We start from the raw sequence: 115343 nt of genomic DNA on the forward strand, positions 1-115343 counted from the left end.
GAAGGTTGGTGTCATCGTGGCGCGAGATCGCGCCCGTGTCTGTCGCGTCATCAAGGCACAGGACGGTCGCGGGCGTCACCGGCAAGTCCGGCTTCAGCGCCCGGGTGGTCAGCACAAGCGGCGCATCGATATCGTTGAGCAGGTAGTCCAGCCTTTCGCGTGCGGAATCCGGATCCAGCGGCACATAGATGCCGCCAGCCTTCAGCACCGCGAGCATGGCCACGAAGATCATGTCCGACTGCGGCAGGAAGAGCGCGACCGGGGTCTCTGCTTCCAGCCCGCGGCGGATCAGGTCTCGCGCAAGACGGTTCGCACGGCGATTGAGGTTGCGATAGCTGATCTGCCTTGCCCCGTCGACAATCGCGATGGCGTCCGGGGCGCATGTCACCTGCCGTTCAAAGACCTGATGCACGCATGCCTGCGCGGGGAAGGCTGTTGTCGTGTCGTTCCATGTTTCCAGCAGATCCTGCCGTTCGGCCTGGTCGGAAAGCTGCGCCTGCGACAGCCGGATGTCCGGCGTGTCTGCAATACTGCAAAGCAATGTCTGGTATTGGCGGGCCAGACGCGCAATCGTCTCTGGATCGAAGCAGCCGCGATTGTATTCCACTTCCAGCTTGTGGTGCGCCCCGTCGGGAAAGATATTCCACGTCAGGTCGAACTTGGACGTGCGACGCCGGATGCGCCCGGGGCGAAGTGACACGCCCGGAAATGACAGCATGTCGGCGGGCAGGGAATGGACCATGAACATGGTTCCGAAGAAGGGCTGCTGACCAAGGGGGTGGCGCGGTTTGCATCGGTCGACCACCAGCTCGAACGGCACGTCCTGATGTGAAAAGCCGTCGACACACACATCTCGCACGCTTTGCAAAAGCGCCCGGAAGGTCATGTCCGGCGTCAGTCTTGTTCTGAGCGCGAGCGGATTGATGAAAAAACCGACGAGCCGTTCGATATCGGCGTGGTTGCGGTTGGCGCTGGGTGTGCCCACCACGATGTCCGATTGGCCCGTTTGGCGATGAAGAAGCAATTTGAACGCCGCCAAAAGGGTCATGAACAACGTTGCGCCTTCGTGCTCGCCCAGCGCTTGCAGCTTGTCCATCAACGGTGCCTGCAGATCAATGCTGTGCGTGGCCCCTTCGTGTTCCAGCGCGCCCGCCCGTCGATCCGCCTGCAAAGACAGCCGCGGCGCGTCGCGCAGGTGGTTTTGCCAGAATGCCAGCGCGTCCTCGAACTGGCCCTCTTCCGCACAACGCCTTTGCCAGACAGCGTAATCGCCATATTGGAGTGCCGGGTCGGCCAGATCCGGCTTTCGCGCTTCACGCAGGGCCTCGTAACCCAGTGACAGGTCTTCCAGCAGGATCGGCAAGGACGTCCCGTCGCACGCGATGTGATGAAGCATCAACAGCAGGACATGGCGGTCTGGCGCCCGCTGTATCACCGTGACGGCGATCGGTGGCTCTTGGCGCAGGTTGAACGGCTGGCGCGCGATGGTCTCCACGATGTCCGCGATCCTGTCGTCGATATCGTCGGTTTCGGGTGGCATCCGGATAAGGTTGAAGGGCGGTGCCAGCTTAGGATGCACCACCTGACGCACTTCGCCATCGATGCGCTGGAACGTGGTTCTCAGAATCTCGTGACGTTCGGCCAGCCATTCGAAGCCAAGCTTCAGTGCGGTACAATCGAGTGGGCCGTCCAGATAAGCCAGGAACGGCACATGATACAGCACGCTTTCCGGTTGCAGCTCGTACATGAACCACAAGGCGCGCTGCGAAAACGACAGCGGAAAGGCAAACACGTCGGTGGGATCGGTGTCTGTCATCGGGCAATCACGACCTCCAACGGACGGCACCAAAGCCGTCGCCTGCCAGAATGCTGTTGCCGACATCCTTTTCGAGGATCCGGTTGTTCCTTGGGGCCAGGGAACCGACAAGCAACTCTGTCGTCATCTTCAGAAGGGCGGAATGCTCCGCGTTGAACAGCCGGGTGCCCATGAGCTGGCGGCAGCGATGCGACACCTGTTCGGCGAGGTCCGAAACCTGGCAATTCGCGATCTGCGCTTGCACAAGTCCGTCCCGCAGAACGGCCGCATCGGAACCGGCTGCGGCCATGCTTTCGACGGTTGAGGAATAGGCGTTCAGCACCGCATCCGCCGTGCCAAAGCGCACACCGATCTTGCCCATGGAAACGGCCACATCGTCCAATCGTGCCATCGGGCGGCCATCAAAGACCTTGAAGCCCTGCACAAATCGAAGGGTTTCATCGGCGATGCGGCTGGCTCCGCCGAGAAACGCCGAGGCCGCCAGCGAAAGATGCCAGCCCAATTGCATCACGGACATCGCGCCGCCCGGCAGCATGTGGCCCCGCGGCACGTCTAGAACATGGTCCTCGGCAACGGCCAGCTGATCGAAGCTGATCGACCGCGTATCGGATTCCTGCAGAACATCCGGAAAATAGAGAGTGTCGCCGAACGCGATTTTGGGCTGCCCCTTGATGGGTAACAGCAGCGCGGTGGGATCGGGGCTGTCCACCAACGTCAGGTAAAGCATGTCCGCCAGACCGGTGAGCGACACGAAGTGTGACCGCCCCGAGACAACAAACCCGTCGCCATCGGGTTTTGCCACGACGCCTTCGCGAAACGCGCTGTCGCTGTGCACGTATCCATGGGTATTCGCCAGGAAACTTCGATCCGCCAGGATCCCGTCGAGACATGCCCTGATCGACGTATTCGGATGCCGCGACTGATAGGTCTCGAGGGCGCCGAGAACGTAGAGATGGTTTTCAAACGCGTAGGCGGCCCCAAGCCGGGTGCGACCGATCTCTCGCAGGACATTGCCGCACAGCGTATGCGCCGCCGCCAGATCGGTGCGAAACAGGATGGGCAGAAAGGGCAGGTCGGTTTGGCGCAGTGCCTTCCACCATGCGTGCAGGTCCTCACCGGCATCGGCCAGGTCACGGCAGATCGCTTCGGTCTGTGCGCGAATGGCGGCGTGGGTGGGTTGCGTGACGGTCAGCATGACACCCCCGTTCCGGTCGGCTCGACCCAAAACGGCCCGATCGCGAGGCAGTCCAGACCGGCCTGACGAAACGTGTCCAGCGCCTCTTGCGGGGAACAGACGATCGGCTGCTTGTTCACGTTGAAGGATGTGTTCAAAACGACCGGCATGCCGCTCAGTTCTGCGAAGGATTGAATGAGCTTGTGAAACCCCGCGTTGCGCGACGCGGACACGACCTGAACCCGGGCGCTTCCGTCGACATGGGTCGTTGCGGGCAGCTTGTCGCGGTAGTCCGGTCTGACCGGTGCGACAAACAGCATGTTTTCATACATGTCTTCCGTGCCGGGCGTCAGATTGAAGATCTTGCTGGCATGTTCGTGCAGGACCGCCGGGGCGAAGGGGCGGAAGTTTTCGCGCTTCTTGATCAGCATGTTGACGCGGTCTTTTGTCGTGTCGAGACAGGGATTGGCAAGGATGCTGCGTGCGCCCAGCGCGCGCGGGCCATATTCCATCCGGCCCTGAAACCAGCCGACGATCTTTCCGTCCTGAAGCGCCTTCGCGCTCAGTTCGCACAGCTGTGCATGGCTGTCGCAATGCGTGAAGGCAACATCCCCCGCGCCGTCGAGCACCTTGCCGATTTCGTCGTCCGAATAGGACGGACCCAGAAACGGCATCCCCATCGGGGCGGTTTTTGCCGTCGGTGACTTGCTGTGCTTGACGTAAAGTGCCGCACCAAGCGCCGTGCCGTCATCGCCTGCCGCGGGTTGCACATAGATCGAGCGAAAGAGCCTGCTTCGGCCAATGACACCGTTCATGGCGCAATTCAGCGTAACGCCACCGGACAGGCACAGGTCGTTCAGACCTGTCTCTTGCCTGAAATGGCGCAGCAGGTGCAAAACCGCCGTTTGAAGCGCAGTCTGCATGCCTGCGGCGATATCCATGTGATCGCGGGTCAGCTCGCCGCCGGGGTCGCGGGGCGGTCCGAAAACCGCGCTCAGATGCGCTCTGGAGGATGCCAGGGTTTCCTGTTCAAGATCGCTGCCGCTTTCCAGCAGGCACGGGATCGAATATGTGCCGTCGCGGCGCAACTGGATCAGTTCCATGAATTTCGGCAGCGTGCGGCGTGCATCGCCATAGGCGGCAAGGCCCATGACCTTGTATTCGTCAGACGACATGGCAAAGCCAAGATGCAGTGTAACGACTGAATACAACATGCCAAGAGAGTGCAGGGAGGCGATGGTTTTGACGATCTCGATCCCATCGGGGCTGCCGATTGCGACCGTGCAGCTTTCAACCTCGCCCATCCCGTCAGTGACAACGATCAACGCGTTTTTCATGCCACTTGGGTAAAAGGCGCTTGCGGCGTGGGCCAAATGGTGGGGCACTTCGACAAGCTTTTCGGCCATCGATGCGGGCAGATGCGCCGTGATGGCGCGTATCTGCGCCTGTTCGGAATACACGTCCTCGAAACGCGTTTTTTCGAACTCCGACATGCTGCCGAAAAAGTCGCGCAAGGGCTCATACGCGAAGCCGTGGGCCAGATAGTCGATATCGTCCCAGTCCAGCGCCGCGTGGCGCAGGCAAAACTCAAGCGCCTGATGCGGAAAGCGGCCCGTTGCCTTTTCGCGCGAAAACCGTTCTTCCGCCGCTGCGGCCACAATTCCGTCGTCGGACACCAGCGCCGCGGCGGAATCGTGCCCCGTTGCAATCAGAAGATCGCGCGCCGACAGGTTTGGAAAACGCGTCTTCTTGAAAACGTCGCTGTTGTGCAGCCCGCTATAGCCAAGGATGTTCATTCTTGCGCCCCGAATGTCATAAAACGCAGCTTTGCTGAAGCGGTGTCATCAATGTCTCGGGAATGGACTTGATGCTTGGGTTTTTGACCTGGTATTTCACCACATCGTTGTAGCATCGGACAAAGTGTTTCACCTGATCCCGGGTCAGACCGTTGCGCTGCAGGTAATAGGTGCTCCACGGTGCCATTCCCCATTGCGGCAACCACACCGAGTTCTGGACCCTGAAAAACATCTCTTCCACGAGGTCCGATGCCTCTTGATAATCCATGGTTCCATGCGACCAGGCAAACCCGGTGCCTTTTATGCCCAATTCTTCCGTTTGCCGCCCCACTGGCGTGATCGGGTCGCAAAACCAAAGCTGACCCAGAAAATAGTCGGGCTTGGCCTCTTCGATCAGCGCGATGGTTTCTTCATATGTCTCTCTGGTTTCTCCGGGATATCCGACGATGAAATTGGCATGTGTCGAGATGCCCGCCGCCTTGAGTTGGGGTATCGCCTCGCGATAGTTTTTGTTGCTGCATTTCTTGTTCATGTTGCGCAGCATGTCATCGCTGCCGGATTCAATGCCAAGGAACACGCCTTCGCATTTGGCCTCTCCCATCAGCTCGATGACCTCTGGATCGCCGCGATCGCAGCGATAATAGCTGTTCCATTGGAAATCGTATTTGTTGCGGATCATCATTTTCAGGATTTCGCGGAAACGTCGCTTGGGAACGTTGAATGTGTCGTCGAGAATGGTCAGGGTGGACACGGTGCCAAGGTCGTTGACCCGGTTGAGCTCTTCCTCGACCTCTGCGGTCGAGAGATAGACATACTTCCCGCTACGTTCGGGAAATCCGCAAAAGGCGCAGGCGAACGGACAGGATTTTGCCGTTCGGATGGACAGGAATTCGCCAATCTCGGATCTGTCAAAGAGGGCGTAATCGACGGGATGGTCGCCCAGCGCATTTTGTTCCGGAACGCTCGGGGTGCGGATAAGTTCTTTTCCGTCCACAAAGGCAAGATTTGCGATTGCGCCAGGGTCTGCCCCCGACTTGATTGCGCGAATGAGATCGACCAGCGCTGCCTCGCCTTCGCGGTCGATCACATAAAAGTCCGCCCCGATATACCGCAACAGCGATGCGACGTCCTCTGGGCTACCGCCGCTTGATAAACTGGACACATAGGGCCCACCAACGACGATCTTGACGGTTGAATTATGTGCTCTGATGAATTCGATGATTTCAAGGATCGGGCGGGGATTGACGTAGAGTGTCGTTGTGATGGCGACCGCAATGGGGTTGTGCGTCGCCAACAGCGTCTTCAGCTTTTCCTTTTCAAGTTGAAACAGGTTTACATGATCAAAGCTCAGCCCGTGCTTGTCCAGGTATGATCCCAGATAAAGAATTGTCGGCCACATGAAATCCATATCATGGTATTTTTTCCGTTCCGAATGGTTTTCGTTCGCGTTGAACCGGGAAAAAATATCCAATGGCCTCAGATAGCGATCCTCGATTTCCACGCAAGACAGCCGATAATCGCGAAATGCACCGGAGTGGGTTCCGGTTGCTTCGATAAGCCGGACATTTTCATCAAAATCAGCGTCGTTGTAACCAATGATAATGCAATCGGTTTGGGCCATGGTACCCCCTGCAGGCATCGCTTGCACGAAAGCTTAGCGAACTCGGCACCAAGTACAAAAAGAATTCTGCCGGGTCCCGGCCGGGTCATTCTGCTGCGCAGATCCGCAGGACCAACGCGCTTGACGGACTGTGTGGAAGTTCGTTACGCTCAATCAAGCTTTAACCGATCATTCATCGGGTCGGAATTTCGAAAGTCTTTGATATAAAAGGCGTTTCCCGAGCGCATCGCAATTATGTTTATGCCTGAGCATTCTGCTTCCATTGTCGATGTTCTGCGATGGCGGGCAGGTATGACGCCCGGGCGGATTGCGTTCACATTTCTCGGGGGCAGGGCCGCTACGCCGATATCGCTCAGCTATGCTGAATTGGATGGCCTGGCGCGTTCCGTGGGCGCATTTCTGCAAAACCTGGGTGCCAAAGGCGAACGCGCAGCGCTTTTGATGCCGAACGGTCTGGAATTCATCGGTGCATTTTTCGGTTGTCTCTGTGGCGGTGTTGTGGCGGTTCCATGCGCGCCGCTTCACGCGACCGGCGATGCCAGCGGTTTCGAAGCCATTTTGCAGGATACGGGTGCGAAATTCGTTTTGGGAACGCGGGCGACCATTGCGCGCACACGACGCATGCTGCCGCAATCGTCCGATGCGATCACATGGATCGATATCGCGAGTGTCAATGAGGGGGCGCCCGCAAATTGGGTGCCGCCGAAGCTTGAAAGTCAGTCTCTCGCCTTTCTTCAATACACTTCCGGGTCGACGGGACAGCCCAAGGGGGTGATGGTCAGCCACGGCAATATTCTGGCCAATCAGAACATGATCCGCTCTGCCTTCGCGCATGATGCTGAATCGACGATTGTCGGCTGGTTGCCGATGTTTCACGACATGGGCCTTATCGGCAATGTGATGCAGCCTGTGTTTTGCGGGTCTCGCGGTGTGCTGCTTTCGCCCGCGTCATTCATTCAGCGCCCAATCCGGTGGCTGGAGACGATATCGCAATTCAAAGGTCGAACATCCGGCGGGCCCAATTTCGCCTTTGACCTCTGCGTTGAACGGTTCGATCCCGATCAATGCATCGATCTCGACCTGAGCAGTTGGACCATCGCGTTCAATGGTGCCGAACCGATCGATGCGCAAACGATGGAACGGTTTGCCAGGACGTTCGAACCTTATGGCTTTGACAGTCGCGCCTTTCTTCCGTGCTACGGCCTTGCCGAGGCCACCTTGTTCGTCACGGGTGCGGACCCGGCAGCGCCGCTGGTGGTGCAATCCGTCGATCGTGAGGCGCTCACGTCCAACCGGATCGTCGCCAGAGACGGCAAGGGCGGCGTGACCACCGAACTGGTCGGCTGCGGTCACACGCGTCACGGCGGACGGGTCGAGATCGTCAATCCAGAAACGCATCGCCGGTGCCCGGATGACGAAATCGGCGAGGTCTGGGTGTCCGGGGAACAGGTTGCGAAGGGGTATTGGAACAATCCGCATGCGACGGCACAGACCTTCGGTGTCGGCGTGTCAGGGGCCGAAACCGGCACGGAGAACGCATATCTTCGGACCGGGGATCTTGGTTTTGTATCCGGGGGTCAGCTTTACATCGCCGGGCGCAAGAAAGATCTGATCATCCTACGCGGTCGCAATCTCTGGCCCCAGGATATCGAGAAGACGGCCACCGGTTGTCACGAGGCGTTGCGGGACAATCGTGGTGCCGCGTTCGCGGATCGGAGCGCCGGGCAAGATGCCGTGTCGCTTGTGCTTGAACTGAAACGCAACGCCCAGCGTTCTGGTGATCTGGCGCTAATATGCCGGGAGGTGCGCGCGGCTGTCACACGGGCGCATAACGTACCGGTGTCGACGGTTGCGCTGGTCCGAAGCGGGACTCTGCCCATGACCACCAGCGGCAAGGTGCGACGACGTCTTTGCCGCAAGATGCTGCGGGACGGCGAGCTGGCAATCGAACGCCAGGATTCGAGGCCAGCGGCAGGCACGGATGCCTTGCCGCTGCCATTGACCCGCCCGGCATTGTTGGCGATGCGCAGGACCGAACGGTGCCACAGCCTGACGGCGCATCTGGAAACCTATGTGGCGGCGCTGACCGGCGCCCCGCGCTCGGAGATCCTGCCCGACGCATCGCTGTCCGCGCTGGGAGTGGACTCTCTCGCGGCGGCGCGCTTGGCCCATCACATCGAAACGGCCTTTGGCACACCGGTCTCGATGGCGCAGCTGATCGGGGCGCGGTCGCTCGCGGAATGCGCCCGGCAGATCGCGGATCGCATCGGCGGCATCCCCCCGTCATCGCGCGCGGTCCCGGTCAGTGGTGACGGTTCGGGTCCGTCGATGACGGCGGGGCAACGTGCGCTGTGGTTTTTGCAGTCTCTTGCCCCCGACAGCACCGCCTATAACGTCACCGTTGCCGCGCGCGTTCCGGGACGACTCGATATCCCCGCGCTGCGGCAGGCTTTTCAGCACCTCGTCGATCGCCACGACGTTCTGCGCGCCCGTTTCGATGCGAAAGACGGATCGCCCTACTGCGAAATTCGTCCGTCGCAAGAGGCATGGCTGATCCATCGCGACTTGTCCCAAGAGGCAAACCGGTTGACCGATGCAGAAATGCTGGCCGAAGCGCGCCATGTCTTCGGATTGAAGAACGCGCCACTGCTGCGCATCCTGCTGTTCACGGGGCCGGGGCGGGACCCGGTGTTGGTGGCCAGCGCGCACCACCTGATCGTTGACTTCTGGTCCTTGTCGCTGCTGTTGCGGGACCTCGGCGTGATGTACGACGCGATGCTTTCAGGTCGGACCGCGCAGATTCCCCCGCAGCCCGCCAGCTATCTGGACTTCGTGGCGGAGGAAGACGCCCGGTCGCGCGATCCCGAGTTTCAGTCCGCCATTGCCCAGTGGGGCGCGCGGATCGAAACCTGCCCGTTTGCGACGGACCTGCCGTTCGATCGCCCCTTCGAAAACGCGCAACCGGTCGTTTCACAGGTGGCGGTTGCGCTTTCGCCGAAGGTAAGACGCGGCCTTGCCGATCTGGCGAAGCGTCACGACACAAGCCTCTTTACGGTGCTTCTGGCGGCTTGGCAGGCTGCCCTGAAGCGCCTTACCGGGCAGGCGCGGTTCACTGTCGGCACGCTGACCTCCTTGCGTGCAAGTGCGCGGTTTGCGGACACGGTTGGCTATTTCGTGAATCCGATCGTCATTCCGTGCGATCTGTCCGGAAACCCGAATGCCGATTGCCTTGTCCAGGCGGTCGCCCGTGCAGCGCGAGAGGCGTTCGGGCGCGGTGACATTCCGTATTCCCAGCTTGTCGAGCACCTGCGTCCAACGCGCCAACTTGGACGGACCCCCTTGTTTTCCACGATGTTCAACTGGCAACAGTCGCCGCTGCCGGATCAACCCGACCTGACGCGCATGGCGCTGGGGATTGACGGCGGGTGCATTCCCTTGGGCGGGCTGGGCCTGAGACCCATCCCGGTGCCGCGTGACGCGCTGGATGGCGTCATGGAACTGGCGCTTGGGCGCGTGGGCGCAGGGATCGGGGGCCACCTGGCCTTTGACGCCAACCTGTTCGATCCCGAAACGGCGCAACGGGCGGCCGAGACGTTCTGCGAGACCGCGCAGGCGTTGTCTGAAGCGGCATCCGGGTCCGTCCCGAAGCGGCGTGCTGGCGTCGCCCCGGTGATGGCAGCGACAGACCGCCACGTGGAAGATCCCTTCGGGACGGACCCGGTCAGTCTTGACGCCGTGTTCCAGCGCACCGTTGCCGCGACACCGGACAGAATAGCCATCGCGGATGACCAAAGGCAGATGACCTACCGCGCATTGGGTCGACGCTGCGCAAAGGTCGCGCAACGCCTGTTCGCGCTGGGAAATCAGTCCTCGCGCGATGCGTCCTTTCCATTGGTCGCCGTGCTGACCGGGCAAAACGCGCATTTTGCAATCGGTGCGTTTGCGGTGCTGCAGACCGGTCAGGGCTTTGTGCCCCTGGCAGCCGGTGACCCGACAGAAAGAAACGCGTTCAAGCTGATGGATTGCGGGGCGGGGATACTGATCACCGAGACCGTGCTTGTGGAGGACGCGCTTGCGGTTGCACGGCGCGCCGGGTGTATCGACCACATCATTGTCATCGATGGCGCGCCATCCGTGCCGCAATCCGCGGGTGCGCCGGAACTGCATGACGGCGCAGGCTTCACCCATGGCGGGTCTGCGCCCATCGCCCCTGCACAGCCGCATCAAGCCGCCTACGCCATCTACACCTCCGGAACGTCCTCTGGTCAGCCGAAGGGTGTGGTGGTCACGCAAGACAACCTTTTGGCCCTGCTGGCGTGGCAACAGGCGCATGTGACGCCCAAAGCGGGGGCGCGGTCGGCACTCGCCTTGTCCGTGACCTTCGATGTCGGGCTGTGGGAGGTTCTCTCGACACTCCTGAGCGGTGGAACCCTGCTGGTTCCCAGCGAGGCGCATCGCAAAGAGCCGCGCCGCTATCTGGACTTCGTCAACCGACACGCGGCGACCATGATCTACGCGACACCGACCGTGATGCGCGAAGCCCTGACCGGTGGGTCACCGGCGTCGGTATCGACCATCCTGCTTATTGGCGAGACGCTGCAACCCGATCTGTTGCAGCATCTGTTGGACCGATCCCCGGCGGGCTGTCGCATCATCAACGCCTATGGGCCGACCGAGGCGACGGTCTATGCGTCGCTCTTTTCAACCGACCGCGGGGCCTGGCAAAAGCGGGCCGAGAAGCGCGACGTGCCCGTCGGAACCAGTGTTGCGCAGACCGACATTCAGGTTCTCGACCATGGGAAAACGGTTCCGAACGGGCGCAGCGGTGAAGTTTTCATCGGCGGTCGGGGCGTCGCTTCGTGTTACTTGAACCGGTCCGATCAGACCGCGGCAGCCTTCCTGCCGGATCCCATGTCCGCGCATCCCGGAGCGCGCCGCTACCGTACCGGCGATCTGGGGGCTTTTTCCGATGACGGCGCGTTGCACTTTCACGGGCGGATCGATCACCAGGTGAAGGTTCGCGGGTTCCGCGTCGAGCCGCAAGAAATCGAGACGGTTTTGAACCGGCACCCGGCAATCGTCGAAGCGGCCGTGATCCCTGCAACCGGGGCGGACCTGTCCATTGAGCTGGTTGCCTGTGTTGTCGTGCGCGACGGATGGAACGCCGACGGACATGATCTCAGGACGTTTGCGTCTGCCACCCTGCCGGAATACATGGTGCCCGCGCGTTTTCTTGGCTTCCCCGGGTTTCCGCGCACGCAAAGCGGAAAGCTGGATCGCAAGGCAATCGGGATCGAAACGGGCCAACCGCTGAATGCGGGACGGCCATTTGCCGCGCCCCGGACAAAGTTCGAGGCGCTCGTTGCCGGGGCGTGGTCGGAGGCGCTGGAAATTGACCGGATCGGTATTCACGACAACTTTTTCGATCTGGGCGGGCATTCCCTGAAAGCCTCGAAGATACATGCCCGGCTGCAAGACCGTACCGGCCTCGAATTCCCCGTGGCTGCCCTGTTCGAACATGCCGATATTCAGTCCCTTGCCGCGTATCTCGAAGACTGCAGCGATGCCGCCGTGGCGGCTGATCTCGCGCGCCCATCGACCGGCGCGAACCATCCGGGCGCGCGCTCATGGTAATACAGGCGCCAGGCACGCTGTCCTACAGCCAGGAACGCTTTTGGTTTCTGCACCAATTGGACCCCGATTGCGCCTACTACCACGAATGCGTGCAGGTCTGCATCCGTGGGCCGTTGAACGTAACGCTGCTGGAAACGGCGCTAGCAGAGGTTATCCGGCGCCATCATGTGCTGAGGAGCAATTTCCGGCGCCGCGAAGGTCGCCCGACGTCCCATTTGCGCACAGCACCCGGATTTTCGCTGCCGCTTGTCGATCTTGCCGGTCTGCCCGACCCTGACAAAACAGACCTTGTGCAACAGCTTGCACAGAAAGAGGCGCATGGCCGCCTCGATCTGGAGGCAGACCTTCCCATTCGGGCAAAATTGCTCCGATGCAGGATGCAGGAGCACGTACTGATCCTGACTTTGCATCACATCGTTGCCGACACCTGGTCCATGGGCATCATACTCACAGAACTGCAAACCCTGTTTGCAGCATGGGGTCGCGGCGCACCATCGCCAATGCCTGAATTGCCCCTCCAATACGAGGATATCGCGCGGTCCGAGCGGTCAGCCGGGACGGCCGCAAAACGTGCGGAGCACCTGCGGTACTGGACGTCGCAACTGGCCGGCATCCAGCCATGTCTTGCCCTGCCGACCGACCGGCAACGCGGGGCAGGGCAGGGCACGCATGGGGCCCGTGTCGCTTTTGGTTTGGATGCGTTCGCGAGTTCGAACATCCGCGCGCTGGCCCGGCGTCAAGGGGTCACGCTGTTCATGGTTCTGCTCGCGGCATTCAAGGTCGTATTGCATCGATACACCGCCGAGACCGATATCGTCGTTGCGTCACCGGTCTCAAACCGCGTGTCGCGCGCTTCGGAAACCCTGATCGGTCCGTTCCTGAACGTTCTGTTGCTGCGCACCGATCTGTCGGGCGACCCAAGCTTTGCCAGGCTTGTGGAGCGGGTGAAAACGACCTGCGCCCGGGGGTTTTCGCATGCCGAGGCACCGCTGCAATCGGTCATACGCCAGACACCTGAACTTCGGGCTCAGCCTGCCCATCCGTTCAACGTGATGTTCGCGCTGCAAAACGCGCCACTGCCCAGGATGCAGCTTGGCGACATGGCGCTTTCGACTCTCGATCTCGACAGGCAGAGCGCTGTTTTCGATCTGGATCTGCAGATATGGGACGGCGCACCGACCCTTCATGGATGGCTTCACTACCGGACCGAGCTTTTCGATGCCGCGACGGTGAACCGGATGGTCGGCCATCTTGAAACCGCCTTGGGTGCTGTTGTGGCCGCGCCCGAGTGCCGCATTTCCGAATTGCCGCTGTTGTCCGCGCAAGAAGTGCGCACGCAACGGCTAACTTGGAACGCGACCGCGACCGATCCGCCGCCGGTCGCGTGCGTGCACGCGGCCATCGAAGCGCAGGCGACAAGGACCCCGGACGCCACCGCCGTGGTCTTCGAGAATGCCCGCCTGAGCTTCGCCGGATTGCAGCGGCGCGCGAACCGGCTGGCGCATCATCTGCGCGCGTCAGGCGTCGGGCCGGACGACGTGGTTGGCCTGTGCATGGCGCGATCCGATGACCTTGTGGTGGCATTGCTTGCCGTGCTGAAGGCCGGGGGCGCGTTCCTGCCGCTCGATCCCGATCTCCCGCCGGATCGTCTGGCGCTGATGGTGCAAACCTCCCGACCGGTATGCGTGCTGGCCGATATTCCGCGGCGCGCGTTGCCGTTCGCGACCGACGTCCTGTCGGAACTGGCGTTGGAAACGCAGCCGGACACGCCGCCCGGCATTTGCGTCTTGCCGGACAACCTTGCCTACGTGCTTTTTACATCCGGGTCGACGGGAGCACCCAAGGGGGTGGGGATCAGCCACCGGGCGCTGCTCAACCGGCTGTGTTGGATGCAAGCGGCCTACGCGCTCGATGCAAATGACAGGGTGCTTCAGAAGACACCGTTTTCGTTCGACGTGTCTGTCTGGGAGTTCTTCTGGCCGTTGATCACCGGTGCGACGCTGGTGATGGCCCGCCCGAAAGGCCATCTGGACGCGGCCTACCTGATCGATACGATTGAACGCGAACACATCAGCACCCTGCATTTTGTCCCCTCGATGCTGAGACGCTTTCTGGATGCCAAAGGGGCGGAGACCTGCCGAAGGCTGCGACGGGTGATATGCAGCGGGGAAGAATTGCCGCCTGATCTGGCCCGGCAATGCCTTGAGAAACTGCCCGCGAGCGTGCACAACCTTTATGGCCCGACAGAGGCCGCCATCGATGTCGCGGCCTGGCACTGCACCTCAATCGGCGCTTTCATTCCAATCGGTCGGCCCGTCGCGAACACACAGCTTTACGTGACGGACAAGCGACATCAGCTTGCGCCAATTGGCGTGGCTGGTGAATTGGTCATCGGCGGCGCGCAGGTGGCGCGGGGGTATATCCGGCGCCCGGATCTCACGGCAGAGCGGTTTGTCCCCGATCCTTTCCATCCAACTGGCACGGGTCAGCGTCTTTACCGGACCGGCGACAAGGTGAGTGCGTCACCAGATGGCGTGCTGCGTTTTCACGGGCGGCTCGATCGCCAGGTGAAATGGAACGGCGCGCGCATCGAATTGGCCGAGGTCGAACTGACGCTCGAAAAGCACCCGGAGGTTCGGCAAGCCATGGTCGAACTGGTCGTATCGCGGGCGGGGCAGCCGGATTTATGTGCGTTTGTCGTGTCCGAACCCGGATGCCGTCTAAAACAGGCCGAGCTGAGGCGCTTTCTCGGGGCCAGTCTGCCGGATCATTCGGTGCCGTCGCGGATTGTTCAGTTGGATGAGTTCCCGCTGTCGTCAAACGGCAAGCTGGATCGGAAGGCGATTTTGAAATCGCTCGACACGTTCGAGATCGGCGACCCGGACGCGCGCCAGAAAAAGCAGGGTGCAGAGCCTCTGACAGCGTTGCAGCAGCAGATCCTGGATGTGTGGCGCCAGCTATTCGACCGACGCACCATCAGCATCGAGGATGATTTCTTCGATCTGGGCGGGCATTCCATGTTGGCGGTTCAATTCGTCAATCAGCTTTACAAGGCCCATGGTATAGAGATCTCGGTCGGGCTGCTTTTCGACAGGCCCACGGTCATCGGCCTGTCCGAAGCGATTGAAACCGAGCGCTGGTTGGCCGCCGCGCCGGACGCGGATGAGGCCGCCGAGACCGTTGGATTTGAGATCTGAAGAGGTGACTTCTATGGAGAACCATACCGAAACTCGCCCAAGACTTCGACAGCAGGAACGCTACTGGCGCGAGCAACTGTCAGAGGCCACGCCGACGCTTGATCCCTGCCTTGATACCGCACGTCCAGCGGCGCCGGCTTACATGCGGGATGATCTGGAGTTCCGCTTTTCCGATAAGATGACCGCGCGCATCGGGACATTCTGCCAAGACCGCGACCTCAATGTGCTGGTCCTCTTTCTTGTCGCGGTCAAGGTCGGCTGGGTACAGCGCGGAGCCGATGAACGCTTGCCGATCGGCGTGGCCTCCGTGGAGCGCGAGGAGCCAGCCCCGGACCCGGCCCGCTGCTTTGTTAATTCCCTGCCGATCATGGCCGATATCGGGGAAAACCTGACCGGTGCCGAGGCGATCGACATCACGCGAGCGGCTGTTCGCGACGCGGCAAGGCACAGCGATCTGCCCTTCGCCGACATGGTCGGGCTGAGCGCCCATGACCCGATGTCGTCGCGCGCGCCGATCTTTCAGACCATGATGCTGGCCTTTGATCTGAGCGACCGCTGGACGGAGCCCGGAAAGGCACTCGGCCAGGACAACATTGCCGATGTGTCCACCGCATGCGACGCCGTGTTCCAATTGTCCAAGGCCGATCAATCGCTGCGCCTCCATTGCCAGTATGACACAGAGGTTTTTTCAAGCGATACCTTGCAGCGCAGCCTGTCGCAGATCGCGCGGATCGTCGAGGCGATCACTGCCGATCCAATGGCGCGCTTTGCAGACATGCAATTGATGGGCAGGAACGAAAAGCATCTGGTGGTCGACGGGTGGAACCAGACCGACGCGCCCACGCCGCACGACAAATCGTTTGTCGCCCTGTTTCAAGAGCGCGTCGGCTTGCACCCTGACGCCATCGCCGCGCAATACGGCGTGCAACAGCTTACCTACGCGGAACTCGACCGGCGCGCGGACCGGGCCGCGCAGAATCTCCGCGCCGCCGGTATCGGACCCGAAGACCTTGTCGCCTTGCTGAGCCTGCGGACCCTGGACCTTCTCGTCGCGATCCTGGGCGTCTGGAAGGCGGGCGCGGCCTATGTGCCGCTGGACCCCATGCATCCCCCCAGGCGCATTGCCGCGGTGCTGCAGCAGAGCGCGGCGGCACTTGTCGTGACAGGGCCCGGGCAGGCGCGGTTGCTCGAAGACGCGCTGGCGGGGCTTGGCGCCGACGCACGACCGATACGGATGTCGAGCGCCGACCTTCTGCAGGCATCGACGGTCACGGTGAACGAACCGGTCTGGACCGACCCGAATTGCCTGGCCTACACGATCTTCACATCCGGCTCGACCGGGACGCCCAAAGGCGCGATGGTCGAGCAACGGGGCATGATCAACCATCTGTTTGCCAAGATCCACGATCTTCAGATTGGTCCGGAGGATACCCTGGCGGCCACGGCGTCGCCGTGTTTCGATATCTCGGTTTGGCAGTTGGTGGCGGCGCTGCTGGTCGGCGGGCGCGTGCTGGTGGTCACGGAAGAGGTCGCCGAAGACCCGGTTCGTCTTCTCGAACTTGTCGCGCGAGAGCGCATCACGATCCTGCAGACCGTGCCGTCCTTTCTGAAGGCGGTCTTGCAGCATTCGACCGCCGCATCGCCGTCGCTCGGACAGCTGAGATGGCTGATATCGACCGGAGAGGCGCTTGCCCCGAAGCTGTGCCGACGATGGTTCGACCGTTATCCCGACATACCGGTCCTCAATGCCTATGGCCCGACCGAATGCTCGGACGACGTCACCCATCAGACACTGACGGCAGCGAACGTCCATGGCGATACCGTGTCGATCGGCAGCCCGCTGGCCAACACCCGGATATACGTGACCGACGCCCGGCTTGCCCCCAGACCCATAGGAGGGCGGGGCGAATTGATGGTGGGCGGTATCGGCGTCGGGCGCGGGTATCGCGGCAATCCGCGGCAAACCGCGGAAACCTTCATCCCCGATCCGTTTTCCGCGCACCCCGGCGCGCGGCTTTACCGCACCGGGGATTGCGCGAAATGGTCGAATGACGGGTCGCTGGAGTATATCGGTCGTCTGGATCATCAATTGAAGCTGCGCGGATTTCGGGTCGAGCCGCACGACATCGAAACGGTGCTCCGACAGCATCCGGATGTCTCGGACGTCGTGATCAAGACCATCGAGGCGCATGACGGGGATCTGGCGCTGGTGGCGTATCTTTGCAGTGCGCAGAGCCTGCCTGCGGTCGAGGCGCACGACTTCGCCAAGGCCCGGTTGCCGGTGTATATGCTTCCTGCAGCCTATGTCGTCATGCCGGAGTTTCCGCTGAATTCGAACGGGAAAATCGATCGCGCCGCTCTGCCTGCGCCGATGCCGGAAGATCGACCGACGGGCGACACATACGATGCGCCGCGTGGCCCGACGGAAATCGCGTTGGCGGAACGATGGGCCGTGCTGTTCAGGATCGAACGCGTCGGGCGGCACGACAATTTTCTGGATCTCGGCGGTCACTCGCTTTTGGCCACTCAACTGGTATCCTGGGTCTACGATGTGATGCAGGTAAAACTGTCGATCCGCGACGTCTTCAACGCGCCATATGTCGATGCATTGGCGGCGCATATCGACGCCATTCGCATCGCCCATGAGGTTCAGCGCCCGGGCGGCGCCGCGGAAGAGGAGGTTGTCTTGTGATCCGGTGTCGCGGGGCAGTCCGCGTCCAGTTCCCGACGGAGGTGCGCTAGATGCGACACGTTCTCGACCTTCTGACCGAGTTGAGGCGGCGCGGCGTTCGCATTCAGGCGGATGGCGATCAGCTTCGGTTGAATGCGCGCCCCGACGCCATCACCGACGACCTGAAAGCCAGGATTACCGCCAACAAGCCAGAGCTTCTGGAAATGCTGCGCCGCGCCCAGAAATCCCCGATGTCCGAAGCGGACCGGATCGAGCGCAGACAGGGTAACACCCCTTGGCCCTTGTCATTCGCCCAGAAACGCCTGTGGGCGATGGATCGGCTGGGATCGAAGAGCATGGCCTACGTCACCCAGGTTCCGGTGCGCCTTGAGGGGCGTCTCAACCTCGAAGCGTGGCGTCAGAGCCTGGCCGAGTTCGTGCGTCGGCACGAGATCCTGCGCTCTACCGTCACGTGTGTCGATGATGAGCCACGGATGAGCGTTCGGCTGGCCTGCATCGACGACATGCCGCTGGTCGATCTGCGGTCCCTTCCGAAGGATGACAAGGCGGACCTGGTGCGCCAGCTGATCGCCGACGATGCCGGTTTTCCGTTTGACCTCGCGCAGGGGCCCTTGGTCCGGTTCAGGCTGCTGTGGGTCGACCGGGACGACTATGTCCTGCTGATGGTCTTTCATCACATCGTCGCCGATGGATGGACCTTGGGTGTCATGGCAAAAGAGCTTCTGGCTCTTTACGAGGCCTACCTGGGCGGCGTGCCATCGCCACTTCCCGAATTGCCCCTGCAATTCAGCGACTACGCGTTGTGGCAACGCGACCGGCTGAATGGCGCGCGCATGGAAGAGCTGACGACGTATTGGACGCACCGCCTGTCGGGCCTGCCGCCACTTCTCGACCTACCCACGGATCGCCCGCGCCCGGATGTGGCGTCCTATCGCGGCGCGTCGCTTCCGTTCACGCTGCCCAAAGACCTCGACGATGCCCTGACCAACCTGGCAAATACCGAACGTGTCAGCCGGTTCATGGTCTTGCTGGCCGCCTTCAATGCCCTGCTGCACCGCTATACCAATACCGATGATATCGCGGTCGGATCGGTGGTCGCAAACCGCAGCCGCAGCGAGCTTGAAGATCTCGTGGGGTGTTTCATCAACACCATCGTTCTGCGCAACGACCTGTCCGGCGATCCGACCTTTCAGGAGCTGTTGCAACGCTGCCGCCAAACCGCGCTCGACGCCTTCGACCATCAGGAACTGCCCTTCGACAAGCTTGTCGAACTCATGCAACCAAGGCGAAGCCTGAGCCACAGCCCGCTGTTTCAGGTCATGATGCTGTTGCAGAACGCGCCGCTTCCGCAATTCGGGCATATTGGCCTCGATGTGAGCGCATTGAACGTCGAAAACAACGTCGCGCCCTTCGATTTGTCCTTTTCGATCTTCGACGAAAAGTCCGGCTGGGCGTTTCCAAGCGAACATCGTCTTGCCGGCGAGAATTGGTTGGGCACCGTCATCTACAGCACCGACCTTTTCGACCGCTCCACGATCGAAAGGATCCTCCGGCAATTCCGGCAATTGCTTCTGTCGATTACCGAAGCGCCTGACGCGCGGATCAGCAGACTTCGGATATTCGATGATGAAAGGCCGTCCGGGCCCACGGCACAGGACGGGCACGCGCTGGCATTGAGCGATACCGCGACAATCCATCGCCGGTTCGAGGAACAGGTACGAAAGTCGCCCGATGCCATCGCAGTGAGCGACGGTGGCGCGCAATGGAGCTATCGCGCGCTGAACCGACGGGCCAACCAATTGGCGCGGCATCTGTGCAAGATGGGCGTCGGGGCGGAAACATGTGTCGGGCTGTATCTCGATCGCGGTCCGAACCTGATCATCGCGATGCTCGCGGTTCTGAAGGCGTCGGGGGCATATGTTCCGCTGGATCCCGCGCTGAAGAGCGACCGGACCAACGCGATCATTGCCGACGCGGGTCTGTCGCTTGTTCTGACCGCCGACGCGCATCGGGAGGCGCTGGTCGGGCGGGGCGACGGGCCATCGATCCTGTCGCTCGACGACGCCTTGCCATCGATGACACAAGAGATGCCCGAGGACTTGCCGGGCACCGCTTTGGCCGACAATCTGGCATATGTCATCTACACATCGGGTTCGACGGGCCGACCGAAGGGGGTGGGTGTGTCGCACGCAAACGTCGCCCATCTGATGCGCGCGGCGCGTGATCTTTACGATTGCGACAGCAAAGACACCTGGTCGCTGTTTCACTCGGCTGCGTTTGACTTTTCAGTCTGGGAAATCTGGGGCGCGCTCTTGCAGGGTGGCCGGTTGGCAATCGTGTCGCATCTCACGGCGCGTGACCCCGAAGCGGTCGTTGACCTGATCGCGCGCGAGCGGGTCACAATGCTCAATCAGACACCGTCCGCGTTCACGCAACTGGCAAACGTGCTCGGGCCGGAGCCGCAAAAGCACGCCTTGCGACACGTCGTATTCGGCGGCGAACGCCTTGACCCGTCGCAGCTTGATCCGTGGTTCGCGCGCCATGGCGATGGCCAACCGCGCCTGACCAACATGTACGGCATCACCGAAACGACGGTGCACGTGACGCATCGGCGCATGGCGATGGGCGCGACCGACACCGGGCGCAGTCTGATCGGCGCGCCGATACCGGGCACCCACATCCACCTGATCGATCCCAACGGTGGGGCGGCCCCGGTGGGGACGGTGGCCGAGATCCATGTGTCGGGCGACGGCCTTGCGCGGGGTTACCTCAATCGACCGGCCATGACGGCAGACGCCTTTGTTCCCAATGCCGAAGGGCGTGCCGGTTCGCGGATGTACCGGTCGGGAGATCTGGGGCGACGGCTTTCGGACGGCGATCTCGAATATCTGGGGCGCCGCGACGATCAGGTGAAAATCCGCGGCTACCGCATCGAGCCGGGCGAGGTGGAAGCGTGCCTTCGGGACTGTCCCGGTGTGCGGGAGGCCGTTGTGATCGCGCGCGCATCTCGCGACAACGACGTGGAACTGGTCGCCTATACGGTAGCTTCCTCAGGCCAGATGCCAAGTGCGCACGCGCTTTTCGAATTTATGTCCGAGAGGGTCCCGGGTTACATGGTGCCAAGCGCCTTCATTCACCTCGACGCCCTGCCGCTTACACCGAATGGGAAATTGAACCGCGCCGCGCTTTTGCCTGTCGACGCGGTCCATGCCGTGCCCGACAGGGGGTTCGAGGCACCCGCCAACGAACTTGAAACCTATCTCGCTGAGGTGAGCGCCGACATTCTGGGATTGGATGCGGTCAGCGTGGCCGACAACTTTTTCGAAATCGGAGGGCATTCGCTTCTTGCGGCCAAGCTCATCACGCGGGTCCGAAGCGAACGCCAACTGCAACTTTCGCTGCGGGTGATCTTCAAGCATCCGACCATTCGCGAAATGGCCAAGGCCATTGCAGCCCAATCCTCTGCGCAGCAGGCCCCGGTCGCGGCGATCCCAAGAGCATTTCGTGCGGCATATTCGGTGTCATTGAAACCGGACGAGCGGCGCGGCTGAGGGCCGGTTTCAGGTAGCCCCGATCTCGTGCGCGCGCGCATCGCATTCCAGCGGGGCGTCGAAATTGCCAAAGGTCACCAGCTGATCGACATAGGTCGTGACAAATGACGCGATGGAACCGGCTTGTTCATATTGATGCACATGCCGGCATTCGTGGGAAATCAGCCGGTCGCTCACGGCGCCCGAAACCAGATAGATGCCGTGGCCGAACGTGATGCCGATCATCGTCGGTCCCAGAAGTCCGAGGTTCAGCACTGCCATCCGAAGATCCGGATCGACGGGCGGGGGGACCCGGTCGACGACGGCAATCCGCACGTCTTCCGGTCTGGCAACGCCGACAGCACGGGCAAGGTCGGTTTGGTGAGGATCGAGCGGCACGCCGGTTCGGCGGATCACCGACGATTGATCTTCCGCCCAGGCGATGGCGCGGTGGATCAGGCGCGACAGGTCATGCGGTGCCATCGACGGTGTCGTCAATGTGCCGCAACGCGTTCCAGTCGACCGCTCCCCGCGAGTGTCGCAAGATCGATATCCGCGATGCAGCGCACATTGGACTCGTCCAGCATCAGATCGCCCTCGATATGAACCGTTCCCTCGGCCTTGTCGAAGTTGGCATGTCCGATTTCCGACGCCGCGGTGTCCAGTTCGATGCCAAGAACGGTTCCGCCTCTTGTATCGGTGAACTGAACATGGACAAAACCGCGCTTCAGCGCGTCCTCCAACAGATAGACCGTTTTTTTCGGTTGAAGCCAGGCCGTCACCGGATGCGTCCCGTCACACAGGAACGCGACCAGATCATCGCGGGGGTCAGCCGGTTCTTGCGCTTCCTGTTCAAGCCGTTGGGCGGCCTCGCGTTCCAGTTCGGGGCGGCGCTCTTGCAGCTCTGCCATCTTTTTGCGCAGGCTGAGCGGGCGCATATCCGTCCAGACCTCGTTGATATGCGACAGGCACTCCGATTTCGGACCCTGCTTTCCGGCCCGGTCCCAGCCACCCGGCAGGTCGCGTCCGACCGGCCATATGGAGTATTGCTCCTCGTGGTTCACGACGACGTCGTAAACCGTGGTGTCATCTTCGTCTGTCAATTGGGGTCACTCACGCTTTGATGTGCCGGTAATCGCGTCTGCGGCACCATTTCGAAATCGCTCGGCGCGCTGAAAGCCAACCTCTGCGCGCAGAAATCCCGCCATTCACGCGTCACCTCTATGGGGATCACATCTTCGCCGTGAAACATGCTTTTGGTGACGGTGTGGTCTTGGTGCAGGAAGACGACCGTCTCGGCGTTCAACGTTGCGGCGTCGCCGATCAGCTGATCGAAGGCCTGAAGGTCACGCATCCTGTAGGCGCGGCAATACCCCCGTTGACGAGGTTCATGCCCCGAAGCCTGTGCGCGCAGGGCAAGATAGCGCGCGACCGCCAGGTGTTCGGCGGCGAGGGCAATGTCGTAGGGTGTTCTGTTGTCGCGACCTTTCGACACGATGTCGGCACCCGCCTCGACCAGCAAGGTCGTCATGTCCATCCGACCGGTGCCCGCGGCGTAATTCAACGCGGACCAGCCATGGTCCGGATCGCGGGCATCCACGTCGTGTCCCGCGGCGATCAGGTCTTTTGCCGACACGATATCACCGCGCCGCACGGCGTCGATCAATGCAATTTCATCCATCGCGCAATCCCGCGTCAGTCGTTCGCGTCGGCGCAAGGATCAGAGCATCAACGCCATTCGGAACCGCCATTTGCTTTGCGTACATGCCGTCGGCATCCACGCACCGGGGCCTCGCGTTTCCGATCGCTCGCGACCGGTGCGAAGTCTCAGCCTTTGCCGAAAGTCCGTCGCGAAAATTCCTTTTTGATCCAGCCCTGTCGGGGGCCTTCTTCTCTTTGTTCGCGCGCTTCGTGGTCGCTGTTGATGGCGTGCATTTGCAGTCGGGTCAGATATGCAATTGCCTCGTTGATTGCGTGTGCGTGACCAAACTCATTGGCGGCAAATTCGATCTTGTCGTCGCCGAGAGATCCCTTAATTGAGATTTGTACGTCTGCCATTTTCCAGCCTTTCTGGATGTCTGCTTGCAGTGGCTGCGGGGCATGGTCGAAAATCCGCAAAACCTGCGCTGACCCGCGCAATCAAGGTACCGTGCGAGGTGTCATCAGTCAATCTAAACGAGAATCCCGCAAGCTGTATTGCAATGCAAAAAACCTGATCCGGGGGACGCGGCGCAACAACTTTACTGAAGGCGGAAACCCGGTATGCTTGATGTCGTATCGCGTGCCTTGTCCCCTTGATCAGGTAGAGGTGACCCGTGAGACGGAAAGTCGTCTGCGTCGAGATCAGCGTCAATCAGAACGTGTTGCCCCTCGTTTCGGGGTATCTGCAGGCCTATGCATGCAAAGACACAAGTCTCGCGAACGCGTGCGAATTTGTTCACGTCACAGCCCAAATACACGAACCCCGGCATGACCTCTTGCGGCGGCTCGTCGATCAGTCCGGGGATGTCTACGCCTTTAGCTGCTATGTCTGGAACATGAGGCTGGTCCGTTTCCTGGCAAACGGGATCGCGTCCGCGCGTCCGGGCGCAACGGTGCTTCTTGGCGGTCCGCAGGTCGACGGGCACGGTGCCGATTACCTGCGCCCCGAATGCGAAAACATGGTTGTCGGCAATGGCGAAGGAGAGGGGATCTTTCGCGACCTTCTGATGACCCTTGAAGCAGGCGACGATCTGACCGCGAGTCCCGGCCTGACGCTTTTTCGGGACGGTCACCTGATGGACACCGCCGCCGCCACGCCGCTGCGCGATATCAATGAAATCCCGTCGCCATATCTCGGCGGCTTTTTTCAGGGCGAATACACGTCAACGGTGTTCGAAACCAATCGTGGTTGCCCCTATTCCTGCACCTTCTGTTACTGGGGCAAGGGCGACGACAATTCGCTTCGCAAGTTCGACGAAAACAGGCTTCGCGAAGAAATTGATTGGATTGCAAGAAATGCAATCTGTTACATCCATTTGGGCGATGCCAATTGGGGCATTTTGAAACGCGATGTGGACCTCAGCCGACACATCGTGGACTGCAAAGAGCGGTACGGCATGCCCGGGCTGATCACCTTTTCGGCTGCCAAGGCGAAAATCGACCGTTCCGCCGAGATTGCCTCGATCTTTCACGACGCAGACATCATCTCGGCGCAGGCCATCGGCGTACAATCCACCTCGGAGGCGGTATTGGGCAGCATTCGCCGCCGCAATATCAAGCTGGCCGATCTGCAGCGGACCAGCGAGCTGCTGACCGATCGCGGCATCAGTACCTTTGTCGAGCTGATCTGGCCGCTTCCCAGCGAAACGCTTGCCTCCTTCGAGGCCTCTTTGACGGCTATGTGCGCGTCGGGCGTCACATCCGTCATCGTTTACCCTGCCATGCTGCTGCATGCCACGCCGATGGAAGCGCAAGTGGACGAGTTCCGGCTTGAAACCATCGATACCGATGACGACGTCAGCGAGCTTCAGTTGATCGTGTCAACGCGCGATGTCAGCCGTGCTGAAAACGACGACGGCATCTGGCTCGTTTTTGCGGTTTACTGCCTCTATAACAGCCGGGCACTTCGACGGCTCGGCAAGTATCTGCACGACTCCGGAAAGACGTCCTGGGCGGACCTGTTCCGGTCGTTCGAGGCGTTTTGCAGAAGCGAGAACTGGGACATTTCCGCCTATTGGGACAGCGTCGTGCGCGCCAAGACCCATTCGGAACACGATGTGCTCGGGCGCCTGATCCATATGATCCTGCATGACAAGCGGTCCGAATTCCTGCGGATGCTTGCCCGCTTTGCGCGGTCCCAGGACTGGTGGCAGGACAAAGAGGCGCGCGTGCTTTTCGAGATTGACTGCATCGGCGTGCCGTTCGTCTACTCCAACACGGACTTCGCCCCGGAATCGCTAGCGGACATCGGCCTTGAACATCTGGCAATCCGGGAAACCGGCGACCGCACCATACGCGTATCCGTCGACCGTCAAGATCGTGGCCTCGCGGCTCGGGCTGTGTTCGGGGACGAAAGAGCGTTCAGCGGTACCTTCGATATCGACTACAAGGCCGAGCACTTTCCATTCATGGCCGCCAAGCCGATGCGCGAGAATTACACATACGTCTACGGGATCATCCACCGGGCTTCTGTGATCGCCCCGACGTGGAAAGAGGCGGACGGCCCATCCGGGCGTGCGTTTGAAATGTCCGGGCACGGGCAGGCGGTGGACTGAGCGGCGGCGATGCCGATGGCCCTATCGGTGCCGACGCCCGAGGCAAGGGGCTGCCCTTGTTTCGCGGTGCAATTGCATCCATATCCAGCCCAGGCTTGGCAGGCCCGGCGCTTGTCGTACCGCAACCGGGAGCAACGCATGATCCATGACGCGGGGATTGACCTCAGACAGCACCGCATTTCCAGCGACACGCTGCAAAGCGACCGCAATTTCTGGCTGCAGCCGCCGCTGAACGCCGATCCATCGGCGGATGCGGGTCTGACGGTGTTTCTGGACGGTGAGTATTACCTGACGCACTTCGGTGCGCCGCAGACCATGGCCATGCTGCAGCAGGAGGGTAGCCTGCCGCCGATGTGGTCGGCCTATGTGTCTGCCGGAGACCGCGAAACCCGATGGCCCGAAAGCTTTTGCAGCGACGGGTTCGGCACGTTTGTCTGTGACGAGCTTGTTCCATCGGTGCGCGCCCTGACCGGGGCGACGGGGCAGAACACGCTGGTCGGCGTGAGTCTGACCGGACTGAGTGCCGCGCATATCGGTCTGTCGCGGCCCGGTGTGTTTTCACGCGTCCTGTGCCACTCGGGATCGTTCTGGTGGGAACAGGGCAAGCTTGCGGCGGATATCCCGAAATGGCCGCGCAGCGATTGCCGTTTCCGGATCTCGATCGGCGACGAAGAGACGGATACCGACGTCGATCACGGGCATGGCCTGATACAGGTCCAGTCCCAGCTGGAAGCCAACCGGCGCATGCGCGACGCCCTGTTGGAGAACGGTTTTTCGGTCGGGTATTCCGAATGGCCGGGCGGGCACACCGCGCCCGGTTGGCGCCGGGAATTGGCGAATGACCTCAAGGCGCTTTTCGCACAGGACGCGGCCCCGGCGCGCGCGCAGCAGCCGTGCGACGGGCCTTGCCGTGGGCAGGGCTTGTAGGCCGCGCGGGGCGGCTTGACGCGGGCGCCTGTCCGACGTGCGAACGACCGCGCTTGTCCATCCGTTTCCGTGTCGCCGACCGTTATGCCGGTACCGGGGGCACGTTCTGGGCATCGCTCCATTGTCTGGGGGATTGCCCGTAGAGGCGCTTGAACTCGCGGCTGAATTGAGACGGGCTGACATAGCCCACCTCCAGGGCCGCTTCGTTCACGGTGATGCCCCCGGCAATCTTCATCGCGGCGGTGTTGAGACGCATCGACTTCACGAACTGGATGGGCGACATCGTGGTTGCGTGCTTGAACTTGCGATGAAACACGGCGCGGCTCATGCCTGCGCGGGTGGCCATTTCGTCAATGGAGATCTGCGCGTTCAGGTTGGACGACACATGCGCGATCGACCGCGCGATGGCATTGCCGACGCCGAAAGCCTGTCTTGCGGCGAAGCCTGCCTCGCCCGTCAGGATCGCGTAATAAAGTTCGCGCAGCCGCGCGTCGCCAAGGATGGCTGTATCGGTCGTGTTGCCGCCCAAGCGCAGCAGCCGCAACAGCGCATCGGTGAAGGCATCATCCCATCGTGCCAGTCGGATCCCGTGGCACAGCGGGCCACCCTTGCCAGGACCCATGGCCCCCTCGGCATTGTCGATTTCCATGACCAGTTCGGTCATCAGGCGCTGATCCAGTGAGATATAGACGCCGAGAAGCGGGGATTCCGGCGATGCGGCGGGCGTACCGGCCTGCACCGGCATCGACACCGGACAACACAGATACCGGCTGGTGTCATAGAGATACCGTGCGCCATCCAGCACAGCCTCCTTGGTGCCGCTTGCGATGGCAATCACGCTGGGCTCATAGGCCGCGGGGGCGCAGGGCAGGGGCGTGGTTGCCCGGAACAGCCTGACCCCCTTCACGCCGGTATCCATCAGGCCATCCTCGCGGATCCTGCTTTCGATTAGGTGCTTGATCTGGTGTTTGCTCATGGGGTCAATCTAAGCTCGTCCCGGCGGTCAAGCAATCGACATGATACAATCGGGCAAGTATTCGCGACGATTTCGTCTGTTTTGCGTCCGGAGCGAGAGTTATCTACCCGTTCAGGATCGGAACACACAATCGCACGGCCCACCGCCGTCGCTGAACGGAGCTCGACAATGAAAGACACCCAATACGGACCCGAAGGCTGGACGCCGGAGCGGCTCGGCTCGCTCGTGGGAAAAACCTACGTGATCACCGGTGCCAATGCCGGTGCGGGGTTTCAGGCCGCGCGCATCTTGCTGTCCAAGGGCGCGACGGTGGTGATGCTGAACCGCAGCGCCGGGAAATCGACCGCGGCCATCGCGACGCTGAAACAGGAATTCGGCGCGGACGCCGACGTGAGCTTTGTCCGCATGGACCTTGCCGAGCTTGCCACCGTGCGCGCGGCCGCGACAGAGGTCTTGAAGACCGTTCCACGGATCGACGCGCTGATCTGCAACGCCGCCATCGCGCAGGTGCCGACACGGACGCTGACCAAGGACGGGTTCGAAAGCCAGCTTGGCACCAACCATTACGGCCATTTCTTGCTGTGCGGGATGCTGTTCGACCGCATCGAAGAGACCAAGGGCCGGATCGTGGTCGTCGCCAGCCTTGGCTACAAGATGGGGCTGAGGACGATCCAGTTCGACGACATGAACTGGGACAGGAAATACAGCGCCAATCCGGCCTACAGCCAGAGCAAGCTGGCGCAGATGATGTTTGCCTATGAATTGCAGGACAGGGTCAAGGCCGCAGGCAGGACCGTCGAAATCTACGTGTGCCATCCCGGGTCATCCGCAACCTCGCTGATCAGCACGAGCGGCAGCCTCGCTTCAAGGATCGTGTTCGGGCTCATGTCCCTGTCGCCATTGGTCCAATCGGCCGAAAAGGGGGCCTTTCCAGAGGTCATGTGCGCCACCGAAGACGGGCTGGAGCAGCGCGCCCTTTACGGTCCCACGGGGCGCATGGACTGGGTCGGTCCGGTCGGCAAGGGCACGCTGGAACCCTATGCCTACGACAAAGCCGTCATGGCAAAGCTGTGGAGCCGTTCCGAAAAGGAAACCGGTTTCAGCTGGAGCGTTTGACCGAAACGCGGGCGAGGCGGCTTTGGCGCCTGGCCCGCCACGACGCTTCGGCGGCGCGGGTGCCTCGGGGGCCAGCACGAACCTTATTGCGGGGTCGACAGCATGAAGTGCGTGAATATGTTGTCGACAACGTAAAACCCCCAATGCAGCCCGTAGGACAGCGTCGCGCCATTGCGGGTTGCAAGCAGCAGGCTTGGCACAACCGCACCAAAGCAGCTGGCCGCGATCGTGAAGCGCGCGACGTAGAAACCCGTGGCGCCGTTCAAGATCAGCGACAGATGAAACAGCCCGAAGAGCGCGGCGGTCACGATACCGACCTGCAGGATCTGCCATCCGAACGAATGGAATATCAGGACCAGCGTCAGGATCAGAAATTGCTGAAAGAGGATCTCGAACGATTTCGCGACGTAATACATCGCATCGGCAAACATGAACTCCGGCGGGTTGCTGGGGGCGAGTGACAGGTCGATCGCTGGAAGCGCCGGAAGAATGATTAAAGTGAAGCCGGCGATCATCGCAAGAACCGCAAGCACCGGTCGGATGCCGTGGGCAAGCGGATGCCAGGCTTGCAGGCGGTGGCGGAACGCCAGGGCCGCCACAACCGTGAAGCCCAGATAAAAGGCCGCATAAAGCAGCGGCGCATCGCGGTAGCCATTGGACAGGCCCAACTGGTCCTTGATCATATAGTAGCCGACCGATGACAGGGACCAGAGCACCGCGATCATCAGGATATCGATGATCGCGCGCGCTTTCAGGCTGTTGCCGGTGTAGGGGTCCGTCAAGCAGGTCAATCGCTGTCTCTGTCGCCTAGTCGCTGTCGCGCACGAGGCGGACATAGTTGGCAATGCGGATCGCATCGCCCTGCGGACCGTGCCCTTCGGGATAATCCGCCGCGTCGCCAAGTTTCGGGTCGGAGCGCTGCGCGCCTGCGCCATGGACGTCGGTCCAGCCGTTCATGAAACCCATGGCGCGCCCGAAGCTGACATAGGCGGCGAAAGTGCCGGGCTGGTCGGTGAAGTTGGCGTGGGTCGTCGAGCTCCAATGGAACGGATAGTCGACCTGACCCGCTTCGTTGATGATCTCGCTGATATCGAAGAACGGGTCGAGCGCAGCCGACCGCGTCGTGTCGGGCGAGCGGGTGTAATCGACAAGGCCCTGCAACTCGATGACATTGGGAACGCGCCAGTCGTCGTGGCCGAGGTAGCTCTCGGCGTTCATCTGTTCGGCCCACGCCATTGCATCTTGCCAGGTTACGGCTTCGCCATTGTCGGCCTGCGCCCAGATCAGCCCGCTGGCCGCGTCGGTGACGGTGCCATCGCCATTGTCGGACAGATCGGGGATGCCGTAGCCCGCGTCGCCACGGACATACATGACATAGAATTCCTTGTCCGCCCCGCGCAGCGTCAGCCCGTACCCCTTGATCCGCCCATCCGCGAAATTGACGCCAAAGAGTGTATCATCGGCACCATGCATCGTGTTCCAGACGTAGCGGGTACGCGATGCCATCTGCCCGTCGATCAGGCGTTCGCCTGCGCTGGTGTCGCCATACCCGAAGTCGAACACCGACGTGTCGATGAAGGGCGTCAGCCCGGAGGGGTTTTCACTGGCATAGCCGCTGGGATCGATGCCGTTGAAATTCATCAGCGAATACATCTCGGTGATCGTTGGCAGCCGCCAATCGTCATAGCCGCCCAAATCGAACGTCCCGGCCCCGGCGAGTGCCTCGTCGAGGGTCAGCTTGTCGTCGATATCGATCACGCCATCGCCGGTCAGGTCAGGTGATTGCGCCCACATGAGGCCTGTGACTTCATCCGTCACGGTGCCATCGCCGTTGACCGAATAGCTTTGCGGGGTGCCGAGGTGCTGCGCGTCCTGGCCGTAGAAGGGCGCGCCCGAGGCGGGGCAGTCGATTTCCTGCGTGGCGTCGTAGCAGGCGCTTTGCATCGTGTCGGGGATCGGGAATGGCGCCTCTGCCAGCGACACACCGGCGGCCACAAGATAGCTTGGCAATGCCAGCGAAACGGTCTGGAAGATGGATCTGGTCTGCATGTCGACACTCCTTGCCGGGGGGGGGGGGGGCGCGCTTCAGCGCATGTTGAACAATTCCTGGTGGAAGGCGCGGCGCGGCAGTCCGTGCGCGGCAAGGTCACGGCGCAACGCATCGCCGAACGCCGCCGGGCCGCAGAACCAGACGCTTGCGGATTTCCAGTCCGGTACGGCGGCACGCAGTTTTGCGCCGGTCAGAAACCCGTCCTGATCGTCGACCATGACGTGCAGGCTCACCCCGGCGGCCTTCGCGTCCGCGATCAGTTTCTGTCGAGCCTCGGGGGCGAGTTGCGTCGTCGTGTGAAACAGATCCACGCTCTGGCTGCCAGACCCAAGCGCGAGCTGCTTCATCCGCGCGATGAAGGGCGTGATGCCGATGCCGCCGCCGATCCATATCTGGCGCGGCGCGGCGTCATCGAAGGTGAAGCCGCCATAGGGGCCTTCGACAACCGCCCGGGCGCCGGGCTTGACGCGCTGGGGCAGACCATCGGTGTAGTCGCCCAGCCCCTTGGTGATGAACATGATGCGGGGATCGCGCGCGTCCCAGGCCGAGGCGATGGTGAAGGGATGCGCGCCTTCGGCCTTGTCGAAGGTCACGAAGGCGAACTGGCCGCTCTTGTGGCCTGTCCACCCGTCGTCGAGCCGGATCGTGGTCTCGAGGATGTTCATGTCGGCAAAGCCGTGCTGGTCTTCGACGGTGCCCTGCACCTTGCGCCGCTTGCCGACCTGGCGCGTCAGGACCAGCAGCGCCGATCCGGTACCCGCGAGCAAGAGAAGCGCCACGACAACGCCAAGCGGCTGGGTCCAGGCGGCAAAGTCCATCAGCACCACCGAATGGAAGACAAGCACCAGGTAGGCGACCGCGATGAACAGGTGCGTTTTCGCAAACCACCGGTAGGGAAACCGCTTGATCAGCGCCAGCGCGATCAGCAGCACCGCGACATAGAACGCCTTTTCGCCCAACCCCTCGGCGGTGCCGCGAAAACCGCGCAGGACGGACTCGATTGTCACGATGTCTGCCGCCCCGGCGTCTGCGGGCCGCGCGCCACGCTCGGGGGCGGCCATGAGGCCCAGGGTCACGGCCCATTTCGGTGCGTTGACCGCCATCCAGTGAAAGATCGCGGCCGACAGCCCTGCGATGCCCAGCCACTTGTGCAGCCGGTAGGCCTTGTCCAGCCCGCCGAGCCAGGGTTCCAGCCAGACGGGCCGCACGGCAAGCACCATGGCCACGCTCATGACGCCCATGCCGATCACCCCGGAATACTGCACAGCCAGATTGCGGCTGGTGATGACGCTCAGGTCGTCGGGGAACGGCAGGTTGGCCAGCAGCCAGAGCGCGGTCAGCCCCGCCATCACGCCCCAGAGGGCAATCTTGATATTTCTCAGCATGGTCGGTGTCCTTGCAGAATCGCTTTGCCGCCGAACATGACGCAGGATTGTGCAGCGAATGCCGAGGCCGGCGGAAATCCGGTTCCGTGGGGTTGGGCGGGATTTTATTATAGGCGTCAGGCCCTTAAGCTGGGCAGATGTTGGGCACGATGCGAACCTCTGCATCCTTAGTGCACAATCCTGTGCCATGATGACGGAATGAATCGCCTGCGCATGTCGCTGACCACCAAGATATTCCTCGCAATCGCGGCGACCGCGGCGCTGGTGATCGGCACGATGTCGTTGCTGGTGGCCTTGTCCATGCGCGACGGCTTTTCGCAATACCTGCTTCGGGGTGAACTGATCCGGTTCGACACACTGGTGCGGGAACTGGCCCTGGCGCACGATCCCGAAGCGCCGGGTTGGCCGGATCTTGCCGAAAGCCCCGAAGCCTGGAACGCTTTCGTGCGGGCGCATTTCACACCGCCCGGCAACCCGGATGCGGAAGAGATCGACGCCGATCCGCTGATGATCGGGGGCAGGCTGGCCCTGCTTGACGCCACTGGCATCCCTATCGCCGGACCGCCGACGCGCACCGCCATTTCCGCGCAACGGCCCGTCTGCGTGGAACGCGGATGTCCCGGGGGCGCGCCGCTTGGCTATATTCGCCTGAACGCGCCGATGCTGTCTGACAGCGCCAGCGATGCCTTTTTCCTGCGCGGGCAATATGCGTCGCTGGCGCTTTCGGCGCTTGTCGCGCTGTTGGTCTCTGCCGCCGCGGCGTTTCTGATCGCGCGTCAGATCCTGGTTCCGATCAAACGGTTGGAAGCCGGGGCAAAGACTTTGGCATCGGGCAATTACAGCGCGCGGATCGACAGGGACCGGACCGACGAGCTGGGCGATCTGATCGGGCATCACAACGCGCTGGCCGAAACCCTTGCCCGGACCAAACAGGCCGAGCGCGAGTGGATCTCGAACACGTCGCATGAGTTGCAGACACCGCTTGCGGTGCTGCGCGCGCAGATCGAGGCCCTGCAGGACGGTGTGCGCCAACCCGACGCGGAAACGCTGGCGGAAATGCACGCGGCACAGATGCGGCTGTGGCGTCTTGTTCAGGACCTAAAGATCCTGACCTATTCCGGCGAGTCCGAACTGGTGGCCGACATGCGCCGCGAAGACCTGGTGGACATCGCCACCGAAGCCGTCGAGATCGCGCGTCCGGCACTGGAGGCGGCGGGCATCCAGATCGACTGCGCCTTTCCCGACACGCTGCGCGTTGCCTGCGACCGGCTGCGGATCACCCAGGTCTTCGACAACCTTCTGCAGAACGTCGCGCGCTATACAGATGCGCCCGGCAAGGTGCGGGTGCGGATCTGGCGCGGCGATGGCCGTGTGCATGTGTCGATCGACGACACGCCGCCGTCGCCCCCCGTCGATGTGCTGCCACGGCTTTTCGATCGCTTTTTCCGGGCGGAAGGATCCCGGTCCCGCGCGCTTGGCGGGTCGGGTCTGGGACTGTCGGTCAGCAAGGCCATCGTCGAGGCGCATGGCGGCACGATCACCGCCGCGCTGTCCGAATTGGGTGGCCTGAACGTCACCTTCACCCTGCCGGAGACGCGGCGATGACCCAGCCGCGCATTCTGATCGTCGAGGATGAGGTGGCGCTTGCGGCCATCCTGCGTGACTATCTGCTCGCGGATGGCATGGAGGTCGACATGCTGTCCGAAGGCACCCACGCGGTCGAGACGGCCATTGGCAAGGCGCATGACCTCATCGTCCTTGATCTGATGCTGCCCGGCGTGGACGGGCTTACCATATGCCGCGAATTGCGTCAGAGGTCCGATGTCCCGATCATCATGACCACCGCCAGGGTCGAGGAGATCGATCGCCTTCTCGGGCTGGAACTGGGGGCGGACGACTATGTCTGCAAACCCTATTCGCCGCGCGAACTGGTGGCGCGGGTGCGCGCGGTGCTGCGTCGGCGCCCCATTGGCGGGCAGCCGCCCGAGCAGGCACCGGTTGCGCGGCTGCGCATCGACCCCGAAGGTTGGCGCGCGGCGATCGACGGGGCCGAACTCGACCTGACGCGCCGCGAATTTTCGCTTCTCGCGGCCATGGCCGCGCGCCCGGGCCGGGTGCTGTCGCGCGATCAGTTGCTGTCATTGGCGTTTCCGGACGATGCGGACGTGTTCGACCGGACCGTCGACAGTCACATAAGGAACATCCGCCGAAAAATTCACGCGATTGCCGATTGGGATCCGATCCGATCCGTCTATGGTGTCGGCTATGCCTACGAGGGCTGACAGACTGCCGGGCTCTTCTGGACCGGCAGCGCTTCGCCTGCACAATTCCTGCACGGTTTCTGCATTCTCACGTGTCGAGGTTCAGTCAGTTGCGGGGCAAAGGCCTGTTTCCATCACACGACGGCGTCGAAGGCGTTTGTCCGCGACACCATCAGGGCCGACGCCGCCACAAAGGAACCATCTCATGACCGACGTCTTGAAATCGCTCATCTGGTCTGCTTGCGCAACGACAGCCCTTGCCACTGTCGCCGTGGCGCATCCCGACACCGCCGCCTTCGAACAGACCGCCTTCATCGAGACGCCCGAGATCGTCGCGTGCACGCTAGAGGATGGCGCGCAGACGCAGTGCCATCAGATCACCGTCGGATATCTGCCCGATGGGTTGGAGATCGGCCCGTTCTGCCCGGCCACGCTCGATGACGCGGGCGGCATCTGGGAATGGACCGGCGAGAATGCGGGGCTTTACCGGATCGATGGCGATTTCCTGCGGATGCTGGACGGGCTCGGCTATCGCTTTTTCGATGACGATGGCAAGGTCTACTCGGTCGACAACGCAACCGAGCGGCCCACCGTCGATCACGCCTGCATCAACGTCTCGGTCGATGAGAGCGTCGAGATCACGATGCTGCTGCCGGTCGAGCCGGTGATGGCCGACACGCCGACCGACCTTGGGGTGGTTTCCAAGATCGGCGTGGCGTTGGAAGGCGTTCCGATCTTCGCCGACGCGCCACCGATCCAGGTGACGGGGCATATGCCCGCGCTAGATACCTGCGGCGGCCATGTGGATCCGGGCGGCTGGTATCACTGGCACGGCACATCGACCGATGTCGAAACGGTGTTCGAGGCGCAGGATGTCGCCGCCGATTGCGCGCTGGAACAGGACGCGCGTGCGCAGTTCGGCTATGCCTTCGACGGTTTCGCGATGTTCGGATCGCTGGAAACCGACGGCTCGGTCCCGTCGGAACTGGATGCCTGTGGCGGTCACGTGGGAAAGACGGCGGCAGGCGAGATCTACCACTATCACGCCTCGGATGACTTTCCGAACCTGCCGGCCTGTCTGGTCGGCGTTCAGGCGCAGGACACCTTCACCACCACCGCGACCGCCGGGATCGGCGCGGAGCGCGCGGGCGATGATGGCCGCAATGAAGCACCGCGTGCCGGCAGCGGGCCGGGTGGTCTGCCACCGGGCTTCGACGTTGCGGCTGAAGCGCTGGGTGTGACACCGGAGGCGTTGCTCGAGGCGATGACCGAAGCGGGCGGCCGCATGGCCGACCTCGCCGAGGTTGCGGTGCTGCTTGGCATCGATGAGGCTGACCTGCGCCAAGCCTTGCCGTCGCCGCTGGGGCAATGAACGAAGCGATCCGACCGAACCGCCAGAAGGAAAGCCACATGACCCGCACAGCCCTGACTGCACTCCTGCTTGCGACAGCAGGCACGGGTGCCTCTGCCCAGACCGACGCGCGTCTGGCCGGTATCTCTGCGTTCTTTGCGACCGCCGACGTGGTAGCCGGGCCAAAGGTCGTGACCTGCACGCTGTCCGAAGGCACCCGGACGGAGTGCTTCCAGATCACCCTGGCCGCCGATCCGCAGACCTACGCGCCGGGTCCCTGGTGCCCGACCCATGTTTCGGACGGCCCGGAGGCGGGCGGTATCTGGTTTCTCGACGGTGACACGGTCGACGTGGACGGCGATTTCATCACGCGGCTTGCCGAGGTTTACGGCGACACCAACTGGCAGCTGTACGAGCCCGGAACAGGTGACATCCGCTACACCGGGACACTTGAGGAATGCCAGGCCGCGGCACGCCCCGACGTCGATCCTGCCTATCAGAACTATTGCGTCCAGTGCCTGCCCGAAACGCTGCCCCAGGAGGCGGTCGTGACCTACGTTCTGCCGTTTGAACCGGTCGCGACAGAGCGGCAAGCGCCCACCAACATGACCGGCTCGGGCGTGGCTTATAACGGCGTGCGGCTTGACGGCCCGGCCCCGGTCGACGCGATCCTCGGGGCCTATACCATAGCCCCCTTCGACGATTGCGGCGGGCATGTGAATCCCTTCGTCGGCTATCACTATCATGCCGTCACCGATTGCCTCGATGGCGCGCCGGATGCGGCGGAGACCGACGGTCATGGCAGGCAGATCGGTATCGCCATGGATGGCTTCGCGATCCTGCCACACCTCATGGCCGATGGGTCCGCACCAACGGGCCTCGACCAATGCAACGGACACGACGCCGGGGATGGCAGCTATCATTACCACGTCGGCGAAGCGGGCTCGAATGCGATCCTCGGCTGTCTTTCGGCCGAGACCGGCTGCACGCTGGACGACGCGGACGGCACCTGCGATGCCTCGGTCCGCAGACCCCGGCCATGATCGGCTCGGGCAAGGCGGCACGAAAGTTCCGGGCATCGGAAGGACCGTCATGCACCGATCGCGCGCAGCGGCGCTTTTCGCGCTTGCACCAACCCTGTCGCAGGTACGCGACAGCCACGCTGAGGACGAGACGGCGTGATCCGCTCCCGGCGGCTGGCAGGAACGGCCCTTCGCGCGACATGCGACGAGACGGGGGTGACGCGGTGCGCCCCGACCAATCCGATGAATAAACAGGCAATCTGCGGATAAGACAGTCCGGAAACGCGGACCGGGGTCATTTGCGGGGCCAGGCTCTTGCGTACCGCCGTGTCCTCATATCATTGAGCGACAATGGCTCAGACGCTTACCATTGTTGTCGTCGAAGAAGACCGCGATCGGGCGATTGCGATTGTCGATGCGCTCAGGGATGCGTGCGACTGCGATGTCTTCATCGTGGGCAATTCCAGCGGTCTTGCCCGGAAAATCGCGGCCCATGCCCCCGACATCGTGCTCATCGATATCGACAATCCGACCCGCGACATGATGGAGGAACTCACCCTGGCGTCCGGCCCGCTGGAGCGCCCGGTTGCCATGTTCGTCTCGGCCGCCGCCGGCGGTCTGGCGCGGTCGGCGATCGAGGCGGGTGTGTCGGCCTATGTTGTCGACGGGCTGTCGCCCGCGCGGATCAAGCCGGTGATGGACACCGCCATCGCGCGCTTTGCCATGGTGCGACAGATGCGCAACGAGCTGGCCGAAACGCGGCGCGCGCTGGAAGAGCGCAAGGTGATCGACCGCGCGAAGGGGCTCTTGATGAAGGCCAAGGGCATTGACGAGGATGCCGCCTATGCCCTCTTGCGCAAGACCGCCATGGATCAGGGGCGGCGCGTGGCGGATGTCGCGGAAGCGCTGGTGACCGCCTCGGGGCTTTTGGGATGAGCGTGGTTTCGGTTCCTGTCGCCTACATCCCGCTTGTCGATGCAGCGCCCCTGATCATCGCCCAGGAGATGGGCTTTGCCGAAGCCGAGGGCATCGCGCTGGATCTGGTCGCGGCACCGTCCTGGTCGTCGGTGCGCGATATGCTGGCCTTCGGGCGGGTGGACGCGGCACATATGCTGGCGCCCGTTCCGGTGGCGATGGCGATGGGTCTGGGCGGTGTATCGACGGCCCTGTCGGCGGTGTCGGTTCTGTCCGTGAACGGCGACGTCATGGGGATCGGCACACCGCTGGAAGCGCGGTTGCGCGCGCAGGGCTACGGGTTCGACTTCACCGACGCGGCCGGGGCAGCCGAGGCGCTGGCGCAGGTCCGCGACGGGCCGGTCGTGTTCGGCGTGCCGTTTCCGTTTTCCATGCATGTCGAATTGCTGCGCTACTGGAGCCGTGCAACGCCCCTGGGCGAAGACGGCATTGTCATCCGAACGGTTCCGCCGCCGTTGATGGCCAGCGCGCTCGAGGCCGGAGACATAGACGCCTTCTGCGTGGGCGAGCCCTGGGGATCGGTCGCGGTCGATCAGGGCGTCGGCGCGCTGTTGCTGCCGGGCAAGGCGATCTGGAGTTTCGCGCCGGAAAAGGTTCTGGCCGTCCGCACCGATTGGGCTGAAACCGAACCGGACCTGCTGGGCCGTCTGATGCGGGCCACGTGGCGGTCGGGGCGGTGGCTGGCCAATCCCGAGGTGCACGCGACGGCCAGCGATCTTCTGGCGCGCAAGGCCTATCTCGACGTGCCGTCCGAACTGATCGACCGGGCCTTGTCCGGGCACCTGACCATCTCCGCGCGCGGCGAGCAGCGACAGGTCGACGGGTTTGTCGAATTTCATCACGGGGCTGCCAACTTTCCGTGGCGCAGTCAGGCCAAGTGGATCGCCCGGCAATTGCAGCAATTTCACGGGCTGGATGCCCCGGACCATCTCGATCGGGCGGCCCAGGTGTTCCGGTCCGACCTGCACCGGGAACATCTGGGCGCGGCGGGCCATGACATGCCGGGCGCGTCGGAAAAGGTGGAGGGCGCGATTCGACATGCAACGGCGGTTGCCTCGGCCGGTGGTGCGCTCACCCTGCTGCCCAATCGTTTCTTCGATGCCCGAATTTACGATCCCGAAGGGTCATAACTGCTTATCTGTTAGGCAAGACCGTGCATGGCCCTGCGTTTTTCGGGACCTCCGGCAAATTCCGCTTTTGGTTTTCGCCGCAACGCAGCATCGTCGGGTCATACCTGCAATGGCGTAGGTTCTGCCGAAAATTCATCCCGCTGTCTGGGACTGACTGAGCAAGGTCGCTCTCTTTCCGCCGAGGTCTTCGGCGGTCAGTGATCGGCCTTTTTTCGTTTTTGCCCGGCCCACGCCTTCGGGAGCCGGAGCCATGTAAAGGACAATCCATGAAAACCCTCCTTCTTGGTCTCGCCGCCACAACCGCGCTGGCAAGCCCATCCTTCGCCGAACTGCTCGATCTGGAAAAAGACGAACTGACCTTCGGTTTCATCAAGCTGACCGACATGGCGCCGCTGGCCGTGGCTTATGAGCAGGGGTATTTTCTGGATGAAGGTCTGTTCGTCTCGCTCGAGGCGCAGGCGAACTGGAAAGTGCTGCTTGACGGCGTGATCGACGGACAACTGGACGGCGCGCACATGCTGGCAGGTCAGCCGCTGGCCGCGACCATCGGGTACGGCACCCAGGCGCATATCGTCACGCCCTTTTCGATGGACCTGAACGGCAACGGCATCACCGTGTCGAACACCGTATGGGACATGATGCGCCCGCATATCCCGTCGATGGATGATGGCCGCCCGCAGCACCCGATATCGGCCGAGGCGCTTGTCCCGGTAATCGAGGAATTCAATGCCAAGGGCGAGCCCTTCAACATGGGGATGGTGTTTCCGGTCTCGACGCACAATTACGAACTGCGCTACTGGCTTGCGGCCGGCGGGATCAAGCCGGGCTATTACAGCCCCGAGAACATCACCGGACAGATCGATGCGGATGTCTTCCTGTCGGTGACCCCGCCGCCGCAGATGCCCGCGACGCTCGAGGCGGGCACGATCCACGGGTATTGTGTCGGCGAGCCGTGGAACCAGCAGGCCGTGTTCAAGGGCATCGGCGTTCCGGTCATCACCGACTACCAGCTCTGGCGCAACAATCCCGAAAAGGTCTTTGGTCTGACGGCCGACTTCGTCGAAGACCATCCGAATACCACCAAGGCGCTGACCCGCGCGTTGATCCGCGCCGCCATCTGGCTGGATGAGAACGACAACGCCAACCGCGAAGAGGCCGTCGCGATCCTCAGCCGTCCCGAATATGTCGGCGCGGATCGGGAAGTGATCGCCAACTCGATGACCGGGACCTTCGAATTCGAAAAGGGCGATGTCCGCGAGATCCCCGACTTCAACGTCTTCTTCCGCTACAACGCCACCTATCCGTTCTACTCGGACGCCATCTGGTACCTGACGCAGATGCGCCGCTGGGGACAGATCGCCGAGCCCCAGACCGATGAATGGTTCAGGGACGTGGCCGAAAGCGTCTATCGCCCGGATATCTACCTCGATGCGGCGCGCAGCCTTGTCGATGAAGGCCTCGCCGTCGAGGCGGATTTCCCCTGGGACAGCGACGGCTACAAGGACCCCACACCTGCCGCCGACATCATCGATGGCATCCCCTACGACGGGCGCGCGCCGAACGCCTATCTCGACAGCCTGCCGATCGGCCTGAAGGGCGATCAGGTTGTCGTCGGCGACGCGGTCCAGGGCTGACCGCCCCCTCGCGCGGGTGGCCTTGCTGTCCGCGCGCACACATTCAGGAGACAGGTTCATGAGCACCGCAGACCCGAATTTTCAGGCAGTGGCCGACGTCGAGGCGCGCCGCGAGCGCCGCTTTACCCGCATCAATTCCGCCGACAAATGGTTCCAGGTCCTTGGCCTGTCCTGGATCACCCCGATCCTGAGGGCCGCCGCGGGGGACAATCCACGGGCGCAGGTGTCTGAAATCTGGCGCCTTCTCGGTGTGCCGCTTCTGGCGATCGTCGGCTTTCTTGCGCTGTGGGGGGCGCTTGCGCCCACCGTGCAAACGTCACTGGGGGCGGTGCCGGGGCCTGCGCAGGTCTGGGAAGAGGCGGTCAACCTGCACCAGGACGCGCGGGCCAAGGCGGCAAGCCGGGACCAGTTCCAGCAACAGGTCGCAGCCTTGAACGAACGCCGCGTCGAACAGGGCAAAGAGCCGATCGAGCGCGCATATACCGGCGCACCCAGCTACTACGCGCAGATCTGGACGTCGATCAAGACCGTGTTCTTCGGGTTTCTGATCGCCAGCGTGGTGGCCATTCCCCTGGGGATCGCCGCGGGCCTGTCGCCTTATGCAAATGCCGCGCTGAACCCGATCATCCAGATTTTCAAACCGGTCTCGCCGCTGGCATGGCTGCCGATCGTGACGATGATCGTGTCCGCCATCTACGCGACCAATGACGGGCTGTTCGCCAAGTCCTTTCTGGTGTCGGCGATCACCGTGACGCTGTGTTCGCTCTGGCCCACGCTGATCAACACCGCGCTGGGTGTGGCCAGCATCGACAAGGATCTGGTGAACGTCTCCAAGGTTCTGAAGATGAACACCTATACGAAGATCACAAAGCTGGTCCTGCCCTCGGCACTGCCGCTGATCTTCACCGGGCTCCGGCTGTCGCTCGGGGTGGGCTGGATGGTGCTGATCGCCGCCGAGATGCTGGCGCAAAACCCGGGCCTCGGCAAGTTCGTCTGGGATGAGTTCCAGAACGGCAGCTCGTCATCGCTGGCCAAGATCATGGTGGCGGTTCTGACCATCGGCATCATCGGTTTCATGCTGGACCGCGTGATGTACGCGCTGCAGTCGCTGTTCACCTTCACGAACAACCGGTGATCGACATGGGCATTCTGACACTTGAAAACGTTTCGAAAAGCTATGGGTCCGGGCTGCACCGCACCGATGTGCTGAACGATATCACCCTTGACGTGAAAGAGGGCGAGTTCCTGGTTTTGCTTGGCTTTTCCGGCTCCGGCAAGACGACGCTGATCAACCTGATGGCGGGTCTGGACAGCCCGACCACGGGCACCGCCACCTTCAAGGGCGCGCCGATCAAGGAGCCAAGCCCCGAACGCGGCGTGATCTTCCAGAGCTATTCGCTGATGCCGTGGCTGACGGTGAACGGCAATGTGCGGCTTGCGGTGGATACGGTCTTTCCCGGCCTGTCGGCCAGAGAGAAGGACGACAAGGTTGCCCATTACGTATCGATGGTTGGCCTGTCCCATGCCGCGACGCGCCGCCCGGCCGAGCTTTCGGGCGGGATGCGCCAGCGGGTCAACGTGGCGCGCGCCCTGGCGATGAACCCCGAGATGCTGCTGCTGGACGAGCCCCTGTCGGCGCTCGATGCGCTGACCCGGGCCAATCTGGCGGACGAGATCGAGCGGATCTGGGAGGCTGACAGGAAAACCTGCGTGCTGATCACAAACGACGTGGATGAGGCGATCATCCTTGCCGACAGGATCATCGCGCTGAACCCCGACGGCACGTTGAGCGACGCCTTCGAGGTCGCCATACCGCGCCCCCGCGACCGGATCGAGATGAACACCAACGACGCCTTCAAGCGTCTGCGGGCCGATGTCACGAAATACCTGATGGATGTCGGGATCGAGGCCAAGGTCGAAGGCGCGCGGGAATTGCCCGATGTCACCCCGATCCACGGTGTGCCAGCGGCGGTCAAGGACGCGCAACAGGGCCTGATCGACGACCGCTTTCTGGATTTCTCGCAGTTGCACAAGGTCTATCGCACGCCCAAGGGACCGCTGACCGTGGTCGAGGATTTCGACCTCAAGATCGACCGCGGCGCGTTCATCTCGCTCATCGGTCACTCGGGCTGCGGCAAGTCCACGGTGCTGACCATGGCCGCAGGGCTGAACGCGATCTCGAAGGGCGCAATCAAGCTGGATGGCCGCCATGTGGAAGGCGCCGACCCCGAACGCGCGGTGGTGTTCCAGTCGCCCAACCTGTTCCCGTGGCTGTCCGCCCGCGAAAACTGCGCCATCGGTGTCGACAAGGTCTACCCGCGCGCCAGCCGGGCCGAACGGCAGGACGTGGTGGAGTATTACCTGGAACGGGTGGGTCTGGCGGATGCGATGGACAAGCCCGCCAGCGCCATGTCGAACGGGATGCAACAGCGCGTCGGCATCGCGCGGGCCTTTGCGCTCAGCCCCAAGCTGTTGCTGCTGGATGAACCCTTCGGGATGCTGGACAGCCTGACGCGCTGGGAATTGCAGGAAGTGCTGATGGAGGTGTGGTCGCGCACCAAGGTGACCGCGATCTGCGTCACCCATGACGTGGACGAGGCGATCTTGCTGGCGGATCGCGTGGTGATGATGACCAACGGGCCGCAAGCCACCATCGGCAAGATCGTCGATGTGAACCTGCCGCGCCCGCGGACCCGCAAGGCGCTGCTGGAGCATCCCGACTACTACCAATACCGCCATGAAGTGCTCGATTTCCTTGAGGAATACGAGCACGGCGCAAGGCCCAAGGCGAAACCGACAGTCAAGGCCCCCACGGCCGTCGCAGCGGAGTGACCCCCATGAAAGAGAGACTGGTTATCATCGGCGCGGGCATGGCCTCTGGCAGGGTGATCGAGCAGCTTGTCGAAAACGCACCGGATGCGTTCGATATCACGCTGTTCAACGCCGAGCCGCGCGGCAACTACAACCGCATCATGCTGTCCCCGGTCCTGTCCGGAGAGCAGACCTACCAGGACATCGTGACCCATGACGACGATTGGTATGCCGCGCATGGCGTGACATGCCGTTTTGGCGAACACGTGGTCCGGATCGATCCTGAAATGAAGGTTGTCGAAGCGCAGCACGGCCATGCGCCCTATGACAAGCTGATCATCGCCACCGGTTCGGCGCCGTTCATCATTCCGTTGCCGGGCAAGGATCTGCCCGGCGTGATCACCTACCGCGATCTCGATGACACCAACGCCATGATCGACGCCGCCGACAAGGGCGGCAAGGCCGTGGTGATCGGTGGCGGGCTGCTGGGGCTGGAAGCGGCGGCCGGACTTGCCGAGCGCGGCATGGACGTCACCGTGGTGCACCTGATGGGCCATCTGATGGAGCGCCAGCTGGACGAGGCGGCGGGATATCTGCTGCGCAGGGATCTGGAAAGCCGGGGCATCACTATCCGCACCCAGGCCTCGACCAGGGCGATTATCGGCGATGGTCGTGTCGAGGCGGTATTGCTCGAGGGTGATGAAACCCTGCCGGCCGATCTGGTCGTCATGGCCGTCGGCATCCGGCCCGAGACGCGGCTGGCCACCGATGCCGGTCTGGAGGTGGCCCGCGGTATCGAGGTCAACGCGCAGATGCAGACCTCCGACCCGGACATCCTTGCGGTTGGGGAATGCGTGGAATTCGACGGCCATCTCTTCGGGCTGGTCGCACCGCTCTACGATCAGGCCAGGGTTCTGGCGCAGACGCTGATGGGCAAGCCCGATGCCTTCGTCGTCAAGGACACCGCGACCAAGCTGAAGGTCACCGGGTGCAACCTGTTCAGCGCCGGCGATTTTGCCGACGCCGAGGGCCGCGAGGACATCGTCCTGCGCGATCCCGGCAAGGGTGTCTACAAGCGGCTGGTGATCGAGGGTGACCGGCTGATCGGTGCCGTGATGTATGGCGATACCGCCGACGGCAACTGGTTCTTCCAGCTGATCAAGGACGGCACCGAGATCGACGAGATGCGCGAGACGCTGATTTTTGGCCCGGCCTTTCAGGGGGGGGCCTCGGTGGACCCTCTCTCAGCCGTTGCAGCATTGCCGCGTGACGCGGAAATCTGTGGCTGCAACGGCATTTGCAAAGGCACCATCGTCGACGCCATCGGTGCGGGCGCGGCCGATCTGGGCGCTGTCAAGGCGCAGACCAAGGCCAGCGCGTCCTGCGGCACCTGCACCGGGCTGGTCGAACAGCTGTTGCAGGTCACGCTGGGCGACGCGTTCGAGATGCCCACGGCGCAGCCGATCTGCGGCTGTTGCGATCTGACCCACGAGGACCTGCGCCGCCTGATCAAGTCGCAGGAACTGACTTCGCAGGATGCGGTCTGGCAGGAACTGGGCTGGAAAACCCGCAACGGCTGTCACGTCTGCCGCCCGGCGGTGAATTTCTACCTGCTCGCGGACTGGCCGCTGGCGTATCGCGACGATCCGCAAAGCCGCTTTGTCAATGAACGCAAGCACGCCAACATCCAGAAGGACGGCACCTTCAGCGTCGTGCCGCGCATGTGGGGCGGCATCACCAACGCCGATGAATTGCGCGCCATCGCGGATGCGGCGGACAAGTACGATGTGCCGACCGTCAAGGTCACGGGCGGCCAACGGATCGACCTGCTGGGCGTGCGCGGCGAGGATCTGCCTTATATCTGGGCCGATCTGAACAGGGCCGGGCTGGTGTCGGGGCATGCCTATTCCAAGGGTCTGCGCACCGTGAAGACCTGCGTCGGCACCGATCACTGCCGCTTTGGAACCCAGGACAGCACCGGGCTCGGCATCAAGCTCGAGCAGACGCTCTGGGGGTCGTGGACGCCGCACAAGGTCAAGCTTGGCGTCTCGGGGTGCCCGCGCAACTGCGCCGAGGCGACCTGCAAGGATGTGGGCATCATCTGCGTCGACAGCGGCTATCAGGTTGGCGTCGCGGGGGCCGCCGGGATGGACCTGAAGGAAACCGAACGGCTTTGCGATGTCGCGACAGAGCAGGAGGCGATCGACGTCACCGTCGCCTTCGTCCAGCTATACCGCGAGAACGCCAGGTATCTGGACCGGGCCTACAAGTGGGTCGCGAAGGTGGGGCTCGACTGGGTCAAGGCGCGCGTGGTCGACGATCCGGATGAACGCGCCCGCCTGATCGCCGCCTTCGAGGTGTCGCAATCCATCTATCGCACGGATCCCTGGGCGGCGCAGGCCAGGGATGCTGGCCAATACCAGCCGATTGCCGATCTGACACTGGAGGCCGCGGAATGAGCTGGATTGACATAGGCCCTGTCGCCGACATCCCCCTGCGCGGGGCGCGCAGGATCAAGACCGACCTGGGATGCGTGGCGATCTTTCGCACCGGCCCGGACGAGGTCTTTGCCGCAACGGACCGGTGCCCGCACAAGGGCGGCCCCTTGTCCGAAGGCATCGTGCACGGGCAGTCCGTGACCTGCCCGCTGCACAATTGGGTATTCGATCTGAACACCGGGCAAGCCAATGGCGAAGACGGCGCGATTGACACGTTCGAGGTGCAGGTCAGGGACGGGCGCATCCTGATCGACGCCACCACGCTTGCGGCCAGGAGTGCGGCGTGATGGACGGCGCGGGCCTGCCGGAAACACGCTCGACCTGCCCCTATTGCGGGGTGGGCTGCGGGGTCTTGTTGCGCCCGGACGGGGAGGGCGGTCTGATCGTGCGCGGCGACCCGGATCATCCCGCCAATCTCGGACGGCTGTGTTCCAAGGGTGCGGCGCTCGGCGAAACCGTGGGTCTTGAACAGAGGTTGCTGGCCCCGCGCGTGGACGGATCGGACGCGCCATGGGATGTCGCATTGCAGACCGTCGCGGACCGGTTTTCACAAACAATCGCCGAGCACGGGCCAGACAGCGCGGCGTTTTACGTGTCCGGTCAGCTTTTGACCGAAGACTACTATGTCGCCAACAAACTGATGAAGGGTTTCATCGGCTCGGCCAATATCGACACCAATTCGCGGCTGTGCATGGCCTCGTCGGTCGCGGGACACAAGCGGGCGTTCGGCACCGACACGGTGCCGGGTACCTATGACGACATAGACGCGGCCGATCTGGTCGTGCTGGTCGGATCCAACCTCGCGTGGTGCCATCCCGTGCTGTATCAGCGCCTGCTTCGCGCCCGCACGGCGCGCGGCACCCGGATCGTCGTCATCGACCCGCGCCGCACCGCCAGTTGCGACGGCGCAGATATGCATCTGGCCCTGCAACCGGGGTCGGACGTGGCGCTGTTCAACCGTTTGCTGGTGTCGAATTACGAAGGCGGGGCGCTGGACGTCGCCTTCATCGCCCGGACCAACGGGTTTGACGCGGCCCTGCGGGCGGCAATGTCGGACAGCACCGCGCCGACCGGATTGCCCGAGGCGGACATCCAGGCGTTCTGCGATCTGTGGATGCGCAACGAAAAGGTGGTGACGATCTTTTCCCAGGGCGTGAACCAGTCCACCTCGGGGACGGACAAGGTCAACGCCATCGTGAACTGCCATCTCGCGACCGGGCGCATCGGCAGGCCGGGGTGTGGCCCCTTGTCGGTGACCGGCCAACCCAATGCCATGGGCGGGCGCGAGGTGGGGGGGCTGGCCAACATGCTGGCCTGTCATCTGGATCTGGAAAATGCCGATCACCGGGCCGCCGTCCGGGATTTCTGGAAGGCGCCAACGGTGCCAGCCGCCCCGGGCCTGAAAGCCGTCGACATGTTCAACGCCGTGGCCGATGGACGCGTCAAGGCGCTGTGGATCATTCACACCAACCCCGCGGTGTCCATGCCCGACGCCGACGCCGTGCGCGATGCCATCGCCGCCTGTCCGTTCACGGTGGTCAGCGACATCACCGACCGCACCGATACCGCGCGGCTGGCCGATGTGCTGCTGCCCGCGACCGCCTGGGCGGAAAAGGACGGTACCGTCACCAATTCGGACAGAACCATCAGCCGCCAGCGCCAGGTCCTGCCGGTCCCCGGTCAGGCCCGTCCCGATTGGGCCATTCTCGCCGAGGTGGGCAGGCGCATGGGGTTTGGCCCGGCCTTCGACTACGCCAACGAGGCCGAGATCTTCCGCGAACATGCAGCGCTGTCGGGCATCGCCGGTCAATTCGGGCGGGACTTCGATATCTCCGCGCTCGCGGAGCTGTCAAATACCGAATATGCGGATTTTGCCCCGCAGCGCTGGCCAATCACGAGCCAACGTCGTGGCGGGCGTTTTTTCGCGGACGGGCAGTTCTTCCATGCGGACGGCAAGGCGCAGATGCTGCCGGTCACGTGGAAACCGCCCGCGGCAAAGGCCTCGCCGCGCTATCCGTTCCGGCTCAACACCGGGCGCGTGCGCGATCAGTGGCACACCATGACGCGCACGGCGCTCAGCCCGCGCCTGTCGGCGCACCTGGCCGAGCCCTTCCTGGAAATCCACCCCGACGATGCCCGCGATCTGGATGTGCAGCCGGCGGATCTTGTGCAGATCCACAATCCGGTCGGCACCGCCATCCTGCGCGCCCGCATCACCGATACTGTGCAGCCCGGGCAGGTCTTCGCCCCGATGCACTGGACCGCAGAGACGGCGCCCGCCGCGCGGATCGATGCGCTGGTGGCGGCGGCATGCGATCCGGTCTCGTGCCAGCCCGAAAGCAAGGCAAGCGTCGTTGCCGCCCGCCGCTATGACGCGGCCTGGTACGGCTTTGCCGTTTCGCGCCGTCCCATGGCGCTGGCCAGCGATTACTGGGCTCTGGCCCGGACACGGCAGGGGTTTCGGGCGGAACTGGCGGGGGCCGTGGCGATCGCGGACTGGTCGGCAGAGGCAAAACGCCTGTTCGCGGCACCGGAGGCCGAGGTGTCCTCGATCATCGACGCAAAGCGCAACGTCGCGCGGATCGTGCTGCAAGACGACGGCCTGCTGGTCGGTGCCTTGTTCGTATCGCCGACCCCTGTGGCCGTCATGCGCGACTACCTGTCGTCCTTGCCCGGCACAGAGGTCGCCGACGCGCTTTCGGGGCGTCCCGCGGTGGATGTGCCGAACCCCGGACCGGTGCTGTGCTCGTGCTTTGGGGTCGGGGTCAACACGATTGTCGACGCCATAGAATGCCAGGGCCTGATGTCGGTCGATCAGATCGGCGCGGCGCTTGGGGCGGGGTCGAACTGCGGCTCGTGCCGCCCGGAAATCGCCGAGCTGCTGGTGTCTGTGGAAATCCGCGAGGCCGCGGAATGAGCCTGTCCGATCACGTGCGCACGCTCGGGCGCGGTCCGGGCCGGTCGCGGTCCCTGACGCAGCAGGAAGCCTTTGACGCGATGTCGTTGATGCTTGGTGACGATGCCGCCGCTGAAGCGGTGGGCGCGATCCTGATGCTTTTGCGGATGAAGGGCGAAACGGCAGAGGAGATCGCCGGTCTGGCCGCCGCCGCTCAGGCCGGGCTTGCCGCCCAGGCCGGACCTGCCGGGCTGCCGAGGGCCGATCTGGACTGGCCCAGCTATGCGGCGGGTCGCACCCGCGGTGCGCCCTGGTTTCTGCTGTCGGCGAAGCTGATCGCAGAGACCGGCCACCGCGTCCTGTTGCACGGCTGGAACGGCTCGGACCCAAAGGTGCGGGCCGGGCTGGACCGCGCCGGTATCGGCATCGCACGATCACGCCAGGACGCCGCCTTGTTGCTCGACCGCGACCGGATTGCCTATCTGCCGCTTGAGGCGTTTCACCCCGCCTTGTTTCGGCTGTTGACGCTGCGCGACGTTCTGGGGTTGCGATCCTGCGTCAATACGGTGTGCCGGATGCTGAACCCCGGCGCTGCGGTGGCCAGTGTGCAAGGGGTGTTTCACCCGTCCTATCGGTTCCTGCAGGCCGATGCGGGCGCATTGCTGGGATGGCAAAACCTGACAGTGATCAAGGGCGGCGGCGGTGAGTTCGAACGTCACCCAAGCAAGGACATCGCGGCTTTCGGGCTGCGCGCCGGTGCCCCGTGGGAGCGTCGTTTCCCCGCAACCGTGGATGAAACGCGGCGCCTGACCGATCCGGAGAGCGGCGGGCAGTGGACCCCTGCATCCCCATCCGCCTTTGAAACCGAAATCATCACCGGAACCGCAGCCCTCGCGCTCGACACGCTGGGCGTTCACGACGGTGCGCGCGTTGCGCGGGACCTCTGGGCGTCCGGCATGATGGCGAGGGTGGCCTGACAAGGAGAAATGCCATGAAAGCCTTTCCAATGTTCATCCGGACCACCGACCGCCGCGTGGTGATCGTCGGCGGTGGTGAACAGGCGGCGCAGAAGGCCCGTCTGTTGCTCAAGTCCGACGCAGCGCTTGTGCTGGTGGCGCGGGACCTTGAGGAGGAGCTTCAGGGGCTGGTCGAAACCGGTCGGGTCACGCAAGTGACCGATTTGTCCGCCGAGATCTTCGAAGACGCCGCCATGGCCTTTGTCGGCACCGGTTGCCCGGGGCTGGATGCTGCCGCGCATGCGCTGGCCAAGGCCGCGCGCTGCCCGGTGAACGTCGTCGATCAACCGGATCTGTGCGACATCACCACACCCGCGATCGTGGACCGCGACCCGATAGTCGTGGCCATCGGCAGCGAAGGCACGGCGCCTGTCCTGACCCGTGAGATCAAGACCCAGGTGGAGCGATTGCTGCCCCAGTCCCTTGGCGGGCTTGCGGCCCTGGCGGGCAGGCTGCGCCCCAGCGTCGCGCGCAGTATCCCGCAGCCGCAGCGCCGCGCCTTCTGGGCCTGGGTTTTCAAGGGCGCGCCACGCGCCACTTGGGTGCGCGGCGCAGAGCGCGAGGCCGCGCGGGCCATCAAGACGGCCATCGCCGCAGGCCGCGTGCCTGACGCGGGCGGCCATTCCGGGCATATCGCGCTTGTCGGCGCAGGCCCCGGTGCGCGGGATCTTCTGACGCTGCGTGCGGTCGAGCGGTTGCAGGAAGCGGATGTGATTTTCTATGACCGGCTCGTGGACGAAGAGGTGCTCGAACTGGCGCGACGCGATGCCGAACGGGTCTTCGTGGGCAAACACGTCGGTGCAAATCGCTGGCCGCAGGACCGGATCAACCGCATGATCGTGGCAGAGGCGTGCAAGGGTCGGCGCGTCGTCCGGCTCAAATCCGGCGATCCGGGCATTTTCGGGCGCGCGACCGAAGAAATCGTGGCCGCCCGCGCGGCAGATATCCCGGTCGAGATCGTGCCCGGCATCACCGCCGCCTCCGCCGCCGGAGCAAGCCTGACGCGCAGCCTGACGGAACGTGGCGTGGCCAATACTCTGGTGCTGTCCACGGGCACCGGCTGCGCCGAAGACCCGCTGCCAGACTGCACCCGCCATTCCGGCCCCGGCACGACAACGGTTTTCTACATGTCCGTGCGTCAGGCGGCGCGCCTCGCGATGCAACTCATGAAACAGGGCCTGCCACCGCAAAGCCCCGTCGATATCTGCGTCGATGTGTCGAAACCCGGGCAACGGCATGTCTCCGCCTCGGTTGCGACGATGGCGGACGAGATTGACAGCATGGCGATAACCGGCTGTGCGGTCCTGCTGGTCACATGGCCGTCGCAAGCCGGGATCGCACGTCCGATCGCGGCGCACATGACGCAAGACATGCCAACCGGGCACAAGTTGCCCCGGCACGCCCGCGCCGTCGCCGGGTAACGCGGCTGCGCGTTCCGTGCTCGGGTGACGGGTCGTGCGACCCACCGCCCATGATCAACCATCGCCCCGCGACATTGGGGGCGATGTGGGGTGGTCTTTTTGCGACCGATCGTGTGTCCTTGAAGGGGTCAAGCGTCGCGGCGTGCGCCGGGGCAAGCCTGCCGAGGGGCACCCGGTAGCCGGGTGATCCTTCCGGCGACCGCGGTCCGGGGCGTGGTCGCTTCGGGCGTGTTGCCGGCGGATCGTGCCGCGGCAGAGGAGGTGGTGGAATGCTGCGGGATGGTGATTGCGGAACGCGGCGCCCAGGCGTCATGGTCGTGCCCCGCAGAGGCCCGCCGAATGTCATGGAATGGGTCCACCCGCGGCACCAGCCGCCCCCGGATCGCCAGATCGAAAAACCCGGCCAGTGCTCGCCGGTACCAGTCCGGATGCGCCCAGGGATAGGTCTTCTTCCCCGGGCCGCTGGCCAAACGGCGTCCACCGGGGGGATCGATGCATAGAAACGAACGCCTGCACAGCCGCCTGGCCTCTGCCGTCTCGGGCGAGGTCATGACCGATGCCGCCTCGCGCGCGCGCTACGCGACAGATGCGTCGATCTACCAGATGATCCCCGAGGCCGTGGTGATCCCGCGTTCGGTGACGGATATCGAAGCCGCGATGGCCGTCGCCCGCGAACAGGGCGTGCCGGTGTTGCCGCGTGGGGGCGGCACGTCGCAATGCGGCCAGACCGTGAACAACGCCATCGTGCTGGACAATTCGCGCCACCTTGACCGGATCCTCGAAATCGACGTCGACTCCCTGCGGGCGCGGGTCGAGCCGGGGCTGGTGCTCGACACATTGAACCGCGCGTTGAAGCCGCACGGCCTGTGGTTTCCCGTCGATCCTTCCACCGCGTCGCGCTGCACGCTGGGGGGCATGGCGGCGAACAATTCGTCGGGCGGGAAGTCCCTGCGCTACGGCATCATGCGCGACAATGTGCGGGCGATCTCGGCGATCCTGCCGGACGGGACGAAGGCGCGGTTCGACGGCACGGACCCGACGCCCGGGGCCTATCGCGATCTGGTGGCGGACATGCGGGCATTGGGCCGCCGCGAGGCGTCCGAGATTGCGGCCCGCTTTCCCAAGCTGCTGCGGCGCGTTGGCGGCTACAACATCGACGCGCTGACCGGCCCCGAGGTGAACATGGCGCATCTGCTGGTCGGCTCCGAGGGCACGCTGGCCTATTTCACCGAGCTGGAGCTGGCGCTGGCCCCCTTGCCCGGTGAAAAAGTCACCGGCGTCTGCCACTTCCCGACCTTCCGTGCCGCGATGGAAGCCGCGCAGCACCTGGTCGACCTGAAGCCGCTGGCGGTCGAACTGGTCGATGACACGATGATCGGTCTCGGGCGCGACATTCCGCTGTTCCGAAAGACCATCGACGCCTTCGTCGAAGGCGACCCGGCGGCGTTGTTGCTGGTCGAATTTGCCGATGGCGACACCGCTGCAAACGCGGCAAGACTTGCGCAGCTGTCGGAGCTGATGGGCGATCTGGGCTTTGCCTTCAGCGGCACCGGGGACCGGTGGGGCGGGGTCGTTCCCGTTGTCGACAACGCCCTGCAAGGGGCAATCGCCGAGTATCGCAAGGCCGGTCTGAACATCATGATGTCGATGAAGGCAGCGGGCAAACCCATCTCGTTCGTCGAGGATTGCGCCGTCGCTCTGCCGGATCTGGCCGACTATACCCAGGGCCTGACCGAGATCTTCGCGCGCCACGGCACCAAGGGAACCTGGTACGCCCATGCGTCGGTCGGGTGCCTGCATGTGCGCCCTGTACTGAACCTGCGGCAGGACAGCGACGTCAGGACTATGCGGGCGATCGCCGAAGCGGCGTTCGACCTCGTCAAGCGGTACAAGGGCTCTCATTCGGGCGAGCATGGCGATGGCATCGTGCGGTCGGAATTTCACGAACGGATGTTTGGCCCGCGCATTGTCGCGGCATTCCAAGAGGTAAAGACCCGCTTCGATCCGACGGGCCTGATGAACCCCGGCAAGATCGTGAACGCGCCCGCGATGGATGACCGGCGTCTGTTTCGTTACCGCCCGGACTATGCCGTTCCCGACTTCGAGACCGCGCTGGACTGGTCGGCCTGGCCGGGGGCCGGGGGCGGTTTCCAGGGCGCGGTCGAGATGTGCAACAACAACGGGGCCTGCCGAAAGCTGAAAGGCGGGGTCATGTGCCCGTCCTTCCGCGCGACCCGCGACGAACGCGATGCAACGCGCGGGCGGGCCAATACGCTGCGCTTTGCCATCAGCGGGCAGCTGCCCGGCGGGCTGGCCTCGGACGCGATGGCGGATACGATGAAATATTGCGTGTCGTGCAAGGCCTGCGGCCGCGAGTGCCCAACGGGCGTCGACATGGCGCGGATGAAGATCGAGGTGCTGGCCGCGCGGCGCAAGGTTCGCGGTCTGACCCTTGCCGACAGGCTTGTGGGATTCCTGCCGCGCTACGCACCCTATGTGGTCAGGGTCGCGTGGCTGATGAACCTGCGCAACCGGATCGCGCCACTGCGCAAATGGAGTGAAGGGCTGACCGGCATCTCGCATCGGCGGGACCTCCCGGTCTGGTCGTCCGCGCCGTTCCGGGACCACGAGGCGCAGGACGAGGACCCCGACGTCTTGTTGTTTGCGGATGTCTTCAACCGCTATTTCGAACCTGAAAACCTGCGCGCCGCCCTGCGCGTTCTGCGCGCAGCGGGGCTGCGGGTGGCGGTGGCTCGGGATGGCTCTGGCCGGGCGCTCGACTGCGGGCGCACCTTCCTGGCGATCGGATGCCTGGACGAGGCCCGCGGTGAGGCAGGCCGGGTGATCGACGCGACGCGGGGTGCGATCGCAAGAGGCGTGCCCGTCGTCGGGTTGGAGCCATCCTCCATCCTGACCTTCCGCGACGAGCTCCCGGCTCTGTGTCCCGGTCCAGAGGCCGAGGCGCTGGCCGCGGCGTCCCATACCTTCGAGGAATTCCTTGTCCGGCACGATCTGCCGCTGAAGCCCGTGAAACGCCCGGTCTTCGTGCATGGCCATTGCCACCAGAAGGCGCAGGATGCCGTGTCCCCGATGATCGAGCTGCTCGGGCGTCTTCCCGATGCAAGGGTGACCCTGATCGAGAGCGGATGTTGCGGCATGGCCGGTGCCTTCGGCTATGGGCCGGAAACCATCGACATCTCGCTGAAGATGGGCGCGCTCGACCTGTTCCCGGCGCTTGACGTCGCGCCGGATGACGCCATCGTCGTTGCAGATGGCACATCCTGCCGCCACCAGATCGCGGGCAGCACGCCGCGTCGGGCCATCCATGTCGCCCGGTTGCTGGATCAGGCCCTGGATGACCGCAGGCGCGCTTGATCCATACGCGTCATAGCCCGCGCCCGGGACCGGCAGACCGACGGTGTCAGCCCGCCGCATCCATCGGGAAGGGTGGTGTCAGCCCGCAATCGGAGGCAAGGGCGTTCAGGTCCTTGCGAAGCGCGGGGTTGAGCGTCAGCCCATCCCGACGCCGCGCCTCGGCGAGGGCGGTCTTGCCGTCGCCCGGCAGGCGCACCGGGACGTGGCCGGGCAGGGGGCGCGAGGCGCGCATTTCGTCAAACACGCGGGCCGCCTGATATGCGAAGTCGTCGCCGATGCCGAATGCCTTGGGATCGAGCGCCACGACAAACTGGCCGGTATTGGTGGGCGAGGTGGTGTCTTTGGTGAAATCGACCACGTCCGACCCGAATGCCGCGCCATTCAGCACCCCGGCCATCAGGCCGATGGCCACCGACAGGCCGTAGCCCTTGGCCCCGCCGATCGGCAGCAGGAAGCCTTCGGACTTCTGCGCCGGATCGGTCAGCGGTTGGCCGTCGCGCCCGACCATCCAGCCTTCGGGCATCGGTTCGCCCTGTTGCAGCAGTGTCTTGATCTTGCCCATCGCGGCGACGGTGGTGGCCATGTCGAACACGAAGGGGTCCGGACCTTTGGCAGGGGCCGAAAAGGCGATCGGATTGGTGCCGATCAGCAGGTCCGTGCCACCATAGGGCGGCACATGATTGGCGCTTCCCACGGCGGCGGCCATGCCCAGCAGTCCCGCCTCGGCCTGCGGGCGAACGTACAGCGCCAGAGGTCCCGCGTGATTGCCACGCCGCACGCCGACCCAACCGATCCCGGCAGTGCGGGCTTTTTCGATGGCCAGATCGCGGGCGGCGGCCATCGACAGATGCCCAAGCCCGTCATCGCCGTCGATCACCGCCGTGGCGACGGTCTGCTGCGCAACCGAGACGGTCGGCGTCGGGTTGCACCCGCCACCCTCGAGCCGCGCGAGGTATTGCCGAAGGCGGAACACGCCGTGCGTGCCGTAGCCGTAGATATCCGCCTCGACCATGAGCCCCGCGACCGTGGCGGCGTCGGTCTGAGGCACGCCGCGCGCCATCAGCGCGCGGGAGACGAAGTCGCTCAGGGCCTCGACGGCGATGGTGGGGGTGTCAGCCATCGTGCGATCCCACGGTTTCCTTCTGCCAGAACACGACCCGGCGTTGCGTCCATTGCACGATGAGGTACAGGACCAGCCCGACGACGCTGAGATAGAGGATCAGCGAGAATACCCGCGGTGTGTTGAGCTGCGACGCCGCGACGCGGATCAATTCGCCAAAGCCCTTGCCGCCGCCAAGGAATTCGCCGGTGATCGCCCCCGCCATCACGCCCACCGCGCCGATCTTGAGACCGGTGAAGATCTGCGGCAGGCCGGTGGGCAGCTTCATCTTGATCAGCGTCTGCATCCGGCTGGCGCCCATGGTCTTGAACAGCATCCGCGCGTTTTCATCGGCGGCATGCAGGCCCGCCGCGGTGCCCACGACGATGGGGAACGTCGCGATGAACGCGGCCAGCGCGACCTTGGATTCGATGCCGAAGCCCAGCCAGGCCACAAAAAGCGGCGCGAAGGCGACCTTGGGCATGGTGTCGATGGCGACGAGATAGGGCATCACGGCCTTTTCCCCGAAGGCGGTTTCGCCCACCAGCACGCCAAGCGAAAAGCCGATGGCAATGGCCAGGGCGAAGCCATAGATCACTTCCTGAATGGTGATCCAGAGCGCACCGAGCATGTAGCCGCCTGTCACAAGGTTCCGGCCGACAAAGATCATGTCTTGCAGCGTTTCCAGCGGTGTCGGCAGGATGATCGGCGACACGAGGCCAAAGCTCGTCACCATTTGCCACGTTCCGATGAAGACCACGAAGACGAAGATCATCGCGATCCAGCGCGGCACCGAATCGATGAACGCGATTTCCTGTTCCCAGACGGTGTCCTGCACCGTCTCTGTGTCTGTTGGCAGGTTTGTCTGATACTCGGTCACATGTCTTCTCCCTTGTCCAGCATGCCCCGAATGTGGTCGACGATTTCGCCGAACCTGGGTGTCGTCATCATGTCGAGCGTCCGAGGCCGGGGAAGATCGACTTTCACGACTTCGGCAATCCGCCCGGGGCGCGGTTTCATCACCACGATCTCGTCCGAGAGGATCACGGCTTCCTGGATGGAGTGGGTGACAAGGAAGGCTGTCGCGTCCTGTTCGATGCAGATCCGCTGCAGTTCCATGTTCATCATGTCGCGCGAAAGTTCGTCCAGCGCGCTGAACGGCTCGTCCAGCAGCAGGACCGCCGGTTCGGTGATCAGCATCCGGCAGATCGAGGCGCGCTGCGCCATGCCGCCCGACAACTCGTTGGGATAGACGTTTTCAAAGCCCTGCAGACCGACGATGTCGAGCAGTTCCTGGGCCTTGTCCATCGCCTTCTTGGCGGCAGCCTTGCCGTCGCGGATCTCGATCGGCAGCACGATGTTTTCCACCGCGGTCTTCCACGGGAAAAGCGTGGCCTGCTGGAACATCATGCCGATGTCCCGACGCGGGCCTGTGACCGGCTGACGCTGCAGGATCACCCGCCCCTTGGTGGGCGGGATCAGCCCGGCCATGATCTTGAGCAAAGTCGACTTGCCACAGCCGCTGGACCCGATGACCGAGGTAAAGCTGCCCTTGCGCAGGGTAAGGCTGACATCTTCCAGCGCGACCACACTGTTGCGCGCGTAGGTCTTGCTGACCTGCGTCAACTCGTAGACCGGCGCGCCAAGGGGCGCGCCGGAATAGTCGGTTGCGACGGCAGTGTTCATCCGCCCGCGGCCTCGCTTCCGATCGCGGCGAACTCGTTGGTCCACACCGCGCTCAGATCTTCCAGCGGCCCGGGGATCTCGCCGCCCGTCACCAGCGCCTCCTGCCATTCTTCCCAGACCTCGGCCGGATACCAGCCGAGATGCGGGGCCTCGTCCGTCGGGACGGTCTTGGACCGGACCGCATCGAAGAGCGCGGACTGGAATTCCTTGTCCTCGCCTTCCTGGGGGTTGCCGTCCGCCAGATGCCGAAGCACCGCTTCGCGGTTGGCATCGTCCAGCGCGAAGGCATGCCCCCGGGCGAAGGCGCGGCTCCACGCTTCGACCAGGGCGCGGTCGTTCGCGATGGTGTCGGCCATCGTGGCGATCCCGTTGCCGAAGAAACGACCGAATTCCGCGGGCGTGATGTCCCGCACCGGCATGCCACGCTGGTTCAGGATCGCGGTGTCCGCGGTCGAGGCGGAATAGGCGGAGATTTCGCCATTCAGGAACGCCGCCGTTGCCGGGCCGCCGTCACCGACCGTGAGGAATTCGTAATCCTCGCCTTCGGTCATGCCCGCGCCCGACATGACGTTGCGGGCAAAGCCGACCTCGGCGCCATCGGCGGTGCCGGTGCCGATCACCTTGCCGCGCAGCCCCTCGATATCCTGGATTTCGCTGTCCTGCTGCACCGCGATGCCGAAGTTGCTGCGCGCGGCCACGTTGTAGATGTGGACCGCGTCCACACCACGCGACTGCGCCGCGATCAGCGGGCCGGGGCCGGGACGGCCAAAGTGGGCCTGCCCGGCCGACAGGGCCTGTAGCACCGCGCCCGAGCCGTTGATGGCCTCGACCCTGACGTTCAGGCCCTCTTCCTCGAAATAGCCTTCGCCGATGGCGACGAAGACCGGAAACGAGTTGATGGCAGACGGGCTTGGCTGCACGAAGGTGATGTCGCGCAAATCCTGCGCCAGCGCCGATGTGCCCAACAGGCTTGTGGCCGGAACGGCGGCAAGCAATGACGCGGTAAAGGCTCTTCTGTTGATCATGGTTGGTTTCCTCCCGATTGTGTTGACGCCTGTCGCCGCCTCCTCTGCGGCGGCGGGCTTTATACGGCCCGAACAGTGTTGCTGAGCGTGCCGATCCCTGAAATCCTGCATTCGACCGTGTCGCCGTCCTTGAGGAAGCGCGGCGGGTCCATCGCGTAGCCGACGCCGGACGGTGTGCCGGTAGCGATGATGTCGCCCGGTTCCAGCGTCATGCCCTCCGACAGCGACGCGATCAGCGTCGGGATGTCGAAGATCATCGCGTCTGTATTGCCGTCCTGGCGCTGTTCGCCGTTGACGGTGAGGCCGATGGACAGGCTGTGCGGGTCGTCGATTTCATCGGCGGTCACGATGACCGGACCGAGCGGGCAGGAGCCGTCGAGGCCCTTGCCCTTGAAATACTGACCGCCATGGCGGCGCTGGATATCGCGCGCGGTGATGTCGTTGAGGATCGTGTATCCGAAGACATGATCCATCGCGTCCGCCTTGGAGATGTTGCGGCCCGGCGTGCCGATGACCACGGCCAATTCAACCTCGTAGTCGATGGATGTCGACACCTGCGGAAAGATCAGGATGTCGCCGTCCGGCGCCACGATCGCGGTCGGCGGCTTGGTGAAGTAGACGGGGTATTCGGACACGCCGACCTTCTGGTTCTGCGCCCGGTCGCCTTCGGCGATATGCTCGGCGTAGTTGCGCCCGACGCAAAAGACGTTCTTCAGCGGTTGCGGGATTGGTGCCATCGACGTGACACCCTGGCGGATCACCTTGTCCTGATGCTGGCCATCCTCGGCCTCGGCGACAAGCTTGCGGGCCGTATCGAGCGCGGAGTGTCCGCCCGCGATCAGAGCCTGCATCGAGCCTGCGGCCTGCGACAAGTTCAGCATGCTGCCGTCTGACAGATGCGCGACGCAGATGGGGTCGCCATCCACGGAAATGGTTGCCAATCGCACTCGGCGCTCCTCCCTCGTGTTCGTGTCGCGCGCGGATCGCACATCTTGATGCGCGACTCGCTGACACGTCTCCCCTTTCCATCCATCTTTCGCCGTCTTACCGTTTCGATCAATCAACCAATCATCAAATTGGGCGAAACATGACCTCGAATTCCGACCTCGCGCAAAAGCTTCGGGATCTGATCGACTCGGCGGGATACCGGCACAACGACCGGATCCCGCCGGAACGCGCGCTGTGCGACCGGTTGGGAACCACGCGCAACCAGCTGCGCAAGGCGTTGTCCGAGCTTGAGGCGCAGGGCCGCATCTGGCGTCACGTGGGACGCGGTACATTTGTCGGTGCGCGACCGGTGCTCAACCTGCAGGACATCTTTTATCTGCGCGACCAGATCAATCCCGCGCAGGTGGTTGCCGTGCGCCTGACCATCGAACCGGAACTCAGCCGTCTGGCTGCTATTCACGCCAGAAAATCCGATTGCGAACAGATGAGGCTGTGTGCCGACCGATGTCGGAACGCGAGCGACTGGCGCACCTACGAGGCATGGGACAACAACCTGCATCACGCCATCGCGCGGGCCACGCGGAACCAGCTTTTCATGTATTTCTTCGACACCTTGAATTCGGTTCGGCGGTCCATTCTCTGGGGTCAACCGCGCGAGACGCTGGGGCCGGCGAAGACCTACAGCAGCTTTCAGGAGCACGACGATATCGTCACCGCCATCATCGGCGGCCATGGGGAACGTGCGGCCGTTGCGATGCGGCGTCACCTTCGGTCGGTCTATTCCCGCGTCCTGCCCGAAAGCGTCGCCGAGGGCGACTGACATGGCCGGATGACCGAACCAATCCGGAAAATGGTTGGCCTTCAGGCCGATGCGACCACTTGCCAAGGCCGCACCGTTTCCACGAATAAGCTAAGACGGGTGCCGTCGTGTCAGTCGGTGCGTGTAACATCTCGCAATTGGTCAAGGACCGAATCCTTGGCAACCCAGCGTTCAGGAGGAGAGTAATGTCCGATCATGTCATCCCCGCGCCTCAGGTGCATGTCATTCCCACCGGGGACGGTGGCAGCTTTCCCGTGCGGCGGGTTTATTGCATCGGTCGCAACTTCGCGGCGCACGCGGTCGAAATGGGCCACGACCCCGACCGCGAGCCGCCGTTCTTCTTTCAGAAAAACCCCAACAACCTGGACCCGTCGGGCACGTTTCCCTATCCGCCACACTCGTCGGATGTGCACCACGAGGTCGAGTTGCTTGTCGGCCTGAAATCCGGCGGCACGAACATCCCGCTCGACAAGGCGCTCGACTACGTCTGGGGCTACGGCGTATCGCTGGACATGACCCGCCGCGATCTGCAGGGCCAGGCAAAAAAGATGGGCCGTCCGTGGGAGATCGGAAAGGCCTTCGAACGCTCCGGTCCGGTCGGTCCGCTGCGCCCGGTGTCCGAAGTCGGTCATCCCGATCACGGACGCATCGCGCTGTTGGTCAACGGCGATCTGCGCCAGGAGGGTGACCTGAACCAGATGATCTGGAAGGTGCCGGAAATGATCTCCTATCTCTCGGAGTATTTCGAGCTTGCGGCAGGCGACGTCATCATGGCTGGCACACCCTCGGGCGTGAACGCGATCGAAAAGGGCGACGTCATGGAAGCCACGATCGACGGCGTCGGAACGCTGACCGTCAAGGTCGTCTGATCCTCGCAAGGCACGGTCGCCCGGGGCAAGGTCGCCTGCCTTGCCCCGGGCCCGACATTTCTGCGCTCGCCTTCCGAGAGAGCGCAGGACCTGTTCCGACTGGCGCGGCGGCTGCGCGCAGTGGCCTTTCACCTGAGCCGTGCAAGGACCCGATGGGCGGTTTCCCTTGCGCCGTCTACGTCCGGAAGCGGCCTTTGATGGGGGCAAACAGCCGCGCGCGCTGCATCTTGTCTGCATTTTTTCATGCGATACGGCAGTCATGTCCCTGTTTCGCAATTCTCTGGCCGCGCGCATCTTTCTTGCCATCGCGGGAACCGCCGTTCTGATCATCGCGATCATGGGGCTGCTGGTTGCGGTGTCCATGCGCGACGGGTTCGCGAGATATCTGCTGCGCGCGGAGTTGACGCGCTTTGACGATCTTGAACAGGCTTTGGTGGCGACACACAACGCGGCGGCGCCGGGTTGGCCGGAACTGACGGCCAGTTCGAAAACCTGGAACGACTTCGTCCGCCTGCACTTCGAACCGCGAGCCGGCACGCCCGCACGGACCGGGCCGCCGCCCGGTGCATCATCGCCCGGGCCACGCGTTCGACCCCCGCCACCCGGCGCTCCACCGCCGGGAAGGCCGCCACCTGGCGGATCTTTTGCCGGTGACACCCTGATGATCGGCGAACGCTTGGTGCTGCTGGACCCGAACGGGGTGCGGCTTGCCGGAGCGCGGGACCCGTCGGGGCTGCGCGAGCGGCGGGAAATCTGCGCCGATCCCGATTGCGCCGGGGACGACCTGCTGGGCTATCTCGGTCTGAATGCGCCGCTTGCGTCGGTCAGCGGCGGCGATGCGTTCTTCCTGCGCCGCCAATATGATGCGCTCGCGGTGTCGGCGCTGATTGCCGTACTGGTCTCCGCCGTGGCCGCGTTTCTGGTCGCGCGGCATATCCTCATTCCGATCCGGCAGCTTGAACTGGGGGCGAACAAACTGGCGTCGGGCGATTACGCCGCGCGCATTCCGCAGAAAAGCCGGGATGAGCTGGGGCAGCTGGTCGGTCACTACAACGCGCTGGCCGCCACCCTGGAGCGCACAGCCAAGGCCGAGCGCGAGTGGATTTCCAACACCAGCCACGAATTGCAGACCCCGCTGGCGACACTGCGCGCGCAGATCGAGGCACTGCAGGACGGGGTCCGCGCGCCGGATGCGGCAACTCTGGCCGGGATGCATGCGGCGGTGATGCGCCTGTCGCGGCTGGTGCAGGACATCAAGACCCTGTCGCATTCGCGCGAGGGCGCGTTGGCCACGGCGTTTTACCCCGACGATCTTGTGGAGATCACGCGCGAAACCGTGGCGGCTGCCCGACCTCTGCTGGAGGCAAAGGGGCTGCGGCTTGACCTCGACCTGCCGGGCGCGATGCCACTGGCCTGTGACCGGCTACGGATCGGGCAGGTGATCGACAATCTGCTTCAGAACGCCCTGCGGTACACCAGCGCGCCGGGGCGGGTGCGCCTGTCCATGCGCGCCTCGGACAAGGCCGTGCGGCTGATCGTCGAAGACACGCCGCCGGCACCGTCGAAGGATGATCTGGCGCGCCTGTTCGACCGCTTCTTTCGCGCCGAGGCGTCGCGGTCGCGGGCCTTTGGCGGCTCCGGTCTGGGGCTGGCCGTGTCCAAGGCCATCGTCGAGGCCCATGGCGGAACGATCAGCGCCGCCCTGTCCGATCTGGGCGGGTTGCGTATCATCGTCAGTTTGCCGAAAGAAACGACATGACCCCGCCCCACATCCTGATCGTCGAGGACGAGACCCTGCTGGCCGAGGTCGTCCGCGACTACCTGCTGGACGCGGGAATGGCGGTTGATCTGCTTGCGGAGGGCACCGACGCGGTGGAGGTCGCGCTGACCGGGCGGCATGATCTGATCGTGCTCGACCTGATGCTGCCCGGCCTGGACGGTCTGACGATCTGCCGCGAATTGCGCCGGACATCGGATGTGCCGATCGTCATGACCACCGCCAAGGTCGAAGAGATCGACCGCCTGCTGGGTCTTGGCCTCGGGGCCGACGATTACCTGTGCAAACCCTATTCGCCCCGCGAACTTGTCGCGCGGGTGCAGGCAATCCTGCGCCGTTCAGTCGGTCGCCGGAACGACGCGCCGCAAGCCGAGCGACTGCGGATCGATGCCGAGCGGTGGCACGCCACGCTGGACGGCAGACCGCTGGACCTGACGCGACGTGAATTCATGCTGGTGCATAGCCTGGCGGGGCGACCGGGCCGGGTGTTTTCGCGCGATGAACTGCTGGCCAGCGCCTTTCCGGACGACACCGACCTGTTCGACCGCACCATAGACAGCCACATCCGCAACATCCGCCGCAAGATCGCAAGCGTCAGCGACCGTGACCCGATCCGGTCGGTCTATGGCGTGGGCTATGCCTACGAAGGCTGACCGGACTGGCCCGTGCTTTGCCGCCGCAAGCGCGCTTTTTTTCCGGTCTGCACATTCGCTGCATAGTCGCTGCAAACCCACTCCCCAAAGATGAGGCACACCGGCTTCTGCACCGGGCGACGAAACGCCCGAACAGGAGATCACGATGTTTGCAAAGCCCCAGAAAAGCCGGACCAGCGCGAGGCGCATCCAGAGCCACGACATTCCGGTCTATTACCCCACAGTTCCCAAGGCGCGCACGACGGCGAAAGTGGCCGCGCTCTTGATGTTTGCAGCCGTGCTTGTCACCAGCGTCACCGGGTCGGTCGCGCATGCCGATGCGGTCGCCTCACCCCCCGACGCGTCGCTGATCCTTGCGCAAGAGGCTGCACCGGGGGGGCGCAATGCCCGCCGAGGCCCGCCGCCACGCGCAGCGCTTGCCGCATGCGAGGCCGCGGCGGTCAACGCCGCCTGCGGCTTTGCCACACCCGATGGTCGGCAGATCGAGGGCACCTGCCGCGCCCCCGATGCCAAAAGCCCGCTGGCCTGCGCGCCTGCCGGAATTCCGCGGAACGGTTGAATGAAAGGGCGCGCCGCAGTCGTCAGCGGCGCGCCTGTTTTCCCATCACAGGAAGGATGATCCATGCCGATTGCCATGCGATCCACACTGTCACTGAGCCTGCTGCTCGGCCTGGGCTTGAGCGCAGGCGCAACGCGCGCCGCAGAGGCGCTGACGCCTGTCGACCAGCACCACCTGAGTGACCTTGTCGCCAAGGGCCAGGCCAGGGCGGCGTTCGACCACGCCTTCGATATGGGCGATGAACTCAGCGAATTCGACTTTACCGCCGATCAGGGCGTCGGAGCCAATATCGGCGAGGGTCGCCGCTTTACCCGTTTCCCGCGCGCCGACCTAAATGGTCCCGGTGAGTGGGCCACGCATTTTCCCAGGCGCGAGGGCGGGGCGAATGCCACGCGATGCATCAGTTGCCACAGCGCGCCCTTTGCCAACGGGGCAGGCGGCGTGGCGATGAATGTCGTACTGGACCCGGACCACACCGGCGATCCGGCCCTGTATCTGGAACGCAATACAACGCCGCTTTTTGCGCTGGGGATCCCGCAGCGTCTGGCAGAGGAAATGAGCCTCGAGTTGTACCTGCAGCGCGCAGAGGCCAGGGCCGAGGCCTGCAAAACCGGTGCCGCGACAGTGGCGCTGGTGGCCAAGGGCGTGACCTTCGGCACGCTGGGCGTGACACGCGACACCTCCGATCCCTGCACGGTGACGATCGATACAGATCGGGTGGAGGGCATCGATAGCGACCTCGTCGTCAGACCCTTCGGCTGGAAGGGCAACGAGGCCACGCTGCGCAGCTTCACGCGCGGTGCCGCGCATAACGAGATGGGGCTGCAGGCCACCGAACTCGTCGGCGACCTCGATGGCGATTATGACGGGATCACGCACGAATTGAGCGTCGGCGACGTCACCGCCCTGACAATCTACATGGCCGCGCTGGAACGCCCGGTCAGCAGGATCGAGCTTGCCGATCTTGACCTCGTGCCCCTGTCGGCCACCGACCGCCGCGCCATCGAGGCCGGAAAGCAGCGCTTTGCCGCGACCGGATGCGCAAGCTGTCACACCCCGCGCATGACGCTGAACGATCCCGTCTTTAGAGAGCCAAGCCGCACGCCGGGATACAGCGATGTCCGCTTTCCCGACGCCTCGGATCCGTCGGAGCACGGGTTGCGCCCCGACATGGCGGTGTCGTTCGACATGCGCATCGATCCGCCGAACAACCTGCTGACGCTGGATGGCGGCATGGCCTATCACCTCGGGGCGCTGGATGTGGACGCGGCCGGGCAGGGCGTCGCCAACTGGTTCACCGACTTCAAGCGGCATCACATGGGTGCGGAGCTGTCGGATCCGTCCGACCCGCTGGGCATCGGCGCGGACATGTTTCTGACCCGCTCGCTGGCCGGGGTCGGATCGACCGGGCCGTGGCTGCATGACGGGCGTGCGACGACACTCGACGAGGCCATTCTGGCCCATGGCGGAGAGGCGGCGCAAAGCCGCGATGCCTACCGGGCACTTGGCGCAGATGCGCAGGCGGACATCGTCGCGTTTCTGGAAAATCTGGTGATATATCAGGTCGACGCCGATCACTGACGCTCTGGCCCCTGGCCCGCATCCGCCGCAAATCGCAGCGTTGCACCCCGATCACGAGGCTGCCGCCCTGTCAGGCAGTGCCCGGTGCCGCCGTGCACGTTACCGCACCACTTGCGCGGCAGATCGAAAAAGACCTGCCGACCACCACACGGCCAATGCGTGACCTTCCACCGCGACCTCTGTCCGGACCTCTGTGCCAAGAGGCGCAAGTCCGACAGGGGACGCGGGGGCGCGGGGACGCGCAGCGATGATCGCGCAAGGACTGGGCGGCACGTCCGGGGCGGCGTCATCGCCGCGAACCCCGAGCTGCGCCTGCCGCGTCTGACTATGCGCGGGACCCCGGGGCAAACAGGGTTTCGAAATGGCCCAAGGCGACCTTCGAGCGGGCGGCAAGCGTTGCCTCATCGGGTTGCGGCATGCGCCCCACCACGCGGCGGATCTGCAGGTCACCGATGAGCAGGCCGATATAGGTTTCGCAGGTGGCGAAAGTATCTTCGAACGCAAACTGACCTGCGGCGCGGCCCTGCTCCAGGATCGCGGCGATCAGCGGTAGAACGGTGCTGCGCCCTTCCTCTGCGATTGTCCGGCCAAGATCGCCTGTCGGGTCGGCGGCGGCTGCGCGGTTCAGCGCGACGGCCCGGTCGCTGGTGACAAGCGCCAGCAGGACGGGACCGATCCGGCGCAAGGTCTCGGTCGCATCGTTCCTGTCCGCGATCTGCTCGGCGAGAAGCGCCTTCACCTCGGCGGCATTGCGACCGACCAGCGCGCGAAAAAGCCCGGTCTTGTCGCCGTACCAATTGTAGAGCGTCTCATTCGACGCGCGTGCCTTTCGCGCAATGGCCAGCATCGAAGCGCCAGCATAGCCCTTTTCTTCAAGCACGGCGTATGCGGCTTTTTCGATCTGCTCCTGCCGCAGCGCTTTACCTTCGTCCCGCATGAGATCCTCTTGGATTGCCGATTGACAGAAACCGTAACGGTCATTACGGATAATAGCAACCGTACACGCAATTACGCCAATGGAGGAAGACATGACACACCAAGACCAAAGCACCCGGGCCGCGCTGGCCTGTCTCATGATCCTGCAGGGGATCATGCTCGGATCGCTTTATGCCGGGGTCGCACCGCATCCCCCGGCCACGACGCCGCTGTTTGGAATAGGGCCGTTTCTCGGGGCATCGCTTTCGGCGGCTGCGGCGGCCCTGATCCTGGGACCGGTCGCATCCGGCGCAGGCCGGGTGCTGGCCGGGTTCGCGGCGCTGGCGGCACTCGTATCCTTCGGACCTCAGAAGTACCTCGATCAGCAGTTTGCCCTGATCTGGCCTGCCGTTCTGGCCGGGCAGGTGGCAGCGGCGGCCGTATTCCTCGGCGTGTTGTCGCCGAGCGCCAGGGCACGGCGCGCAGGCGCCCGGGGGCCGGAAGCCAATGTCGGTTGAGTTTCTTGTTGTCTCGCTGATCCTTGCGATCATCCCCGGGACGGGTGTCCTTTTTGCGCTGGCTTGCGCGATGACCCATGGTCCCCGCGGCGCGTTCTGGGCCGCGGTGGCTGGTTCGGCGGGCGTGATCCCGCATCTGCTGGCCGCAAGCCTTGGCCTATCCGCGCTGCTCATCGCCTATCCGGTGGTTTTTGACGCGGTGCGCATCCTTGGCGGCTGCTATCTGCTTTGGCTGGCTGTTCAGGCATGGCGCCATCGGCACGACGCCCTGAATGTCGGACCGGTCGATGTCGCGGGAGGCGCGATTGTCGTGAAGGGCGCGTTGATCAACCTGCTCAATCCCAAGTTGACGCTGTTCTTCGTTTCGTTCCTGCCGCAGTTCCTGCCCGCCAGCGATCCGACACCGGCGTTGACCATGGGTCTGATGGGCTTGGTGCTGGTGGCCCAGACGTTCGCTGTCTTCCTCGCCTACGGGCTGGCGGCGGCATATCTTGGCAGCGCGGTCCGCACGCGCCCCCGGTTCATGTCCGCCATGCAGGAGAGCGTCGCCGTCCTGTTCGCAGGCCTGGGCTTGCGGGTGATACTCGGCGTCCGCTGACCGGTCGGTTTCGGCACAGCTCGACAATGCGAGACACGTGCGCGCGCTTTTTTTCGAAGGGAACACATACGACGGCGAGTGCCTGCCTGTTCGGACGCGGTCATCATCCCGCGCGAGGGCACGTCGCTTGCCGTCACCCTCTCGCTGCATGAGGGGGTTGGGATCGCGCGGCTGGCGGCGTCGGACATCTGTCCGCCGATCAAGGTCTGCGCCTTTGCCGGTGTGATCCATCACATGCCGACGCTGCCGACCACGCGCCGTTTTGACGGACCAGGACGACCCTTCAGCCGGGGCATCACCGACGCGCCGCGCGCGCGTTCAGGCGTTTTCGTCGCGCGGGCAGTCCATGTCGATACGCAACTCGGAGCTTGCCTTGTCTTCGGCCCGGATCTTTACGCCCCGCACGCCCGCGGTATCGCCGATCACGGCGGCCCCGGCCTCTTTCGCAAGGTCGCGGGTGATGCGTTGCAAAAGCGCGGCGCTGTCGGCTTCGGGGGCCACGCGCGTCACGGCGCGGGTTTCCAGGTCGATCGCGTCGCCCGGTCCCAGAAGGGTCAACTGGATGTCGTGGGCGATGAAGTGATCGCTTTGCAGTTCGAGCATGTCGGGGTTGATCTCGACAATCACGCAGCCGTGGCGCCCCTGGGCCGTCAACCGCGTCCCGGCGTGGGTGGCGGTGACCGCGCTGTCCTCCATCACCCCGATGCCGAAGCGTTCGCTTTCCTCGGCGCAGGCGATGATCAGGCGGCCCAACCGGCGGCCGCTGAGGAGGTTCTGATCGACAATGCCGCCGGCAAACAGGCCGACGCCCTCCTGGATGGCCAGCCCCTGATGGCCGACATCCGACGACACGCCGTAGCGCAGCGCATCATAGGTCGACCCGCCCGCGATCATTACGCTGGGCAGCGCGGCGGCGGCACCCGAGCAGGCAATCAGCGCAGCCCCCCGGGCGTGGGCACGGGCGATGGCGCGCAGTACAGCACTTTCCTCGCCCCGATGCAGCAGGGTCTCGACCAGGCGGCTTTGATTGCCGCCGCAGATCAGGATGGTGTTGAGCGCGGCGATCCGCTCCAGCGCGTCCGCATCGCTGGCGAAATATTCGACCTTGTCGATGGTCACGCGAAGGTCCACGGCCTCGATGCCGCGACGTTTGAGAAGCCTGACATGGTCGGCGGCAGTTGCCCGCGGCTCGGACGAGGCCGCCGCCAGCACGCCGACCGGCCCGGGGCCAAGCCCGGTAAGCGCGGCGCTCAGCATTTCCTCGGCGCTGTTGAGCGGCGAAGAGCCCAGAAAGATCAGCTTCGCCTCGGGGTTCGGCGCCATCCCGAAGGTGCGGGACCGGCGCCCGAAACGGTCGGCGATCCGCGTGGCGCTGAGTTTGGACCGGTTGATCGTGCAGCGGAAGTTGATGGCCGTCATCCGCAGCCCTGTCTCGGGGGTATCGATCAGACAGCGGGTCTTGCCCTTTTCACGCTCCAGCAGGACAACCGCGTTGTGACCGGTCCGGGCATCGAAAGCCTCGACCCGGTCGGCGCAATAGACCGAGGTGTCGCCCAGCACCAGCCGCGCCAGAACATCGTAAAGCGTGTAGGCGCCAAACGCATTGCGGCGCGATCGCAAGGGCGCGCGGTAGGCCATTTCGCGTTTCAGCACTTTCCGTTTTCCGACCGCCGGATAGGCGTGGCCCGACCGCAGATCGATGTGGTCGCCGTGATCGAGGTAACTGAGGCGGAAATCCTGCCAGGTGTTGCCGCGCGGATCGATGACGGCATCGGTCAGGTCGACCGCCATCACCCCGTATTCGCCGCAGACCCGCGCCGCGGCGCCTTCGACGATCAGCGCGGTGTTTTCGTCGATGCCATAGCCCCGCGTCACGCCAAGGGCGTTCATCGCCACCACCATGCGCCCCAGCCTGCCGCGCTTGATGAAGTGCTGATCCACCATGCCAAAGCGGAAAAACCCCAGACCGCGCCCGACCAGAAGGCCCGGCTCGGCCGGGTTCTCGGTGATGCCGTGAATGACCGATTCCAGCGACGTGCCGCCCAGAAGCATCGGGTCCGACATCATCGCGGCACCGGCGCTCGATCCGGCCAGAAGCCCGCCCGCGTCCAGCATCGCATGGATGGCCTGAAGGGCAGGGGTGGTCATGCCCGGCTCGGGGCTGAGCGCGGCCAGGATGTTGGCCTGATCGCCGCCGGTGAAATAGACGCTGCCCATCCGCGCGATCTGCGCGACCAGCGCCGGATCCTGCGCCATGCGCGCCGCATTCGGCCCGTAGAGAGGTGCGACCTCGACCTCGAAGCCCTGCGCCGCAAAGGCGGCGGCGCTTTCCTCGCCCACCGCTTCGGGCTCGGACGAGGCCGTCGGGAACAAAAGGATGCGCCCGCCGGAGAGCCTGTGCATCTCGGCGTAGATCGCATCATTGTCATCCTCGAGCCGGCCACCGATCACGGCCAGCTTGCGTCCGCCTTCGGCCTTGAAGGCGGATGGCGAGGGGAATTTGCTCATGCCGCCTGCTTTCGCGCTCACGCCTCGGGGACGATGCGAACGCCGCGGTCGTCGCTGACGATCCGGTAGCCCTCGGGCACGTCGAAGCCGTCAGCCGCCACGCGCTCTTCGGCGGGCATCGGGCGGGCGGCCTCGGTCGGCTTGAAATAGATGATCTTCTTCCAGCTCCGGGTGATGCCGTCGCAGAAGATCAGCAGAAGATCGCTGGGTCGGGCCATCTCGAGCCCGGCCTGCACCGATTGCTCTTCCTGCGGGATCACCTGGATTGCCTCTTCGGGTACGCCCTTTTCCAGAAGTGCCGCCTTCAGCATCTGCGGCACCTCCTCAAGCGTGCGACCGCGCGGGTTGTCATCGCTGTGGCAGATGTAGTGGTCGAAATGACCGGCCACCTTGTGTGCAATCGCCACGATATCCTCGTCGCGCCGGTCGCCGGGGCAGGTGACACAGACGATTTTCTTGCCCGCCGGGTTCAGCCGTTCGACCAGATCGACCATCGAGCCGACCGCCGCCTCGTTGTGGCCGTAGTCGAGGATCACCCGGAAGCCGTGTTCGTCAAAGACGTTCATCCTGCCCGGACTTTGGAAGAAGCTGTTGTCGAAGGTGCGCAGGCCATTGCGGATCTGGTCGAGGCTCAGCCCCATGGCATAGGCCATCGCCGCGGTGAACATGGCGTTCTCGACATTGTGCAATGCCTTGCCCTCGAGCGTTGCCGGGATCAGATGCGTCCAGATCAGCGGCATGTGGGTGCCATGGTCGAAGATGACGATCTGATCGCCGTTCAGCCCCGCCTCGCGGACGACGGCCCGCTTGCCCAGCTTGATATGCTCGCGCACCAGCGAATTGCCGGGGTTTTGCGTGACATAGCATATATGCCTGGCTTCGGTGTGGGCGGCCATCTTCAGCGTATATTCATTGTCGGCGTTGAGAACCGCACAGTCCTTGGCAACCTCGACCACCAGCCGCTTGACCTCGGCCAACTCGTCGACCGTGTCGACCCCGCCCAGCCCCAGATGATCCGACGATACGTTCAGCACCGCGCCGACATCGCAGAACCGATAGCCGAGACCGGCCCGCACGATTCCGCCGCGCGCGGTTTCCAGCACCGCCATGTCGACGGTCGGGTCGCGCAGCACCATCGAGGCCGCCATGGGCCCGGTCATGTCGCCCCGCACGGTCACATTACCATCGATATAGACCGCGTCGGTCGATGTCTGGCCAACGGTGAAGCCCGCCATCTTCATCACATGCGCCAGCATCCGCGCGGTGGTTGTCTTGCCGTTGGTGCCGGTCAGCGCGGCAATGGGAATGCGGCTTTGGGTGCCCTCGGGAAACAGCATGTCCATCACCGCGCCGCCCACATCGCGGCCCATGCCCTCGGACGGCGCGATATGCATCCGCATGCCCGGCCCGGCGTTGATTTCGCAAATCGCCCCGCCGGTGTCGCGGTAACTTTGGGTGATGTCGGTGGTCAGGAAGTCGACGCCGCCGATATCCAGACCGACCGCGCGGATGGCCCGTTCGGCCATCAGCCGGTTGTCGGGGTGGATCACATCCGTCACGTCGATGGCGGTGCCCCCGGTCGAGAGGTTGGCGGTCTTGCGCAGATAGACCACCTCGCCAGCGGCGGGCACGCTGTGGTGGTCATAGCCTTTCTCGGCCAGCATCCGGTCCGCCGCGGCATCGAGTTCCAGCCGGGTCAGCATGTTCTCGTGGCCCTTGCCGCGGCGCGGGTCCGCGTTGACCTTGTCGACCAGCGCCGCGATCGTACTTTCACCGTCGCCCACCACATGGCCCGGCATGCGCTTGGCCGCGGCCACCAGCTTGCCGTCGACGACCAGAAGCCGGTGATCGTCGCCCGCGATCATGCTTTCGACCACCACGGCCGATCCTTCCGGCTCGGCGATCGCATAGGCCTCGATCGCGGCCTCCCTGGTTTCGACATTGACCACGACGCCGCGCCCGTGATTGCCGTCGAGCGGCTTGATGACCACCGGAAAGCCGATGCGGTCGGCAAGGTCGGCGGCATCCTCTGCGTCGCGCGCCACGCGTTGATCGGGAACCGGCAGGCCGAGGTCCGACAGGACGCGCGTGCACATTTCCTTGTCCGCGGCAATCTCGACCGCGATATGCGAGGTCTGGCTGCTCAGCGCCGCCTCGATCCGTTTCTGGTACTTGCCCTGTCCCACCTGAATCAGGCTGGCGTCGTTGAGCCGGGTCCAGGGGATGTCCCGCTGGTCGGCGGCCTGCACCAGGGCCAGCGCCGAGGGCCCGAGCGCGCGCCGGTCGGCATAATACATGAAGTCGTCCAGCGCTTCGGCCGTCTTCGCGGCGCTGGTGTCGTCGTCCGGTGCGATCAGATCGAGGATCAGGTCGCGGGCGACATCGCCCGCTTCCAGCCCGATATCGCGGGATTCGTAACCGAACAGCACCTCGACCTCATCCGCCTCGGCCGGTCGCGAAAAGGCCAGTTGCGCCGGTGCGCCGGCCTGGATTTGCAACGCCAGCGCCAGATGCGCCATCAGCTCGCCCAGATCGGTGTCCGTTCCGCTGCGCATCCTTGCCAGCACCGGCGTGCCATCCGCGGTTTCAAGCGCGGCCAGGGCAGGGACGTAATTGACCAGCGGATCCAGAATGTCGGCGTAATCCGATACCGGTCTGCCGCTGCGTTTGTGCAGATCGACGGTCAGCCGGATCAACGGCGCCTTGGAGAATATGTTCGGCCCCACATAAACCTTCGTCGCGACGATCTGCATTTCTGTCTCCCGTTTCGGTGTCCGCCGTCTCCGGGGACGTCGCGGCTGTGTCCTGTGCTTTCATTTCCCGGTCCTACCCGGGAAATAAGGGCGCGGAAAGACTTCTGCGGGCAAACCTTTCCATGGGCCGGATCGATTTTGCGACATGCCCGGAAATCAGGCGGACTGAGAAGGCGGGGACGTGTCGACCCGGCCCTGTCGTCAAGCCCTCTTGCAATGCGGAGCGATTTCCCCGACGAGAGCTTTGATCCTTTTGCACAATGGAGCAAGGTCGTGACCGAGACCGCTGACAGCCAGACACAGCCGCAAGAAGAACTTGCGCCCGAGACATCCCGCCAACCCGACCAGGTCGCGTTCGGCGCCCATGACGCAGAGCCCGCGGGGCAGCTGACGGTTCTGCGCTTCGGCACGTCCGGGGCGCGCCCGAAGGTGGTCTTGCAGGCGGGTCTGCATGCGGATGAATTGCCCGGCATGCTGGTGTTGCGTGATCTTGCGGCGCGGCTGGCCGAGGCCGAACGGCGCGGCGAGATCATCGGCGAAGTGGTGGTGGTTCCCGTCGCGAATCCGCTTGGACTGGCGCAGCAACGGTTCGGTATCCTGCAGGGACGGTTCGACGAAGCCAGCGGCGAGAATTTCAATCGCAAATATCCGGATCTGGCCGCGCTGATCCAAGACAAGCTTGTCGGCCAGCTTGGCACCGATCCCGAGGCCAATGTCGCAACGATCCGTGCCGCCATGCACGCGGCCCTGGACCGGATGCATCCCGTCACCGCCATCGACGGGTTGCGCAAGGCGCTTCTCGGCCTCGCCTGCGACGCCGACATCGTACTGGATCTGCACGCCGACAACGAGGCGCTGGTGCACCTCTATACCCTTCCGGTGTTCTGGCCCGCCGCCGAGGATCTGGCCGCGGAACTGGACGCCCGGGCGGTGCTTCTGGCGTCTGTCTCTGGCGAAAACCCGTTCGACGAGGCCTGCAGCACGCCATGGCTTGCGCTGTCCGACGCCTTTCCGGAAAGCCCGGTCCCGCCCGCGTGCATCGCCGCGACTGTCGAGTTGCGGTCCAACAATGCGGTCGAAACCGGCTTGATGGAAAGCGACGCGGCTGCGCTGATGCGGGTCCTGCAACGCCGCGGCGCAGTGGCAGGAGAGCCCGGTGCGCTGCCGCGACTGCTGTGCGACGCCACCCCGCTGGAGGCGATGCAGCAGGTCCGCGCCGGTGCCGAAGGCATCATCACCTATCACGCCCGGCTCGGTGACACGATGCGCGCCGGGGACCTGATCGCGACCATTTCAGATCCCTTGGGCGGCGATGTCGAGATCCTGGCCGAAACCGACGGCGCGCTGTTTGCCCGCCACGAGCAGCGCTATGTCTGGCCCGGCAAGGTCATCGCAAAGATCGCCGGTCAAACGCCGCTTCCGGGCCGCACAGGCAACCTTCTGACAGAGTGATGCCGGCCCAAGCCCAAGCCGGAAATTCAGCGCGAACGCGGCAAGACGGATGCCGTGTCCTGAGGTTGTCGAGCGATGCGCGACGAGTGACGTTGTACCCATCAGGTGCCCGCCTCGTGGTCGACGCCAAATAGCCCGGTTGCGGGACGTGCGGATGTTGCGTCCGTCTCGTTCGGTGATCCTGTCATCGCAGGCCAGACGGACGCGCTGACCACGTTCGCGTGCCCTGATCCGTTCTATGTCGACATGATGGAGGCAAGCGCGCGCAACTTGTCCGTTCAGAACGGCATCGTTAAGGGCACCCTCACGCAGAACGATACGCTGCGAACAACCCTGATTTCGGAAAACGGCGATGTCTATCGCGGCACGGGGCAGTTGGGTGCGCCCGGCAACTCCGTCTCCACGACCGCGGAAATACAGAACTGACGGGTAGACCTGCCCGACGTTCTGACTGTCGCCCTGTCGTCGCCTGCACAAATCGTCATGGGCGATCTGACGGGGGAAGGGCTGGGCGTAATTGATCTTGCCGCCGTGGCCGTCTTGGCGGTGCCCCTGTGGGCACTTCCCGCCGATCAGCGGTCAACCGTCGCGGCCCTGTGCGAACACCCATAACGAACTCCGCAAGAGTGCCCAACTGCCGTCCCTTCGGGGCCGGCTTTTTTAGCGCCCAAGCGGCCTTATACGTGGCTCGATTCGTTCAGGAACGTTGTATGCTTGCACGGTGATAGAGATTTCGCGGTTTGCGTCGTCCTTATGCCCGAACAAATACGTCCAGCTACTTTCGGAACGTTTGCTAACTTGCTTCTTAAAGCTGGGATGCTTCGCAGTGGATTCCTCTATCTTGGATAGGACGCCGGTAAAATCCTTGTTTCGGCTGAAAACCAAAACTGCGGCCTTCGTGTCCCGCCAACTGAGGTAAGATAGAACTTGATCCAGTGTTTCCAAATATCCCTTTTCACCCGTCCAAAACTTGCACTCGCCAATGAAGATGTTTTTCCCATCTACCTTGATTAAAATATCCGTTTTGCCTTCGTAATTGAAGGTTTCGCCGGTTGCGTCGCCGGAAAAGTGGCCGTTCAACTGCACTAGAAAATGCGTTCGCAGACTTTCTTCATCTATCTCTCGGAACGCTCCGGGGCTTTGCTCCATCACTCCAACCATGTTTTCCAAGACGGTTAAGATATGTTCGTAGTCTTGGTCAGTAAGTGTGGGTTCAGGTTTGAACGCCTGCCTAGAAGCGGTTGGCTTTGGCGTTGCAGGGCGAATTTTCCGACGCACATTGGGTGCTGCGAATGTTTCGCTTTGTCCGGGTCGAGCCTTCATCTTGAAGCCAAGCCCTGCTACCAGTGATTTGTCCTTTAGAAGCTTCTCTTTGCGTCGTTCGATGGTTTGAGTTGCAAGCGCATCTAGGCTTGCATTGTAGCCTTTGGCATCATTTTCTAGCCAGCCGATGTGCTCAGTTAGAGCGGAGATTCTACGCTCGATTTCGCGACGCACGCTATCTTCGGTAAGATCAGTTCCAACTATCGAAAATTTCAGCACGTTACCCGCAACATTAGCGCGGGGCTTTCCCGTACTCCATGTTGTCGGCTGGATGTCAAACCCAACTTTGTTACCACTGTAAGGTATTTCAACGTCCAACGATGTTCCCGCCATGTGATATGGGCGCGACCGGTCATGTATCATACGGTTTTGATCTTGGCTGACGTCAATCTGCGTCTCGCGTTGATCCACAACCAATTCGTCGGGGTAGATAGTTGGGGCGTCGAAAACGTATTTATCGACATAGTAGCGCGCCAAATCTGTTGTGGAAGTGTTCAGCAGTTCGTCGCCGTCCATTCCTTCGATTGCGGCTACTAGTTGTTTCTTCCAGCCGTCCTGCGTGGCGTGCCATTCGTCCTTATTAAACAGAAGGTCGTTGGGTGCAGAATTGTAGCCTCGCATCTCAAACTCGCATTGTGTGTGAACTTTCATCGCGCACTATATGTTGATATGCGCAAAATGCCAACGCACCGAACAACAACACAGCGGCCTATTTGACCGCTCGAAATTTGTATGTAGGTTGTTAGTATATTTTATGGCTTGCCAATTTCCTCAATGAAATCAAGGATGATTGGCTCCGGCGGTAGGGATCGAACCTACGACCAATTGATTAACAGTCAACTGCTCTACCGCTGAGCTACGCCGGACCACCTGGGCGATATAGCAAGTGCGATTCCGGGCGTCCAGAGGGGTTGGCGGAAAAAGTTGGGGCGGGCTCAGGAAAGCGCGAAAACCGCGCGGGCGCTCAGCCGCCCTTCCGGGGCAACGATGGATTTTGCATGAAGATCAATAAGGTGCGCGAGGACATTGCGTGTCGCCGCAGGGATCATCGCGGGCGGAATGTCGGTGTAGATACGCCGCGCCAGCGCTTCGGGCGTGCCGGGGCGGATCGCGAGGGCGGCGAGGATCTGCGCCTCGCGTGTCAAACGGTGGGTTCGCAGCGCCTCGAGACGCGCGTTCGGGGCCTCGATTGCCGCGCCGTGCCCGGAATGAAAGGTGCGCCAGTCCCGCTCTGCCAGGCGCGCGAGGGACGCCATGAAATCCGTGAGGTCGCCGTCGGGCGGCGAGACCAGCGAGGTCGACCAGCCCATCACCAGATCGCCGACAAACAGCGTGTCCTCCCAGGCAAAGCCCAGGTGATTGCCGGTATGTCCGGGGGTGTGCAGCGCCGTGACCTCCCAGTCGGCCGCGCCGATCCGGTCGCCATCCGCCAGCAGCACGTCGGGCACAAACCCCGTGTCCTGGCCTTCACCGCCGCCCACCTCGCCGTCGGCTGCCAGCTTCTGCATCATCGCGCTGCGCCCGGCCTCGGCATCGCCGAAGGCATAGACCTCGGCCCCCGTCACGGCCTTGAGGCGCCCCACCAGGGCCGTGTGATCGAGATGCGCGTGGGTGACGAGGATATGGCTGATCTCGGCGCCCTTGGGCAGGGCGGACAGGATCGCGGCCAGATGCGCCGGATCGTCGGGGCCGGGGTCGATGACCGCCACCTGACGGTCGCCCAGAAGATAGGTGTTGGTGCCCGCTTGGGTCATCGGCGAGGGGTTGGGCGCCAGCACGCGGCGCAGGCGCGGGGCGAGGGTCTCGGGCGTGCCGTGGGGCCCATGTGATCTGGTGGAACTGGAATGGCTGGTCGGCGTGAGGGGATCGGCCAAGAAGGGCTCCTTTCGCGATGGCAGAGGCGCGCGTGCTGCGATAGCAATAGCCATGTCTTTCGATTGGCTCAAACGCTACATGCCGCGCGGGATCTACGGACGGGCCTTCCTGATCCTGATCCTGCCCGTGGTCACGTTGCAGCTGGTCGTCTCGGTGGTGTTCATCCAGCGCCATTTCGAAGGGGTGACCCGCCAGATGACAACCGAGGTGGCGCAGGCGCTGAACGTCGCGCTGGCGATCAAGAGCACCTTCAACGAGGTGCTGCTCGATTTCGATGTCACCGAGGTTGCCGAAGACGCGGTCCCGACCGAGACCGACCGCCGGTGGTTCGACCTCTCGGCCCTTGTGGTGCTAAGCACGCTGGCCGAAGAGGTGCCCGGCTACATGCAGGCCCGCGTGCCGAACGACGGCGATGTCTACGTCTACGTGCGGCGCAACGAAGCCATTCTCGAGGTGCGGTTCGACCGGGACCGGGCGTCGGCGTCGAACCCGCACCAGTTGCTGGTCAACATGATCCTCTTCGGTGTGTTGATGACCGCGATCGCCTTTCTCTATTTGCGCAATCAGCTGCGCCCGATCACGCGGCTGGCGGACGCCGCCGAGGCGTTCGGGCGCGGCCGGCACATACCCTACAGCCCGGGGGGCGCGCTCGAGGTGCGAACGGCGGGGCATGCCTTTCTCGACATGCGGACCCGGATCGAACGGCAGATCGAACAGCGCACCATGATGCTGTCGGGGGTCAGCCACGACCTGCGGACCCCGCTGACACGGCTGAAGCTGGGTCTGGCGCTGCTGGACGACGCGGACCGTGAACCGCTCGAGGGCGATGTCGTCGAGATGGAGCGGCTGATCGATGCCTTCCTCGATTTTGCCCGTGACAATGCCGATGCGGGCGCGGTCGAGGAGGTTGATCCCGTGGCGCTGGCGACGCGCGTGGTCGAGGATGCGGCGCGCGCGGGCAACGCCGTGACGATGGGTCTGGTCGAGGGCAGCGGCACGGTGCTTATCCGTCCGGTGGCGATGCGGCGCGCGCTCGAGAACCTGATCGGCAATGCCATCCGGTACGGCGATCGCTGCGAGGTGTCGGTCAGCGTCACGAAGAACGCGCTGCGGTTCCGGGTCGAGGATGCGGGCCCCGGCATCGCGGCGGACCGACGCGAGGATGCCATACGCCCCTTTGTGCGGCTCGACCCGGCGCGCAACCAGAACCGGGGCTCGGGCGTCGGGCTGGGTCTGGCCATCGCCGCCGACATCGCGCGCGCCCACGGCGGCGTGCTGCGGCTGGGCGAAAGCACCACCCTGGGCGGGTTGCAGGCGGATATCGTCATCGCGCGCTGACTGCGCTGACTGGCTAAAGCTTTAGCCAATAGTCGGATTTCCTTGCGAAGTCGGGCCAGTTTCTGCCGCGATTGACGGGCTTAACAGGGGCATGTTCAGCTCAGGAGATACCCCGATGAAAGCTCTCGTCCTTTTGACCGCAGCCGCGTTGTCCTTGCCAATGGTCGCCAGCGCGCAACAACAGACCACGGTCTTCATTTCGACCCAGGGCCATTCGGCCGATGCACCGCCCGCGGGGTTCCAGGGCCAGTGGTTCACCACCAGCGACGGCTGCACCTACAGCCGCACCCAGGCGCCGGGCTATCCGGTGCAGTGGATCATCGTGCTGAACCCGCGCCACATCGGTCAGCCCAATGCCCACCGCGGTTGCAAGCCCATGATCTGAGGGAAGGGCCGGGGGGCCGGGGTCAGGACTGTCCGGTCAGGGCCGCATCGCTCAGGAATGTGCCCAGGCGCGCCAGGTCGAGCGGTTTCAGCATCCGCTCGACGCCAAGCGCCGCACAGGCGTCCCGCACGGCATCAGAGCGGTCCGCGGTCGTGACAACGGCGGGCCGTGGGCCGTAGCGTTTGGTCAGCATCTGCAACAACGCGCGTCCGGTGGGACCAAGCCCGTTTTGCTGATCGAGGATCAACGCATCCGGCCCGATATCGAGGTCATCCAGCAGGTCAACCGCGTCCGAACCGCTGTCGGCGACGATGACACTGCCACCCCAGCTTTCGATCAGCACCTGGATGGCACGGCGCAATTCCGGATCGCTCTCGACCAGAAGCACGATCAGGCCGCTGTGTTCCAGATCGGGGCGCCGCGCGCCGGTCTGTCGGCGCTGGCCGGCCGCGCTGCGGTTGGCAATCGGTACCGAGACGCGGAAACACGCGCCGCGGCCGGGCTCTGACCAGACGCCCAGCGGATGGCCAAGGCGGGCGCAGGCGCGCTCCACGATGGCGAGCCCAAGGCCCAGCCCGTCGTTGCGGCTGGCATGCCGGTCAAGCCTTTGAAATTCCTCGAAGATCGCGTCCTGATCCTCTTCGGCGATGCCGGGTCCGGTGTCCCAGACTTCGATCCGGGCGGAATTGCCATGCCGACGCACACCCACCAGAACGCGGCCCCGGTCCGTATAGCGGATCGCGTTGCCGACAAGGTTCTGGATCACGCGGCGCAGGTAGGCGGGATCGCTGGTGACGATGGCGTCGCAGGGCACGAAGGTCAGGCCAAGGCCCTTTTCCGCGGCCAGAACTTCCATTTCGTCGCGCAACGGGTCGAGGATTTCTGACAGCGCCACGGGGCGGATGTCGAACCGCATCCGGTCGCTGTCGAGTTTCGAGATGTCGAGCAACGCGTCGATCAGGCCGACGGCGCTTTTGATCGCCGATCCGGCCTTGGCCAGGATGCGCCGGTCGGCGTCGTCGCCCAGCTTGTCACTGAGCGAGGCGATGAACAGCTCGGCCGCGGACAGGGGTTGCAACAGGTCGTGCGACGCCGCCGCCACGAACCGGTTCTTCGACGCATTGGCCCGCTCGGCGGCGCCAAGCGCATCTTCCAGTTCCAGCGTGCGGGCCATCACGCGCTGTTCCAGCATTTCGTTGGCTTCGGACAGGCGCTGTCCGGCCTCGCGTTCGGCAGTAACGTCGGTGACCGAGATCAGAAAGCCGCCATCCGGCATGCCGCGACCGAAGACGTGCAGGATGTCGCGCCCGCCATGGCGCACCTCGAAGGCGATGGGCGCGATCTGGCCCCGGGTTTCGGCCCAATGACGAAAATCGGTGCGGTCAACCGCGCCGAGAAACACAAAGCCCTGGCTCAACTGGCTCAGGATCGCCTGGAAGGTCACGCCCAGTTGCATCATCCGGGCGGGCACGGCCAGCAGTGCGCCAATCTTCCGGTTCCAGCCCAACAGCCGTCCGGCCTCGTCGAAGATCGCTACGCCCTGATTGAGGTGGTCCAGCGTGGCCTGGATCATCCGCGTCTGCGCGCTTTCAAGCCGCGCGCGTTCCTGCCGCTCGATGCGGACAAGGTCGGTCACATCGGTCTGCAGCACCACGGTGCCGCCCTTGCCGGTGCGCTGTTCGGACACCTGCAGCCAGCGGTCCTGCGTCAATTCGACGTTGAACATCACGTTGCGGTCCTGATGACGCATGATGCGCCGGGCGCGCCACAGCTCTCGGCTGGCGTCATCGGGCAGGGCAAGATAGCTGCTCTGCGCGATCCGGTCGATATAGCCGTCAAACCGCATGTCGGGCGCAAGATGCGGGGCGACATCGCGAAAATCGCGGCAGAAGCGCGAATTGAACATCACCAGCCGGTCCTGCGGATCAAAGAGCGCAAAGCCCTCCTTCACGGTCTCGATGGCGTCGGCCAGATCCCGGCGGGCGTCCTCGGCTTCGGCGATGGCGCGCGCCAGCTGGGCATTGGATTCCTGCAAAAGGTCGAGCGTGCGCTCCAGCTCTCCGGTGCGCTGTCGGACACGTTTTTCCAGCAGCGCCGCGCGTTCGAACTGGGCATAGGCGGCGCCGGATTGGGCGGTCTGGTTCTCGATCCGGCGCATCAGCGCATCGGCGATGTGCAGCAGCTTCTCGTTCTGCCGTTCGATCGAATCCGTCGGGTTGAGCAGCGAGGAGGAACTCATCGGGCGCTCGTATCGGGGGCAGGGGCGTAGAAGGCGACCCCGGTCAGGGTCTGGTTCACGTGCAAGGCCCCGAATTGTTCGCCATAGGTCGAATAACCGGTGACATTGTGGCGCTTGAGGATCTCCGAGATCTCGCGTGTCTGCTGGCTTTGCTGCGCCTCGATGCGCCGCAGGATGCAATCGCAGGCAAGGATCTGCACCGGCGGGCCATCTGCCGCCATCGCGGTGAATTGCCGGTCGAGGTGGCGGGCGATGTCGGCATGTTCGGCAAGCGTCAGCACCATGCCTTCGTTGATCGCCGAAAAGAACACCAGCTCGCCCGCCGCGTTGACCCGCTGGATCGCGCGCACATGGTGGCTGTCGCCAAGACGCACAACCACCGGGTGCGCGGCGAAGATGAACGGATCGAGCTGGGTCGGATCCTTGCCCAGAAGGCGCGCGTATTCCTGTGCGGCGGGTTCGGCGTTGATCTCGGTGACGACGCGGTCGTCGGGCCGCGCGCCGGTCACCACCATGCGCGTTTCGGTCGGGGTCAGATGGTCGATGGTAAAGACCCTGACCGGCAGCCGGCACCGGATCAACGCGACCACGGCGACGTTCCGGCGGGGTATGCCATCGCAGGCAACCCGTGTCTGTTCAAAGCGTACACCGTCCCCCGCCGAGCCGCCGAACAGCGGCATCGCGCCCAGCCCGGTCGCCAGCATCGAAGTCACGTGCTCTTCGCGCAAGGACAGACCGTCGATCATCAGAAAGGCGAATTCCGACCAGCCTTGCGGGGCCGCCTCGGTCAACTCCGTCCGGGTCTGGATGACCTGGTCGATCAGGGTCTGCGCCACCACCTCGGTGACATCGGGCACCGTGACCAGGCGGACGGTGAAGTCCTGCGCCGGAAAGGCGGTGGCGACGATCTGGCCGTCCTCATAGCCCGCGCGCCCGATCTCGCCCGCGGTGGTGCAGGCCATGACCTGCGCGCCGCCAAAGCGGGTTCGGATGCCGTTTAGCACTTGCGAAAAATCCGCCTCGGGGGTGATGAACAGGCAAATCAGCGCAAACGGGCCGGGACCCAGCGCATCCGCGATCTGCCCGGCGGCATCCGGCGCACATCCGTAGACCTGCGCGGTGCGCAGAACTGTCTGACCCCGCGCCGAAGCGCGGTCCGGGCTGTCGAGTGCGCCGTCCAAAGCGGTAAATTTCCTTCCCCTGCGATGCAGGTTAGGAGGTCTGCTCGCCGCTTGGCAAGACCTTCGCGAAGCTGGCCTCTTGCGCGATGAGAACCGCCTGCGTCCGGCTGTGGACGCCCAGCTTGCGCATGATCGCGGTCACATGGGCCTTGACCGTGGTCTCGGCGATCGACAGCTCATAGGCGATCTGCTTGTTCAGCCGCCCCTCGCAGATCAGCGACAGGATGCGGGATTGCTGGTTGGTCAGCGTCGAGAGCCGTTCCACCGCATCCGCGGGGGCCGAACCCGATTGACCGCCCTCGGGGTCGATATAGCCTTCGGGCACAAAATCCCGCCCCTGGGTCATTGCCTCGTAGGCTTTGGCGAAGACCGCCCGTTGCGAATGCTTGGGCACAAAGCCGTCGGCACCGGCCTTCAGCGCGTGGCTGACCATCCGGTTGTCCGACATCGACGACGCGATCAGGATCGCCGCGTCCGGGGCCGCCTTGCGCAGCCGGACCAGCCCGTCCAGCCCGTTCACATCCGGCAGATTGAGGTCGAGCACCACGAAGTCGACCGCGCTGTTGTCGATCACCTCGAGCGCCTGTGCCAGCGTGCCTGCCGTTGCCACGGATGCGAAGTCGTTGATCGAATGCAGCGTCAGCGTCAACGCATCGCAGAACAGCGGGTGGTCGTCGACCACAAGGGCGCTGGAAAAACGCCGGGCCTCAGTGCTTCGGGCATCCGTGTTTCGGGCGACTGGGGTCATGGCGGGCTCGGTCCTGGCTGGTTCGGGAACACGTCAAAAAGCCTACGCCAAGCCCGGTCGCCGCGTCACTTGCCCAAAGGTCTTACCCGCAGCCTGCGCTCAGCGTGCCATCCAGCCCCTGCCGCGCGTGTTCCTAGCGCTCCGGCAGCAGTCCGCGTGGGCTGAACCGCAACACCAGAAGCAGGATCAGCCCCATGGTCAGCAGCCGCATGTGCTGCACGCTTTCGATCAGATGCGCTTTCAACGCGCCCTCCGACATGCCCGCGGTCACGATCCCCATCAAGGCCTGGCCCAGCGGTTCGACCTGAACCCAGGCGAACCAGATGACGAAGCCACCAAGCACCGCGCCCAGATTGTTGCCCGAGCCGCCGACGATCACCATCACCCAGATCAGGAAGGTATAGCGCAACGGTTGATACGACGTCGGGGTCAGCTGTCCGTCGAGGGTCGTCATCATTGCACCGGCGATGCCGCAGATCGCCGATCCGAGGATAAAGACCTGCAGATGCCGGCCGGTGACGTCCTTGCCCATGGCGCGGGCGGCGGTCTCGTTGTCGCGAATGGCGCGCATCATCCGGCCCCACGGGCTTTTCAGCGCAAGCTGCGCGAGGATCAGAACCAGCACCAGCACGACGGTAAAGAGCACCGAATAGCCAAGCTTGACCCAAAGCGTCGACGCCATGGTCGGCTCGAGGCCGAACTCGGCCGCGCGGGCGACGAAATCGGGGTTCTGCTGCAGGTCGACCTCGTAGGGCACGGGCCGCGGCAGACCGTTGACGTTCTTCACGCCCCGGGCCAGCCAGTCCTCGTTCTTCATGACCGCAATGACGATCTCGGCGATACCCAGCGTGGCAATGGCCAGATAGTCCGAGCGCAGGCCAAGTGCCGTCTTGCCGATGATCCAGGCCGCCCCCGCCGCCAGAAGCCCGCCCACGGGCCAGGCGATCAGCACCGGCAGGCCCAGTCCGCCCAGATAGCCCGAGGTGGCGGCATCCACCGCCTCGACCGCCTCGACACCGGCGTCGAACACGTATCGGAAGGCAAAGAACCCCACGATCAGAAGTCCCGCGACGATCCAGCCCCGGGTCTTGCCGTGCAGGCGCTTCCAGACCACGGTCGCCGCCACCAGCGTCGCCGCGCCAAGCGCCAGCCCGAGCAGGATGCGCACGCCGCCTGCCGCCCATGCCGCCCCAACCGGTGGCATCGAGGTCAGCACCACCGCAAGACCGCCCAGCGCCACAAACCCCATGACACCGACGTTGAAGAGCCCCGCAAAGCCCCATTGCAGGTTCACCCCCAAGGCCATGATCGCGCTGATCAGCCCCATGTTGAGGATCAGCAGCGCCGAGTTCCAGCTCTGCACCAGGCCGGTGCCAAGGATCAGCACCGCGACAAGCGCAAACAGACCGGTGGCGCGCAAAGTATCGTTCATACCGATTTCCCCCGGAACAGACCCGTCGGTCGGAAGAGAAGCACGATCACGAGGATCACGAAGCTGACCGCGAACTTGTAATCCGTGGACAGCAACTGCACGAGCCCGTCTGGTTCCAGGCTTTCGGGCAGAGAATATTCCAGCACCTTCTTCCAGGCATAGGTGATCCCGACCTCGGAAAAGGCGATGACGAAGCCGCCCGCGATCGCCCCCAGCGGCGAGCCCAGCCCGCCGACGATGGCCGAGGCGAAAATCGGCAGCAGCAGCTGGAAATAGGTGAAGGCCTTATAACTCTTGTCGAGCCCGTAGAGCACACCCGCGATGGTCGCCAGCGCCGCGACGATCAGCCAGGTCACGCGCACAACCCGCTCGGGGTCGATGCCCGACAGCAGCGCCAGATCCTCGTTGTCGGAATAGGCGCGCATGGACTTGCCGGTCCGCGTGCGGTTCAGGAACCAGAACAGCGCGACCACCACGATAAGTGCCGTGATCACCGTCAGACCCTGCGTGGTGCGGATCGCCAGCCCTTCGTCGAGCCCGGTCATCTCCTTGAAATCGCGCGCGGATATGAGAAACCGCTCGCCATCGGCAAAGCGGTAGTCATCGGGTCCGAGAACCAGCCGCGTGATGCCGTTATAGATGAACATCACCCCGATCGACACGATCACGAGGATCACCGGCATCACCTTCTGCGCCCGGTAGAACCGGTACACGACGCGGTCGGTGAACAGGATCAGCGCCGCACAGCCGGCAATACCCGCCGGGATCGCCAGCAGCGCGGTCGGCAGCGGCCCGAGCGACACGCCCATGGATTGCAGCCCCCAGGTCGCCAGGATCGTGATCATGGTGCCGAACGCCATGGTGTCGCCATGGGCGAAGTTGGAAAACCGCAGGATGCCGTAAACCAGAGTGACCCCGAGCGCCCCGATGGCAAGCTGGCTGCCATAGGCGATGGCCGGGATCAGAACGAAGTTCGACAGCGCCACGATGGCGTTGAGCAGATCCATTAGTCGCAAGCCCCCAGATAAGAAACGGACATCGGCCCATCGGCGAAATGCCGGGTGTAGCGCGCCGCCTCTGCGGTGATCGTCAGCAGAAACCGCGCCTCGATCTTCCCGCCCGACAGCGACAGCACGCCATTCTCGAACGCCCCGAGCGCATCTTCGTCGCCGGTCATGTCGGACAGGCTGACCGCCGCCATCATCCGGGCCTCGTCAAGACCGCCCGCGTGCCCGGTCAGGGCAACCTCGTAGTCGGTCGGCTGGCATTCCTCGTCATCCAGACATTCCACGTCGAAGCGGCAAGAGAGGTTGATCGCGCGCTGCACCGGCGCATCCGAGATCCCCATCATTTCTTCCACCGGGCCGTCCATGTGGTCGTCGCCATGCCCATCCTCTGCATGCGCCTCGGCCATCGCCAGAGCGGGGGCCAGGATCAGCGCGGCGACAAGCCCCCTTTCCATTTTCCAAATACGCATGCGCTGCCCCATCCGCCCGCTCATCCGCCGAGGAAAGAGCGCCGGACCTCGGGGTCCGCCAAAAGCTCTTTGCCGGTGCCGGTATGGGCGTTGCGACCCTGGACCAGAACATATCCCTTGTTCGCGATTTCAAGGGCTTGCCGGGCGTTCTGCTCGACCATCAGGATCGGGATGCCGGTGCGGGCGACCTCGATGATCCGGTCGAACAGCTCGTCCATCACGATCGGGCTGACCCCGGCGGTCGGCTCGTCGAGCATCAGCACCTTCGGCTTGGTCATCAGCGCGCGGCCCACCGCGACCTGCTGGCGTTGACCGCCCGACAATTCCCCGGCGGCCTGGCGGCGCTTTTCCTTCAGGATGGGGAACAGGTCATAGACCTGCGCCATGGTGTCGGAAATATCGTCCTCGCGGATGAAGGCCCCCATCTCGAGGTTTTCCTCGACCGTCATGGAGGTGAAGATGTTGTGGGTCTGCGGTACGAAGCCCATGCCCTTCAACACCCGGTCCTGCGGCGACAGCGCGGTGATGTCCTCGCCATCGAGCCGCACCGACCCGGTGTGGATGTTCAGCATCCCGAAGACCGCCTTCATCGCCGTCGACTTGCCGGCCCCGTTCGGCCCGACAATGACCGCGATCTCGCCGGGATCCACCGCGATGGTGCACCCATGCAGGATATCGGCACCCTTGCCGTAGCCACCGGTCATGTTGTCGCCGATCAGGAACGGGCCGTCCGGGGCAGGGCGGGCCTTGCCGCCCTTCTTGACCGGATGCGCGGAGGACGGCGCGGTCTCTGGTCCCAGCGACCGGTCCTTGTTGCCGCGCGCGGAATAGGGATCGCTCATGTGCCCGCTCCCTTGTGCTTGAGCCCGGTGCCGAGATAGGCGTCGATGACCGCCTCGTCGGCCTTGATCTCTTCGATCGTGCCATGCGCCAGCACCTTGCCCTCGGCCATGACGATGACCGGGTCGCACAGCCTGCCGATGAATTCCATGTCATGCTCGATCATGCAGAACGTGTAGCCGCGTTCTTCATTCAAACGTTTGATTGCGTCGCCTATGGTATTGAGAAGGGTGCGATTTACCCCGGCACCGACCTCGTCCAGAAAGACAACCTTGGCGTCGACCATCATCGTGCGGCCCAGCTCCAGAAGCTTTTTCTGCCCGCCCGAGAGGTTCCCGGCCTTTTCGTCTTTCAGATGCGATATTGTAAGAAATTCAAGAACTTCATCGGCTTTCTTCAGGAGTTCCCGTTCTTCCTGCGCGATCCGCCCGCGTCCGAACCAGGCGTTCCAGAGCGTTTCGCCCGATTGCGCGCCCGGCACCATCATCAGGTTCTCGCGGCACGACATGGATGAGAACTCATGGGCAATCTGGAAGGTCCGCAGCAGGCCCTTGTGGAACAACTCGTGCGGCGGCAACCCGGTGATATCCTCGCCGTCCATGAAGACCTTGCCGCTGGTCGGCGGCAACGCCCCGGCGATCACGTTGAACAGCGTCGACTTGCCCGCGCCGTTCGGTCCCACGAGACCGGTGATCGAACCGGTGGCAATTTCGATCGAAGCTCCGTCAACAGCACGGAATCCGCCGAAATGGCGGTGAAGGTTCTCGACCCGGATCACTGTTATATCCCTTCCTGCCCCGGTTTCTTTGACCGGATGGCGGCGTCGTTCTGGCAAAACGGCCCGGAATTGATACCCCGGGCCGTTCCTTTGTCAATCGCCTTGCGCGATCAGCGGTAGCCGACCACTGTCAGCTCGCCGCCGTCGATGACGTATTCGACGTAGGACCCGGCCGCTTCGCCCGCGCCCACCAGTTCGACGCCCGTGGCGCCCTGGTAATCGATCTCACCGCCTTCGGCGATGATCTTGAGCGCCTTGGACAGCTCACCGGGAAGGATCGCCTCGCCGGGGGCATTGGCCACGTCCATGACGCTGCCGGCATAGGTTCCGGCTTCGGTCGATCCGGATTTCGCCATTGCCAGGATCAGCAGCGCGGCGGCGTCGTAGCTTTCGCCAGCATAGACCGACGTGCCCTCGATACCCGCAGCGCCTGCAAGTTCGTTGAACATCGGACCGCCCTGGTTTTCGCTGCCGGGGGCGGTGGCGATGGCGCCGTCGATATCCGAACCGAAGGTCGCGGTCAGCGAGTCGCCGACCATGCCGTCGCCAAGTGCAAAGGTGTCAAAGGCACCGGTGTCGAGTGCCGCCTGGATGACGCCTGCGCCACCCTGGTCCACATAGCCCAGCACGACAAGCGCATCGCCACCGGCAGAGGCCAGCGCGCCGACTTCCGCGGAATAGTCCGCCTTGCCGTCTTCATGCGCCGCGGACAGGGTCACCTCGCCGCCCATGCCCTCATAGGCGGACACGAACGCATCGGCAAAGCCCTTGCCGTAGTCGTTGTTGGTGTAGGTCACCGCGACCGAGTTCATGCCCTTTTCGCTGAGGATCGTGGCCAGAACCTCGCCCTGACGCGCGTCGGAAGGCGACGTGCGGAAGAACAGCCCGTTGTCTTCGGCGGTCGACAAGGCAGGCGACGTCGCCGAGGGCGAGATCATCGCGACACCGTTCGGCACCGCCACGTTGGCCAGCACGGCCGTGGTCACGCCCGAGCAATCCGCGCCCATGATGCCGACGACGCCATCCGACGTGATCAGACGCTCTGCCGCAGCCGTCGCGGCGCCCGCGTCAACGCAGGTCGCATCCGCGCGCATCGGGGTGATGCTGGCGCCCCCCATGAAATTCTCGTCGCCCGATGCTTCGGACATCGCCATCTCGGCACCGGCGGCCATGGCCGGTGTGAGGCTTTCGATCGGACCGGTAAAGCTCAGCAGGACGCCGATCTTGACGTCGCTATGGCTGGCCGCCATCGCGGCACCGGCGGTTAAGGCGGTAGCCGCAGAGGCCAACAGCAGTTTTTTCATTTCTTTCTCCCTGTGGTGGAACGTTGTCCTGGCGCGGAGCCTAGGCGCGGTTCGCATAAAAGAAAAGACCCTGCACGTAACGTCAACCTCTGGCCGCGAAGGGTCGGATCGGGACGGTCCGACGGCGCGTCCGCGCGGTGCTGCTGGGCAGTCTGTCGCAGCATTGCCTTGCCGAAAAGCGGGCGCAAATCCCCCCGGTGCGGACCGGCGTTGCCGGGGGGCGCGACGCCCGGGCGGCGGCGATCACGACACCCGCATCGCACCGTGGCTGCCGCGTTCGCGATACGGGGTGGTTTCGTAGTGTGCCCGGTAGCACTTTGAAAAATGCGACGGCGAGGTGAAGCCGCAAGCCAGTGCCACGTTGATCACGCTCATGTCGGTCTGCATCAACAGGTTGCGCGCCTTCTGCAGGCGCAACTCCATATAGTAGCGCTTGGGGCTGCGGTTGAGATAGCGCCGGAACAGCCGCTCAAGCTGGCGCGTCGACATGCCGACATCGCGGGCCAGTGTCGCGGGGCTGATCGGTTCCTCGATATGGGCCTCCATGCGGTGAATGACCTCGGCGAGCTTGGGGTGGCGCACACCGATGCGGGTCGGAACCGACAGGCGCTGGACGTCCTGATCGGTGCGGATGGCGGAATAGATCAGCTGATCGGCCACCGCATTGGCCAGCGCCGAGCCGTGCTGATCGGCGATGATCTTGAGCATGAGATCCAGCGACGCGGTACCGCCCGCGGTGGTAAAGCGGTTGCCGTCGACCGCGAAGACCGCCTTGGTCAGCTCGATCTCGTCGAACTCTTCCAGAAAGCTGTCCTGGTTTTCCCAATGGATGGTGGCGCGCTTGCCGTCCATCAGACCGGCCCGCGCCAGAACATGCGCCGCGGTGCACAGCCCGCCGATGCGCACGCCGCCGCGCGCCTCGCGCCGCAGCCAGTTCAGCAGGGGCCTGGTGGTGGCCGACTGCACCTCGAGCCCGCCGCAGATCACCACCGTATCGTCCCGCCTGAGCGGCACCAGGTCGCTGTCGAGCTGGAACGTGGTGCCCGCCGAACAGGTGATGGTGCCGCCACCTTCGCCGACCAGCGTCCAGGAATACAGCTCGCGGCCCGCCATGCGGTTGGCCAGCCGCAGCGTCTCGATCGCCGAGGCAAAGGAGATCAGCGTGAAGTTGTTGAGCAGGACAAAGACGAAGCGGCGGGTGACCGCGGCATCATCGATGACGATCGCTCCATTCTCTTCTGTCATCGTGTCCTCCTTTCGTGCGCGACTCGCCCCGACCATGGCGGCTCACTGTCTCGGTTCCTTAACACAGGTCAAGGTGCACGTCGTTTTCGATATGGTCACGCAGGGGTGCATCCGCTAAGACCGAACCGCAATTTGATGCGACCGCTACAAAACGGAGAGTCCCGATGAGTGATTGGCAGAAGACAACGTGGCGAAACAAGCCCCGGGTGCAGATGCCTGAGTATACGGACCAGGCTGCGCTGCACGACGTCGAGGCGAAGCTTGCCAAGTATCCGCCGCTCGTCTTCGCGGGCGAGGCCCGGTCGCTGAAGAAACAACTGGGCGCCGCAGGCCGTGGCGAAGCCTTTGTGCTTCAGGGTGGCGATTGCGCCGAGTCCTTCGATCAGTTCTCGGCAGATGCCATCCGCGATACCTTCAAGGTCATGCTGCAGATGGCCATGGTGCTGACCTATGGCGCAAAGGTGCCGGTGGTGAAGGTCGGTCGGATGGCGGGCCAGTTCGCCAAGCCGCGTTCGGCCCCGACCGAGGTCGTGAACGGCCAGGAACTGCCGTCCTACCGGGGCGACATCATCAACGAGCTGCCCTTCACCGCCGAGGCGCGCACGCCCGATCCGCAGAAGATGCTGCAGGCCTACACCCAGGCGGCGGCCACGCTGAACCTGCTGCGCGCGTTTTCGACCGGTGGCTACGCCGATGTGCACCAGGTCCATGCCTGGACGCTGGGCTTTACCGATGCGGAGGAAGCGTCGAAATACCGCGACCTCGCGGGCCGGATCTCGGACACGCTCGACTTCATGAAGGCGGCGGGTCTGGAAAGCGAAAGCAACCACAACCTCAAGACCGTGGATTTCTACACCTCGCATGAAAGCCTTCTGCTGGAATACGAAGAGGCGCTGTGTCGGCTCGATTCCACGTCCGGCAAGTGGCTGGCCGGGTCCGGTCACATGATCTGGATCGGCGACCGCACGCGCCAGCCCGACGGCGCGCATGTGGAGTTCGCCCGCGGCGTGCTGAACCCCGTCGGCCTGAAATGCGGCCCGACGACCACGGCGGAAGACCTCAAGCTGCTGATGCAGAAGCTCAACCCGACCAATGAAGAGGGCAAGCTGACGCTGATCGCGCGCTTCGGCGCGGGCAAGGTGGCCGAGAAACTGACGCCGCTGTTGCAGGCGGTGCGCGAAGAGGGCGCCAAGGTGACCTGGGTCTGCGATCCGATGCACGGCAACACGATCAAGTCGTCGTCGGGCTACAAGACCCGGCCCTTCGATGCGGTCATGCGCGAGGTGCGCGACTTCTTTGCCGTGCACAAGGCCGAGGGCACGATCCCCGGCGGCGTGCATTTCGAGATGACGGGCCAGGACGTGACCGAATGCACCGGCGGCGTTTATGCGGTCTCTGACGAGAACCTGTCGGACCGCTATCACACCGCCTGCGATCCGCGCCTCAACGCGTCGCAATCGCTGGAACTGGCCTTCCTCGTGGCCGAGGAATTGACCGACTATCGCGAAAGCAAGGCCGCCGTTAACGCCTGATAACGCCTGACGTCCCGCGCCGGATACCGGGGCGACACCGATGAGACGGGCCGGACCTTCGGGGCCGGCCTTTTTCATGCGCGCCGCATGCCCGGCCCCGATCTTGCAACCCGTCAGGTCAGGGCCGCGCGTTTCACCGTCAGACCAAGGGTGACCAGACAGGCCAGGCCGACCGCCGCATACAGGCCGAGGATCAGCGATATCTCGGAATGCGCCATCGCATCGGCACCGGAGGCACCACCCGCCGCCAGATAGAGCGAGGCCGCGAACAGCAGGCGACCGAACAGGCTCTGGATCGAGAGGTAGGTGGCGCGGCCTTCGTCCGTCAGGCGGGGCTGGATATGGGCCAGGATGAAGGGCCGGGACAGGGCGTTGGGCACCATGCGCATCGCCAACGCCAGGATCGCGATCGCGGCCCCGGTGATCGCCAGCACCGAAATCAGCGCGATCTGCAGCGCGAAGGCCCACAGCAACAGCGCCCCGAGCCCGAAGCGTCGGCGCAGACCCGGCGCGGCCAGCGAGGCCAGCAGCGACACCGCCATCATCAGCGCGGTGATCGTGCCGCTGACCACGGGCGCTTCCTGCGACAGGCCCAGACCTGCAAGCGCGTCCAGAATGAAGGGCTGGCCGAAGATGAAGGGCAGGTGACTGTAGCCGTACATCAACACCGCCAGCGCGAAGAGCCACACAAGCCCCGGATCGTGGAAGGCGCGGCGGATGGCCGACAGTTGCGAGAGCGGGATCACGGCGTCGCTGCGGGTGCGTCCGGGTTCGGAAAAACCGAGCACGATCAGCAGACTGCCGACCGCACCAAGCGCGCTCAGCCAGAACGGCAGGGGCAGGGACCAGAGGGCGGCCAGTCCGCCCAGCGGGGCCGAGATCAGCAGCGCCGAAAAGGAAAACCGCCAGGCGCGCAGCTCCTCAGCTTCGACCGAAGCTTCCTCGCCCGTGGCCAGCAGCGACTCGTAGAGAAAGGCGCTGTCGGTGCCCGAGGCGAAGGCCATGCCCGCGCCCAGCAGCGCCTGACCGGCGACAAAAACCGGAAAGCTGCCGCCCAGCCCCAGCAACACCGACCCGGCGACCATCGCCAACGCCGAAACGCCCAGTGTCAGCTTGCGGCCCAGCCGGTCCGACATCACGCCCGATGGCACTTCGAACAGCGTGGTCGACAGATCGTAGACCGCGTAGAGCAGGATCGCCTGCGCCGGGGTCAGAGCCTGCTGGAAGTACAAAAACCAGGTGGCCTGCCAGAACAGTAGGCTTTGCCCCGCCTTGAACCAGGGATATAGCGCGATATTGCGCCTCTGAGCGGTGTCATCGCCTGTCATGTCGCCCTGACAATGACGCCGACGCGCGCCCGGCGACAGCGAAAAGCGCGGCAAGACACCGCCCGCAACGTCGCAAGGCGATCAGGCGCCAAAGTCTTTCGGCGACAACAGCGCAAGCTCGTCCTGCGCCCACCGCGCGGTGTTGTAGGTCGCGACCTTGCGGCGCAGCGCGATCATGCGCGACTTGCGGTTCTCGGGCGTCATGGTCAGCGCGGTCTCGATGGCGTGATCCATGTTCTTGTGCGAATAGGGATTGGTCAGGATCGCGGACCCAAGCTCGATCGCGGCACCGGCGAATTCGGACAGCACCAGCACGCCGTCCTCATCGTCGCGCGAGGCGATGAATTCCTTGCACACCAGGTTCATGCCATCGACCATCGGGGTGATCCAGGCGACGTCGGCGACGCGGTAGTATGCGACCAGCGTCTCGAAGGGAACAGCCCGCGAAATCAAGGACACAGGGGTCGACTTGAATGTGCCGAAGCGGCCATTGATGCGTCCCGCGATCTGTTCGATCTCGTCTTGAATCTCGGCATAGACGGTCATGTTGCGGTTGGCCGGAACCGACACGTGCAAGAGCCGGACGTTGCCGCGCATCTCTTCGTGTTTTTCGAGCAACCGCTCGAAGGTCAAGAGTTGCTCGGCGCCGCCCTTGGTGTAATCGGTGCGCCCCACAGACAGGATCAGCTTGGCATCGCCAAGTTCCTCGCGGATGGCGGCAACGCGGTTTCGCGTGTCCTCGCGCGCGGCGACCTCGGCGATATAGTCGGTGTCGACGCCCACCGGACTGACCCCGAGGATCACATCCCGCGTCTCCGTGGTGATCTTGACCGGGCGCGTACGATCCGACAGCGCAGAGCCTTCTGAGATGAAGTCATCCGACACCTTCACCCGTGGCACGTCGCCCACATCGCGCTGCGATCGAACCACCGACACAAAATTCGACGCATAGCGGGGAATATGAAAGCCCACCACGTCGCAGGACAAAAGGGAATCCACGATCTCGCCACGCCAGGGCAGCACGTTGAAAATATCCGCTGCCGGAAAGGGCGTGTGATGGAAGAACGAGATGCGCAGATCGGGGCGCATCTGGCGCAGATAACCGGGCACGAGCCAGAGATTGTAGTCATGCACCCAGACCGCGGCATTGTTGTCGGCCTCGGCGGCGGCGGCTTCTGCGAAGGCCTGGTTGACCTTGCGGAACGTGCCCCAGTCGACGGGGTCGTAGTTATACTTCTCCTTGAAGCCATGAAGGATCGGCCAGAACGCCTCTTTCGAGGTCACGTGATAGAAGCTTTTCACATCCGCCGCCGTCAGAGGCAGCCGCGACACGGTATATTTGCCGAAGCTGTCATTGACTTCGATGATGCGATCAAAACCAGGATCGGTGACGTCCTTGGCCTCTTTCCAGGCGACCCAGGCGGCATTGTCCACGCGCCCGAAAAAGCTTTTGAGCGTCGGCACGATGCCGTTGGGGCTCTTGTTTTCGCGCAGAACCGTTTTTCCGTTTTCTTCAACCTCTTCATAGGGTTGCCGATGATAGACGATAACAAGATCGCTGCCCATTCAGGTGTCCTCCGGTCCGGGGTGAAGATCCATGACGCGTATGGCCTCAAGAATGCCGCCAGCCCCGATGGCGTTGGCCTTGTGCACATGCGGCAGGTGCCGCACCCGATCGAGCAGCGCTTCTTCGGCACCGCCGACGGCCACGGCGGGCAGGCCGCATTCCAGCATCGAGGCATCGTTCAGCGTGTCGCCCGCCGCCAGAACCCTGCCGTCGGGAATGTTCATGTGGGCAACGAAGCGACGCAGCGACGGTCCCTTCGAGACACCGCGCGGCAAGACGTCGAAATACTTGTCGTCCGAGATCAGCCAGTCATGCCCCAGACCCTCGACCTTTGCCTTGGCCGAGTCATCGAATTCAGAGGGTTGCAGGTCATAGCTGACGCGATGCCTGAACGCCGTCGGTTGCAGGGTCAGCCCCGGATGGCCGTCAAGCACCGACCGGACGCTTGAACCGGCGTCATTCCAAAGGCTTGCGATCTCTTTTTCAAGTTCCGCGATCGGGAAGATCTGGCGGTCCGCCACTTCGGCGATTGTGGTGCCGACGTCGCCGATCACATATTCCGGCCAGGGCACGCCGCTGTCGCAGAGCGACCGGATGAAAGCCGGATCGCGGCCGGTCACGAACACCAGTCCGATGGTTTCGCGATTGGCCTCGATCCAGCCATACAACCGCTTGCGATCCGCATCCGAGCCGCCAAGAAAGGTGCCGTCCAGATCGGTCGCCAATACGAAGTGACGGTCTGAAAATGCCGTGGAAACGGACGTTTGGTGGCTCATGTCGGTGCCTTCCGTGAGGCGGGATGATCCAGCTGGATCCCCAACGCGCGCGGCTCGCTTTCGATCGGTCGCGACCAGAGCGTGACAAAGGTCGAGGACAGGTCCGCATTTTCGTGCAGGATCCCGTGGACAGCTTCGCAAATCGGCATGGTGACGCCAATGCGCCGGGCGAGATCGACGACGGAGACGGCGTTGACCTCACCTTCGACCACAACCTTCTGGCCGTCGAAACATTGCCCGCGCGGCGTGCCCTGGCCAAGCTGATACCCGAGCGACATGTTGCGCGACGTCAGCGATGAACAGGTCAGTGTCAGATCGCCCGCCCCCGACAGTCCTGTGACAGTTTCGCGTTTCCCACCAAGGGCTTCGGCGAGAAACTTCATCTCGTCCATACCGCGCGCGATCAGTGCCGCACGGGTGTTTTCGGCAAATCCCGCCCCGGTCATCATACCGCAGGCAATGGCGATCACGTTCTTGACCGCGCCGCCAATCTCGACCCCGACAAGATCGTCGGAGATATAGGGGCGAAACGCGGCCGAGGACATGGTGACGGACATCCGGGCTGCAGGGCTTTCCTGCGGGCTCAGCCGATCCTTGTAGCTGAAATTGAACGCGATTGTGGCCGCCGTGGGATGGCCAAGCACCGTTTCCTTGGCGAATGTCGGGCCGGACAACGCCCCGACGGGGTGGCCCGGCACCTCCTCTTCGACGAGGTGCGACAGCAGATACCCGGTGCCTTGTTCGATGCCCTTGCAGCACAGGACCAGTGGCACGCCGGGGGGCAGGTGTGGGCGGATGCGCGCGCAGAGCTGGCGCAGGGTGCGCGATGGTGTCGCCAGCAGAACCGCCTCGGCCCCGTCAAGCGCGGCGGCGAGGTCGGTGGTGGCGCTGATCCCCTGCGGAAGCGGCGCGTCCGGCAGATATTCTGTGTTGCGGTGCTGCGTGTTGATCGCCTCGGCAAGCGCCTTGCGGCGTCCCCAGAGACGCACCTCGCAACCGGTGGTCGCGGCAACCGCGGCAAGCGCCGTGCCCCAGCTTCCCATGCCAAGAACCGCGATGCGCCCATAGGGCCGCGCCGAGCGCTTGTGCGCCTGCGAAGCGACGCCAGAGGGGGGAAGAGAAGTCAGAATCTGTCCATCCATGTGATCGGGTTGGCTGTGAGTGACACGGTCACGCCGGTCGATCAACAAGCTAGTGGCTTAAACGGAAGTGTCCAGATGGGTGCAGTGCAGCATTTGGGACGGGTTTTGTAACGCTGCATGTCGGGGCCCATGGGAATTTCCAGGATTATCAAGTCTGTTCAATGCTCAAGAGGGAAAAGTTGAGAAAACGCTTGAACATGCGCCGGAACGGCTGCCTGCTGACCGACTGACAAGTCGCCTTCGTCAGGGCACGGGCTTCAGCGCTGTGCGCAGGCCCGGCAATGCGCGAACGCCCCGCATTGTCGTCCGGGCATGCCCTTTTTCAGTCGTTCGAGACGACCACGCGAAGATGCGGCGCGGTTTTGGCGGCGCGCGGCGCATAGGGCGCCGGGGCTTCGGCGAAGTGCCGCGTCCGGGGGCGCACGCCGGTGGTGGTGGCAAGGCCGGCAAGGGGCTCGACCTTGATCGCGGCAATTTCGAACCGGCGCGGGGTGCGCCCGATGGCACCTTGCGACACCAGCCCGCCCAGCGCGCGGTCGACGCCGCCCGCGTCGCAGGTCAGCGGCAGGATCAACAACGAGGCGCGCAATTCGGACCGGGCAAATCCCGCCGGGCTGACGAGGTCGGCGCGCAACAGCGCTGGCCCGCCGAAGACCTGCCGCAGCGCGTCTGCCAGCCCATCCCGCGCGGCGGGAACAAACAGCGCCGACAGCGGCATGCCCGCCACCTCCATGCCCGACAGGTCGTTGAGATGCGATCCGGCAACCCGAAGCCGCGCGATCCCCGGGGCGATGTGATGCAGAAGAAAGGCACTCTCGAGCGCGTCTTCCATCCCGCGCGGATCCACCGAAGAGCGCGGCGGCACCGGGCCACGTTCGGCCCGCAAGGCCTGCCAATAGGTTTCGATCGACGCCAATGCGGCGCGCTGTCGATCCTGTCCCCGAGCGACCATTGAAATCACCCCGTTGCCTCGTTTTCCACGGCCGAGCATCGCTGTCTCCTCACTCAAGGTCGGCGTCGGCTGCCCCGTGCCTAAGCCTGCGTTCATCTGTCTTACTAAAGCCTTAATTTAAACAAGTTTGCCCAAATTGCGCCCAAATTTGACGGCGATGGTTAATCCCGGCGGAACCTTGCCATGTGGTGCACCCTCAAGTAGTCCGGTCAAGCCGGAAACGACGCAGGGGAGCATACGCCGATGCGCCAATCGATGACGGGCTTTGCCTCGGCCGAAGGGGCCGGGCAGGGGGTAAGCTGGAGTTGGGATATCCGGGGCGTCAACGGCAAGGGGCTGGACCTCAGGCTGCGCCTGCCCGACTGGATCGAGGGGCTCGAACAGGGGGTGCGGCAGCGGCTTCAGGGCCGAATCGCACGTGGCTCGGTTTCGGTGTCGTTGAAGATCGCGAGCGACGGCGGAGCCGCGCGACTGGCGGTCAACGAGGCGGTGCTGGCGGATGTGCTGGGCGCGCTGGCCCGCGTCGAGGCCGAAGCGCAGGGGCGCGGCCTCAGCCTGACCACCCCCACGGGCGCCGAGATCCTGGCGTTGCGCGGCGTGATGGAAGAGGCGCAGGCCACCCCGGACCGCGCCGCGCTTTGCGCCGAACTTCTGGACGATTTCGAGCCGGTGCTGGCGGATTTCGTCGCCGCGCGCAAGACCGAGGGTGCGGCGTTGCGCGACATCCTCGAGGCGCAGCTGGCGCGCATCGGCGCACTGGTCGACGAGGCCGCGGCCCGCGCCGAGGACCGGCGGTCGGATCAGGCCAAGCGCCTGCGGACGCAACTTACGCGGGTCATGGACAATGCGGATGGCGCGGATCAGACGCGCGTCGCGCAGGAACTGGCGCTGATCGCCGTCAAGGCCGACGTCACCGAAGAAATCGACCGCCTGCGCGCCCATGTGGCGTCGGCCAGGGGCATGCTTGTCGAAGAGGGCGCGGTCGGCAAGAAGCTCGATTTCCTGATGCAGGAATTCAATCGCGAGGCGAATACGCTTTGCTCGAAGGCGCAATCGGCCAGCCTGACCGAAACCGGGCTGGCGTTGAAGACGCTGATCGACCAGATGCGCGAACAGGTTCAGAACGTGGAGTAGACGCATGGAAGCGGCGCGGCGCGGCCTTCTTATCATCCTGTCCTCGCCTTCGGGCGCGGGAAAATCGACGCTGGCACGGGCCTTGCGCGATTGGGACAGCAACATCGTGTTTTCGGTCTCGGCCACCACGCGCGCGCCACGCGCCGGAGAGGTCGATGGCAAGGACTACCATTTCACCTCCGAGGCCGCGTTCAAGCACATGGTCGGCGCGGGCGAGATGCTGGAACATGCGCATGTCTTCGGCAATTTCTACGGCTCGCCACAGGGTCCGGTGACGCAAGCCATCGAGGCCGGGCGCGACGTGCTGTTCGACATCGACTGGCAGGGCGCGCAGCAGATCCGCAATTCGTCGCTGGGGCTGCACACGCTGTCGATCTTCCTGCTGCCGCCCTCGATCGCCGAGCTCAAGCGCAGGCTCGAGGCGCGCGGGCAGGACGGGGTCGAGACCATCGAGAAGCGGATGCTGAAAAGCTGGGACGAGATCAGCCACTGGGACGGCTACGATTTCGTGCTGGTCAACAATGACCTGTCCGAGACCGAGGCGCGGCTGAAGTCGATCGTGACGGCAGCCCGGCTCAGGCGGACGCAGCAGCCGGGCCTGACCGCGCATGTGCGCAAGTTGCAGATGGAATTCGAGGAGGGACAGCCATGACGATCTATGCACTGGACGATGTGACACCGCAGATTGCCGACACCGCGTGGGTGGCCCCCGACGCCAACGTCATCGGTCGGGTAGAGCTGGGGCCGCGGGTGTCGGTCTGGTTCGGCACGACGATCCGGGGCGACAACGACCCGATCACCATCGGCGAAGGCTCGAACCTGCAGGAAAACGTCGTCTGCCACACCGACCCCGGCTGCCCGTTGGTCGTCGGTGCGGGCTGCACCATCGGTCACAAGGTCATGCTGCATGGCTGCGTCATCGGCGACAACACCCTGATCGGCATGGGCGCGACGATCCTGAACGGGGCCAGGATCGGCAGCAACTGCCTGATCGGTGCCGGTGCGCTGATCACCGAAAACAAGCATATCCCGGACGGATCGCTGGTCATGGGTGTCCCGGGCAAGGTGGTGCGCGAACTGGACGCGGCGGCGATCGAGGCGCTGCGCGTATCGGCCAGGCATTACCAGGACAATGCCGCGCGCTTTGCCAAGGGTCTGCGCGCGCTCTGAGACCGTGATCGCGGGCTGAGGGGCCGGGCAGGGACACCGCGCCGCGACAACAGCCCGTTTGTGACAGATAGCCGCGCCGGGAACGGCCGGGTTTTCGAAGGAGTGCCGGACATGGCCACGAAACGTACGATCATGCGGCCCGACATCCTTGAGGAAGGCGCCTCGAAACCGGTGGTCAACGGCATCCAGCCCTCGGTGGTCTATGCCTCCGAAACGCCGGATGCGCTGGACGATCAGTATGAAGGGCGCGTCAAGGGCTACACCTATGCCCGCGAAGGCCATCCCAACGCCACGCTTCTGGCCGATGCCATCGCCCGGATGGAGGGGATGGATCACGGCCTGACGCTGGGGTCCGGCATGGCGGCGGTGACGGCGGTGCTGCTGGGGCTGTGCCGGGCGGGCGATCACGTTCTGGGGGGCGATCAGCTTTACGGTCGCTCGCTGCGCCTGATGAACGAGGATCTGCCACGGCTCGGCATCGCCACATCGCTGGCCGATCCGACCGATGCCGCGGCCTTCGCGGCGGCGATGCGGCCCGAAACCAAGCTGGCGCTGATCGAGGTGGTGTCGAACCCGACGCTGCGGGTGGCCGATCTGGACGGAATCGCGGCGCTGTGCAATGCGCGCGGGGTGACGCTGGTCGTCGACAACACCTTCACCACGCCGACCGCGATCAAGCCCGTCGACCACGGCGCGGACGTGGTCATCCACTCGGTAACGAAACTGCTGGCGGGGCATTCGGACGTGACGCTGGGCTGGGTCGCCGCGAAAGATGCCGCCCGGCAAAAGGCGATCTACGATTTCGCGGTGACCACCGGCATGACGCCGTCGCCCTTCGATTGCTGGCTGGCCGAGCGCGGTCTGATGACGTTTCCGCTGCGTTTTGCCCGCGCGCAGGACACCGCCGACCGGCTGGCGGCGCATCTTGCGGGGCAGGACGGCGTGCTGCGCGTGCTTTATCCGACGCGGGCCGATCACCCGGACCGCGACCGCGCGCAGGGGCTGCTCAGGGGGCAGGGCTGCAACATGGTCAGCTTCGAGATCGCGGGCGGGCGCGCGGCGGCCAATGCCTTTACCAGAGGGGCCGAGGTGCTGGCCTTCGCGCCGACACTGGGCGATGTCGGCACCACGTTGTCGCATCCCGCCTCGTCGTCGCATCGCGCGCTCGGCGAGGCAGGCCGCGCGAAGCTGGGCATCACGGAGGGGTTTTTCCGCGTTTCGGTCGGCCTTGAAGATCCCGATGCGTTGATCGCGGCCTTCGATGCGGGGCTGGACGCGGTGCGCGCCTGCCAGCCATGACCCCGTCCGCCTTTCTGGGCGCATTGCCGCTGCCGGCGTTGCTGATCCGTCCGGATGCCCGCATCTTGGCGGCCAACGACGCGGCGACCGGGCTGCTGGGGCCGGGACTGGCAGAGCGGCATTTCATCACCGCGCTGCGGCAGCCGGGCGTGTCCGATGCGATCGAAGCGGTGATGCGGGACGCCAGCCCCCGCGAGGCGCGGTATCTGGCGGATGACGGGCGGCTCGATACAACCTTCAAGGTGTCGATCCGCCCGGTGGCCGGGGCGGGTGTGCTGGTGGTCTTCGAGGACGAGACGCCGCTGTCGCATTCGCTTCGGATGCGCCGCGATTTTGTCGCCAATGTCAGCCACGAACTGAAGACACCGCTGACCGCGCTGATGTCCTTCATCGAGACGCTGAGGGGCCCCGCGCGCAGCGACGAGGCCGCGCGGGCGCGGTTCCTCGATGTCATGGCCACCGAGGCCGAGCGGATGAACCGTCTGATCGCCGATCTGCTGTCGCTGAGCCGGGTCGAGGCGGAGGAACGCGTGCGCCCGACGGCCGCGGTCGATCTCGTGGCGCTGATCGGATCGGTCCTGCCGGGCCTGTCCCGTCTGGCCGAACTGGCCCGCGTCGAGATCGCGACCGACCTTCCCGAACGCGCCGAGGTCATCGGCGACGCCGACCAGCTGCGGCAGGTTGTGGTCAATCTTGTCGAAAATGCGATCAAGTATTCCGGACCAGGCAGTCGCATCGATATCGGCGTCGGGTTGCCGCCGATGGCAGGTGCCCTGCGCGGTGACGGCACGGCGCTGGTGGTCAGCGACAATGGCGCGGGTATCGATCCGGTGCATCTGCCGCGGCTGACCGAACGGTTTTACCGCGTCGAGGCCCATCGCAGCCGCGAAAAGGGTGGCACCGGCCTGGGTCTTGCCATCGTCAAGCATATCGTCAACCGCCATCGCGGCACGGTGCGCATCACTTCGAATCCGGGCAAGGGCACACTGGTCGCGGTAAACTTGCCCAACGCAACCGCGGCCTCCGGCATTTTGTGAAATCGTGAATCCGGTGCAGATTGGTCCTTGTTACCAGTCCGAGGAGACGTGAAATGCAAAGACGCGATGTGCTGCTGGGGTTTTTGAGCATTGGCCTGGCAGGGTGCGCGGCGCCCCGCGAGGGGGTCGTCATGCCGCCCGATACCACCCTGATCGTGGTGCGCCATGGTGAAAAGGACGACGATACACTGACCGCCGCGGGCATGGCGCGCGCCAATGCCCTGGCGTCGGCGCTCGGTGACGTGGACATCGACCGCGTCTATTCGACCAGCTATGCCCGGAATGTCGCGACCGCAGAACCGGTGGCGCGGGCACAGGGACGCGAGGTCGAAACGCTGCCCGATTTCGACGTGGCGCCCGGCCTTCTGGGCGGCAACGCGGGCAAGACGATTCTCTGGGTCGGCAACAAGGGCAATATCTCGGAGATCTGGACAGCGCTGTCGCTGCCGGAGCCCGCGCCGCTGAACTACGGCGATCTTGGGGTCGTGCGTTCGGATGGGGCAGGCCGGGTCAGCGTTCAGATCCGCCGGTTCGGCGCTCAGTAAAGCGCGCCCGGTGCGCCAAGCAGCACGGCGGCGTAAAAGCTAGCCGAAGCTGTCAGGACAAAGGTATGCCAGGCTGCACGGGCATAGGGCCAGTCGTGCCGCACATAGATGCCGACGCCGCTGGTATAAAGCAGACCGCCCAGCAACATCAGGCTGATGACCTTCATCGACACCAGCCCCGGCAAGGTCAGCATCGGCGCCGCGGCGAACCACGCAAGGGCGAGATAGACCAGCGGGTCCCAGCGGCTTGGATTTTTCCAGTAGAGCAGTTTGCGCGAGGCACCGAACAGTGCCAGCGTCCACACCAGGGCCAGCGTGCTCAGCGCCAGCGGTGTCGACAGGATCACCGAGAAGGGCGTCGCGGTGCCGGCAATCTTGATGTAGATGGCGGCGTGATCGATCCTGCGCAGCAACGGGCGAATATGTTCCCACGGGCCGGAGTTGTAGACCAGCGAGGCCAGGAAGCTGCCGACCAGTGCGGTGGCATAGAGCGTCAGTGCCAGCAGGGTCCCGATGGTCGCGCCCGCCATGGCCGCGGTCGTCAGCAGGTAGGTCGCCGCAAGGAGCGACAGGATCATGGCGGAAAGATTGATTGCCGCGTCCAACATCCAGGCCCGCCGCGGCAAGGGCGAACCACCGTGGAGCGCAGCGCCCCAATATGTCAGATCACGGAACATGGATTTATCCTTGCCTAAAAACCGGGCTGAATTTTGACCGTGCTCATGTATTTAGCGACAATTGTGATATTTTTGCCTAACGCAACGCGCGATGCAACATCGCAGCAAAATTTGCATTGGGCGCGGATGACGCCGCGGCATCGGGCATTGTCATGAAACTGTTACGTCGGCGTCACAAAAGCTTTGTCGGACGGCGCTAGCCCTCGGCCCGTGGTCGCCGCCTCTTCGGGTGCGACCCCGTGATCTGACATCAACACTCGAATGGAGTGAACATGACCAAGACCCTGACCGTCTCCGCTCTGGCGCTTGTCGCCGCCGCGCCCGTATTCGCGCAATCGCGCGACAACGTGCAGGTCGCCGGTTCCTCGACCGTGCTGCCCTATGCCTCGATCGTCGCCGAGGCCTTCGGCGAGAATTTCGACTATCCGTCGCCGGTGGTCGAATCCGGCGGCTCATCGGCGGGGCTCAAGCGGTTCTGCGAAGGCGTGGGCGAGAACACCATCGACATCGCCAATGCCTCGCGCGCGATGCGGGAAAAGGAAATCGCCGCCTGCGCCGCGAATGGCGTCGACGAGATCATCGAGGTCCGCATCGGTTATGACGGCATCGTGTTCGCCAGCCAGATCGACGGCCCGGCCTTTACCGCCTTCACGCCCGCCGACTGGTACACGGCCCTTGCCGCCGAACTGCCCGTGGATGGCGCGATGACCGCCAATCCCAACCAGTCATGGGCCGACGTCAACGCGGATCTTCCGGATGTCGGGATCGCGGCCTTCATTCCCGGCACCAAGCACGGCACCCGAGAGGTCTTTGAGGAGAACGTGCTGCTGCAGGGCTGCGAGGATACCGGCGCGCTTGAGGCCATGGTTGCGATGGGCCGGTCCGAGGATGACGCCGAAGCGGCCTGTATGGCAGTCCGCACCGATGGCCGCTCGGTCGATATCGACGGGGACTACACCGAAACGCTGGCGCGCATCGACAGCAACCCCGACGGCGTCGGCGTCTTCGGACTGGCGTTCTACGAAAACAACACCGACACGCTGAAAGTGGCCACCATGGGCGGCGTCGCCCCCTCGGTCGAGACCATCGCCGCGGGCGACTACCCGGTTTCGCGGCCGCTGTATTTCTACATCAAGAAGGCGCATCTCGGTGTTATTCCGGGCCTCAAGGACTTCGCGCAGTTCTTTGTGGCCGACGAAATCGCGGGCGAGGGTGGACCGCTGGCGGATTACGGCCTCGTGCCCGACCCCGACCTGGCCGCCACCCAGGCCCGGATCGAGAACGAAGAGACCCTCGGCAACGGCGGCTGAACCCGCCTGCCTTGGTATCGCGCGCGGGGCGGCAGTGTCGCCCCGTTGCCTTTGACACTGACCCGGACGAAACGGACCCTGCCATATGCCTGTTGCCTGGCTTTTCGCCCTGATCCTGCTGATCACGCTGACCGGTTATCTGCTGGGCCGTGCGCGCGCGCTGCAAAGCGTCGGCGGCAATGTGCGCGATCTGCATTCGCTGCCCTCCTATTACGGGGCCAATGTGGCGATGAAGGTCGCCGTCCCGGCACTTGGCCTGCTGGTCGTTTGGCTGATCGTGCAGCCCTTGGTGATCGAGATGCGCGTTTCGGGGCTGATCGCGGAATTCGCCCTTGCCCAAGACCGCGACTCCAACCTCATCATGGCCGATGTGCGGCGCGTCGCCATCGGCATCGGTGCGGCGCTGTCGCAGGGGCTGATCAGCGCCGACGGGGCAGGGGCGCTGGACGTCGCCCGCGACGATATTCGCGCCACGCTGGCCGCCGCCGGCGTCGCGCTGGGTTCGGAGGTCAGCGCGCCGGTGCTTGAAGCGGCGCAACGGTACCGGGCGCTGGCGGCGCTGGGGGGCATGGTCATGACGCTGGCGGTGATCGGCGTCGCGGCACTGGGCTTCGCCTTGGCCCTGCGCCAGACCCGGAGCGACTTTCGGGCCCGCAACACCATCGAGACGGGCATCCGCGCCTTGCTGATCGCGGCGGCCTCGATCGCGGTCCTGACCACCGTCGGCATCATCCTGAGCCTTGTCTTCAACACCATCGAGTTTTTCCGGCTCTACCCGGCGTCGGAGTTCTTCTTCTCGACCACCTGGTCGCCGTCCTTCGGCGGCGGGTCCAGCCTCGGGGTCCTGCCGCTGCTTTGGGGCACGCTCTATATTTCGGTGATTGCGCTTCTGGTGGCGGTGCCCATCGGCCTCTTCTCGGCGGTATATCTGTCAGAATACGCCAGCAGGCGGATGCGCGCCGTGGTCAAGCCCGCGATCGAGATCCTCGCCGGGATCCCCACCATCGTCTACGGCCTCTTTGCGCTGCTGACGGTCGGCCCCCTTCTGCTGAAGGTCTTTGGCGATGACGGTCTGGGCTGGATGCAGGCGGGCACGGCGGTGATGACGGCCGGGCTGGTTATGGGGATCATGCTGATCCCGTTCGTCTCGTCGCTGTCCGATGACATCATCAACGCGGTGCCGCAGGCCATGCGCGACGGCTCTTACGGGCTGGGGGCCACGCGCTCCGAGACGATCCGCCAGGTGATCCTGCCCGCGGCCTTGCCGGGCATCGTCGGGGCCATCCTGCTGGCGGCATCCCGTGCCATCGGCGAGACAATGATCGTGGTGCTGGGGGCCGGGGCCGCCGCACGTATGGGGCTCAACCCGTTCGAGGCCATGACCACCGTCACCGCCAAGATCGTCAGCCAGCTGACCGGTGACGCCGATTTCGCCAGCCCCGAGGCACTGGTGGCCTTCGCGCTCGGCATGACGCTGTTCGTGCTGACGCTGCTGCTGAACGTCCTCGCTCTCTACATCGTGCGCACATACCGGGAGCAATACGAATGACCGATCGCAGCGCCGCCACAACGCCCCGCCACGCCAGATCGCTGCTGGCGGTCGACGCGCGCACGAAAAAGCGCAACGCCGCCGAGGCACGGTTCAAGGCCTATGGCATCGCCGCTATCGTCGCGGGGCTGTTCTTTCTGGTGGTTCTGCTGGGCACTATCCTGTCCAACGGGGTGTCCGCGTTTCAGCAGACGTTCATCACGGTGCCGGTCTTTCTCGATGCCGACGCGCTCGACAAGACCGGCAATCGCGATCCGGCCGAGATGGCGAAGGTGTCGACCTTCGGATACACCCCGCTGATCCAGCAGGCGCTGTGGTCCGAGGTCGAACGGCTGGGCGTCGATACGCCGCTTGCGGGCCCCAAGGCGATGAAGGCGGTCCTGTCGGCCTCTGCCGCAGCCGAGCTGCGCGACCGCGTCCTGGCAAACCCCGCGCTGCTGGGCGAAACGGTAACCCTTCGCCTTCTCGCGTCCAGCCGGGTCGATGGCTACCTGAAGGGGCGCGTCAGCCGGGACAGCGTCGCGCGCGACAAGAACATCGACGCGGAACATCTTGATCTGGTGGACGAACTGCGCGCGGCGGGTGTGGTCGCCAAGCGCTTCAACTGGGCCTTCATCACGGGTACCGATGCCTCTGAAAGCCGCCCCGAGCAGGCTGGTATGGGGGTGGCAATGCTGGGGTCGTTCTACATGATGCTGGTGGTGCTGGCGGTGGCCCTGCCCATCGGTGTTGCGGCGTCGATCTACCTTGAGGAATTTGCCCCGAAAAACCGCATCACCGACCTCATAGAGGTCAATATCTCGAATCTCGCGGCGGTGCCGTCGATCGTCTTCGGCATCTTGGGCCTCGCGGTCTTCATCCAGTTCGTCGAACTGCCGCAATCGGCACCCATCGTGGGCGGGCTGGTGCTGACGCTGATGACATTGCCGACGATCATCATCACCACGCGCGCCTCGTTGAAATCGGTGCCGCCCTCGATCCGCGACGCAGCGCTTGGCGTCGGGGCCTCGAAGATGCAGGCGGTCTTTCACCATGTGTTGCCGCTGGCCATGCCCGGCATCCTGACGGGCACCATCATCGGGCTTGCACAGGCCCTGGGCGAAACCGCGCCGCTGCTGCTGATCGGCATGGTGGGCTATATTGCCACGAACTATCCCGACAGCCTCGCCTCGGGGTTTTTCGATCCCAACTCCGCCATGCCCGCGCAGATCTACGAATGGGCCAAGCGCGCCGATCCCGCCTATTACGAGCGCGCCTGGGGCGGCATCATCATCCTTCTGGTGTTCCTGTTTGCGATGAACGCCATCGCCATTATCCTGCGCCGCCGGTTTGAGCGGCGCTGGTAAGAGGTATAGACATGTATCAGACCCCAATCCATTCGGAGACCCATGTGAGCGCCACAGACATCAAGATCGCCGCCCGCGACGTGCAGGTGTTTTACGGCGACAACCACGCCATCAAGGACGTGTCTGTCGATATCCTGGACAAGACGGTGACCGCGTTCATCGGCCCGTCGGGCTGTGGCAAGTCGACCTTTCTGCGCTGCCTGAACCGGATGAACGACACCATCGACATCGCCCGCATCGAAGGTGACATCCGCATCGACGGCGAGGACATCTACGACCGCCGCGTCGATCCGGTGCAGCTGCGCGCCAAGGTCGGCATGGTGTTCCAGAAGCCGAACCCGTTTCCGAAATCCATCTATGACAACGTGGCCTACGGGCCGAAGATCCACGGTCTGGCCCGCAACCGCGCCGAGCTGGACGCCATCGTCGAAAAGGCCCTGCGCCGCGCCGCGATCTGGAACGAGGTCAAGGATCGCCTGTCCGCGCCCGGCACCGGGCTTTCGGGCGGCCAGCAGCAGCGCCTGTGCATCGCGCGTGCGGTGGCAACCGAGCCGGAAGTGCTGCTGATGGACGAGCCCTGCTCGGCGCTCGATCCCATCGCGACAAGCCAGGTCGAAGAGCTGATCGACGAGCTGCGGCAGGACTACTCTGTGGTCATCGTCACCCATTCGATGCAGCAGGCCGCGCGGGTCAGCCAGAAGACCGCGTTTTTTCACCTGGGGCATCTGGTGGAATACGACACGACGGACCGGATTTTCACCAATCCGCAGGACAGCCGCACCGAAAGCTACATCACCGGACGGATCGGATAGCACCCATGAGCGACTTGATACGGCACATTCATTCCGCCTTCGACCGCGACCTTGAAGGCATCCAGGCCCAGATCATGAAGATGGGCGGGCTGGTCGAGGCCGCGATCCGCGACGCCGCGCGCAGCCTCGAGACTCGCGACGAGGAACTGGCCGCCCAGGTCCGGGCCGGCGACAAGACCATCGACGCGCTGGAGGACAGCCTGAATGACGAGGCCGCCCGCGTCATCGCGATCCGGTCGCCCGCGGCGTCGGATCTGCGGGTTGTGCTGTCGGTGATGCGCATGTCCGCCAACCTCGAACGGATCGGCGATCTGTCCAAGAACATGGCCAAGCGCACCGGCGTCCTGTCGCAGCTTACCCCCGTCGAGGGCACCGCCACGTCGCTGCGCCGCATGGCCCGCGAGGTCGAGCGGATGCTCAAGGACGCGCTTGACGCCTATATCCAGCGCGACGCCGACCTGGCCCGCGACGTGATCGAGCGCGACAGCGACATCGACCAGATGTACAACACGCTGTTCCGCGAATTGCTGACCCACATGCTGGAAGACCCGCGCAGCATCACCGCCTGCATGCACCTGCATTTCATCGCCAAGAACATCGAGCGGATGGGCGATCACGTCACATCCATCGCCGAGCAGGTGGTCTTCGTGGTCTCGGGCGAGCATCCCAACAAGCCGCGTGAAAAGGCGGACCGGACCTCGTTCGATCCGACCTACAGCATGGACCAGGCCGAGGACTGACGCCGGATGGATGCGGGCAAACCGGTGGTTCTGGTGGTCGAGGACGAGGACGCGCAGCGCGAGGTGCTGGCCTACAACCTCGAGGCCGAAGGATACGTCGTGGCCCGTGCCCGTGACGGCGACGAGGCGCTGGTGCTGTTCCAGGAGGCGTTGCCCGACGTGGTCATCCTTGACTGGATGTTGCCGAACCTGTCCGGAATCGAGATCTGCCGACGCATCAAGATCCGTCCCGAAACGCGGGACGTGCCGGTGATCATGCTGTCGGCCCGCGCCGAGGAAGTGGACCGGGTGCGCGGGCTCGAGACCGGCGCGGATGATTACGTCGTCAAACCCTATTCCATGATTGAGCTGATGGCGCGGGTGCGCGCGCAGTTGCGGCGCACGCGGCCCGCGGCGGGGGGGCAGGTACTGGAATACGACGACATCCGGCTTGATCCCGACAGCCATCGCGTCACCCGCTCGGGGGCGGAGGTCAAGCTGGGCCCGACCGAATTTCGCCTGCTGGCCAACTTCATGGAAAAGCCGGGCCGGGTCTGGTCGCGGGACCAGCTTCTCGACCGGGTCTGGGGGCGCGACGTCTATGTCGATAGCCGCACCGTCGACGTGCATGTGGGCCGCCTTCGCAAGGCGCTGGCGCGCGATGGCGGCGCGGATGTGCTGCGCACCGTGCGCGGCGCGGGTTATGCGCTGGGATGATCGGTTGCATTGCCGCGCTGCGGCATTAGGATCGGCGACGACCCGAACCGCAAGGATACCCACGTTTTGAAACGCATCAACCTGGCCCTGCAGGGCGGCGGCGCGCATGGCGCCTACTCCTGGGGTGTGCTCGACCGGCTTCTGGACGAGGATGACATCGAGATCGCCGCGATTTCGGGCACCTCCGCCGGTGCGCTGAACGGGGCGGCCTACAAGTCCGGCTGGCACCAGGGCGGCCGTGAGGGTGCGCGCGACATGCTCGACTGGCTCTGGCACGAGATCGCCCAGGTGCGCGACCTTGCCTTGCCCGACTGGATGAACGCCTTCATACCCGAGCCGGGCTTGACCGCGAGACTGCTGGAATATTCGCCGATCTACGCGTTCGGCGACACCGCCAGCCGCGTGATGTCGCCCTATGCCTGGGGGCCGCTCTACAAGAACCCGCTTCAGCCCATCGTCGAGCGCTTCGATTACGACAAGGTCTGCGATGGCTCTGGCCCGCGGCTTTTTGTCGGGGCGACCAGCGTGCGCGATGGCAAGATCCGGATCTTCACCCGCGACAAGATCACCACCGAGGCCATTCTTGCTTCGGCCTGCCTGCCGACCCTGTTCCAGGCGGTCGAGGTCACCTGTCCGAAAACCGGCGCGCTGGAGGCCTGCTGGGATGGCGGCTATTCCGGTAATCCGGCGCTGTTTCCGCTGTATGAAGACGGCCTGCCGGAGGATGTCGTGATCGTCAACATCAACCCCATGCTGCGTCAGGACGTGCCCCGCACCGCCGCCGAGATCCACAACCGCATCAACGAGATCAGCTTCAACTCGGCGCTTCTGAAAGAGTTGCGCGCGATCGAGTTCGTCCAGCGGCTTCTGGAAGACGGCAGGATCCTGCCCGGTTCGATGAAGAAGGTGCTGGTCCACATGATCGCGGATGACGCATTCATGACCGAACTGTCGGTCGCCACCAAGATGATCCCGGTGCCGGGGCTGATCGCCCAGCTCAAGGCGGCGGGACGGGCACGGGCGGATGCGTTTCTGGCCGATCACAAGGACGATCTGAACCATACCCAGACCGTCGACCTGGTCGCCATGTTCAACTGATCCAGATCGTGTAGCCCGCATAGGCGGCCAAAAAGGCCAGCCCCGGCCAACGTCCGATCCGCGCCCGCCAGAGGCCAAGCGCGATCAGCACGACCGTCGCGGCCAGCATCACCCAGACGTCGCGCGACGCAATCTCGGGGGCAACGTCGAGCGGCGTGTAGACCGCGGTCACCCCCAGGATTGCGAAGACGTTGAAGATGTTCGATCCGATCACGTTGCCGAAGGCGATATCGCCCTGACCCTTGCGCGCCGCTGCCAGCGAGGTGACCAGTTCGGGCAGCGAGGTGCCCACCGCCACCAGCGTCAGGCCGATCACCGCTTCGGAAATGCCCAGCGACCGGGCGATGCCCGTTGCCCCCGATACCAGCATGACCGCGCCGGCGATGATCAGGCCAAGTCCGATCAGCGTCTCGAGCGCGCCGCGCATCGGCGCGGGCAGGGGGCCGATCTCGGGTTCGGGCACGGCACCGCTGCGAATGGTGAACACCAGAAACAGCCCTAGCCCCGCAATCAGCGCCAGTCCGGACCAGAGGCCGAACACCCCCAATTGGGCCAGCCCCACGGCGGCGAGGGTCGCCAGCAACAGCCAGACCGCATCCCGCCGGAACGCGGTGTGATCGAAGGCGAACGGCGCAAGCAGCGCGCTCAGACCGAGGATCAGCAGGATATTGGCGATGTTCGAGCCGACGACGTTGCCGATCGCGATGTCGGGGCTGCCCAGGGCCGCCGCCCTGAGCGAAGTGACAAGCTCGGGCGCAGAGGTGCCGAACCCCACCAGCGTGAGCCCGATCACCAGCGGTGACAGACCCAGATGCCGGGCCACGGCAACCGCCCCGGTAACCAGCCGGTCGCCGCCGAAAAACAGCGCCGCAAGCCCTGCGACCGCCAAGAGAATATCCATGAAATCGTGCCCTTCGCCGTCCCGGTCTGCACACCAGATCAGGCACGCGGCTGATCAGAGATCGGCAGTGCGGCGCAGGCTTGCAAGGGTGGCTGCGCGGTTTATTCCACTTATTCCGCGGCGCGCGCGTGGGCCTCGACCGGTGGCTGGGTCGGGTCCTTGGCGTTGGGATAGACAAGTCCCGCCGAGATCACCAGTTTGGCCGCCTCTTCCAGCGACATGTCCAACTCGATCACGTCCTCGATCGGGCAGAACAGCAAGAAACCCGATGTCGGATTGGGGGTCGTCGGGATGAAGATCGACACCAAACCGCTTGATGTCACGGCCTTTCTTGCCACCTCGCCACGGGTTTCGGTCGAAATGAAACCGATGGCCCAGATCCCCTTGCGGGGATATTCGATCAGGCAGGCCTTCTCGAAGCTGCGGTCGGACTGCACAAACACCGTCTCGGCGATCTGCTTCACCCCGGAATAGACCGAGCGCACGATGGGCATCCGCAGCACCAGCGTTTCGCCCCAGCGGATCAGCGACCGCCCGATCAGCCCCTTGGCGACCCAGCCCACCAGCAGCGTGAACAGCAACAGGAAGATGACCCCGACACCGCGCAGATTGATGCCGATATATTCCTCGGGGTTGAAACGCGCGGGCACCAGCGGCAGCACGAAGGCGTCGATCCAGCCGATCACCGTCCAGACCAGCCAGATGGTCAGACCGACCGGCAGGATGACCACCAGTCCCGTCAGGAACGAGGCGCGCAGCCGCGACAGCAGGCTGGCCCGCGGCGGTCTTGGGTCGAAAGGTTCGGTCATTTTTGCGGTGCATGCGTCATGTCATGTCCAGAGCTATGCGTCAGGGGCTGAAACTGCAATGCTTCGCCGCCCGGGACGGTCGATCAGGCGGTGTCCGCGCTCAATTCGCGGGCAATCCGGGCCCCGAGTGCCGCATTGTTCAGAACCAGCGCGACATTGGCATCGAGCGAGCGGCCTTTGGTAAGCTCGTAGATGCGTTGCAACAGGTAGGGTGTGACGTCCTTGCCGTGAATGCCGTGCGTCGTGGCGTCCTGCATCGCGCGGGCGATCATCGGCGTCATGTCGGCGCGCGGGATCTCGGCGTCCTCGGGGATCGGGTTGGCGATGAGTTGTCCGCCGTCAAGCCCCATGGCGCGCCGCATCCGGTGTGCGCGGGCGATGGCGGCGGGCGTGTCCATCCGCAGCGGTGCCCGCAACCCCGCCGACCGTGACCAGAAGGCGGGCAGCATGTCCTGCCCGTAGGCGATCACCGGCACGCCCAGCGTTTCCAGCACTTCCATCGTCTTGGGCAGATCGAGAATCGCCTTGGCCCCGGCCGCGATCACCGTGACCGGCGACAGCGCCAGTTCCTGCAGGTCGGCGGAGACGTCGAAGCTGTATTCGGCCCCCCGGTGCACGCCGCCGATGCCACCGGTGGCGAAGACCTCGATCCCGGCCATGCGCGCGGCGATCATGGTGGCCGCGACCGTGGTCGCGCCGGTGCGGCCCTCGGCCATGCAGACGGCGATATCGGCACGCGACAACTTGGCCACCCGCTCGGCGGCGGCGAGGGTTTCAAGCTGCGCCGCATCGAGCCCGACACACAGCTTGCCGCCCAGAACCGCCACGGTCGCGGGCACGGCACCGTTGTCGCGCACGACCGTCTCGACCTGTCGGGCCACGTCCAGGTTTTGCGGCTTCGGCAGGCCGTGGGTGATGATCGTCGATTCAAGCGCGACGACGGGCTTGCCGCCGGACAGGGCGTCGGCGACCTCGGACGACAGGGTCAGCAGGGCATGAGGGCTCATGAGGGGGTATCTCCGGAAACGAAATGGGCGGCGGCATCGAGCGCACGGGCGAGGGCGGTGGGCCGGTCCGACCCCTGCGCCTCGCAGGCGATATGGGCGGCCATGAAGGTGTCGCCCGCGCCGGTGACGCGGGTGACGAGAACCTGTTTCGGGCTGCGGGTCAGCACCGCATCGGCGGTGGCGTCCGCCGCGAGCCTGCCACCGTCGGTGACCAGCGCGCGCGCCGCCCCGCGGGCCAGCAGTCCCACCGCTGCCGCTTCGGCGTCGGCAAACTCACAGTGACACAATAGCCCCGCTTCCTCGAGGTTGACGTAAAGCGTGCCGCGCCCGGCGCGCAGGAACGGCAGCAGACGCTCGGCCTTGCCCGGCGACGCGGGCGCGACACGCAGATCGGCGGCCGCAAGGCGCGCATCCTGTGCGATCTCCTCGAGCAGCTGTTCGGTCAGATTGCCATCCAGCGCGATCAGCCCGGTATAGGGCGTGACCGCGCTGCCCAGCGGACCCTCGCGCACGGGGCGCAGGATCTTGCCGCCCGCCGCCTCGAGAGAATGGGCATCGGCAATGGCCGCGATCAACCCGTTGGCGCCTTCGACCGCCATATAGCGGTCGGTGGGCAGATCGTCAGAGCGGTAGACATGCGCCGTCTCGATGCCCAGCCCCGCGCATTGACGGATCAGCTCGTCACCCTCGGCATCGCGGCCCACGGCGCTTAGCAGTGCGGGCCGCATACCGAAGCGCGCAAGCGTCATCGCGATATTCAGCGCAACGCCGCCGGGCAGGCGGATGATCCGCCCGGGCACGTCCGACCCCTTCTCGAGATGCGAGGGAGACCGCCCGATCACGTCCCAAAGGACAGAGCCGATACAGAGTATGTCGGGCGCAGCTACCATTCATCCTTTTTAGCGACCGGATCAAAGCCTGCAAGCGCGGTGTTTTACACATGAAGCCGGGGCGTTGTGCCGCCCGCCAGCCTTGACATTGACGATCGCATGCCAGTTCAAAGAAAACGATGCATCACCCGGAGACCGCGCCCCATGTTTCGCAGATTTTCACCCTCGGCCCTGATGACCGGACTCGTTTTTGCCGGCACCGTCGTCGCCAGCCTTGCCCAGGCGCATGAAGTGCGTCCCGCGATTGCGGATCTGACGACGGAAAACGGCGTCGTCACCCTTGAGGTCACGCTCAATGCCGAGGCCCTGGTGGCGGGCGCGGACCTTGAAGGGGTCGATGACACCAACGCGCTGGATATCTCCGACCAGATCGACGCGCTCAGGGCGCTGCCGCCCGAGGCACTGGCCGCGCGCATCTCTGAGATGCGCGGCGAGATTGCCCAGGCGATCGACATCTCGGCGGGCGGCACGGCGGTGCCGCTGACCATGACCGAGGCAAGCCCGGACGCGACCGGCAATGTCGAGTTGCCGCGCGATACG

General features: G+C 64.1%; 91 protein-coding genes and 1 tRNA gene (2 of these 92 running past the window's edge). 49 read left to right on the plus strand and 43 right to left on the minus strand.

The features are described 5' to 3' along the window. The 4 genes in view from ACXYMN_RS01095 to ACXYMN_RS01110 are tightly spaced (at most 16 nt apart) and all read right to left on the minus strand, a layout consistent with a single transcriptional unit that may run on beyond the window. Positions 1-1882 carry the 5' portion of a non-ribosomal peptide synthetase gene (locus ACXYMN_RS01095; protein ID WP_459011528.1) on the minus strand. It extends 1439 nt beyond the left edge of the window, so the window shows 1882 of its 3321 coding nt (coding positions 1-1882); it begins with the start codon at positions 1880-1882; its stop codon lies beyond the left edge, outside the window. Then, entirely contained in the window at positions 1824-3011 is a 1188-nt protein-coding gene (locus ACXYMN_RS01100; RefSeq protein ID WP_459011529.1) for a hypothetical protein, read from the minus strand. Before ACXYMN_RS01100 ends, ACXYMN_RS01095 begins: the two co-directional genes overlap by 59 nt. Beyond that, positions 3005-4786 (minus strand): carbamoyltransferase family protein, encoded by a 1782-nt coding sequence (locus tag ACXYMN_RS01105; protein WP_459011530.1) that lies wholly within the window; start codon positions 4784-4786, stop codon positions 3005-3007. The genes ACXYMN_RS01100 and ACXYMN_RS01105 overlap by 7 nt, the downstream gene beginning before the upstream one ends. A gap of 16 nt (positions 4787-4802) precedes the next feature. Then, the gene (locus ACXYMN_RS01110) at positions 4803-6407 is read right to left on the minus strand and encodes a PhpK family radical SAM P-methyltransferase (protein WP_459011531.1); all 1605 of its coding nucleotides are present in this window, start codon (positions 6405-6407) and stop codon (positions 4803-4805) included. A gap of 240 nt (positions 6408-6647) precedes the next feature. Here ACXYMN_RS01110 and ACXYMN_RS01115 point away from each other — a divergent pair, with 240 nt between their 5' ends. The 4 genes from ACXYMN_RS01115 to ACXYMN_RS01130 are packed head-to-tail and all read left to right on the plus strand — an operon-like array spanning position 6648 to position 21481. Next, the gene (locus tag ACXYMN_RS01115; protein ID WP_459011532.1) at positions 6648-12041 is read left to right on the plus strand and encodes an amino acid adenylation domain-containing protein; all 5394 of its coding nucleotides are present in this window, start codon (positions 6648-6650) and stop codon (positions 12039-12041) included. Further along, positions 12035-15238, plus strand: coding sequence for a non-ribosomal peptide synthetase (locus ACXYMN_RS01120; protein WP_459011533.1), 3204 nt, complete (start codon positions 12035-12037; stop codon positions 15236-15238). The genes ACXYMN_RS01115 and ACXYMN_RS01120 overlap by 7 nt, the downstream gene beginning before the upstream one ends. 13 nt (positions 15239-15251) lie before the next feature. Then, entirely contained in the window at positions 15252-17930 is a 2679-nt protein-coding gene (locus tag ACXYMN_RS01125) for a non-ribosomal peptide synthetase (RefSeq protein WP_459011534.1), read from the plus strand. A gap of 50 nt (positions 17931-17980) precedes the next feature. Beyond that, entirely contained in the window at positions 17981-21481 is a 3501-nt protein-coding gene (locus ACXYMN_RS01130) for a non-ribosomal peptide synthetase (protein WP_459011535.1), read from the plus strand. Between the two features lie 9 nt (positions 21482-21490). Here the strand turns inward: ACXYMN_RS01130 and ACXYMN_RS01135 are convergent, their stop codons facing one another. From ACXYMN_RS01135 to ACXYMN_RS01150, 4 genes are all read right to left on the minus strand, one after another. Beyond that, positions 21491-21943, minus strand: a complete 453-nt coding sequence (locus ACXYMN_RS01135; protein WP_459011536.1) for a hypothetical protein — start codon at positions 21941-21943, stop codon at positions 21491-21493. An 11-nt stretch (positions 21944-21954) separates the two neighbouring features. Further along, positions 21955-22563 (minus strand): MbtH family NRPS accessory protein, encoded by a 609-nt coding sequence (locus ACXYMN_RS01140; protein ID WP_459011537.1) that lies wholly within the window; start codon positions 22561-22563, stop codon positions 21955-21957. Beyond that, entirely contained in the window at positions 22560-23141 is a 582-nt protein-coding gene (locus tag ACXYMN_RS01145; RefSeq protein ID WP_459011539.1) for an ankyrin repeat domain-containing protein, read from the minus strand. The genes ACXYMN_RS01140 and ACXYMN_RS01145 overlap by 4 nt, the downstream gene beginning before the upstream one ends. Before the next feature lie 146 nt (positions 23142-23287). Continuing rightward, positions 23288-23518: a hypothetical protein gene (locus ACXYMN_RS01150; RefSeq protein ID WP_459011540.1), complete on the minus strand. Its 231-nt coding sequence runs from the start codon at positions 23516-23518 to the stop codon at positions 23288-23290. Between the two features lie 257 nt (positions 23519-23775). Here ACXYMN_RS01150 and ACXYMN_RS01155 point away from each other — a divergent pair, with 257 nt between their 5' ends. Both ACXYMN_RS01155 and ACXYMN_RS01160 read left to right on the plus strand, forming a co-directional pair. Continuing rightward, a complete protein-coding gene (locus ACXYMN_RS01155; RefSeq protein WP_459011541.1) occupies positions 23776-25716 on the plus strand; it encodes a cobalamin-dependent protein in 1941 nt (646 codons plus the stop codon). A gap of 138 nt (positions 25717-25854) precedes the next feature. Beyond that, positions 25855-26643, plus strand: a complete 789-nt coding sequence (locus tag ACXYMN_RS01160; protein ID WP_459011542.1) for an alpha/beta hydrolase — start codon at positions 25855-25857, stop codon at positions 26641-26643. Between the two features lie 82 nt (positions 26644-26725). On the opposite strand, the gene ACXYMN_RS01165 is transcribed toward ACXYMN_RS01160, so the two are convergent. Beyond that, positions 26726-27619, minus strand: a complete 894-nt coding sequence (locus tag ACXYMN_RS01165; RefSeq protein ID WP_459011543.1) for an AraC family transcriptional regulator — start codon at positions 27617-27619, stop codon at positions 26726-26728. Positions 27620-27787: 168 nt separating this feature from the next. Between ACXYMN_RS01165 and ACXYMN_RS01170 the strand changes: the two genes are divergently transcribed. Then, entirely contained in the window at positions 27788-28735 is a 948-nt protein-coding gene (locus ACXYMN_RS01170) for an SDR family oxidoreductase (protein WP_459011545.1), read from the plus strand. Positions 28736-28818: 83 nt separating this feature from the next. Here the strand turns inward: ACXYMN_RS01170 and ACXYMN_RS01175 are convergent, their stop codons facing one another. The 3 genes from ACXYMN_RS01175 to ACXYMN_RS01185 are packed head-to-tail and all read right to left on the minus strand — an operon-like array spanning position 28819 to position 32170. Next, positions 28819-29526: a hypothetical protein gene (locus ACXYMN_RS01175; RefSeq protein ID WP_459011546.1), complete on the minus strand. Its 708-nt coding sequence runs from the start codon at positions 29524-29526 to the stop codon at positions 28819-28821. A 16-nt stretch (positions 29527-29542) separates the two neighbouring features. Continuing rightward, a complete protein-coding gene (locus ACXYMN_RS01180) occupies positions 29543-30784 on the minus strand; it encodes an Lcl C-terminal domain-containing protein (protein WP_459011547.1) in 1242 nt (413 codons plus the stop codon). Between the two features lie 36 nt (positions 30785-30820). Continuing rightward, a complete protein-coding gene (locus tag ACXYMN_RS01185) occupies positions 30821-32170 on the minus strand; it encodes a ferredoxin reductase family protein (protein ID WP_459011549.1) in 1350 nt (449 codons plus the stop codon). Positions 32171-32368: 198 nt separating this feature from the next. Here ACXYMN_RS01185 and ACXYMN_RS01190 point away from each other — a divergent pair, with 198 nt between their 5' ends. The 15 genes from ACXYMN_RS01190 (at position 32369) to ACXYMN_RS01260 (ending at position 54560) form a co-directional block, all read left to right on the plus strand. Beyond that, the gene (locus tag ACXYMN_RS01190) at positions 32369-33775 is read left to right on the plus strand and encodes an ATP-binding protein (RefSeq protein WP_459011550.1); all 1407 of its coding nucleotides are present in this window, start codon (positions 32369-32371) and stop codon (positions 33773-33775) included. Beyond that, positions 33772-34452 carry a response regulator gene (locus ACXYMN_RS01195; RefSeq protein WP_459011551.1) on the plus strand — a complete coding sequence of 227 codons (681 nt, stop codon included), beginning with the start codon at positions 33772-33774 and terminating at the stop codon, positions 34450-34452. Before ACXYMN_RS01190 ends, ACXYMN_RS01195 begins: the two co-directional genes overlap by 4 nt. Positions 34453-34636: 184 nt before the next feature. Then, on the plus strand, positions 34637-35803 hold the full coding sequence (locus ACXYMN_RS01200) for a YHYH protein (RefSeq protein WP_459011552.1): 1167 nt from the start codon (positions 34637-34639) through the stop codon (positions 35801-35803). 38 nt (positions 35804-35841) lie between these two features. Beyond that, positions 35842-36825, plus strand: a complete 984-nt coding sequence (locus ACXYMN_RS01205; RefSeq protein WP_459011553.1) for a YHYH protein — start codon at positions 35842-35844, stop codon at positions 36823-36825. A gap of 330 nt (positions 36826-37155) precedes the next feature. Continuing rightward, positions 37156-37740, plus strand: coding sequence for an ANTAR domain-containing response regulator (locus ACXYMN_RS01210; RefSeq protein WP_459011554.1), 585 nt, complete (start codon positions 37156-37158; stop codon positions 37738-37740). After that, entirely contained in the window at positions 37737-38909 is a 1173-nt protein-coding gene (locus ACXYMN_RS01215) for an ABC transporter substrate-binding protein (protein WP_459011555.1), read from the plus strand. The genes ACXYMN_RS01210 and ACXYMN_RS01215 overlap by 4 nt, the downstream gene beginning before the upstream one ends. Before the next feature lie 266 nt (positions 38910-39175). After that, on the plus strand, positions 39176-40543 hold the full coding sequence (locus tag ACXYMN_RS01220) for a CmpA/NrtA family ABC transporter substrate-binding protein (protein ID WP_459011556.1): 1368 nt from the start codon (positions 39176-39178) through the stop codon (positions 40541-40543). A 58-nt stretch (positions 40544-40601) separates the two neighbouring features. Then, the gene (locus ACXYMN_RS01225) at positions 40602-41678 is read left to right on the plus strand and encodes an ABC transporter permease (protein ID WP_459011557.1); all 1077 of its coding nucleotides are present in this window, start codon (positions 40602-40604) and stop codon (positions 41676-41678) included. A 5-nt stretch (positions 41679-41683) separates the two neighbouring features. After that, on the plus strand, positions 41684-43375 hold the full coding sequence (locus ACXYMN_RS01230) for an ABC transporter ATP-binding protein (RefSeq protein WP_459011558.1): 1692 nt from the start codon (positions 41684-41686) through the stop codon (positions 43373-43375). Between the two features lie 5 nt (positions 43376-43380). Beyond that, positions 43381-45813, plus strand: a complete 2433-nt coding sequence (nirB, locus tag ACXYMN_RS01235; RefSeq protein ID WP_459011559.1) for a nitrite reductase large subunit NirB — start codon at positions 43381-43383, stop codon at positions 45811-45813. Continuing rightward, the gene (gene nirD, locus ACXYMN_RS01240) at positions 45810-46139 is read left to right on the plus strand and encodes a nitrite reductase small subunit NirD (protein ID WP_459011560.1); all 330 of its coding nucleotides are present in this window, start codon (positions 45810-45812) and stop codon (positions 46137-46139) included. The genes nirB and nirD overlap by 4 nt, the downstream gene beginning before the upstream one ends. Continuing rightward, the gene (locus ACXYMN_RS01245; protein WP_459011562.1) at positions 46139-48769 is read left to right on the plus strand and encodes a molybdopterin-dependent oxidoreductase; all 2631 of its coding nucleotides are present in this window, start codon (positions 46139-46141) and stop codon (positions 48767-48769) included. The genes nirD and ACXYMN_RS01245 overlap by 1 nt, the downstream gene beginning before the upstream one ends. Then, entirely contained in the window at positions 48766-49725 is a 960-nt protein-coding gene (locus ACXYMN_RS01250; RefSeq protein WP_459011563.1) for a glycosyl transferase family protein, read from the plus strand. The genes ACXYMN_RS01245 and ACXYMN_RS01250 overlap by 4 nt, the downstream gene beginning before the upstream one ends. 14 nt (positions 49726-49739) lie before the next feature. Then, a complete protein-coding gene (gene cysG / locus ACXYMN_RS01255) occupies positions 49740-51185 on the plus strand; it encodes a siroheme synthase CysG (RefSeq protein WP_459011564.1) in 1446 nt (481 codons plus the stop codon). 492 nt (positions 51186-51677) lie between these two features. Continuing rightward, a complete protein-coding gene (locus ACXYMN_RS01260) occupies positions 51678-54560 on the plus strand; it encodes an FAD-binding and (Fe-S)-binding domain-containing protein (protein WP_459011565.1) in 2883 nt (960 codons plus the stop codon). Positions 54561-54606: 46 nt separating this feature from the next. Here ACXYMN_RS01260 and ACXYMN_RS01265 read toward each other — a convergent pair whose 3' ends face one another. The 5 genes from ACXYMN_RS01265 to ACXYMN_RS01285 are packed head-to-tail and all read right to left on the minus strand — an operon-like array spanning position 54607 to position 59317. Further along, the gene (locus ACXYMN_RS01265; protein ID WP_459011566.1) at positions 54607-55680 is read right to left on the minus strand and encodes an Ldh family oxidoreductase; all 1074 of its coding nucleotides are present in this window, start codon (positions 55678-55680) and stop codon (positions 54607-54609) included. Further along, positions 55673-56539: an ABC transporter permease gene (locus ACXYMN_RS01270; RefSeq protein ID WP_459011567.1), complete on the minus strand. Its 867-nt coding sequence runs from the start codon at positions 56537-56539 to the stop codon at positions 55673-55675. Before ACXYMN_RS01270 ends, ACXYMN_RS01265 begins: the two co-directional genes overlap by 8 nt. Then, positions 56536-57345 carry an ABC transporter ATP-binding protein gene (locus ACXYMN_RS01275; protein ID WP_459011568.1) on the minus strand — a complete coding sequence of 270 codons (810 nt, stop codon included), beginning with the start codon at positions 57343-57345 and terminating at the stop codon, positions 56536-56538. The genes ACXYMN_RS01270 and ACXYMN_RS01275 overlap by 4 nt, the downstream gene beginning before the upstream one ends. Beyond that, on the minus strand, positions 57342-58370 hold the full coding sequence (locus ACXYMN_RS01280) for an ABC transporter substrate-binding protein (protein WP_459011569.1): 1029 nt from the start codon (positions 58368-58370) through the stop codon (positions 57342-57344). The genes ACXYMN_RS01275 and ACXYMN_RS01280 overlap by 4 nt, the downstream gene beginning before the upstream one ends. A gap of 59 nt (positions 58371-58429) precedes the next feature. Further along, on the minus strand, positions 58430-59317 hold the full coding sequence (locus ACXYMN_RS01285) for a fumarylacetoacetate hydrolase family protein (RefSeq protein WP_459011570.1): 888 nt from the start codon (positions 59315-59317) through the stop codon (positions 58430-58432). A 140-nt stretch (positions 59318-59457) separates the two neighbouring features. Here ACXYMN_RS01285 and ACXYMN_RS01290 point away from each other — a divergent pair, with 140 nt between their 5' ends. The 6 genes from ACXYMN_RS01290 (at position 59458) to ACXYMN_RS01315 (ending at position 65577) form a co-directional block, all read left to right on the plus strand. Next, entirely contained in the window at positions 59458-60138 is a 681-nt protein-coding gene (locus ACXYMN_RS01290) for a FadR/GntR family transcriptional regulator (RefSeq protein ID WP_459011571.1), read from the plus strand. 185 nt (positions 60139-60323) lie between these two features. After that, complete coding sequence (locus ACXYMN_RS01295) at positions 60324-61007, plus strand: fumarylacetoacetate hydrolase family protein (protein WP_459011572.1); 684 nt, start codon at positions 60324-60326, stop codon at positions 61005-61007. A gap of 259 nt (positions 61008-61266) precedes the next feature. Then, on the plus strand, positions 61267-62766 hold the full coding sequence (locus ACXYMN_RS01300) for an ATP-binding protein (protein ID WP_459011574.1): 1500 nt from the start codon (positions 61267-61269) through the stop codon (positions 62764-62766). Next, positions 62763-63437: a response regulator gene (locus ACXYMN_RS01305; protein WP_459011575.1), complete on the plus strand. Its 675-nt coding sequence runs from the start codon at positions 62763-62765 to the stop codon at positions 63435-63437. The genes ACXYMN_RS01300 and ACXYMN_RS01305 overlap by 4 nt, the downstream gene beginning before the upstream one ends. 145 nt (positions 63438-63582) lie before the next feature. Beyond that, positions 63583-63996, plus strand: coding sequence for a hypothetical protein (locus tag ACXYMN_RS01310; RefSeq protein ID WP_459011576.1), 414 nt, complete (start codon positions 63583-63585; stop codon positions 63994-63996). A gap of 63 nt (positions 63997-64059) precedes the next feature. Continuing rightward, positions 64060-65577, plus strand: coding sequence for a di-heme oxidoredictase family protein (locus ACXYMN_RS01315; RefSeq protein ID WP_459011577.1), 1518 nt, complete (start codon positions 64060-64062; stop codon positions 65575-65577). 325 nt (positions 65578-65902) lie between these two features. On the opposite strand, the gene ACXYMN_RS01320 is transcribed toward ACXYMN_RS01315, so the two are convergent. Beyond that, complete coding sequence (locus ACXYMN_RS01320) at positions 65903-66652, minus strand: TetR/AcrR family transcriptional regulator (protein ID WP_459011578.1); 750 nt, start codon at positions 66650-66652, stop codon at positions 65903-65905. Between ACXYMN_RS01320 and ACXYMN_RS01325 the strand changes: the two genes are divergently transcribed. Both ACXYMN_RS01325 and ACXYMN_RS01330 read left to right on the plus strand, forming a co-directional pair. Beyond that, positions 66606-67010: a hypothetical protein gene (locus ACXYMN_RS01325; RefSeq protein ID WP_459011579.1), complete on the plus strand. Its 405-nt coding sequence runs from the start codon at positions 66606-66608 to the stop codon at positions 67008-67010. The genes ACXYMN_RS01320 and ACXYMN_RS01325 overlap by 47 nt on opposite strands. Next, positions 67000-67608 (plus strand): LysE family translocator, encoded by a 609-nt coding sequence (locus ACXYMN_RS01330; protein WP_459011580.1) that lies wholly within the window; start codon positions 67000-67002, stop codon positions 67606-67608. The genes ACXYMN_RS01325 and ACXYMN_RS01330 overlap by 11 nt, the downstream gene beginning before the upstream one ends. Before the next feature lie 318 nt (positions 67609-67926). On the opposite strand, the gene ACXYMN_RS01335 is transcribed toward ACXYMN_RS01330, so the two are convergent. Both ACXYMN_RS01335 and cphA read right to left on the minus strand, forming a co-directional pair. Further along, on the minus strand, positions 67927-70116 hold the full coding sequence (locus tag ACXYMN_RS01335; RefSeq protein ID WP_459011581.1) for a cyanophycinase: 2190 nt from the start codon (positions 70114-70116) through the stop codon (positions 67927-67929). A gap of 17 nt (positions 70117-70133) precedes the next feature. Next, positions 70134-72869 carry a cyanophycin synthetase gene (gene cphA, locus ACXYMN_RS01340; protein ID WP_459011582.1) on the minus strand — a complete coding sequence of 912 codons (2736 nt, stop codon included), beginning with the start codon at positions 72867-72869 and terminating at the stop codon, positions 70134-70136. Positions 72870-73142: 273 nt separating this feature from the next. Between cphA and ACXYMN_RS01345 the strand changes: the two genes are divergently transcribed. Together ACXYMN_RS01345 and ACXYMN_RS01350 are read left to right on the plus strand one after the other, a co-directional pair. After that, on the plus strand, positions 73143-74321 hold the full coding sequence (locus ACXYMN_RS01345; RefSeq protein ID WP_459011583.1) for a succinylglutamate desuccinylase/aspartoacylase family protein: 1179 nt from the start codon (positions 73143-73145) through the stop codon (positions 74319-74321). Positions 74322-74426: 105 nt separating this feature from the next. Further along, complete coding sequence (locus tag ACXYMN_RS01350) at positions 74427-74747, plus strand: hypothetical protein (RefSeq protein WP_459011584.1); 321 nt, start codon at positions 74427-74429, stop codon at positions 74745-74747. Between the two features lie 234 nt (positions 74748-74981). Here the strand turns inward: ACXYMN_RS01350 and ACXYMN_RS01355 are convergent, their stop codons facing one another. From ACXYMN_RS01355 to ACXYMN_RS01365, 3 genes are all read right to left on the minus strand, one after another. Beyond that, a complete protein-coding gene (locus ACXYMN_RS01355) occupies positions 74982-76295 on the minus strand; it encodes a hypothetical protein (protein ID WP_459011585.1) in 1314 nt (437 codons plus the stop codon). A 140-nt stretch (positions 76296-76435) separates the two neighbouring features. After that, positions 76436-76510: transfer RNA gene (locus tag ACXYMN_RS01360), tRNA-Asn, on the minus strand. A gap of 69 nt (positions 76511-76579) precedes the next feature. After that, a complete protein-coding gene (locus ACXYMN_RS01365; RefSeq protein WP_459011586.1) occupies positions 76580-77518 on the minus strand; it encodes an MBL fold metallo-hydrolase in 939 nt (312 codons plus the stop codon). Positions 77519-77570: 52 nt separating this feature from the next. On the opposite strand from ACXYMN_RS01365, the gene ACXYMN_RS01370 reads away from it, so the two are divergent. Together ACXYMN_RS01370 and ACXYMN_RS01375 are read left to right on the plus strand one after the other, a co-directional pair. Beyond that, positions 77571-78857: an ATP-binding protein gene (locus ACXYMN_RS01370; RefSeq protein ID WP_459011587.1), complete on the plus strand. Its 1287-nt coding sequence runs from the start codon at positions 77571-77573 to the stop codon at positions 78855-78857. Between the two features lie 115 nt (positions 78858-78972). Next, the gene (locus ACXYMN_RS01375; RefSeq protein WP_459011588.1) at positions 78973-79242 is read left to right on the plus strand and encodes a hypothetical protein; all 270 of its coding nucleotides are present in this window, start codon (positions 78973-78975) and stop codon (positions 79240-79242) included. A gap of 22 nt (positions 79243-79264) precedes the next feature. Here the strand turns inward: ACXYMN_RS01375 and ACXYMN_RS01380 are convergent, their stop codons facing one another. From ACXYMN_RS01380 to ACXYMN_RS01425, 10 genes are all read right to left on the minus strand, one after another. Then, on the minus strand, positions 79265-81481 hold the full coding sequence (locus tag ACXYMN_RS01380) for a hybrid sensor histidine kinase/response regulator (protein WP_459011589.1): 2217 nt from the start codon (positions 81479-81481) through the stop codon (positions 79265-79267). Continuing rightward, positions 81478-82662, minus strand: coding sequence for an FIST N-terminal domain-containing protein (locus ACXYMN_RS01385; protein WP_459011590.1), 1185 nt, complete (start codon positions 82660-82662; stop codon positions 81478-81480). Before ACXYMN_RS01385 ends, ACXYMN_RS01380 begins: the two co-directional genes overlap by 4 nt. A 31-nt stretch (positions 82663-82693) precedes the next feature. Further along, positions 82694-83410 (minus strand): response regulator, encoded by a 717-nt coding sequence (locus tag ACXYMN_RS01390; RefSeq protein ID WP_459011591.1) that lies wholly within the window; start codon positions 83408-83410, stop codon positions 82694-82696. A gap of 133 nt (positions 83411-83543) precedes the next feature. Beyond that, positions 83544-84842 (minus strand): branched-chain amino acid ABC transporter permease, encoded by a 1299-nt coding sequence (locus tag ACXYMN_RS01395; protein WP_459011592.1) that lies wholly within the window; start codon positions 84840-84842, stop codon positions 83544-83546. Next, on the minus strand, positions 84839-85849 hold the full coding sequence (locus tag ACXYMN_RS01400) for a branched-chain amino acid ABC transporter permease (RefSeq protein ID WP_459011593.1): 1011 nt from the start codon (positions 85847-85849) through the stop codon (positions 84839-84841). Before ACXYMN_RS01400 ends, ACXYMN_RS01395 begins: the two co-directional genes overlap by 4 nt. Beyond that, positions 85849-86319, minus strand: a complete 471-nt coding sequence (locus ACXYMN_RS01405; protein WP_459011594.1) for a hypothetical protein — start codon at positions 86317-86319, stop codon at positions 85849-85851. The genes ACXYMN_RS01400 and ACXYMN_RS01405 overlap by 1 nt, the downstream gene beginning before the upstream one ends. A gap of 20 nt (positions 86320-86339) precedes the next feature. Beyond that, positions 86340-87161: an ABC transporter ATP-binding protein gene (locus tag ACXYMN_RS01410; protein WP_459011595.1), complete on the minus strand. Its 822-nt coding sequence runs from the start codon at positions 87159-87161 to the stop codon at positions 86340-86342. After that, positions 87158-87937, minus strand: coding sequence for an ABC transporter ATP-binding protein (locus ACXYMN_RS01415; RefSeq protein ID WP_459011596.1), 780 nt, complete (start codon positions 87935-87937; stop codon positions 87158-87160). The genes ACXYMN_RS01410 and ACXYMN_RS01415 overlap by 4 nt, the downstream gene beginning before the upstream one ends. Before the next feature lie 110 nt (positions 87938-88047). Beyond that, entirely contained in the window at positions 88048-89241 is a 1194-nt protein-coding gene (locus tag ACXYMN_RS01420) for an ABC transporter substrate-binding protein (RefSeq protein WP_459011597.1), read from the minus strand. Between the two features lie 243 nt (positions 89242-89484). After that, a complete protein-coding gene (locus ACXYMN_RS01425) occupies positions 89485-90486 on the minus strand; it encodes a GlxA family transcriptional regulator (RefSeq protein ID WP_459011598.1) in 1002 nt (333 codons plus the stop codon). Positions 90487-90650: 164 nt separating this feature from the next. Here ACXYMN_RS01425 and ACXYMN_RS01430 point away from each other — a divergent pair, with 164 nt between their 5' ends. Further along, complete coding sequence (locus tag ACXYMN_RS01430) at positions 90651-92018, plus strand: class II 3-deoxy-7-phosphoheptulonate synthase (protein WP_459011599.1); 1368 nt, start codon at positions 90651-90653, stop codon at positions 92016-92018. A 113-nt stretch (positions 92019-92131) separates the two neighbouring features. Here ACXYMN_RS01430 and ACXYMN_RS01435 read toward each other — a convergent pair whose 3' ends face one another. The 5 genes from ACXYMN_RS01435 to ACXYMN_RS01455 form a co-directional block, all read right to left on the minus strand. Further along, entirely contained in the window at positions 92132-93346 is a 1215-nt protein-coding gene (locus ACXYMN_RS01435; protein WP_459011601.1) for an MFS transporter, read from the minus strand. 81 nt (positions 93347-93427) lie between these two features. Next, the gene (ggpS, locus tag ACXYMN_RS01440; RefSeq protein ID WP_459011603.1) at positions 93428-94912 is read right to left on the minus strand and encodes a glucosylglycerol-phosphate synthase; all 1485 of its coding nucleotides are present in this window, start codon (positions 94910-94912) and stop codon (positions 93428-93430) included. Continuing rightward, positions 94913-95689 carry an HAD-IIB family hydrolase gene (locus ACXYMN_RS01445; protein WP_459011604.1) on the minus strand — a complete coding sequence of 259 codons (777 nt, stop codon included), beginning with the start codon at positions 95687-95689 and terminating at the stop codon, positions 94913-94915. After that, complete coding sequence (locus ACXYMN_RS01450; RefSeq protein ID WP_459011605.1) at positions 95686-96831, minus strand: NAD(P)H-dependent glycerol-3-phosphate dehydrogenase; 1146 nt, start codon at positions 96829-96831, stop codon at positions 95686-95688. The genes ACXYMN_RS01445 and ACXYMN_RS01450 overlap by 4 nt, the downstream gene beginning before the upstream one ends. 322 nt (positions 96832-97153) lie before the next feature. Next, complete coding sequence (locus ACXYMN_RS01455; protein WP_459011606.1) at positions 97154-97783, minus strand: PAS domain-containing protein; 630 nt, start codon at positions 97781-97783, stop codon at positions 97154-97156. Between the two features lie 243 nt (positions 97784-98026). On the opposite strand from ACXYMN_RS01455, the gene ACXYMN_RS01460 reads away from it, so the two are divergent. From ACXYMN_RS01460 to ACXYMN_RS01485, 6 genes are all read left to right on the plus strand, one after another. Next, positions 98027-98917, plus strand: a complete 891-nt coding sequence (locus ACXYMN_RS01460) for a YicC/YloC family endoribonuclease (RefSeq protein WP_459011607.1) — start codon at positions 98027-98029, stop codon at positions 98915-98917. 4 nt (positions 98918-98921) lie between these two features. After that, positions 98922-99569, plus strand: coding sequence for a guanylate kinase (gene gmk / locus ACXYMN_RS01465; protein WP_459011608.1), 648 nt, complete (start codon positions 98922-98924; stop codon positions 99567-99569). Beyond that, the gene (locus ACXYMN_RS01470; RefSeq protein WP_459011609.1) at positions 99566-100087 is read left to right on the plus strand and encodes a gamma carbonic anhydrase family protein; all 522 of its coding nucleotides are present in this window, start codon (positions 99566-99568) and stop codon (positions 100085-100087) included. The genes gmk and ACXYMN_RS01470 overlap by 4 nt, the downstream gene beginning before the upstream one ends. Positions 100088-100198: 111 nt before the next feature. Next, positions 100199-101386: a trans-sulfuration enzyme family protein gene (locus tag ACXYMN_RS01475; RefSeq protein WP_459011610.1), complete on the plus strand. Its 1188-nt coding sequence runs from the start codon at positions 100199-100201 to the stop codon at positions 101384-101386. After that, positions 101383-102423 (plus strand): sensor histidine kinase, encoded by a 1041-nt coding sequence (locus ACXYMN_RS01480; RefSeq protein WP_459011611.1) that lies wholly within the window; start codon positions 101383-101385, stop codon positions 102421-102423. Before ACXYMN_RS01475 ends, ACXYMN_RS01480 begins: the two co-directional genes overlap by 4 nt. Before the next feature lie 53 nt (positions 102424-102476). Continuing rightward, positions 102477-102968, plus strand: a complete 492-nt coding sequence (locus ACXYMN_RS01485) for a histidine phosphatase family protein (protein WP_459011612.1) — start codon at positions 102477-102479, stop codon at positions 102966-102968. Here ACXYMN_RS01485 and trhA read toward each other — a convergent pair. Beyond that, the gene (gene trhA / locus ACXYMN_RS01490; protein ID WP_459011613.1) at positions 102962-103645 is read right to left on the minus strand and encodes a PAQR family membrane homeostasis protein TrhA; all 684 of its coding nucleotides are present in this window, start codon (positions 103643-103645) and stop codon (positions 102962-102964) included. The genes ACXYMN_RS01485 and trhA overlap by 7 nt on opposite strands. Before the next feature lie 272 nt (positions 103646-103917). Here trhA and ACXYMN_RS01495 point away from each other — a divergent pair, with 272 nt between their 5' ends. From ACXYMN_RS01495 to ACXYMN_RS01525, 7 genes are all read left to right on the plus strand, one after another. Beyond that, entirely contained in the window at positions 103918-104955 is a 1038-nt protein-coding gene (locus ACXYMN_RS01495; RefSeq protein ID WP_459011614.1) for a PstS family phosphate ABC transporter substrate-binding protein, read from the plus strand. An 85-nt stretch (positions 104956-105040) separates the two neighbouring features. Then, positions 105041-106504, plus strand: coding sequence for a phosphate ABC transporter permease subunit PstC (pstC, locus tag ACXYMN_RS01500; protein ID WP_459011615.1), 1464 nt, complete (start codon positions 105041-105043; stop codon positions 106502-106504). After that, the gene (pstA, locus tag ACXYMN_RS01505; RefSeq protein WP_459011616.1) at positions 106501-107850 is read left to right on the plus strand and encodes a phosphate ABC transporter permease PstA; all 1350 of its coding nucleotides are present in this window, start codon (positions 106501-106503) and stop codon (positions 107848-107850) included. Before pstC ends, pstA begins: the two co-directional genes overlap by 4 nt. Before the next feature lie 11 nt (positions 107851-107861). After that, on the plus strand, positions 107862-108662 hold the full coding sequence (gene pstB, locus ACXYMN_RS01510) for a phosphate ABC transporter ATP-binding protein PstB (RefSeq protein ID WP_459011617.1): 801 nt from the start codon (positions 107862-107864) through the stop codon (positions 108660-108662). 5 nt (positions 108663-108667) lie between these two features. Further along, entirely contained in the window at positions 108668-109402 is a 735-nt protein-coding gene (gene phoU, locus ACXYMN_RS01515; RefSeq protein ID WP_459011618.1) for a phosphate signaling complex protein PhoU, read from the plus strand. A 6-nt stretch (positions 109403-109408) separates the two neighbouring features. Next, the gene (phoB, locus tag ACXYMN_RS01520; RefSeq protein WP_459011619.1) at positions 109409-110098 is read left to right on the plus strand and encodes a phosphate regulon transcriptional regulator PhoB; all 690 of its coding nucleotides are present in this window, start codon (positions 109409-109411) and stop codon (positions 110096-110098) included. Positions 110099-110164: 66 nt separating this feature from the next. Further along, positions 110165-111196 (plus strand): patatin-like phospholipase family protein, encoded by a 1032-nt coding sequence (locus tag ACXYMN_RS01525; RefSeq protein ID WP_459011620.1) that lies wholly within the window; start codon positions 110165-110167, stop codon positions 111194-111196. Here ACXYMN_RS01525 and ACXYMN_RS01530 read toward each other — a convergent pair. The 4 genes from ACXYMN_RS01530 to ACXYMN_RS01545 all read right to left on the minus strand — a co-directional run bounded on the left by ACXYMN_RS01530 (position 111189) and on the right by ACXYMN_RS01545 (position 114803). Further along, complete coding sequence (locus ACXYMN_RS01530; protein ID WP_459011621.1) at positions 111189-112097, minus strand: sodium:calcium antiporter; 909 nt, start codon at positions 112095-112097, stop codon at positions 111189-111191. The genes ACXYMN_RS01525 and ACXYMN_RS01530 overlap by 8 nt on opposite strands. A gap of 110 nt (positions 112098-112207) precedes the next feature. Beyond that, on the minus strand, positions 112208-112906 hold the full coding sequence (locus ACXYMN_RS01535; protein ID WP_459011622.1) for a DUF502 domain-containing protein: 699 nt from the start codon (positions 112904-112906) through the stop codon (positions 112208-112210). Between the two features lie 83 nt (positions 112907-112989). Next, on the minus strand, positions 112990-113913 hold the full coding sequence (locus ACXYMN_RS01540) for a pseudouridine-5'-phosphate glycosidase (protein WP_459011623.1): 924 nt from the start codon (positions 113911-113913) through the stop codon (positions 112990-112992). Then, a complete protein-coding gene (locus ACXYMN_RS01545) occupies positions 113910-114803 on the minus strand; it encodes a PfkB family carbohydrate kinase (protein WP_459011624.1) in 894 nt (297 codons plus the stop codon). Before ACXYMN_RS01545 ends, ACXYMN_RS01540 begins: the two co-directional genes overlap by 4 nt. A 144-nt stretch (positions 114804-114947) precedes the next feature. On the opposite strand from ACXYMN_RS01545, the gene ACXYMN_RS01550 reads away from it, so the two are divergent. Beyond that, positions 114948-115343: the start of a HupE/UreJ family protein gene (locus ACXYMN_RS01550; protein WP_459011625.1), read on the plus strand. It continues 930 nt past the right edge of the window; only the first 396 of its 1326 coding nucleotides appear in the window; its start codon is at positions 114948-114950; its stop codon lies beyond the right edge, outside the window.

It is taken from the genome of Roseivivax sp. CAU 1753 (genome assembly GCF_054482575.1).

Coding starts and splice junctions, on each gene's coding strand:
- ACXYMN_RS01100 (WP_459011529.1), bottom strand. CDS start 3,011: ATGCTGACCGTCACGCAACCCACCCACGCCGCCATTCGCGCACAGACC.
- ACXYMN_RS01105 (WP_459011530.1), bottom strand. CDS start 4,786: ATGAACATCCTTGGCTATAGCGGGCTGCACAACAGCGACGTTTTCAAG.
- ACXYMN_RS01110 (WP_459011531.1), bottom strand. CDS start 6,407: ATGGCCCAAACCGATTGCATTATCATTGGTTACAACGACGCTGATTTT.
- ACXYMN_RS01115 (WP_459011532.1), top strand. CDS start 6,648: ATGCCTGAGCATTCTGCTTCCATTGTCGATGTTCTGCGATGGCGGGCA.
- ACXYMN_RS01120 (WP_459011533.1), top strand. CDS start 12,035: ATGGTAATACAGGCGCCAGGCACGCTGTCCTACAGCCAGGAACGCTTT.
- ACXYMN_RS01125 (WP_459011534.1), top strand. CDS start 15,252: ATGGAGAACCATACCGAAACTCGCCCAAGACTTCGACAGCAGGAACGC.
- ACXYMN_RS01130 (WP_459011535.1), top strand. CDS start 17,981: ATGCGACACGTTCTCGACCTTCTGACCGAGTTGAGGCGGCGCGGCGTT.
- ACXYMN_RS01135 (WP_459011536.1), bottom strand. CDS start 21,943: ATGGCACCGCATGACCTGTCGCGCCTGATCCACCGCGCCATCGCCTGG.
- ACXYMN_RS01145 (WP_459011539.1), bottom strand. CDS start 23,141: ATGGATGAAATTGCATTGATCGACGCCGTGCGGCGCGGTGATATCGTG.
- ACXYMN_RS01150 (WP_459011540.1), bottom strand. CDS start 23,518: ATGGCAGACGTACAAATCTCAATTAAGGGATCTCTCGGCGACGACAAG.
- ACXYMN_RS01160 (WP_459011542.1), top strand. CDS start 25,855: ATGATCCATGACGCGGGGATTGACCTCAGACAGCACCGCATTTCCAGC.
- ACXYMN_RS01165 (WP_459011543.1), bottom strand. CDS start 27,619: ATGAGCAAACACCAGATCAAGCACCTAATCGAAAGCAGGATCCGCGAG.
- ACXYMN_RS01170 (WP_459011545.1), top strand. CDS start 27,788: ATGAAAGACACCCAATACGGACCCGAAGGCTGGACGCCGGAGCGGCTC.
- ACXYMN_RS01180 (WP_459011547.1), bottom strand. CDS start 30,784: ATGCAGACCAGATCCATCTTCCAGACCGTTTCGCTGGCATTGCCAAGC.
- ACXYMN_RS01185 (WP_459011549.1), bottom strand. CDS start 32,170: ATGCTGAGAAATATCAAGATTGCCCTCTGGGGCGTGATGGCGGGGCTG.
- ACXYMN_RS01190 (WP_459011550.1), top strand. CDS start 32,369: ATGAATCGCCTGCGCATGTCGCTGACCACCAAGATATTCCTCGCAATC.
- ACXYMN_RS01195 (WP_459011551.1), top strand. CDS start 33,772: ATGACCCAGCCGCGCATTCTGATCGTCGAGGATGAGGTGGCGCTTGCG.
- ACXYMN_RS01200 (WP_459011552.1), top strand. CDS start 34,637: ATGACCGACGTCTTGAAATCGCTCATCTGGTCTGCTTGCGCAACGACA.
- ACXYMN_RS01205 (WP_459011553.1), top strand. CDS start 35,842: ATGACCCGCACAGCCCTGACTGCACTCCTGCTTGCGACAGCAGGCACG.
- ACXYMN_RS01210 (WP_459011554.1), top strand. CDS start 37,156: ATGGCTCAGACGCTTACCATTGTTGTCGTCGAAGAAGACCGCGATCGG.
- ACXYMN_RS01215 (WP_459011555.1), top strand. CDS start 37,737: ATGAGCGTGGTTTCGGTTCCTGTCGCCTACATCCCGCTTGTCGATGCA.
- ACXYMN_RS01220 (WP_459011556.1), top strand. CDS start 39,176: ATGAAAACCCTCCTTCTTGGTCTCGCCGCCACAACCGCGCTGGCAAGC.
- ACXYMN_RS01225 (WP_459011557.1), top strand. CDS start 40,602: ATGAGCACCGCAGACCCGAATTTTCAGGCAGTGGCCGACGTCGAGGCG.
- ACXYMN_RS01230 (WP_459011558.1), top strand. CDS start 41,684: ATGGGCATTCTGACACTTGAAAACGTTTCGAAAAGCTATGGGTCCGGG.
- nirB (WP_459011559.1), top strand. CDS start 43,381: ATGAAAGAGAGACTGGTTATCATCGGCGCGGGCATGGCCTCTGGCAGG.
- nirD (WP_459011560.1), top strand. CDS start 45,810: ATGAGCTGGATTGACATAGGCCCTGTCGCCGACATCCCCCTGCGCGGG.
- ACXYMN_RS01245 (WP_459011562.1), top strand. CDS start 46,139: ATGGACGGCGCGGGCCTGCCGGAAACACGCTCGACCTGCCCCTATTGC.
- ACXYMN_RS01250 (WP_459011563.1), top strand. CDS start 48,766: ATGAGCCTGTCCGATCACGTGCGCACGCTCGGGCGCGGTCCGGGCCGG.
- cysG (WP_459011564.1), top strand. CDS start 49,740: ATGAAAGCCTTTCCAATGTTCATCCGGACCACCGACCGCCGCGTGGTG.
- ACXYMN_RS01260 (WP_459011565.1), top strand. CDS start 51,678: ATGCATAGAAACGAACGCCTGCACAGCCGCCTGGCCTCTGCCGTCTCG.
- ACXYMN_RS01265 (WP_459011566.1), bottom strand. CDS start 55,680: ATGGCTGACACCCCCACCATCGCCGTCGAGGCCCTGAGCGACTTCGTC.
- ACXYMN_RS01275 (WP_459011568.1), bottom strand. CDS start 57,345: ATGAACACTGCCGTCGCAACCGACTATTCCGGCGCGCCCCTTGGCGCG.
- ACXYMN_RS01280 (WP_459011569.1), bottom strand. CDS start 58,370: ATGATCAACAGAAGAGCCTTTACCGCGTCATTGCTTGCCGCCGTTCCG.
- ACXYMN_RS01290 (WP_459011571.1), top strand. CDS start 59,458: ATGACCTCGAATTCCGACCTCGCGCAAAAGCTTCGGGATCTGATCGAC.
- ACXYMN_RS01295 (WP_459011572.1), top strand. CDS start 60,324: ATGTCCGATCATGTCATCCCCGCGCCTCAGGTGCATGTCATTCCCACC.
- ACXYMN_RS01300 (WP_459011574.1), top strand. CDS start 61,267: ATGTCCCTGTTTCGCAATTCTCTGGCCGCGCGCATCTTTCTTGCCATC.
- ACXYMN_RS01305 (WP_459011575.1), top strand. CDS start 62,763: ATGACCCCGCCCCACATCCTGATCGTCGAGGACGAGACCCTGCTGGCC.
- ACXYMN_RS01310 (WP_459011576.1), top strand. CDS start 63,583: ATGTTTGCAAAGCCCCAGAAAAGCCGGACCAGCGCGAGGCGCATCCAG.
- ACXYMN_RS01315 (WP_459011577.1), top strand. CDS start 64,060: ATGCCGATTGCCATGCGATCCACACTGTCACTGAGCCTGCTGCTCGGC.
- ACXYMN_RS01325 (WP_459011579.1), top strand. CDS start 66,606: ATGACACACCAAGACCAAAGCACCCGGGCCGCGCTGGCCTGTCTCATG.
- ACXYMN_RS01320 (WP_459011578.1), bottom strand. CDS start 66,652: ATGAGACAGGCCAGCGCGGCCCGGGTGCTTTGGTCTTGGTGTGTCATG.
- ACXYMN_RS01330 (WP_459011580.1), top strand. CDS start 67,000: ATGTCGGTTGAGTTTCTTGTTGTCTCGCTGATCCTTGCGATCATCCCC.
- ACXYMN_RS01335 (WP_459011581.1), bottom strand. CDS start 70,116: ATGAGCAAATTCCCCTCGCCATCCGCCTTCAAGGCCGAAGGCGGACGC.
- cphA (WP_459011582.1), bottom strand. CDS start 72,869: ATGCAGATCGTCGCGACGAAGGTTTATGTGGGGCCGAACATATTCTCC.
- ACXYMN_RS01355 (WP_459011585.1), bottom strand. CDS start 76,295: ATGAAAGTTCACACACAATGCGAGTTTGAGATGCGAGGCTACAATTCT.
- ACXYMN_RS01370 (WP_459011587.1), top strand. CDS start 77,571: ATGTCTTTCGATTGGCTCAAACGCTACATGCCGCGCGGGATCTACGGA.
- ACXYMN_RS01375 (WP_459011588.1), top strand. CDS start 78,973: ATGAAAGCTCTCGTCCTTTTGACCGCAGCCGCGTTGTCCTTGCCAATG.
- ACXYMN_RS01380 (WP_459011589.1), bottom strand. CDS start 81,481: ATGAGTTCCTCCTCGCTGCTCAACCCGACGGATTCGATCGAACGGCAG.
- ACXYMN_RS01390 (WP_459011591.1), bottom strand. CDS start 83,410: ATGACCCCAGTCGCCCGAAACACGGATGCCCGAAGCACTGAGGCCCGG.
- ACXYMN_RS01395 (WP_459011592.1), bottom strand. CDS start 84,842: ATGAACGATACTTTGCGCGCCACCGGTCTGTTTGCGCTTGTCGCGGTG.
- ACXYMN_RS01400 (WP_459011593.1), bottom strand. CDS start 85,849: ATGGATCTGCTCAACGCCATCGTGGCGCTGTCGAACTTCGTTCTGATC.
- ACXYMN_RS01405 (WP_459011594.1), bottom strand. CDS start 86,319: ATGCGTATTTGGAAAATGGAAAGGGGGCTTGTCGCCGCGCTGATCCTG.
- ACXYMN_RS01410 (WP_459011595.1), bottom strand. CDS start 87,161: ATGAGCGATCCCTATTCCGCGCGCGGCAACAAGGACCGGTCGCTGGGA.
- ACXYMN_RS01420 (WP_459011597.1), bottom strand. CDS start 89,241: ATGAAAAAACTGCTGTTGGCCTCTGCGGCTACCGCCTTAACCGCCGGT.
- ACXYMN_RS01425 (WP_459011598.1), bottom strand. CDS start 90,486: ATGACAGAAGAGAATGGAGCGATCGTCATCGATGATGCCGCGGTCACC.
- ACXYMN_RS01430 (WP_459011599.1), top strand. CDS start 90,651: ATGAGTGATTGGCAGAAGACAACGTGGCGAAACAAGCCCCGGGTGCAG.
- ACXYMN_RS01435 (WP_459011601.1), bottom strand. CDS start 93,346: ATGACAGGCGATGACACCGCTCAGAGGCGCAATATCGCGCTATATCCC.
- ggpS (WP_459011603.1), bottom strand. CDS start 94,912: ATGGGCAGCGATCTTGTTATCGTCTATCATCGGCAACCCTATGAAGAG.
- ACXYMN_RS01445 (WP_459011604.1), bottom strand. CDS start 95,689: ATGAGCCACCAAACGTCCGTTTCCACGGCATTTTCAGACCGTCACTTC.
- ACXYMN_RS01450 (WP_459011605.1), bottom strand. CDS start 96,831: ATGGATGGACAGATTCTGACTTCTCTTCCCCCCTCTGGCGTCGCTTCG.
- ACXYMN_RS01455 (WP_459011606.1), bottom strand. CDS start 97,783: ATGGTCGCTCGGGGACAGGATCGACAGCGCGCCGCATTGGCGTCGATC.
- ACXYMN_RS01460 (WP_459011607.1), top strand. CDS start 98,027: ATGCGCCAATCGATGACGGGCTTTGCCTCGGCCGAAGGGGCCGGGCAG.
- gmk (WP_459011608.1), top strand. CDS start 98,922: ATGGAAGCGGCGCGGCGCGGCCTTCTTATCATCCTGTCCTCGCCTTCG.
- ACXYMN_RS01470 (WP_459011609.1), top strand. CDS start 99,566: ATGACGATCTATGCACTGGACGATGTGACACCGCAGATTGCCGACACC.
- ACXYMN_RS01475 (WP_459011610.1), top strand. CDS start 100,199: ATGGCCACGAAACGTACGATCATGCGGCCCGACATCCTTGAGGAAGGC.
- ACXYMN_RS01480 (WP_459011611.1), top strand. CDS start 101,383: ATGACCCCGTCCGCCTTTCTGGGCGCATTGCCGCTGCCGGCGTTGCTG.
- ACXYMN_RS01485 (WP_459011612.1), top strand. CDS start 102,477: ATGCAAAGACGCGATGTGCTGCTGGGGTTTTTGAGCATTGGCCTGGCA.
- trhA (WP_459011613.1), bottom strand. CDS start 103,645: ATGTTCCGTGATCTGACATATTGGGGCGCTGCGCTCCACGGTGGTTCG.
- ACXYMN_RS01495 (WP_459011614.1), top strand. CDS start 103,918: ATGACCAAGACCCTGACCGTCTCCGCTCTGGCGCTTGTCGCCGCCGCG.
- pstC (WP_459011615.1), top strand. CDS start 105,041: ATGCCTGTTGCCTGGCTTTTCGCCCTGATCCTGCTGATCACGCTGACC.
- pstA (WP_459011616.1), top strand. CDS start 106,501: ATGACCGATCGCAGCGCCGCCACAACGCCCCGCCACGCCAGATCGCTG.
- pstB (WP_459011617.1), top strand. CDS start 107,862: ATGTATCAGACCCCAATCCATTCGGAGACCCATGTGAGCGCCACAGAC.
- phoU (WP_459011618.1), top strand. CDS start 108,668: ATGAGCGACTTGATACGGCACATTCATTCCGCCTTCGACCGCGACCTT.
- phoB (WP_459011619.1), top strand. CDS start 109,409: ATGGATGCGGGCAAACCGGTGGTTCTGGTGGTCGAGGACGAGGACGCG.
- ACXYMN_RS01530 (WP_459011621.1), bottom strand. CDS start 112,097: ATGGATATTCTCTTGGCGGTCGCAGGGCTTGCGGCGCTGTTTTTCGGC.
- ACXYMN_RS01535 (WP_459011622.1), bottom strand. CDS start 112,906: ATGACCGAACCTTTCGACCCAAGACCGCCGCGGGCCAGCCTGCTGTCG.
- ACXYMN_RS01540 (WP_459011623.1), bottom strand. CDS start 113,913: ATGAGCCCTCATGCCCTGCTGACCCTGTCGTCCGAGGTCGCCGACGCC.
- ACXYMN_RS01545 (WP_459011624.1), bottom strand. CDS start 114,803: ATGGTAGCTGCGCCCGACATACTCTGTATCGGCTCTGTCCTTTGGGAC.